Source organism: Hallerella succinigenes (assembly GCF_002797675.1).
Classification (GTDB): Bacteria; Fibrobacterota; Fibrobacteria; order Fibrobacterales; family Fibrobacteraceae; genus Hallerella; species Hallerella succinigenes.
Map to the genome: position 1 here is coordinate 1,555,261 of NZ_PGEX01000001.1, position 114,869 is coordinate 1,670,129.

The window sequence follows — 114,869 nt, forward strand, 5'->3', positions numbered from 1 at the left end:
TTTCCGGGGAGAGATTCCCTTGAACGACTCCTTCTTGGGAAGATATTGGCGTATTAGACCGTTCATGTTCTCGTTGGCACCGCGCTCCCAGGAGTGGTACGGGTTCGCAAAGTAGTAATCCGCCTTCATAGCTTTCGCTATTTCTGCGTGACAGGCGAACTCCTTCCCGTTGTCCGAAGTGACTGTGAGAATCTTGACTTCGAACGTTTTCTCAAAGTCCTTCAGCGCCCTCACAAGCGTTCTCTTCAGGTCTTTCGCGTTCTTCGTCGGAAGATACCTTATCAGGCTGTAATTCGTCATCCTGTCGTTGATCGTGAGCAGGTTCGCGTCATGGTCCGCGCTGTTTATCAGGTCTATCTCGATGTCGCCTACGCGTGATTTCTCGTCCACGATCGCCGGACGTTCCTCGATGGGCACGCGGCCTACAATCTGGCCTCTCTTGTCCTTCTTCTCCCCGCGCTTACGGTATGGTTTCTTGCCGTGCCGCAAGTGCTTCTTCAGGTCCTCGTCCTTGTTCACATGCCTGTATATCGTGGCGACGCTAGGGACACCCATCCCATCGAGTTTCGCGCGTCCGTTCACCTGTTCGGGAGAGTAGTCTTCCTTGATTTTCCCGTCCACGATTTTCCAGTCGTCCTCGTCGTAGTCGTAATGCAGGTGACTTGTCGCGGCAAGGAGGTCTGCCCGTTCCTGCGACTTGACCGGGTCGTAATGCTGGCGGCCGCCGCCCCTGTTTAGTTCCCTGTAGATTGTGGATTTGTGGACCTTCAGCTGCAAGGCTATGTTTTTCGGGGGGATCTTTGCCGCATTGAGCGCTCGTATTTCGTATCTTTGTGCTTGGTTGAGACTCACCGCCATGTCCTTTTTTGGTAGAATCGGCAAGGTAGAAAAGTTTCGGCCAGGTTCCCCAGGGGCTAGCCCTAGGGAACTTTTTTTTCTTCCCGATTCAACCTATATCAGTCGCATTGACGGTGAAAATTCGCGTCACATAATTTAATGATTTACACGTTAAATCAACCATAATTCACTAAATTATGTGATTTATTTTCAGAACGGGAGTTCGTCCGCAGATTCCTTTTTCGCCTGCTTGAGCCCGCGACGGAGTGCCGCGGCGTACTTTTTCTGGACAGGTAACGAGGGCGGGAGCACGCAAGTCGCATCACAAAGACGAGTGCAAAATTCAGCGTGACCTTTTTCGTCGATGTTGCATGCAACCACGGTGTAAGAGCCGCCAGCATTGTCAAAATCTTGAACAATCCCAAGCTCAGCATAGTCGTCATAGGCTATCTCGACGAAGTCGCCTTCCTTGAATTTAGCAGTCTCGTCGCTGCCCGTGCACCATAGCGAGCCGTCATTCAGGTAACGCCGAATCGAAAGCGGCGCATACGTATCGACAAGGCAATCCCGCGGCATTTCCTTGATGACAAAACCATAAACATCATCGCGGTTTCGACGAACGATTTTCTTGATGTTCTTTTCGGCATCGCGCAAGGTCTCGAAATACCCGAGCTTCGTTTGCCAAGTGAGGGCGCATGGACCGGCACAGCGGTAGCACTTTTCCTTATAGACCTGATATGTATGACTTTCGCCGGGTGCAAATTCGTAAACTTCCAGGACGAAAATGCTTTTTGTTTGTTTTTTCATAATGAGCCTTTGACTTATAAGGCATAATATACAACGGGAATGCGACAATTAAAGACGCATATAGCGATGATTTGTCTTCACCGTTCGTCCATAAACATCAGCATATACAGCGGCAGCGTCAATACACTGCCCGTATTGCCAACATTGTAGTTACCGAATTTGATAGCCCTATTGACATGGTATTTTTCGGGGTGGTTCAATATGGTCTTTACGCTCTTGGCGTTGCCATTTTCGGCCTTGACTTCCATCAACGTACATTCGCCCTTGTGCCTAATGACAAAGTCAATTTCCAGCCCAGAATCCTTACGGAAATAAAACAGCTTGCGTTTCATTTTATAGAGAATGCTTGCGGCAAGATTTTCAAAAATGGCTCCCTTGTATCCGAGAAGATTTCCGCGTAAAATATCGCCCTGCGTTCCTTGTTCAAGCATACTGACAAAAAGCCCGATATCATTCATATAGACCTTGAAAACGCTCTTGTCTGCATTGCCTTCTAGCGGAAGTTCCGTCGTATGTAGGTTGTAGCAGCGTGTAATGATTCCGGCGTCCTCAATCCACTGCAGGCTGCCCGCGAATTTTTCGGCGGTTCCTTTTTTCTCGATGAGCGAGTATTGGAATTTTTTGTTTTCCTTGGCGAGCTGGTTCGGAATGGAATCAAAACATTCCCTGATGCGAACCTTGTCGGAAGCCGAAGCGTACTTGACCATATCGTCGCGATAAGAATTGACAATGGATTCCTGCAGTTGGAACACGGTGTCCATTTGGTGGGTGTTTACGAATTCCTGCACGACTTCGGGCATGCCACCCACAACGGTGTATTGCAGTAGCAGTTGATGCATCCGATTGTGAAGAGCTTCGGGAACAGAAACAACTTGTTCAAAACATTCGCGAAGTTTCTTGAATACTGGAGGCTGGATATCGTTTGCCCATAGGAACTCTTCAAAATCTAGCGGGTACATCGTAATGACGGTTTCTGAACCGACGGGAATGGATTTTGGAGGCTTCCCGTAGCCCTGTACTCCCAGTAGCGAACCTGTTCCAATCACGTCGTAACGACCATCTTCCTTGAAAAACTTTAGCGCGGTGCGGGCGTTTGGAGCATCCTGAATTTCATCCAGGATAATCACCGTCTTGTGAGGCAGAAATTTTGTTCCGGGGATTGTCGCGCCAATTTGCATTGTAATCGTATCTATGTCAAGCGGGCCTTCGAAAATCTGGGCGTATTCGGGATTCTTGAAAAAATTGAGATAGACCACGCTTTGGTAATTCTTGTGGGAGAACTCTAAAACGGAATGCGTTTTGCCGCACTGCCTACACCCCTTTATGATAAGAGGCTTTTTGGATGGATTTTTTTAAGCGACTTTCGACAAAAAGACAGACTTTTTCAAAGGACTTTACGTAAAAAAGCCGTTTTTTATCAAAAACACCAATTTACGCTTCGCTAGTGCCCTTGACGATTTCGCGCCAGTCATCTTCTAGCAGATTCACCAAGTTTTTGCTTTGAGTTTTCTTGGCTGGCATCATTCACTCCTCGGAATAAAGGTACCGCGGTTACGCTTGATTTTGCGGATCCACGCGGAATTCGCCATGTAGCACTGCCTGCTGCACAGCACCCACAGCACGTCGATGGGGCGCTTGGTGTTGAATTTCGGAGGCGGGGCGTAGCCGTCGGTAAAGTAGATGAGCCCGTCGTATTCGGGGTGTTCGCAGTAGTAGTCGGCAGCGGGCTGAAAACTCGTACCGCCGCGGCCCATGATCTTCACGGTCTTGCGCGCCTTCTTGAGCGGCTCGATTTCGCCCTGAATTTGGGCGTCGAACTGCAATACGTCCAACTTCTCGACTCCGTATTTGAAAAGGCGGTTGATAACCGAGAAGAAAAACTGCAGGCTCCTGTCGGTAACGGACCCGCTTACATCTACCGCGATAAGCAAGTTCGTCGAGAGTTCGTAGCGGCTGCCCATCGCGTCGAAACCGGAACGGCGGTTGGGCCGCATGCGCGTGAGGCGGCGCCTGCTCGAGATGACCGAGGTCTTGAACAAACTAAGCATCTTGCGGTAGTCCATGTCGACTTTCAGGCTTGCCTTGATGAGGCCCTGCAACTTGCCCGCGACGGAGCCCCAGTTGTTGCTCGCGGTGGCGACTTCGATAAACTCGTTTATGTTGCAGCAGGCCTCCTCGTTTTCTTCCCAGAGTTCCGAGATTTGCGAGTCGCGATGTTCCTGCGAATTGCCGGCGCCGGAATTACCCGAAGCGCCCGAACCCTTGCCACCGGAGCCGCCGCCGTTCCGGCCAGAACTGCCGCGCGAATCACTGGAAGCGTCGCCAGAATCTGCGCCGCTCCCGTCGCTACCCTGTTGTCCGGATTGACAGCCTTCCTGATTGCCGTTGCCGGAGCCATCGCCATCTTGCCCAGACTTGTCGCCCCGGCCGGAGCCACTATCCGTTTTCTGCGGCTCGTCGCCAGACTTTCCTGAATTCGGTGTCGCACTTTGCAGGAGCAGATTGTAGTATTCCTCAAAACACAGCCCGCTGGGGAGCTTCAGTTCTGCACCGCTCATCTGTTTCTTCACTTCTCGCGAGACATCGTACACATCGGCAATCGTCACGTTGCTCGCCATGGTCAGCAGGGCCTTCGCGGCAAAGGAGGGCTGTCGCTGGTAGGGGTGCTTGAGCAATATGCGGAACATCTCGATTTTCATGTATTCCGCCAGCACGTCGTCCGCAATCCTGTCCAGGATTTTCGGGGAGAATTCCACCTTCATGTTGCCGGTTCTCATCGGTACATCAATCGAATTATTTTCCACGAATTCGTGACAGCAATAAACCGCAAACAACAGCGGCTCCGTCAGGAACCACCGCTCGCCGATTTTCTTTATTCTGTCCAAGGCGTTCATACCGACCTTAAATTGACTGGATGAATTGCGTGATTTTCTTGTACAGTTCGGGACACTTCATGATGACAAGCGTCATGGCAGCCGGGTACATCGAGGAGGAATACAGGTTTGCGAAATGCGCCTGCGCCTCGCGGAATTTTTCGCCTGAAAGGAATTCAAAGTATGCGGCGAAGTTCTCTATCACCTTCGCCTCGTCCTTCGCGTCATAGCCCTTCGTCTCGATAAAGCGGAACACGGACTCGTTCACGGAGGCAAGTTCCGGCGTGGTGCACTTCTTGATTGCCGACTTCTGCTTCGCGAAATCGCCGAGCAGTATATCCTTCGCGCTGGGGAGCCTCTTCTGCTTGATTGTCGCGAAGAACTTCGATGCGGCAGGCATCCCGATGATGCCTGCTATGACGGTCTTTAAAAGCGCAGACACTTCGTTTGTCTGTAACACCTTCGAGACGCGTTCCCACCCGCGCCTGTCGGGCGACTTTTCGAGCCCCTGGTCCTCACGGGTAAAGGCGGCACCGTCGAGCATGTCTGGGTTTTCCGAGATGAAGTCGATAACGCGAGAATCGAGCCCCGCCTTGGATGCCCACAGGAGCCATTCCTGCGCGGTAGGCTTGAATTCGTAGATGTTGAAGCGGCTCACGAGCGCCGGGTCCAAGTCCGTGAGCTGGTATTCCTCGCCGTCGTTCACCGCGCTAATCACGCGGGAGCCCTCTGGCAATTTACGGCCCGCAAGAGTCCGGTTGAGCGTCAGGTCCATGATGGTCTGCAAAACCTCCGGGCGGGCGCGGTTCAGTTCGTCCAAAAAAAGTACCACGGGCTTGCCGTCCGTCGGGAACCAGTAAGGCGGCATAAAGTGAGTCTTGCCGGTCGCCTCGTCGAGACGCGGGAGCCCAATCAAATCGCCCGGATCGCTCATCTGCCCGAGGAAAAGAATCACCACGCGCTCGCCGCGCGCCGTGAAGTACTTTTCCAAAATCTGCGACTTGCCGATTCCGTGCTTGCCCGTGAGCATTATGTTCTGCGATGCGGGTGTCGCTGCTAACAGCTTTTCCAGTCCTAGCGCATTTATATGTACCGCCATACAATCCTCTTGTCTATTTTATTATCTCTATATTCATCGAAAATGTCAATTTTTTTGTCAAAATTTCTATCTGACCGAGCACATCGGGCAATTCCGCGACCCGCGTGGTGAAATTTTTGCGGTTGAGTGTAAACTCGATCCTGGTTCCGCGCCCTCCAATCTTAAGCAAGAAATCCCGTTCTCGTTCGACCAGGTCCCAACGGTATCCCATCGGTGTAAGGAGCTGTGAAACGGTCGCCTGGATGCCGCTCTTCGCCATCTCCTCCAGCTTGTTATTTTTCTCGAATTCAAGTTTCTTTCGTTCGAGCCCTTCCATGTACCGCGGGAAATTGTCGATGAAATTTTCAAAGTTGCTTATTGTCTGCGTCAGATCGCAATTCGCTTCCGTCCGGAAAAACGGCATAAAGCCCTCTATTTCGAGACGAACATGAAAATTGCCTGACAAACAGAATTCAATCGAACCGACCAAACCGAGCTGCCGGACAATCCTGATTCCAGCAATTTTGTCGCCCTGCTGGAAGAATTCACCCGAACCCTTACCCGTCCTAACTATAATGCATTCGCATTCGGGGTGACGTTCTTTAAGTTCATTGTATACGCTGAGAACCTCTCCCTCGGAAGGTACGCAACCCCGCTCGCCAGGCACAAGAATCCCGTTGACCAGTTTTTCCCAGTACTTACGGGCAAACTGGTCAAAAGACCGCTCTTTGGACTTTTTTTTGATCATAATCACCTACATATACAATATAGCATACGCAAGCGACAAATAATGACATTTAGCACCATCCCCAAAAAATCAAAAAATTTGTTTTTTAGCCGTAAACCGAGCGCAAGTACTCCCCATATTCCTTGAGGCGCTTTTGCAGCGACGCCGGCTTTACTACGCGGGCGGTAGTTGAGAAAGAAGTGATCCAATTCACCAAAAGCTGGTTCACCTCGGCCTTCATTTTCACCTGGATTTTGGCATTACGCAACACCCGCATGTGCATGGAGCGGTTGAACTTATTTTCCATAAGGTAGTTACGAACTTTCAAATCGAATTCGATTTCGATATCTTCGGGATGCGGCTCCTGTTCACTCATGAACGCCGCTCCCGATTCAACCTGCCTGCGCAACTTGTCAATCACCTTCGGATTTTCGACGAAGGGTTCCTTGGAAAGCTTGACTTGTACTATTCGGCGGAATTTCAGAGTGTAGGTGGCTTCCTTGACTTTTTCCGATTCGCAGGCCACATAGATTTCGTTTTGATAGACGATAATCATCAGGGGAATGCGGGTGGACTTTCTTTGCGAAGCCGATGCCCCCATGTAAAATACATCTATTTTGCGGTGCTCGTGGATTGCCCGAAGAATGATCCGCAATTTTTCACTCGCATCTTCTTCGAAATCCGGCGGCGTACCCATGAAAAGAATTTTCGTATTCAGTTCGCTGCTGAGTTGACCGAGTGATTTCTGCTCGCTGGCCGGGAGACTTCTCTCGATGCGCTCCAAGAGTTGCGTGATAATTTCGCTTGTCGCGGGGTAGATATTCGCGATACGCTTGAGGAATACGAAATGGAGCATCGTATTTTCAAAATCCGGGAACACGAGCCGTTCGGCATTGCGGAGCGCGGAACGATAAACCGCAGTTCTGCCCTCGGTCTCGACGGCAATGTAACGGCTAGCATCCATCTCCGAAAGGAACCGCATGTCGCGCTGCACATTGCGACGTTCGCCTTCGGGAACATTCAGCGACGACATCAAGTCCTTCACGGTAAATTTCTTGTCCGGGTTCGAAATCACCTTCGCAAAAAGTTGCACAGTCCTTTCGCCGCGAGTCATGTCTGCCATATATACTCCTAGATTTGTCCTCTATCAAATATATATAAAACGCGACAAATGGCGTCGCATTATGAAGCTCAGCTCCTTACAATCCCATAGTTCTACCTTCGCGACCATCCTTGTAAGCCATTTCGGACTTGAGGGCGTTCAAGATGGTATCAGCAGAGAGTTCGCTTTCGTCGTAAAAGCGGAGTGTACCGTAGGCAGCGTTAAAGTCGCCGGGGGCAAGCATACGCATATTTCTTGCGGCATCGGGGCAGGACACCGAAGGGAAAAAGCCGCGCCAAAGAGCCTCGATTCCTTCGGGCTTGAGATAGCCGAACTTCACCTTGAGCGCAAAGCGACGGCGGGAGGCCATATCAAGCGTGCCGTCAAAATTCGTAGCGGCGATAAAGATCCCCTTGAAGTTTTCCATTTGCGTGAGCATCTCGTTCACCTGAGTCACTTCCCAGCTGTGATTTGCGCCATTGCGGTCACGAATCAAGCTATCGGCTTCGTCAAGGAACAAGATAGCCTTCGACTCCTCGGCCTCCTTGAACATTTTGCGGATGTTCTTTTCGGTGCCGCCCACATAACAGTTCAGCAGGTCGCTCGCCTTCTTGACCACCAGCTTGCGGTTGAGCGTTCGCGCGAGGTGTTTCGCGAATTCGGTCTTGCCGGTACCCGGCGGCCCGTAAAGGAGCATATTCAGGCTATCGGGGCGGTCAACCTCCTTCATCTGCCTCCACCTGGCATCAAAGGCGGACATTGTCTTCAAAAGCCTGGGTATATCGGCATCGATGTTGAGCGCATTTAACATATAACGCGGCGCGCGACTTTCCTTGTCGCGGTTCACGTATTCCAAATCCAGTTCCAAAAGTTCCGCCTGCGCCTCGGCAATGGTACGCACGCTCTGCACAGGATCCATGTCGCAACCCGCCAAGACAAGGCGCTTCGTGCCAGCCACGGCTTGCGTAATGCCTCCCGCCGTAATCGGCAATTCCGCCGAAAGCTGCCTGATGGTATCTTGCGACAGGAGCGACTTTGCATCCTGTTCACGAACCACCGACTCCCACACCTGCAAACGTTTTTCGGCATCGGGACGTTCAAAATGGATGGAATAGTCAAAGCGACGCAAGGTGCTTTTTTCAATATTCTCCACCATGTTCGAAATCCAGATGACGGGCACCTTGATCTGTTCCAGGAAAAAGTTGAGCGCACCCTTTTCGCAGTTGTTCAGAATGATGTCAGATTCGTCGACAAGCAAGATGGCCTTCTGGTTCTGGTACTTGGTGGCCGCAAAAAGGATACTCCCCATACGTTCCTGAAGAGACTCGTTTTTAAGACTGTTCCTGTGAATCCCTTTGGTGCTAATGTTCGTCAGCACCAAGGGACGGTGCAGCTTGCTGGCAATCGATTTGGCAAGTTCCGTCTTGCCGGTTCCTTCAACACCGTAAAAGAATAGGTTGAGTCCTTGTCCCTTAGAAGCGTACTTGAGCAGATTAAAGGCTATCTGAATTTTTGGATTGTCACGACAAAGCGTCTTGAACGGAACGGAACCGCCTTCGTAAACCTGAAAATAAAGCGAATCGAGGTCATCGCCCGACTGCCCATCCAGAAAACGGTCGGTGCGCAGCGTCGTATCCAAGTGGTCATCGAGTATGCCCATCTGCTTAAGAGACCCCCGGCATGAAATCGCCTTTTCAAATTCAAATTCAGGGAACAACATCGGAAAAATATCAGACGGCGACGGATCGCTAAACCGGTTGTCGGACTTAAAAGTCCGCAAAAGGCATTCACACTGCGTCTTGTTGAAGAAAATCCACGAGAACATAAGGATTTCCATTTCGGTGTCGTTCAGGCAGAAACTTCGCTGCATAATATTCAGACGCCTGACGTAGTCGTCATGGAAGTTCGGATTGTCAAACAAAATCGTGACGAGTTCATCGATTACACAGTCGTAAAAGACCTTTTGGGCGCTCCTGTCGAAAATACCCTCGCCATTCAGGTAGCTTTCGACGTATGCACTGACTTCGGAGCCTGCGCAACCGCGCTCCACGAGGTATTTAAAACGGTTCATGGCCTTGCGGCGGCGCTGGTAGGCAATGGACTTATTTTCGTCGTCACTATCAATACGTTTTCCGATATACTTGTCGTTGGACTCCTTGATAAAAGCCAGGCGCTCGCACGTCGACATAGCGTCTTCTTCCTCGTTGAGTTTCGCAAAATGCGCCGAAAGAGCGCTGAGGATTCGAGCAACGCCCTCTTTAGGAAAAATTCGGATACAGTCATCGGCATCGGGATAGCACTTGGAATAGCGAATTACACGAATCCAGTATTCGTAGGACTTGAGCAGGATAAAGTTAAGGGAGGCTTTGGTGTCGGCTTTGAGCGACAGCAGGGAATTTGCGACACACTTAAAATAATCAGGCCTCATTTACACCTCCATTTTTGCGGTTTTCACATGGAGCCGCCATTATATATCGCCTTTTTAATCCAAATTGTCAAAAAGTTCGATAAAAATATAGGAGATGTACGCGACAAATAATGTCGCAAGTAAAACGTTTACTTAAAGTTAATCCCGAACGACTTGGGAACTACGATTTCCTTGTAGGCGTCAAGAACAGCCCTTCGGTACGATCCGTTAAACCGTTCGATATAGCTGTTCCTTTGCTATCAAAGGTATCATTTTGACGCAGGCAGAATTGCCTTTTGTCTAGTTATGAACAGTCCTAATTATGGGGAAGTTTACAAAAATGGGTAGCTGGACTTCCTGCTCCTTGCATCCCCTTCCGGATGTCTTGATTTCAACATACGAAACGATCCTCGCCCTGTGCGTCGTGCCGTCCTTGTGAAAGACGAACGTCGCCATCGTCCAAGTTCGCGTGCTTCTGCATGAAATTGTTGTCTCCAAAGATCGACTCGCTCTTTTTTGCGTTGGCATCCCCCAGCGTGCTCCGCCAGATTCCGTGCTGATCTTGAGGACTTCGTCCCTGTCGAGGTACTTGCAGAGTTGCGCGAAGACCGGCTGTCCGGTAAAAAATGTACTTTTGGCCATAGCGTTAAAATAAAATCGTGTAAGATTTTTATGAAAAAGTTGGGATTATTTTCTATTCTCTTTCTTCTCTTCGCGATAAGCCTCTTCGGAGAGAAAATCCCCGTGCAGGATGGGGCGGGTTTTGATGGGGAATTTTACCGTCTAGTGGCTGAAAATTTTTCAGCCGATTTTTGGAATCAGGGCTACGACGCTTTTCGCATTCAGAGAATTTTTCCGTTTTGTGCCATTCACTATGGATTTAAATTTTTCCATGTCGCGACAACTCATGAAAATTTGATGAAAGCGATGCTTGGTTTGCATGGCCTAAATTTATTGTTGCAGATATTTTTGTTTTCTCGGATTTCCAAAATTTTGCAGTGGAAGCCGACAACCGAAATCCTTTTATTTGCCGCCTTTTTCTTGAACTTTTTTACGCTCAAGAATTGTGGCTATGAACCTTTTCAAAGCGATGCGTTTGCCATTTCACTTTCCCTCTTGAGCCTTTACTTTTATTTGAAAGGAATGAAATGGGGAAATTTGGGAATCGCTCTTTTAGGCGCGATAACCTGGCCGCTGATTACGTTGCAGTGCATTTTCCTCGTTGCTTTTGACAGACCGTTTTCGCTTGAAAAAGAAGGGAGAAATCTCTCGGGAAAATGGGCTTTGCTTTACAGCGCGCTCGCTGTTTTGGGGATTGTGGCGCTAAAGATGACGGGACATGGAATTGTGGTGACGAATTTGCTGATGCGGGATTCTAACCTAGCTTGGACAGCGGCGTCGATCCTGTTTATCTCTGCGGCGCTTTGGAGCGTTTTCCGTTGCATGCCGCGGTTCCGCCTGAATTGTGGAGACTTTGTGAAAAAATGCGATTGGAAATTTTTGACGCTTTCCGTTTTTATTTGGGTAGCTGTAAAAATCTTCCTCAAAATTCATACAAATGAAGAATTCTTTAGTAGCAGTTCGTTTTTTGCGTTACAGATTTTGCTGCGTCCACTCAAGTATCCGCTGATTTCTTTTGTGGGACATGTCGCTTTTTACGGAATCTTGCCCATTTTAGTTGCATTTACATTTAGAAATTTTGTAAAAGCATTCGTAAATCGTTCTGTGGGCTTCGCTCTGATTTTTGCCTTGCTGATGGTGTTTGCATTGGACAGTGAGAGCCGGCATTTGGCGAGTCTGATTCCGCTTTTGTTGCTGCCACTGGGCGAAGTGTTGAATTCATGGGAACTTAAAAAATATCAGATTTTTTCTCTAGTGGGAATTCAACTTTTGCTTTCACATTTTTATCTTCCGATCAATTCCGAAAATATCCTTTCGGAAATGGAAGCGGCAAATTGGACGGGTGAGGCGGCGCAACGCTACTTGATGAATTTTGGCGCATATATGAGCTTGGAATCTTACCTTCTGTGGCTAGGAATTTCTGTACTTGCGATTCTTGCTTGCTACGGGATTTTAAAAATCCAATCAAAACGGAAAATGAGATTTCCAGATGGCGGTGAACAATTCTAATTTTAAAGCATATGGATAAGAATGTGGAAAAAATTGTGATGATCGGGGACCGCATTTTGCTAAAGCCCCAAGAAGCCGCCTCGAAGACTGGAAGTGGACTTTATTTGCCGCCGGGAGTCCGTGAAAAGGACGCCGTTCACACGGGAACCGTGGTCAAAGTCGGCCCGGGCTATCCGATTCCGTCGAACGATCCGGATTCCTTTTTGAAGGAAGCTTCGGATCCGATCAATTATGTACCGCTTCAGGTGGAAGAGGGCGATCAGGCTCTTTATTTGCACGGAAACGCTTTTGAAATTGAAATCAACGGTGAACGTTATGAAGTCGTCGGTCAGAACGCGATTCTTTTGGTGATTCGTGATGACGGCCTTGCTGAACTTGGAGTGTAAATGAGACGTCAACCGGTCAAGATTCCCATAATTCTCGCGATTCTTTCGGCGCTCGTTCTTCCGATTGCGACGCTTGGATATGCGGGCTTGTATGCGATGGAATTTGCTGGTTTGCTTTCGATCTTTTCGACAGCCTCCATTTTACTCGATGTGTTCCTTGCGTTCCTCTTTTTGATTTTTACATGGGGGAACGTTTATCTGCTGCACGCCTTTTTACACACGCTGCCGGAACTGCCTGAAAAGCGCAAGATGTTTATCGTGTGGAAAGTCCTTGCGTTTGTAGCGGGTGCTTTAAGCCTTTTGACTCCGCTGTATTCCATTTTTCCGGATGCGTTCGGAATTTTGTTTGGCTGGTCGCTTGCGTACTCGATTGAATTTTTGGCGGGAATCATTTTCAGCTGCCTGCTGATGCGCTTTGCGCTGCGTGGGCGGAACTCGTTGATGTTTGCGATGGCTCTTGCTTTGGCGCTTAGCTATGCGTTCGATTTTAGCGGTTGTCGCGTTTTGCAGACGCAGATGGATCAGGAAATTGCGGCGGTGCAGACTTTAGACGAAGAGACTTCGGGCGAATGTCTGTTGCTTTCTCTGTGGGGACTTTCGCCTGTGGAATTTGAAACTTTGGACGAAGCTTCATTGGCAGACGTCCAAGAAATTTCGGTGGGTGTGCTGCTAGGAGCGGCGGTTCTTTTTGCGGGATTTGTGATTTTGCATTCCGCAGCGGCACTTGTCTTTTACGTCTTGGTGTCGCTTTATTTTGTACGTAAAAATGCGTATCGCCCGAATGTAAAATGGCGGCGTCATCGCCATTCAAAACAAGAAGTTCAAATATGTTGAAAGTTGCATTGATTACGGCAGGCCTGTTAGTCTGCTCGAATCTTTTTATGACATTTGCCTGGTATGGGCATCTTAAGTTTTTAAGCAATAAGCCTTGGATTATCGCAGCGATTGTCAGCTGGGGAATCGCTCTAATGGAGTATATGATTCAGGTGCCGGCAAACCGCTACGGTTATACCGCACTGAACGTGGTACAGCTCAAGGTAATTCAGGAAGTGGTTGCGCTGACCGTCTTTGCTCCTTTTGCGGTGTTCATGATGAATCAGCCGCTGAAGCTCGATTACTTGTGGTCTGCGCTTTGCTTGATCGGCGCCGTTTACTTTGCGTTCCGCTGATTACTGAATGCCTGTCGAAGCTTGGGCGATGGCCGCTTCGTACTGTTGCAGTTCCTTGCTGAACGAGCTCAGAGACTTATAGCGCTTTAAGATCAAATCCATGAAAATCTTGTACGGGCGCATCGGCAGGAACGGGTCGTTCTGATAGTCCGAACACTTGGTATAGAGCGCTTTTAAACTCTTGAGGCTTTGCACGGCTTGCGTGATGACGTCGTAAAGTTTTTCGTGGGCGTTCTGCAAACCGACTTTGTTCCGTTCGATGATTTCCGGATCGTTTGTCTGGATGATTTCGGACGGGAGCTTTGCATAGTCTTCGAAAACAGGGGCTAGGTTCGAAGAATTCGACTGGCTGTTCTGCATAATGCTCGAGGCACGCATGCCGTTGCGCTTTGCCTTGGAATCAATCGAAATTTTGCAGACGTCGCCGCCCATGTAGTTGCACTTGGCGCGGGTTTCCACATGGTGCAAGGCGTTCAACGGGTGGAAGTCTTCGTTTGTGCCGATGCGGGAAAGTGGCGCATACAGCGTAATCGGTTCGTTGAAAACCGTGATTGAATAACTAATGTATTCTTCACCGTTGATCGTGGTCGTCTTGTAGCGGTTGCCGTTCGAATTCTTAAAATGTTCGGCGGTCACCAAAAGATCCTGAGAAGTTTTTCGCAGGTTTTCCGGATCCGGTGCATAGGCGTTCAAGAACTCGTTTATGCCGTTGGCAAAACCCTTTGCGATGGCTTCGTTCGTGGTGCGTTTTCCCCAAAGATCTTCGGAAAGGAACAGCATATCGGCAACGCTTGTTTCGGAACGGCCCGCGAAGAAGGCTTGGGCGCGAGCCATCTTGGCAAGTCCACGCCAGCGGCGTGCCGAAATGTAAATGTTGCTGCGCTCGCATTCCGCAGCAATCGCCTTGAGAATGAAGAGACTGTCGTCAGAAATCGGAATTTTTTCAATTTCGCAGGCCCACTTCTCGACTTCGGCCTGGGAAATTTTCAGGTCTTCAGAAATACTGTAGTTTGACGGGTCGCCTGCGTCCGAAAGCAGATCCTTCAAAGCGCTGGGCGGAACGGTATCCGGGAAGGTGAGGACCAGGTGGATGCTGTCGGCAATGCCCGCTTGTGAAAGAGAAGAGTCGGGGCGCAGTCTTCCGGAGAGGATGATTTCGTTGGCGAGATTCTCGCCGATGACCGCGCTGATCGCGTTTGTCATCGGAGGAAATCCGCTGTCGAAGCTTGTAAAGATGGCGATGTTTGCGGGTTTTGTCGGCAGATTGAAACTGCGACAGCCGTAGGTCTGCACATCGAGATCCTTAAAGCCGGCGAGCATGTGTTGCAGCACGGAACGTTTGCCAGAGCCGGCTCGGCCGTACAGGTAGGTCGGCTGCCGAGTGAGAACGGCAAGGTAGAGCAAACGTAAAATGCTTTCACGTTCTACAAGTCCCTGTTCCGCCTCACTTAAAAGTTTCTGAATTCTCTCTGCAAGTGTCATATATGCTCCTTACGCCAATGGAAATATAGCCGATTTTTCTAAACTGATGTTATGTTCGATTCAATTCTGTTCGTGCAATTAGGTTCTCCGGAAGATGCTTCTCCGAAGAGCGTAGAAAAATATCTGGTGGAATTCTTGGGAGATCGCCACACGCTCGGAAATCCTCCGTTCTACTGGAATTGGCTTTTAAGGCATATTATTGCACCGAAGCGTTCTGTGAAAAGCGCGAAAAAGTACCAGGATTTGATCGATCGCGCCGGGGTGGGAGAAATGCCGCTCCTCTATTACACGCGCCTTTTTGTCAAGGGAATCGCTCAAGCGGTCGGTTCCCAAATTGCGGTGCGTTATGCGTTTGAATTCGGCGCAAAGCCTTCGATTGCAGATGCGTTGCAGGAACTTTCAGATCTCGGGAAAAAAGACATCCGGATCATTCCGCTTTATCCGCAGCGTTCCATGGTGACGACTGTTGCCGTGTATGATCTTGCCAAAGCGGCGTTTGAAAAATATCCCGAACTTCGCATGCACTTTATCGACGGTTTTCCGCAGAATGAAGTCTGGCTCGACGAAACCCTGCAAGAAATTTTGAAAGTCTGGGACAAAAAATGTCCGATTATTTTTTCGTTCCACGGTACGCCGCAGAATTGGGTCGCCTCTGGTGATCCGTACAGCTTAGACTGTGAAGCGGAAGTCGACTGGTTCCGTCGCAAGCTGACCGCGATGAATCCCGACGCTCGCATTTACATCACCTATCAGAGCCGGTTTGGTCCGGTTAAATGGCTTGGACCTTATTCCACAGCTCTTGCCGAGGAATTCGGCCAAAAGCATGAAGACTTGCTAGTCGTCTGCCCATCCTTTATGGTTGATAACTTGGAAACGATTTTTGAAATTGACGTCGAACTGAAAGACGTCTTTGAAAAAGCGGGCGGTAAAAGCTTCAAACGCGTTCCCTGCTTAAATGCAAATCCGCATTGGGTGGAACGCTTTGCCAAAGAAGTCGTTCGCGAAGATTTGAAAGGAGAACGATGAAGTATCGCCACGGACTGTTTTTATGCCTTTTGTTCGTGCTGCTTTTGCAGAAGGCGTTTGCGCAGGGGGATTCTACGGCGAAAGAGGACTTTCAACGTTTTGCAGCGCTGCCCGTGCTGGGCTATGCGGAAGAGACCGGTCTCAAGTACGGCGCCATGGTTCTGCTTTTTACGCGGCCCGATTTCCCGGGAGCGAACGCGACGTCTGTGGACTTTGCCGTGATGGGAACGACCGAGGGTCAGCTCGAGGTAAACCTTTCGCCGGATCTGTATCTGCTCGGTGGACTTTTGCATTCGGACGTTTCGTTCATCTATTGGAACTGGCGAGCAAAGTATTACGGCATTGGAAACGATCCGAACCGAGACGTCTATACGCGTTACGATATGGATCTCTTCAAGATGAGTGTTCCGGTAGATATTGCAGTGCTTCCGCCGCCCTTTGCGCGGTACCTCACTTTTGGCCCGTACTTTTACTTTGAAACGAATGATGTTTCTTTCCACAATGGAGATGTTTCAAGTCCGCGGAATTCTGCGGGGCTGCGGACCGGATTAGGTTATCAAGTGACGCTCGATATGCGGGATAATATCAACTGGCCGGTCTTCGGTGTATACGGTCAATTCCGTCAAATCTTTTACACCAAGGCTTTTGGCGGCGATTACGATTTCTTTGCTCAGGAAATCGATCTTAGATCTTATACCTATCTCTTTTGGGGAACTTCGGTTGCGGTAGGTGCCTATTACGACATTCGCAAGGGAGACGTACCGTTCGATATGCTCGCCACGTTGGACGGCATTAAAAGGTTCCGCGGTGTTGAACGGGGAATGTTCCTCGACCGTCAAAGTTTGACAGTGCAACTTGAATTCCGGAAGACTCTTTTTTGGCGCTTGGCGGGAACGATTTTCTTTGAAGCGGGTAAAGTCGGACCTTACTTTTCAAAGCTCGCCCGAAACGATTGGCATTACGCTCCGGGCTTTGGGGGAAGGCTTTTGCTGAACAAGTCCGAAAAGACTTATGTCCGTTGTGACTTCTCGCTTGTCGACGGGAAACATCTCGGGCTCACGATCTACCTCCGAGAAGCTTTCTAGAATTCGAAAATGTTTTACATCTGATTTGGGTACAAAAAAAGCGCCGCGGATTGCGACGCTTTTGAAACTTTGAAGGCTCTAACTTAGTCGGACAACTTGTTCCAGTCGAGAACACCCTTGCGGTAGAGATAGAGGTAACCGCTTTCGAGGATGAGCAAGAAGGCGAGGAGCACGGCAAGCAAGCTCCACGGGCTCGAAAGGAAAACGACAGCGAGCGGGTAGAGGAATGCCACTTCGATATCGAATACGAGGAAGAGCATGGCGACCATATAGTACTTGATCGGATAGCGCTCGTTTGCCGTTCCGGCGACGTGTGCAAGACCGCATTCATAAGCGGTACCCTTGATTTCCGTATTCTTGATTTTACCCGGATGGAGAACCCAGTTCGAAAAGAGGAGGAGCAGAGGGACTGCCACAGCCAAGACGACGAGAATCGTCAGGGCAAAAGTCGAATCAAAAATTTCAACGTTACTCATAGTAATCCTTAAAATAGCTATTTCGCGAGCAGTTTGCGAGCTTCTGCCGCCAAAATGTCGTCCGAGTCCATTTGAATGACCTTTTCGAGCTCTTCTCGACCTTTATCTTCCTCTAAGTGTTCCCTGAGGCGGAGGTCGGCGGCACAAAAAAGTCCACGGCGTCGGTTTTTCGTGTTCTGTTCAATGGAAGCGCCTTTTTCGTAAAGGTCGATCGCGATTCGGGGTAATTTCTTTTTGGCGGCTTCGGCTCCCCAAGACATCCACATCAACCCCGGCATCGTGAAGAAGAAATGCGGATAGAGCATCGACTCTACCGTTTTTTCAATGGTTGGAATGTCGAGCGGATTTTCACGCAGAAGCTGTATAAAGGACTTGGAAAGGATTAGGCTTGCGTGTTCGTATTCCGCTTTATTCGCAAGGTCTAACGCCTCCTTTAGATCCTCACGCGTGCGAACCTTGGGGTTCACTGTCACTTCTTCTATGACGACGGACTTTTTGGATTTTACGCTGCCGCCGGTCAGGCGAGGAACCTTGAATCCGAGGAACGCTCCGATGCCGAAGAATGCAATTTCGAGAATTGCCACCCAGCCGTAAAGGTTCGGGTTTGCGTTCCAGTTCGTCAGAACGTCTACGGCAAGAGTCAGAATGGCTCCCGCAGTCGAAAGTTTTGAAACGTCATTCTTCGGACCGAATGCTGCAATTCCCAAAAGCATCGCCATCGAAAGGCTCATGCCCATGTACGGCATGTACGCATAACGATCGAAGTACGAAAGGGAAAGCGTTCCCATAAAAACAAATCCTCCAAAGATCGTTCCTACGGCAAAGAAAAGGCTCGACTGCAAATATCCCCAGCGCTTTTCAAGAACCTTCATTGCAAATAAAAATCCCACCGCAAAAACTAGGAACGAAAGCGCTCCCGGGAATAAGAACCAGCAGGTGAACAAGGCCGTAATGCTTGAATCTTCAGGGATAAAGAACAGCTGATATTCCGGAATGGTTTTCGTGTAGCCCTGGATGTAACGTTTGAGCTCTTGCTTGTAAAGCTTTTCGTCGGGAGCGACTTCGTTTACCGCGTAAGACTTTTTACCGGTCGTTTCCCACCAAGCCTGAAAATCTTCCTTCATCTGCGCAATACGCTTTTCGGGGATGAACGTCGGATTTCTTGCCCGGAACTTTTTTAGATGTGCATCGAGTTCTTCGTTGTAAATCTTTTCGGTCGGTTCGACTCCCACGTCTTTAAACCTTTGCGCGCCTTCGCTTTCCCAGTAATTGTCAAAGTCGGCGACAGCCGCACGTTCGCGCGACCATTCGGCGATTTCCGGAGCAAATTGAATCTTTAGATTCAGCATTCCCAGAACAAGAACGAATAGAATGCAAATCGTCAAAGGCGACTTGCAATAAGCCAGAAAACGAGCCATGAAAATCCCTCGAAAGTGATTACCGTTTTGTTTCGCCGCGGTATTCCCGCAGCTGATTCCACAAGAAGTCTGTATTGACATCGCGGTAGCCGAGTGCGTTCACGCGTTCGCGCAACTTATGTGCGATGTTGAAAAGGTTTTCGCTTTTCTGCATACGTTCAATGCTGTCGAAGGTGGTGAGCTGGTCAATCCAGTCGTGAATCTCCGGGAAGCGGTCGTCGAAGAACGTATTCTGTCTACCTGTGCGCAGGTATTCCAGATAGCGTTCCGTGATGTGATAGTGGTCTTCGGTGAAAATTTTGATCGTATCCGGGAATGGATTTTTGCCGGTCAAAAATTCGTGCATGATGATGCCGAAGCTAAAATAGTCCACGGAGCTGGAAAGGTTTTCACCCATCACGGCCTGTTCCGGGGCGCTGTAAGCAGGGGTCATTTGGCCACCGTATTCCGTAACGCTTTCACGCAGTTTCGCCTGGGCGTAGCCGAAGTCGCAGATTAGAATCTTATGATTGTTGATATGCGTAGGATCTTGGCACAAGAGAAGATTCTTAGGCTTCAAATCCTTGTGGACGATTTGATAGTAGTGCAGCTGACTGATTGTGTTTGCAAGATAAGCGATCTGTGCCACGCGTGGAATGATTTCATCTTTTGAAATTTCCGTCTTGAACATTTTGTCGAGGGAGCAACCTTTAATCAGCTCCATCTTCAAGTAGGGAAGTCGACCGGCAATACCGCCGCCCAGACTTTGGACGACGCCTTCCACGTTCGTTGCACGAATCAGATTGTTGATGCGAATTTCATCTTCGAACGAACTGATGATCATGTTCAGACGATGCAAACGGTTCGATCCAGGAGGCACGTAATATTTGCAGAATTTTACGACAATATTGCGTTCGCCATGGCGTTCGTCGTCGCCCGGACGTTCAATCCAATAGCTGGCACGGAACAGGTCGTTGGTGCCGTCCAAGGTCAAACGGTCGAGCAACTGAATGCGTTCCACAGCTCCGCTATGCAAGTAGACGGGGTTGTGGTCGAGCCACCACTGGTAATCGTCTAAGGTGTAATGTTCGCGAACAGCGAGCTTTCTCGATAGACGGTCGAAAAATTCTGCAAATCGATTTTCAATCACGCGTGCAATTTAGCTATTTGTGGTACCCGAAGTAATGGACTCCGGTTTTAGTTTGGAGCTTATTCTGTTTTTCTAACATCTGTGTCACATAAGTGTATGCGTCGCCGATGTCACTTGTCATGTGGAAAATCTTCAGGTCCTCTGCGTTGATCATTCCGGTGTCGACCAGGAATTCCCAGTTGATGAGATTTTTCCAGTATTCTTCGCCGAACAGCACGACCGGGATTTTGTTGTGCAACTTGTTCGTCTGAATCAAGGTCAGCGTTTCGAAAAGCTCGTCCAAAGTGCCAAAGCCTCCCGGGAACACGATCAGGGCGCGGGCCTTGAACATGAACCAGAACTTGCGAATGAAGAAGTAGCGGAACTGCAGGTTCAATTCCGGATCGATGTACGGATTCGGATGCTGTTCAAACGGTAGCTTGATGTTAAAGCCGATAGACGGAACGCCTGCGTCATGGGCTCCGCGGTTACCCGCTTCCATAATGCCTGGACCGCCACCTGTGCATATCGCAAAGCAGTCGTCTTTGTGTTTCTTGATCCAGTTGCCAAAGAGCCTGCCGAGAACGTGTGCTGCGTCGTAGTATTCCGCCACCTTGGAAAGTCTTTCCAAGCGCTTGAGTTCTTTCGGGTCTTTTGCTGCTTTGAGTTTCTTCTTCAAGTCCTTCGCGCCGATTGTTCTTGCGGAACCGAACATCGTAATCGTGTTTCGGACGTTGCATTCGTCCAAGACAACTCCCGGAGCGCGAAATTCCGAGAGAATGCGGACTTGGCGACCTGCATCGCTTTCGAGGAACTTAGTATTCAAATAAGAGAGCAGAGGTTCTTGTTTCTTGGAAACCATAAAAAACTCCTTGTTTATCTTATTTTCAAAATACACCAAAAACGCATATGGGAAGCTTTTTTTTTGAATGCAAGTTTTTAAATTGTTGTCTTCTAGGGACTCGTGATGATATTCTTCTTTATTTTTCTGCTCCTCGCCTTGTATCTTTTTTTCCATTTTAGAACGGTCATTCCGGGAGTGCGCGGAACGCTCTTTTCTGCGGCAATCATCCTCGTTTTTGCGGGGGGATTCTTTGCTCGAGGCTTTTTGGCAGGAGTTCTTGTCGAAGCTTTTTTCACGGTCTGGCTTTGCGAAGCGGCTTTGGTCTTTGTTTTTTGGGACTTCTTCCGGCTTGTGCGAAGGGTGGTGGTTCGAAAACCTTTCGAATCGGTGAAGCTTTTACGGGGACATCGGATTGCTTTTGGCATCGGATTTTTGATGGCGATGCTTTTCTTCTTGATCGGCGTCCCGATGAATTTTCATTATCAGATCCGAAATGCGACAGTTTCGCATGCGTCTGTGAAAACACCTTTTACCGCAGTATTCTTCACCGATCTGCATGTGGATCCTCTCTTTTCAAAACAAAAGCTCGTCCGTTTTGCAGCAGAGCTTGATAGCATCGCACCGGATTTTCTCCTCTTTGGCGGGGATCTCGCTGACGTGGACGATAAAACGCTTTCCGTCATAGGATACGATTCTCTCTTTGGACGTTTGACCCGGACCGCAAAAGTCGCAGCGATCGGCATCAATGGAAATCACGAAGCCTATGCGGAACGCGAAGGCTCGGAACCGGAAAACTGGATGCGGAAAAATGGAATGCTCGTACTGGACGACTCCACGATCTGCACGCCGCTCGCATGCTTTACCGGCAGAACGGATTTTCAGATGGCGCGTGTTCGCGATGTCGTTCGCCGTCCGCTCGCGGAGCTTCTCCCTCAAGACTCTTCAAAGATTTGGATTCTTCTCGATCATCAGCCGAAAGGTATTGAAAAGGAACATGCAGGCCGTTTACCGGCGCTCGCCCTTTCCGGACATACGCATAACGGACAGTTCTTTCCGGTGACTGTTCTGATAGGGCTTTTTTGGCGCCTGTCGAATGGAGAAGGAATTTTGGACGGAGTCCCATGGATCGTTTCTTCGGGAATCGACTCGTGGGGTCCTCCGGTCCGCATCGGCAGTCGAACGGACATCTGGGTGATTCATTTTGAACCGAATCGTTAGAACCCTTATTATATTTAGACTATGCTAGTTAAAATTTGGACCGATACATTTATCATTACGGGAGAAATCGATACGATGCGTGACGAACGCCTCACCGATTATGTCCGTGAAAACAAAGAATTCATCGCCGTGACCCAGGTGAACGTGACGGATCGCGAAGGCAAGGACCTTTTCCGCACGCACTTCTTGAACGTGAGTACGAGTCACATTGAAATCATCCTGCCTGCTGAATAACTGCCCCTGTGGACGATATCCTCTGTATGGGGGTTAATTTATATGCTACAAGGGGTTAGACCGCGTCGCTAAAGAAGGCTTTCAAAAAGGCTTCCGGAGCGCGGCGGCAAGGTTTGTCGTGCATCGTAAAGATGTGTGTCGTTTTTCCTGTCGTGCGCAGTTCGCCGTTCACACGTATTTCATAAAAGAATGCGAAACGCAGACGGTCTACCTGCGCAAGTTTCAAATGCACATCGACAACTTCCCCGTAGCGACAGGGCTTCATAAATTGTGATTCTATCGAAAGGAGCGGACTGTGATAGCCCTCTGCTTCAAAGGCGTCAAACGGGACGCCGTTGTTTCTAAAGATTTCTGTGCGAGCCTGTTCGAACCAGATGGCGTAGACAGAATGGTGGACGATTGCCATCGCATCGGTTTCTGCGTAGCGGACTTCAATGTGGGCGGTGTGTTCAATGGGGCTGTATTTCATTTCTTGATTCATACGATCAAAACTACATAATTTGTTGATTTGTTTGGCTTTAGGTAAGATTTCTTATCTATCCACATTAAACAACGTTCTATTTACAATCTGTCCACATTTTTCTGCAAAAAAGAGGACGAAAATCAGGAAAAAAATATTTTTTTCAATGAAGTTTGGGTTTTTTCCTTGACAAAAATCAAGAATCCATCTAGATTTGCCGCACTCTGAGTTTGACTTTTCGAGGCCAAACGAAGAGAACTTGCCAAAGTAGCTCAGCTGGTAGAGCAGCTGATTTGTAATCAGCCGGTCGTAGGTTCGATTCCTATCTTTGGCTTGAGAAAAGGGTCGTTGCCCGAGTGGTTAAAGGGGACGGACTGTAAATCCGTTGACTTACGTCTACCGTGGTTCGAAACCACGACGGCCCACGCGAAATAGCTCCCCCCGTTGCGAATGTAACGGGGGGAGATTAATGCCCAGGTAGCTCAGTGGTAGAGCACTTCCTTGGTAAGGAAGAGGTCTCGAGTTCAAATCCCGATCTGGGCTCTATATAATTCGGAGGCTATAATTATGGCAAAAGAACATTTTGAAAGAACCAAGCCGCATTGCAACATTGGCACAATCGGCCACGTTGACCACGGTAAGACGACCCTGACGGCCGCAATTTGCACGACTCTCGCTGCAAAGGGCCTCGCTGCTGCAAAGAAGTTCGATGAAATCGACAATGCACCGGAAGAAAAGGCTCGTGGTATCACGATCAATACCTCCCACGTGGAATATCAGACTGCAAACCGTCACTACGCACACGTCGACTGCCCGGGGCACGCCGACTACGTCAAGAACATGGTGACCGGTGCCGCCCAGATGGACGGCGCAATCCTCGTCGTCGCGGCGACTGACGGCCCGATGCCGCAGACCCGCGAACACATCCTTCTCGCCCACCAGGTCGGCGTTCCTAAGATCGTCGTGTTCCTGAACAAGTGCGACATGGTCGACGATCCGGAACTCCTCGAACTCGTCGAAGAAGAAGTCCGCGACCTCCTCAAGCAGTACGGCTACGACGGCGACAACACCCCGATCGTCCGCGGCTCCGCGCTCAAGGCCCTCGAAGGCGACGCAGAATACCAGGAAAAGATCATGGAACTCATGGCTGCTGTCGACGAATACATCCCGCAGCCGGCACGCGAAACCGAAAAGCCGTTCCTCATGCCGATCGAAGACGTGTTCACGATCACCGGTCGCGGCACCGTCGCGACGGGCCGTATCGAACGCGGCATCGTCCGTCTCAACGACAAGGTCGAACGCATCGGTCTCGGCGAAACCACCGAATACGTCGTCACGGGCGTGGAAATGTTCCGCAAGCTCCTCGACGACGCCCAGGCAGGCGACAATGTCGGCCTCCTCCTCCGCGGCGCAGAAAAGAAGGACATCATCCGCGGCATGGTTCTCGCCGCTCCGAAGTCCGTCACCCCGCACGCCCACTTCAAGGGCCAGATCTACGTTCTCAAGAAGGAAGAAGGTGGCCGTCATACTCCGTTCATGAACGGCTATCGTCCGCAGTTCTACTTCCGCACGACCGACGTTACCGGTACGATCAAGCTTCCGGAAGGCATCGAAATGGTGACTCCGGGCGACACCGTCACGATCGACGTCGAACTCATCGCACCTGTTGCTATGGAACAGCAGCTCCGCTTCGCAATCCGCGAAGGTGGCCGTACGGTCGGTGCTGGTTCCGTCACTGAAATCATCAAGTAAGGAATAACAATGGCACGAGAACTCATTACGCTTGAATGCACTGTTTGCCATCAGCGTAACTATGATTGCGACAAGAATAAGCGCCTTCATCCTTCCCGCGTGGAATACAAGAAGTACTGCCCGTTCTGCCGCAAGCATACAGTTCATAAGGAAACCAAGTAAGGTGGTTTTAGGTCGGTAGCTCAATTGGTAGAGTCACGGTCTCCAAAACCGTTGGTTGGGGGTTCGAGTCCCTCCCGACCTGCTTCCTTTCTTCCGGAGTCATGATTATGCAAAAGATTCAGCAATACATCAAAGAAGTTATCCAAGAAATGAAGAAGGTCACCTGGCCGACTTGGGAAGAGCTGAAAGGTTCGACTTTGGTTGTAATGCTCTTCAGCGTTATCATGGGTTGCTATATTGCTGCGATTGATTTGGGTCTTTCCTTCATCGTTGACAAACTGTTAGGACGTGGGTAAATCATGGCTATGTTGTGGTATGCTGTCCATACGTTTTCCGGTCAGGAAAGCACAATCAAGAAGAATATTGAAATGTTGATTGAACGCGAAGGCGTTCAAGAAAAGTTTGGTCGCATTCTCATCCCCGAGAAAGTGACAGTCGTAAACGTCCGAGGAAAGCGCAAGAACGTCGTTTCTAAGCTTTTCCCGGCGTATTTGATTATAGAGATGGAGCTGGACGAGCTCACCCAGCACCTGGTAACATCCGTTCAGGGCGTTACCCATTTCGGAGGAACTAGTCGCGTTAACAAGACGCCGATTCCTCTTCGTCAGAGCGAGGTCGATAGACTGCTCGGTGTCGAATCTCAAGATGCCGAACAGGATGTGATCCAGAATCCGTATATTGTCGGTGATCATGTTTCCATCAAGGATGGCCCATTCCAGGGATTTGATGGTACGGTTGAAGAAATCCTCACGGAGAAGAACAAACTTCGCGTAACGGTTTCTGTGTTTGGCCGTGCTACTCCCGTCGAACTTGGCTTTAACCAGGTGGAATCAATATCGTAATATTGGGTTCTGAAACGGAGAAATACAGTGGCAAAGAAAATTGCAGGTTATATTAAGCTTCAGATCCCCGGCGGGGCTGCAAACCCGTCTCCTCCGGTAGGTCCTGCTTTGGGTCAGAAGGGTGTGAACATCATGCAGTTCTGCAAGGCGTTCAATGCTCAGACTCAGAATGAAAAGGGAATGATCATCCCGGTCGTCATTACTGTTTATGCCGATAAGAGCTTTACCTTCATCACGAAGGTACCTCCTGTTCCTGTCCTCGTCAAGAAGGCAGCTGGCATTGACAAGGCTTCCGGTGAACCGAACCGTAAGAAGGTCGGTAAGATCACCAAGGCACAAGTCAAGGAAATCGCTGAAAAGAAGATGCCGGACTTGAACACAATCGACATTGAAGCCGCAATGCGCATGGTTGCGGGCACCGCACGCTCTATGGGCGTCGATGTTGTCGACTAATCAGGCAGACCTTAACCCTATTTCTGACAGGAAACACCATGTTCAGAGGAAAGAAGTATAAGAAAGTAGCTGAAGCTTACGATCGTACCAAGTCGTACGGTCTCGAGCAGGCGCTCGAAATTCTTAAAAAATCCGAGGTTAAGTTCGACCAGACTGTCGAGCTTCATTTCAATCTCGGTGTTGATCCCAAAAACTCCGATCAAGCTGTCCGTGGCACGGTTGTGCTTCCGAACGGTACCGGTCGTCAGGTTCGCGTTCTTGTGTTCTGCAAGGATAATAACTATCAGGCAGCACAGGATGCAGGCGCTGATTACGTCGGTGGCGCAGACTTGGTCCAGAAAATCCAGGAAGGCTGGCTCGAATTTGATGCAGTCGTTGCTACTCCCGACATGATGCCGGTGATTAGTAAGGTTGCTCGCGTGCTCGGTCCTCGTGGACTTATGCCGAGCCCGAAGTCCGGCACGGTGACGGTTAACGTCGCTCAGACCGTGAAGGAACTCAAGGCTGGTAAGATTCAGTACCGCGTCGACAAGGGCGCTAATGTCCATGCTCCGGTCGGTAAGCTCTCCTTTACGGCAGAACAGCTTATTGAAAACGTGAAGGCTGTGATTGATTCTGTGATCAAGAACAAGCCGCAGACCGCAAAGGGCACATATATCAAGTCCTTGTTCCTCACGGCAACTATGACCCCGAGCCTCAAGCTCGATATGAGCCTCACTCGATAGGAGATAAACAATGAAAGCTGTAGTTAAAAAACAACAGAAAGTTGACTCTCTTGTCAAGAAGTTTGAAGGCGCTGCTTCGATCTATCTTCTCAACTACGAAAAGATTCCGGTCGAACTCGACAACAAGCTCCGTATGAGTCTCAAGTCTAAGGGTGTCGTTTACACTGCTGTGAAGAATACCCTCTTGAAGAAGGTTCTCGAGAAGATGAACATCTCGGGTCTCGACGAAGCCCTTAAGGGTGCAACCTCCATCATGATTGGCCCGGAAGACGATCCGATTCTCCCGGCACGTGAAATCGAAGCTTTCCATAAGGAAAATCCGGATTTCCTCGTTGCAAAGAGCCTCTATGTGGAAGGTAAGGTCAGACCGGGTTCTGATATTGTTGCTCTCTCCAAGATTCCGGACCGCGCAGGCATGCTTGCCCAGTTGGTCACGATTATTCTTGGACCGGGTTCCACTATCGCGGGCCAGATCAAGTCTCTCACGGAAAAACTGGAAAAGGAAGAGGCTGGAGCAACCGCCTAATTCCTCAACACAACCATTCACAAACAACTTTTCAAAACGGAATAATTGGAGAAAAACATCATGGCAACAGATATCAAGGCTATTGGTGATCAAATCGCGGGTCTCACCCTTCTCGAAGCTAAGCAATTGGCTGACTACCTCAAGGAAGCTCACGGCATTGAAGCCGCTGCTGGTGGCGTTGTTGTCGCTGCAGCTGCTGCTGGTGCTGCCGCTGAAGAAAAGAGCGAATTCGACGTCGTTCTCGCTGAATGCGGTGCTAACAAGATGGCTGTCCTCAAGGCTGTTCGCGCAATCACTGGCCTTGGCTTGAAGGAAGCTAAGGAAATGGTCGAAAAGGCCGATAGCGTTGTGAAGGAAGCAGCCCCGAAGGCTGATGCCGAAAAGATTAAGAAGGAACTCGAAGATCTTGGTGCCAAGGTCGTTCTGAAGTAATGCCTTCTATTCGTTAATTCGAATACGCCAAAACGCCTGCACAATCGTGTGGGCTTTTGGTGTTTTTCCCGTGCTCAAGGTTTTTTCACTGGATGAGGTTTCTAAATGACGGAGCGAAAGAATTATTCCTCCAATAAGTTCCAGTTGGAACTTCCGTATTTGGTCGAAGTGCAAAAAGCTTCTTATGACCACTTCCTCCAAAAAGGCGTTCCTCAAGAGAAGCGTCTCAAAGTAGGTCTGGAACGCGTTTTCCAAGACATTTTCCCCATCACAGATATGAAGAAGCTCTTCGCGCTCAAGTACGAAGGCTACTTCTTCGGTATTCCCAAGTATAGCCTTCGCGAATGCCGTGAACGCGGGCTTACGCATTCTATTCCTCTGCATGCAAACCTCTCTCTTCAGGTTTTTGAAGAAGATGGCGAAGATCGCAAGCTGAAGGAAGAAATTAAGAATGACGTGATGATCTGCGATCTGCCGATCATGACGGATAATGGTACGTTCATTATCAACGGTGCCGAACGCGTTGTCGTTTCTCAGTTGCATCGTTCTCCTGGTGTGAGTTTCGACGAAGAACTCCTTCCGAACGGTCGCTCTAACTTCAAGAGCCGTATCATTCCGCATCGCGGGGCTTGGCTTGAATTCAATACGGACGGTGACATTCTCTATTTGATCATCGACCGTAAGAAGAAGATTCCGGCTACGGCTCTTCTCCGCTGCATTGGTTTTGAAACGACTGCGGATATTATCAAGCTGTTCTATAAGAATATCGAAGACGTTACCCTCAACGTGGGTGACATGGAACAGTACTACGGTCGCATCGTCGCCGCTGACGTGATTGATACGTCTTCGGGCGAAGTCATCCTCGACGCGAACCGCGTTTTCGATGACAAGTGCGCCGCACGTTTGACGGAAAGCGGAGTCTTCGAACTCTCCTTCATCGCTGAAAACGAAGAAAACCTCCTTATCCACAACACCCTCCTTGCCGATAAGTGCAAGACGAAGGAAGACGCTTTGAAGCTCATCTACTTCGTGATGCACCAGTCTCAGGAAGAAGCTCCGAACCTTGCAACCGCTCAGATTGCCTTTGAAAGCACCTTCCTTGACGATCCGCGCAAGTATGATCTCGGTGAAGTGGGGCGCTACCGTTTGAATGCCAAGGTTTATACCCCGGCAATCGAAAAGCTTTTGGCAGAAATCGGTCTCTCTAAGCCAGCTCTCAACACGATGACGATGACCGAAGCCGACTTCCTCGGCATCATCGAATACATGGTCGGTCTCTACTGCGACGCCGACGGTTACGTCCTTGACGATATCGACCACTTGGGCAACCGTCGTACCCGTTCCGTTGGTGAACTCGTCGCAAACCAGCTCTCTGTGGGACTTTCCCGCATGAGTCGCGTCATTCGTGAAAACTTTACTTCCGGTGACAACGAAACTCCGACTCCGCGTGACTTGGTGAACACTCGCACGGTGAACTCCGTCGTCCAGGCGTTCTTCAGCTCGAGCCAGCTTTCTCAGTTCATGGATCAGATGAACCCGCTGTCCGAACTTACGCACAAGCGTCGTCTTTCCGCTCTCGGTCCGGGTGGTCTTTCCCGTGAACGCGCAGGCTTCGAAGTCCGTGACGTCCACTACACGCACTATGGCCGCCTCTGCCCGATCGAAACTCCGGAAGGTCCGAACATCGGTCTTATCAACTCTCTTGCCACGTTTGCTGTGGTGAACCACTTCGGCTTCATTGAAACTCCGTACCGCGTTGTCGGTCTTCAGGAATTCAAGGATGCTTCGGGCAAGCCTCTCTATTTCCCGGAAGAAAAGTGGCACTTTGGTCTTTACAAGGGCTTTGTCCGCGAACCGCGTTTGTTCGTGCAGCTTGAACTCGGCGCCAAGGATATCAAGGCTGTCCGTTCGAACCTTGACAACAACCAGCGCATTCTCTTTGACTCCTTCGTGAATAAGGTGTTCGAATTCAAGAAGGCGGATGGCTCTAGCCTCTTCGTCCGTAACGGTAACCCGCTCGAATCTTTCTCGGGCAAGGCTGATTACGTTCAGCAGTCCTCGACGGTTTACGACGTGGTTTCTTCCTTCGTCGTGTACCTCACGGCTGATGAAGAAGACGCTTTCAACATTGCTCCGGCAAACACGATCCTGAAAGCTGCCGCTTTCGACCCGCTGTTTGAAGGTGAGCTTGCGAAGGCATCTTCCGAAGCTGAAAAGGCTGACATTTTGGATCGTCACCAGTTGACCGCTTTTGCGGAAGACTTCGTGATGGTGCGTGAAAAGGATGAATATCCGCTCAAGCCGCGCTTGATCGCCGGTGGTGAATTCGACGAATCCGACCGTTTTGAAAAGGGTGTCGTTCCGACGTTTGATGCGAACTCGGACGATTTCGACGAAGATGCGCTTGAAGGTCGTATTCAGTTGATGGACGTTTCTCCGCAACAGATTATCTCGGTCGCTGCAGGCCTTATCCCGTTCCTCGAACACGATGACGCTAACCGCGCTTTGATGGGATCTAACATGCAACGCCAGGCTGTGCCTCTGCTCCGCTCGGAAGCTCCGGTTGTCGGTACGGGTCTTGAACGCCGTGCGGCTCTCGACTCGGGTACCGTTGTCCGTGCTAAGCATGAAGGTCGCGTGAGCTTTGTCGACGCCATGACGGTTGTCGTGGAACGAGGTACTTTGGATGCAGCCGGTGAATTCCATGCTTTGGAAGGCCTCGGCGAAAACTTCGAATTCCTCGATCATGAACCGGTTGACGAATACATTCTCCGTAAATTTGAACGTTCCAACCAGGATTCCTGCATTAACCAGAAACCGGTTGTGAATGTGGGCGATTACGTGAAGAAGGGTGACGTCCTCGCTGATGGCGCTTCTACGGATCACGGCGAACTCGCTCTTGGTAAAAACATTCTTATTGCGTTCATTCCTTGGAATGGTTATAACTACGAAGACGCTGTTATCGTCTCCGAAGAACTCGCCATCAAGGATGCGTTCACCTCTATCCACGTTGAAGAATACGAAGTGGAAGTGCGCGAAACGAAGCGCGGTCCGGAAGAACTCACCCGTGAAATTCCAAACGTCGGTGAAGACGCTCTGAAAAACCTCGACGAACGCGGCATTATCCGTGTCGGTGCTGAAGTCCATGCGGACGACATTCTCGTCGGTAAGGTTACCCCGAAGGGTGAAACGGAACTCTCTCCGGAAGAAAGACTTCTCCGCGCTATCTTCGGCGAAAAGGCCGGCGATGTGCGAGATACCTCTCTCGTTGCTCCTCCGGGCATGCACGGTATCGTTCTCGAAACCCGCGTGTTCAGCCGTAAGGACCACAACGACAAGAAGAGCCGTGCTGAAGATCAGGAACGTATCAACGAAATCAAGGAAAAGTTCCAGGCTGATATCGACAAGATTAAGACGACTTGCGCTAATGCGATGGTCGAAATGCTCGTCGGCAAGGTCTCTGGCAATATCATCGATTTCGATACTCACGAAGTTCGCATTCCGGACGGTTCTACCGTTTCCGAAAAGATGCTTCGCACGATTGATCTTTTGACTCTTGCTCCGTCTTCTACCTTCGCTCGCGATGACGCGGAAGCTCAGGAAAAGGCATCTAGCCTTCTCTCCGTGGCTCGCGAATCGATCGATCGCTTGACCCGCACGATGGAAAAGGAAATCGATAAGGTTACGAAGGGTGACGAACTCAAGCCGGGCGTTCTCCAGACTGTTAAGGTTTACATCGCCAAGAAGAAGAAGCTTCAGGTCGGTGACAAGATGGCTGGTCGTCACGGTAACAAGGGTTGCGTATCCAAAATCGTTCCGGTCGAAGACATGCCGTTCACCGAAGATGGCCGCCCGATTCAGATCCTTTTGAACCCGCTGGGCGTTCCGTCTCGTATGAACGTCGGTCAGGTGCTTGAAGTTCACTTGGGCTGGGCTGCTAAGGTCCTCGGCATGAAGATTGCCACCCCGGTGTTCGACGGTGCTTCCTTCGAAGACATCGTGGACGAACTGGAAAAGGCTTACCAGAAGATGCCGGTTGTTTCTTATAAGATGGATCCGGATCACGGTCAGATTATCGGTAAGGCAAAGCTTTACGATGGCCGCACCGGCGAAGCCTTCTTGAACCCGGTCACGATCGGTTACATGTATTATCTCAAGCTCGGTCACTTGGTCGAAGACAAGATCCACGCACGTTCGATCGGTTCTTACGCTCTCGTGACGCAGCAGCCGCTCGGCGGTAAGAGCCAGTTCGGTGGCCAGCGCTTCGGTGAAATGGAAGTCTGGGCTCTCGAAGCTTACGGTGCTGCTTACACGCTCCAGGAACTCTTGACGGTGAAGTCCGACGATGTGATGGGTCGTTCCAGAATCTACGACGCTATCGTCCACGGCAAGAATACTCCGGAACCGGGCATTCCTGAATCCTTCAATGTTATGATTCGTGAAGTGCGTTCGCTCTGCCTCGATATCAAGACTAATGGAGAAAAGTAATATGTCAGAAGAAACTTTCGATTATTCTGAAAACAACAATGGTGAAGTCTCCATTCACCTTGCTTCTCCTGAATTGATTCGTCAGTGGTCCTATGGTGAAGTCACCAAGCCTGAAACGATCAATTACCGTTCTTTCAAGCCGGAACGCGATGGCTTGTTCTGTGAACGCATTTTCGGACCGGTGAAGAACTGGGAATGTAATTGCGGTAAGTACAAGCGTATCCGTTTCAAGGGTGTCATTTGCGACCGTTGCGGTGTGGAAGTTACCCATTCCAAGGTTCGTCGTGAACGTATGGGTCACATCGAACTCGCTATCCCTCTCGCACACGTTTGGTTCGTGAAGAATCAGCCGTGCGTGCTCGGTGCGATTTTGAATCTTGACACCAAGTCCCTCGACAACATCATTTACTACGAAAAGTACATCGTGCTCGATCCGGGTGATACCGATCTCCAGCCGAATGAACTGATCGACGAAAGCAAGTATATCGACCTCGAAAGAGAAGGTCGTCACTTCTCCGCGAAGATGGGTGCAGCCGCTTTGAAACAGCTCCTTGCAAACATCGACTTCGTCCAGCTTTCTGACGAACTCCGCGTGGAAGCCGCGTCCAAGTCCAAGACGAAGCGTGACGATGCCATCAAGCGCTTGAAGATTGTCGAATCCTTCAAGAAGTCTCAGATGGACGACTTCCTTTCTTACTACGAAGATCCGGAAAAGAAAAAGAACAGCGATATTCCTTGGGCTAAGGACATCGCCGAAAAGGTCGAAGACTTTAAGTACGGCGTCATCGGTGCTGATGGCGAACGCAAGGGCGGTTATGCCGCTAAGACCGAAGGCAAGGAATTCAACCTTCTCGATGCGTTTACCCAGTTCCGCGAAGCGTATCCGCATGAAGCCAAGAACCTCTCTAACCAGCCGGAATGGATGATTCTTGACGTTCTCCCGGTGATTCCGCCCGATCTGCGCCCGCTTGTTCCGCTCGATGGTGGCCGTTTCGCTACCTCTGACTTGAACGAGCTCTATCGTCGTGTCATCAACCGCAATAACCGCTTGAAGAAGTTGATCGACATCAAGGCTCCGGACGTGATTCTTTGCAACGAAAAGCGCATGCTCCAGGAAGCTGTGGACCAGCTGTTCGACAGCGGTCGTCGTTCCGTCCGCGCTGGTTCTAACCGTCCGTTGAAGTCGCTCTCTGAACTTCTCAAGGGTAAGCAGGGCCGCTTCCGTATGAACCTTCTCGGTAAGCGTGTGGACTATTCTGGTCGTTCCGTGATCGTCGTGGGTCCGGAACTCAAGATGCACCAGTGCGGTCTTCCGAAGCGCATGGCTCTTGAACTTTACAAGCCGTTCATCATCCAGCGTTTGGAAGAAGAAGGCATTGTTTATACGCTCAAGGCTGCTAAGAAGTATGTCGATGCAGAACGTCCTGAAGTTTGGGACATTCTCGAACAGATTATTGAAGACCATCCGGTTATGTTGAACCGTGCTCCGACGCTTCACCGTCTGGGTATTCAGGCCTTCTATCCGAAGCTCATCGAAGGTAATGCGATCCGTCTTCACCCGCTCGTTTGTACGGCTTTCAACGCTGACTTCGACGGTGACCAGATGGCAGTCCATCTTCCGCTGTCCTTCGAAACGCAGCTCGAATGCCGCGTGCTCATGCTTTCCTCCAACAACATTCTTCACCCGGCTTCCGGTCAGCCGATTGCTGTTCCGGGCCAGGATATCGTGCTCGGCTTGTACTACATCTCCAAGCCGCGTCCGAACCGCAAGGGTGCTGGAATGCGCTTCTACGATCCGGACGAAGCTCTTCGTGCATACAATACCGGCGTGATCGATTTGAATGCGGAATGCTACCTCCATTTGCCGGCAGGCCGTAAGATCTACATGGGCGCTCTTGAAAAGGATACCCCGTGCTTGACCGAACAGCCGGATGATAACGGCAAGTGCGAAGTGATCGCGAAGGCTGGTCAGAAGATTAAGTTCCTCACCTTGAAGGAACCGTCTCTCATCAAGACCACCATGGGTCGTATCATTCTGAACGAAATTATCCCGAACGCAGTCGGTTATGCAAACGAAACCTTCGGTAAGAAGGTGATTGCGAAGTCCATCGACGATCTTTATCGTCGTACCGGCAACCGCGTGACGGTCGAATACCTCGATGACCTGAAGGCCCTCGGTTATAAGTGGGCTGCTATCTCGGGCTCCTCTGTGGCCATCTCCGAAATGGTGATTCCGCCAGAAAAGCAGCAGTTGCTCGAAGAAGCAAACGAAAAGGTCACCCGTATTCGCGAACTTTACGAAGACGGTGTCATCACGGACGGTGAACGTTATAACCAGATTATTGACGTTTGGTCCAAGACGACGAGCGATGTCGCTGCTAAGCAGTGGGATCTCCTCTCTCACGACCGTGACGGATTCAACCCTGTCTATATGATGGCGGATTCCGGCGCTCGTGGTAGCCGTGAACAGATCAAGCAGCTCTCTGGTATGCGTGGTTTGATGCAGAAGCCGACCAAGCAACTCGGCGGTCAGGAAGTCATCGAAAACCCGATTAAGTCCTGCTTCCGTGAAGGCTTGAACGAAATGGAATACTTCATTTCTGCTCACGGTGCTCGTAAGGGTCTTGCTGATACCGCTCTGAAGACGGCTGACGCTGGTTACTTGACCCGTCGTCTTGTTGACGTCGCCCAGGACCTCGTGATTGTGGAAGAAGATTGCCACACGAAGGATGGTATCGATATTTCCGCCTATAAGGACGGTGACGATACGATTATCCCGCTCGAAGAACGTCTCCTCGGTCGCGCTCCGGTCGAAGACATCGTTCACCCGGTGACAGGTGAAGTGATTGTCAAGGCTGGCGAACTTGTGACGGAAAGTGATCTTCCGAAGATTTCTGCAACGGGTCTTGAACACGTGAAGATGCGCTCTGTGCTTACCTGTAGTGCCCGCCACGGTGTCTGTGCGAAGTGCTACGGCCGTATGCTGGCGTCCGGTCGTCCGGTTGACCTCGGCGAAGCCGTCGGTGTTATCGCGGCTCAATCCATCGGTGAACCGGGTACGCAGCTGACTCTCCGTACGTTCCACATTGGTGGTGCTTCTAGCCGTCTCACGGTTGAAAACTCGAAGAGCGCTCCGGTTGATGGCAAGGTTGAACTTGATAACGTCAATACGCTTGAACACGACGGTCACAAGGTTGTCGTGAGCCGTATGGGCGAACTCGTGATTTTTGACTCCACCGGCATTAACAAGGGTCGTTGGCAGATTCCATATGGTGCAATCCTCTATGTGGAAAATGGCGCAGCGGTAACGAAGGATACGAAGCTCTTTGAATGGGATCCGTATACGAGCCCGATTCTTAGTAACGTCAGCGGTAAGATCCAGTTCATCGACTTGATTGAAAACACGACCTATCGTGTGGATAAGGACGATGTGACCGGCGTGGAAACCTGGACCGTCATTAGTGACCGTCATGGTAAGCACCGCCCGGCTATCAACGTTCTCGACGCAGCTGGCAACCGTCAGGGTGTTTACTACCTGCCGGATGGTGCTATTCTTTCTGTCCACGACGGCGACAACGCTGTGCCGGGCGAAATCCTCGCCAAGTTGCCGCGTGCTGTCGGTAAGACTAAGGATATTACGGGTGGTCTTCCTCGTGTTGCAGAACTCTTCGAAGCGCGTGTTCCGAAGAATGTCGCTGTGATTGCTCCAATCGACGGTATCGTCGAATACGGTAACGAAGAACGCGGCAACCAGAAGGTAATCATCAAGAACGCCGAAGAAGAACAGAGCGTGCTCGTGCCACGTGGCCGTCATCTCGCCGTGCTCGAAGGCGACCGTGTCAGCAGAGGTCAGAAGATCTGCGACGGTTCTGTCGATCCGCACGATATTCTTCGTGTTCAGGGCCCAGAAGCCGTGCAGCGTCACCTGGTGAATGAAATCCAGGCCGTGTACCGCCTTCAGGGTGTGGCTATCGCTGATAAGCACATTGAATGCATTGTGCGTCAGATGATGCGTAAAATCAAAATTTCCGATCCTGGTGATTCCGATCTCCTTCCGGATGAAGAAATCTCCAAGGCTCGTCTGCGCGTGAAAAACGACAAGCTCAAGGCAGAAGGTCGTGCCGAAGCAAAGGGAACCCCGATGCTCCTCGGTATTACCAAGTCCTCGCTTGCTACGGATAGCTTCATTTCCGCAGCGTCCTTCCAGGAAACAACGAAGATCCTCACTCGTGCTGCAATTGAAGGTAGTGTGGACCCGTTGATGGGACTTAAGGAAAACGTCATTATGGGTCACCTGATTCCATGCGGAACGGGTGCAAGACATCTGCGTGACGTCGTGGTCATTGATTCCGACGCAGAAGCTGAGGCTGCCGCTAACCGGGCTTCCCAGTTGGAATCTGAAAATTCGGTCGGCGATATCGATTTCTCGCTGCCGGATACCGGATCCGAAGCCTCGGAAGATAATGGAGATAACATCGAATAATTTCGAAGGCAAAACTTGAAATTATTCGAAAAAGAACTATATTTGGGTTTCCAAAATTATAGGGAAAAATAAACAATGCCTACTATACAACAGCTCGTCCGTAAGGGCCGTGAAAAAATCCTCAACAGAACCGCTTCGCCGGCTCTGAAACAAAGTCCGCAGAAGCGCGGTGTTTGCACTCGTGTGTACACCACCACGCCGAAGAAGCCGAACTCCGCTCTCCGTAAGATTGCTCGTGTCCGTCTTTCCAACAAGATGGAAGTGACAGCTTACATTCCGGGTGAAGGCCACAACCTCCAGGAACACTCTATCGTCCTCATTCGTGGCGGTCGTGTTAAGGATGTTCCGGGTGTCCGTTACCACATCATTCGCGGTACGCTCGATACTCAGGCTGTGAACGGTCGTAATCAGGCACGTTCCAAGTACGGTGTTAAGAGAAAAGCTCCGGCTAAGAAGTAAAGGAAGAGCATATGTCTAGAAGAAGAAAGACTATTCACAAGCGCACCATTGCAGACCCGCGTTATCATTCCGTTTTAATCACCGAACTCATTGGTGTCGTTCTCAAGCAGGGCAAAAAGACGATCGCTGAACAGATCGTTTACACCGCTCTCGATCTCTTGGACAAGAAGGTGGAAGGCGAAGGTTCTCCGCTCGACAAGTTCGAAGAATGCCTTGAAAACATCAAGCCGAAGCTTGAAGTGAAGTCCCGTCGTATCGGTGGTGCAAACTACCAGGTACCGATGGAAGTTGCTCCGGATCGTGCTAAGGCTCTCGCTCTTCGTTGGTTGCTTACCGCTGCCCGTAATCGTACGGAAGCTAATATGGCACAGCGTCTTGCTGCAGAACTTGTTGCTGCCAAGAACAACGAAGGCAACGCCATCCGCAAGAAGCAGGATGTGCACAAGATGGCAGAAGCAAACCGAGCATTCGCTCACTTCCGCTTCTAATATCTTTAGCCCTTTGTTTTGGAAAAAGCCCCGCAGAAATGCGGAGCTTTTCTTGTATATGGTTTGCAGCCCAAATTATTGGGTTTTTGTGTCTCATTTGACACGGATGATCCCTCATACCATGGAATTACCGGATATGAACAGGTTGAGACCGACTCGGTCGTAATTCTAGATTTGTCAGGCAATTTGCTTTGGGGGCATGCCCCAAGTCCGATTTTAGTCTTTCGGCAGGATGCTATCTCGTTCTCCGTCAAGGTTCTCGTATTTTAACATGGCAACTTTTAAAATAGAGGTAATCAAAATGAATAAGAAACAAGCTTTTTTGTCAATCACTCTTGCCGCATTCTTAGCATCGTGTTCTGACGATAGCAATAGCTGGAACGCTAACGAAGTCTGTCCAGAAAGCGGTCGAGGAACATTTGTTGATGAACGGGATGGGCAAGTGTATAAATACACGACCATTGGCAACCAGGTTTGGATGGCTGATAACTTGAATTATGAAACAGACTATAGTATCTGTTATGACAACGGTGATTCGGATTGTAATTTTTGGGGGCGATACTATTCTTTGCAAGAGAACAATGATGAACATGGTAAGCTAGACTATGCTAGAGTCGATTCTGTTTGTCCCATGGGATGGCATGTGCCAACCAAAGATGATCTTTCATATGTCGTTGATATGATGGGCAAATATGAGGATGAATCCACTGCTGATAGATTTAAAAGTGAAACACTTTGGGATGGGTCGGAGTTTTCAAAAAACGGTGTGGATGAATGTGGCTTTTCGGCAATTCCTAGTGGCTATTTATGGTCTTCAGGTGAATTACAATCTTTGCATATTTCTGCGAATTATTGGCTTGCGACAATGAAAACTTCAGGAAAAGCGTATCAAGTGAATATTGCTAGCGTTGTGACTGGGGAAGGTCATTCTGCTGCTTATATGTCTATTCGTTGCATAAAGGATTAATTGCGTAAAATACTATTGTTCATTCTGCTAATAATTTCCATACATTCTTTTGCTTTAACGCTTGATCAGGTTCGAGCAAACTTGAAGAAAAATTCTATATCAGGCGATTCTATAGAAATTAATGTTCGCACATCTGTTTCTACAGCTGGTTCAAAGCAATCGGTCTCCGTTTTCTTTGTTCAAAAAGGAAAAAAAATTTATTCTGAAATAAATACCTCTTTTTTGAATCAAAGAAGTATTGTGAACGATTCTCGGATGAAAATTATTGATTTGAATACCAATAAATTTCAAATAATACCGTATAACGGGGAACCATTGAATGTTGTGTCTTACACGCATTTTATGCTGCCTCTGCCATTGAACGCCACAAACGGATCCGATTTCGCATCTCAGGAACATTTGATACAAATCCAAAATTCAAAGAGGTCGGGAAATGGTGGTAAAACTTCATGCATTATAAATTATATGCCATGATGGAGGTGTTTTTCCACTTGGACCGATTTTTCGGGGGAGTATCCTGCAATGCCCGGATCTACCATGCCGAAAATCATTGCGAGATGGGAAAGTACGAGGAAAGCGGCGAGAAGGATCATGGGAATTCCCGCTGTGAGATATGAGAAGATGGCGGTTGCGTCTACCCACGTGCGAAATTCGCCATTTGAAGTGAGGGGAATGACCACGGTGGGAACAAGGTAAGTGATGATTAGAATGAATGCGATTCCGCCAAGAATGCTACTGCATCGGTTTAAAATACGAATCCAGCCGTTTTTGTGCTGCCAATCTCGCTCTTTACGACGTCAAGTCAAATGGGAGAAATTCTTGTAAAGTGTTTGTTCCGTCAATGATTTCCTAAAAACGATAGCCCTAAATTATCTTTTGATGTTTTGCAGCGTCATGAATGGATGCCTTTGGAATTTCCATTTCGTCATTGCCTTTGTGGACAATTTGTCAATAATCATTTTGTAAGGGTTATCAATCTTTTGCTTTATTCGGCTATTTTTTTGTAGCGATAAACAAAAAGTTTCGCTAAGGATGTTAGGGTGTCTAGAATGCATTGTAAGGCTATAACTTCGGCGTTTGTTGTAATTTCTTGCTTTTTTGCATCAACGTCATTGGCGGAAACCTCTCTTCATGTTCGTCTTGGCGATAGTATTCGCCCTGTAACTCATGTAGCAACAGGGTCTTTGTATGGGTTGACGGAAACTTATCCTGTCGATATAGCCAGGGACGTGGAACCTTTGAAACCGAACGCTTTTTTGGCTCCTGCCCGTAGCGGACAGGGGCGTCAACAACCGATTGGCGGTGCGTTTCTCGTTTCTCCACGGATTGAAAATACCACAGCGAAGATTCATATTCGGCTGGCTGACATTCTACCGGGATGGCCCTATAATTTCAAAGACATGAATCATTGGCTTTCTGAAGTGGAATCTGTCATCGAAGATAGAAAAGCGGCCAAGGTACAGAATTTTGATGGCTATGAAATTTGGAATGAACCCGGCGGAACTTGGACAAGTACGACCATCGATTTTAATTCCGGATTATGGAAAACAACTTATGACTTTATTCGTCAAAAAGATCCGGAAGCAAGAATCATTGGTCCCTCGTATGCTTGGTACAACAGCAGCCGCATGGAGGCTTTTATAAAGTATTGTTCGGAAAACGATTGCTTGCCCGATGTTATCAGCTGGCATCAATGGGGTTCCGAAGGATTTGTTGGCGCCATTGAACATTATCGGAGTCTTGAAAAAAAGTACAATGTAACGCCACGCGCGGTGAGTATTAATGAGTATTCATCCGGCACGCATACGTTGGAAGGTTGCCCGGGAGTTTCTGTGCCATTTATCGCTAAATTTGAACGTCATGGGGTGGAAAGCGCGATGATTTCTTGGTGGTTCACCAATTTGCCCGGACGTCTGGGAAGCTTGCTCACGGCAAAAAATGAACGCGGGGGCGGTTGGTATTTATACAAATGGTATGGAGACATGAGCGGTTATATGGCAAAAGTCATTCCGCCAAATGACAAGAGCGACAGTGTCGATGGATTTGCCGCTGTAGATTTACAAAGAAAAGTGGCGAGCATTGTTGTGGGAGGAAATACCCTAGGGGAAGTCCCTGTAAAAATTGACAACATTCCCGAAGTCTTTGGAAACAAGGTCAATGTTGATGTTGAATATGTCGTTTGGGTAGACAAGGATTCGGCCGTTGCCTCTACAATTCTTGAATCTAGCCAGGAATACGAAGTGTCAAATTCCTCCATTACGATTCCAATCCATATCCAGAATGTTTACTATGCCTATCGCATTTACATAACGCCTTCTATTCCTCAAGCGCCTTTTGGGGAGGAGGCAAAGAGTATTCCGGGCAAAATTGAAAGTGAAAATTACGATTTAGGGGGAGAAGGAAAGTCCTATCATGATATGGATGCCGAAAACAGGGGCGGGATGTATCGAGAAGATGGGGTGGATATCGTTGAAACGGGGGATGGTTACGCTTTGGGATACACGGTTGCTGATGAATGGACGGAGTATACTATTCATGTGGATTCCAATGGTGTTTATAATGTGGATGCTCGTGTAGCAACTGCTATGGATACAGCAGGTTTTGAACTATACATCGATGAAAAGCGGATTTTAGACCCGATTTTCGTTGCCAAAGTGGATTCTACATTTGATACATACAAAGAAATAGCATTGGGTTCCGTGGAACTGGATAGAGGGGAGCATGTTTTGAAATTGAAAATTGTCAAGAGCTATATCAATATAGACTGGATTCAATTCCGTCTTGCCGGAAACGAAGAACATACTAGTATCAAAACACCGTCAATGCAATTCCAAAAGGCAATTTCTGCTGAATATCGTGTATTTGATTTTCAAGGAAATTGGCTCGGAACGATTTCAGGCAAAAGCCGGGAAGAGTTGCAATTCAAAATCGGGAACTTGGTGAATCGGAACGGTGTCTTTTTGTTGAAACCGCTGAAATCGGGAAAAGGATTCCGGATTCAAGTACTGGATAAGTAGCAATGCTCGGCTTTTAAAAAGAAGACTCTACGAAGCAATTCTTTTTGCTTGCCATCGTGGTGCTTTGCGCATTCACCGCTTGTAGCGATGATAGCGACGTTTCTCCTAAGCAGCGTGGCAAGGTGGGCGTGGAATTCCTTGGACCATTTGTTTGAAAAATAGTTTTCTTCGAGTCCGAGAAAGCGTTGCGTTGGTCTATAGCATTTCTGGTTTTGCATATGGTGTGGATAGTCGGTGAACCGAAGTTGAAAAATTTTATATATTTTCAACGACTTTTCACTCTAACCAAAAGGCAAAAAATATGGCTTCTAAAATTAAATCCGTTGTTGCCCGCCAGATCCTCGATTCTCGCGGCAATCCCTCCCTCGAAGTTGATGTTACCCTCGAAAACGGTGTGACCGGTCACGCTGCTGTTCCGAGCGGCGCTTCCACCGGCGAACGCGAAGCTTGCGAACTCCGCGACGGTGACAAGAAGACTTACTGCGGTAAGGGCACGCTCACTGCTGTGAAGAACGTGAACACCAAGATTGCTAAGAAGATCATCGGCATGGATCCGTCCAAGCAGACCGAAGTTGACGATGCCATGATTGCTCTCGACGGCAACCGCATGCTCAAGAACAAGCTCGGTGCAAACGCTATCCTCGGCGTTTCCATGGCTGTCTGCGTTGCTGCCGCTAAGGACGCAGGCCTTCCGCTTTATCAGTATATCGCCAATCTCCATGGCACCAAGAAGCTCACGCTCCCGTGCCCGATGTGCAACGTGATCAACGGCGGTGCACACTCTAGCGCTCCGATCGACTTCCAGGAATTCATGATTGCTCCGGTTGGCGCAAAGACTTTCTCCAAGGGCCTCCAGATGGTCACCGAAATCTTCCACGCCCTCAAGGCTGTGTTGAAGAAGGGTGGCTTCGACACCACCGTTGGTGACGAAGGCGGCTTCGCTCCTGGTGTTTCTATCAAGCCGGCTAAGAACAAGTTCGGTTACGAAATCACTGGCGTGATGACCCTCGAAAAGGCTCTCGACGCTTTGAAGACTGCAACCACCAATGCCGGTTACAAGTTCGGCACTGACATCAAGATCGCTCTTGACGTTGCTTCTTCCGAATTCTGCGACAAGAACACCAAGGCTGGCAAGCCGGAAACCTACACCTTCAAGAAGAGCACCAAGAAGACTCTCAAGTCTGCCGACATGGTGAAGCTCTATGAAAAGCTCATTGACAAGTATTCCATCTTCTCCATCGAAGACGGTCTCGATGAAGCTGACTGGGCTGGCTGGAAGGTCATGACCGACAAGCTTGGGTCCAAGATCAACCTCGTGGGTGACGACCTGTTCGTGACGAACCCGACCATCTTCGACGAAGGCATCAAGGCCGGCATCGCTAACGCCATCCTCATCAAGGTGAACCAGGTGGGTTCCGTTTCTGAAACCCTCGCTGCTATCAAGCGCGCTCAGGTCGAAGGCTATGCTCCGATCGTTTCTCACCGTTCTGGTGAAACGGAAGACACCTTCATTGCGGACCTCGCCGTCGGTACCGCCGCTGGCCAGATCAAGACGGGTTCTCTCTCCCGTACGGACCGCGTCTGCAAGTACAACCGTCTTCTCCGCATCGAAGAAGAACTCGGCAAGAAGGCTGTCTACGCAGGCGATCCTCGCAAGGCTGTAAAGCCGGCTGCTAAGAAGGCTGCCTGCAAGAAGTGCTGCAAGAAGTAATTTCTAACCATTAGAATTGCTGAAAGAGGCGCCCTTTCGGGGGCGCCTCTTTGCGTATATGACGGCAAGCCTTGTATAATCCGCTATGCTTCGGAAAATCGCGATTTAATCTTATAATTGGAGCTTGAGCCTTTTTTGTTTTGGGAATAAAAGTTTATCTGTTTGCAGAAATCGTATGAAAAAATTTACATGGCCTGATTTATGGCAAAAGAAATGTAAATTATGCTTGTCAAGTTTAAACTGGACTTTCTTGTGCAGAAACATCAAGAGGATTATAGATGAATTCATTGAAAACAATCGCCACAGGCACACTTGCCTTGTCGGCGTGTTTTAGCGTTTTGGTCGGTTGCGGTGGCGCATCTTCGGATGGCGAAATGGCTAACGGCGCGTTACTCCGTCAGGAAACGCTTTACTTGTCTGGTCAGCAGAATTCAGCACCGGGTTCTTTCAACCCGTTGGCAGAAAGCTGGGCTGCATCCTGGCCGGTAGGCGGTCGCTTCAACCTGATGTACGAACCGTTGATTACGTACAACTCTTTGAATGGTCAGATCGAAGATCTTTTGGGCCATTTGGTTGAAGAACTTTCCAACAACGATAGTATCGTTGTGGATTTGAACCCGGCGGCAAAGTGGAGCGATGGTAAACCGGTTACCTCTAACGATGTGACTTTCATGTTCCTCCGCGGCTCGATTAACACCGCGGAACAGATTTCTGCTATTCACGTTGATACTTTGAAAAATGACGCAGGCCCTGTGGAACGTCTTTCTTTTATGGTGAACAAGCAGGCTCGAAATAATCCGCTTACCGTGCGTGACTTATTGCAGGCGACTCGTATCGCTCCGGCCCATGTCTTTGAACCGATGATTAAGGAAAAGGGCCTGGACGAAGTCAAGAAGATGCTCATGGATCAAAATCCGGTTGTTTCCGGTCCTTATGGCCTTCAGTCCTACAACGAATCCAAAATTATCTTGAAGCGTCGTGATGATTATTGGGGAAACGCGGCTCTCCATAACGGCCAGCTGCCGGCTCCTAAGTATATCGTTCACCCGATTTACAAGAACAACGAACATAACACGATCGCCATGCGCGAAGGCAACTTGGACGCTTCCCAGAGCTTCATTCCGCGTATCGAACGTAAGGCTGGCGCAGGCGTTCACACTTGGTGGAACGAACCTCCTTACTTTCGCCCGGGTGCGATGCCGATGCTCGTCATCAACACGACGAAGGAACCGCTTAACGACAAGCGTTTCCGTCGTGCACTGGCTACTGCAATCGACTATACCGCACTCCGTCAGTTTGCAGTTTCGAATTACACTTCCTCTTTGAAACCTGGACTCATTATGCCGACCGATTTGGAAGGCAAGTATATTGTTGACGAAGACCTTTCTACGTACGGTGCAAATCTTTCGATTACCGATGATGCAGAACGTTTGAACGTGGTGAAGCAGATGCTTTCCGAAGCGGGCATCAAATCCGTCTTCAACGAAGATGGCTCTCTCAATCACATGGAAAATGCTAAGGGTGAACGTTTGCCGACGCTTTCGATTACGTCTCCTGCTGGATGGACCGACTGGGAAGCCATGGTGACGATCGCTGTTGACGGTATGCGTAAGGCTGGTATCGATATCCGTGAAGGCTTTGTGGATGGTGGTCAGTATTGGCCGGCTATGGGTCTTGGAAACTTTGACTTGGTGATGCACAAGCCGGTCGCAGATGTAACACCGTCTCTTCCGTGGAGCCGCTTCAACGAAATCATGTCTTCTCGTGATTGGCAGCCGCTTGGCGGTTGGGCTGGTGTGAACATCGGACGTTACAACAAGCCGGGTTCTCCGGAATACCGCCCGGAAGTGGATCAGCTTTTGTCTGCAATTCCGCTGATGACCGATTCTTCCGAAATTGCAAAGGCTTATCGTGAATTGAACAAGATCTTCATGGAAGATCAACCGTCTATTCCGCTGGTTTATCTGCCGGAACAGTTCTATGAATTCAGCGATCGCGTGTGGACGAATTGGCCTACCGCTGAGAATCCTTATGCTCCGGCTCAGCTTCCTTGGGTTGCTTCCGGCACCAAGATCCTCTGGAACTTGAAGCTTGCAAAATAAAGGTTAAAAGGAATACAAATGCTTAAACAATATCCTATGCTTCGCTATGTCCTGCAGAAGGGGTTCTGGTATCTCCTGACCTTCTTCTTTGCGGTGGCTTTGAACTTCGCATTGCCTCGTGTGGGCGGTAGCGATCCGGTTGACATCATTATGGGTCAGGCCGGTAAGGGTCTTTCTCCGACTGAAGCTCAGAAGAAGAAAGCCGAACTCCTGGTTTCTTTCGGCATGGCCGAATTGGACGATCAGGGCAATCCTATTTACGAACCTGAATTGGATAGTGCTGGCAACGCCGTTACTCGTAAGGTTGCAAAACTTGACGAAAATGGTGCTCCGGTTGTAACGACTGTGAAGGTTGTGAACGAAGACGGAACTCCGAAGATGGTGGAACGTCAAAAGCTTGATGCGGAAGGTAAGCCTGTTTTTGAAGAAAAACCGGTCCTTGATGCGAAGGGCAAGCCGGTGATGGAAAAAGACCCGAAGACTAAAAAGAAGGTCGCCAAGGTTGAAAAAGTCGCCGTTATGGAACAGGTCCAGGCAGAACGTCAGGACACCGTCATGGTGGACGAAGTCGTTCTCAAGACCGAACCAAAGCGTGCTTCTGCAATCTCTCAGTTCTTCTCTTACATTGGCAATGTGTGCAAGGGTGACCTTGGCAAGTCTTATACGAACAATACCGAAGTGACGACCATTATTAAGAACGCCCTTCCGTGGACGCTTTTGATTCAGGCTCCGACCATTCTTTTGGGCTGGATCATCGGTAACCTTCTTGGCGCTTTTGCTGCTTACAAGCGTGGCATCTTTGATAAGGTGTTTTTCCCGGTTGCGATGTTCTTGAATGGTGTTCCGTACTTTGTGTTCGGTATGCTTCTCGTGGCTCTCTTCTCGATCACTCTTGGCTGGTTCCCGGCTGTGGGTAACATGAGCCCGGATATTTCTGAATTTACGTTCTCCTGGGCTTGTTTGAAGAGCGTAGGTTGGTACTATATCCTTCCGTTCTTCTCCTGCTTCCCGATTCTTCTTTCCGGTCAGGCAACAGGTATGCGTTCCATGTCCATTTATGAGCTCGGTACGGATTACATGAAGTATGCGAAGTGGCTTGGACTTCGTGAAGGACGCATCATCAGCTATGTGTTCCGCAATGCGATGCTCCCGCAGCTCACCGGTCTTGCTCAGTCTCTTGGTGCAATGGTTGGCGGCGCTCTCATTACTGAAATGATCTTCTCTTACCCGGGCCTCGGCATGGCTATGCTCGACGCCATTAATAAGCAGGATTACGCTACCATTCAGGGTTGCACCTTGATGATTTCTACCTGCGTTCTTGTTGCAAACTTCGCCGTTGACGTCTTAATCGCGATTTTCGATCCGCGCGTTAAGGCCGGTCTTCAGATGGGAGGTAAGTAATCATGGGAAAGCTTCTTAAAAACCTTCTCAAATCTCCGATGTTTGTCATCGGCATCTCGATCTTTGTTCTTACACTGTTGATCGCTGTCTTTGGACCGCTGTTCTACAATGTTGACACCCACGCTCGTGATATCATGGCTGGCCCTTATGCGGGTTCTAGCGCAGCTCACTTGCTCGGTACTGACCGTCTTGGCCGCGACTATGTTTCGCTTTTGATCGAAGGCCTTGGCAACTCCCTTTATGTGGGTTTCCTTGCCGGTATCATTGCAACGACTCTCGGTGTTTTGATCGGTCTGTTTGGCGGTTTCCGCGGTGGATGGATTGACGAAATCTTGAACATGGGAACGAACCTCTTCATCGTTATCCCGCAGTTCGTGATTCTCGTGCTCATTAGCTCCGCCTTTAAGGAAGGCCGCTCATTGACTTTGATCGGCGTGGTGATCGGTCTTACCGCTTGGAGCTGGTCTGCTCGTGCCGTTCGTGCTCAGGCTTCGTCTCTCCGTAGCCGCGACCACATTGCGCTCGCTCGTATCAATGGCGCTAGCACTTTGACGATTGTGATTAAGCACGTGCTTCCGTATTTGCTTTCTTATGTGTTCATGGTGTTCATCATGCAGGTAGGTTCCGGAATTCTTTCCGAAGCTTCCATTTCGATGATTGGCCTTGGCCCTGTGGATACCACTTCGTTGGGTATCATTTTGAACCAGGCTAAGGATAACGGCGCTCTCGCTGACTCCATTTGGATTGCGTTCTTGCCGGCAACACTCGTCGTCACTTTGACCGTGTTCGCTCTGTATTTGATCAATACGTCGATGGAAGGCGTATTCAACCCACGTCTTCGCAAGTAAGAGGTTTATCCTATGTCAGATAATGTTTTTGAAGTAGACAATCTCAGCCTCTATTATCTCGGACGTTTTGGCGACAAAACCCATGCTGTGACCAATGTTTCGTTCTCGATGAAACAGGGTGAAATCCTCGGTATCGCGGGTGAATCCGGTTGCGGTAAGTCCACTCTCGTGAGCGGTCTTATGGGTATGTGCATTCCGCCGCTTTATCCGGAATCGGGTGATGTGCGTGTGAGAAACGAAAAGGGTGAAATGGAATCCCTGATGCATCGCTCGATTAGCGATGTGCGTGCAAACGTTCTCGCTCAGAAGGTTTCTATGATTCCACAGGGCGCATTCAATGCTCTGAACCCGGTCCGCAAAATCAAGGACATCGCTGCAGACGTGATCGCCGCTCACCAACAGCCGGGCAAGGCTTTGGACAGCAAGGAAATTTACGATCGTCTTTGCGAACGCTTTGACTTGTTCGGTATGGACACAAAGCGCGTTCTGAATTCCTTCCCGATTCAGTTGACCGCTGGTGAACGTCAGCGTTCCGTGATCGGCATTTCCACCATTTTGAATCCTCAGATGGTGATTGCAGACGAACCGACATCCGCTTTGGACGTTTCGACTCAGAAGGAAGTGATCAAGATGATTTTCGATCTTCTGGACAAGGGAATTTTCCAGACGATGATTTTCATCACGCATGAACTTCCGCTGTTGTATCATGTTGCCGATAATATCGCTATTATGTATGCTGGCGAAATCGTGGAAAAGGGTACAGCGGAACAGGTCGTGAAGGATCCGCGTCATCCGTATACCAAGGCTTTGATGGGCGCCATGCTTAGCACGGAAGCGAGCCAGCGTTCTCGTCATCCGGTGGCTATCGAAGGTGCGCCTCCTAGCCTCAGAAACAAAATCGTTGGTTGCCGCTTTGCTCCGCGTTGCAAAATGGCATGTGAAGATTGCAAGAAGAATACCCAGAATCTCCGCGTTGTCGGCGATCGTGATGTGAGGTGCGATTATGCAAAGTGATAAGCCCGTAGTTTTTTCTGCAAAGGGAGTCAGCAAAACTTTTGGTGCTGGCAAAAATTTGAAGACCGCTGTCGATAATGTGACCTTCGACATTTATGACGAAGAATTCATTTCGATCGTGGGCGGTTCGGGCTGCGGTAAATCCGTTCTTGCAAAGATCATGCTCGGCCTTTACAAACCGACGGAAGGCGAATTCACTTATCGCGGAGCTCCGATCAAGAATCAGAAGTCTCATTGGAACGAAGTCCAGTTTGTTTTCCAGGATCCGTTTGGATGCTTTAACCAGTTCTTCACCATTCGCAGCCAGCTTGAAGATGCTCTGAACATTCTCAAGGACAAGCCGAGTAAGGAAGAAATCCGCCAACGTGTCGATGAAGGCTTGATGGCGGTGAACGTGAAACCGGAAGATATCGAAGGTAAATATCCGTTCGAACTTTCCGGCGGCCAGATGCAGCGAATGCTTCTTGCCCGTATCTTTGCTCTTCGTCCGAAGGTTTTGATCGCTGACGAAGCGACATCCATGGTGGACGCTTGCGTTCGTGCTAACATCCTTGACTATCTTCGTAAGTTGAAAGATCAGCTGAAGATGACGGTCGTGTTTGTGACTCACGATATCGGTCTTGCAAACTATGTTTCGGATCGCATTTTCATTATGCATAAGGGAAAAATCGTGAACCAGGGAACTCCGGCAGAAGTCCTCGACAACACGAGTGAACCGAACACGCTGAAGTTGCTCGACGACATTCCTGAAGTCCACAAGACGGAATGGATTCCGAACAGCCACCGCGCGAAAAAAGCTTAGCGGTTTTGAAATAGCTTGTTCAAGAGGCGTCGCGGTTGGCGGCGCTTCCTTGTTATAGGCAAGATGCCTTAGGAAAGGGCATATCGATCCGAATTTTTAATTGAAAGGAGAATAGCATGGGTTGGTGTATAAAATGGGGTTTGGGAATGTTGGCCGCCGTGATGTCGCTCCCGGCGATTTCCCTTGCGGCGATAGAGGTACGGGTGGATTCCAAAGCGGGAATACAAAAAATTTCCCCGTATATTTTCGGGAAAAACATCAGCGGTTTAAATGATGCAGAAACAAGTGATCCTGCTAAAATCGCTGCGGAAGATTCGACCATCAAACGGATGAACGAAATCGGCTTTCGTTTTTTCCGGGCGAATAACGGGAACAACGCGACGCGTTACAATTGGCGTAAAAAATTGACCGTACACCCGGACTGGTACAATAATGTCTATCCCCACGACTGGGACATAACCGCCAAAACGATTCAGGATAAGCTTCCCGGCGCTAATGCCATGTATGCGTTCCAGCTTTCGGGCTATGCCGCTTCATCTGCCGATTATAATTTTAAGGATTGGGATTTTTTTCAAACGAATGGCTCGTGGGCCAAATCCACTTTGGATCTAGCTGGTGGTGGTGTAGCTTCTGCCGATGGACAGACCGCATTGAAAACGGGGGATTACTCCCTTTACAACGAGGAGTGGCCAGCGGATTCGACGGTTGCCATTTTGAACCATTGGAAGGACGATGTGAAGTTGGACATGAAAAGGTTTGAATACTGGAGCATGGACAATGAAATGGAAATTTGGAGCGGGACGCACAGCGACTTGCCGCTGACCGTAACGCAGCAATTTTTGGTCGAACGTTATTTGGACGTGGCGAAGAAAGCCAAAAAGGCTTGGAAAGATATCAAGCTGACGGGTCCTGTGGCGGCGAACGAATGGCAATGGTGCGGAGTGGATTCCGACCCGAATGCGGCGGAGGAGCGCAATTATTGCTGGCTGGAATACTTTATCAAAAAAGTGGCCGAAGCGCAAAAGGCAAGTGGCGTCAAATTGCTGGATGTTTTGGACATTCACTGGTATCCGACGGAAAAAACATACGAAGATCGCATCAACTGGCATCGGGTATTTTTCGATACGACATACGTTTATCCGGGAGCAAACGGCATAAAAAAAGTTAACGGTGGCTGGGATAATTCTATCGTCAAAGAATTTATTTTCAAACGCCTGAACGATTGGATGAATGCCTACTTTGGAAAAAATCACGGCATTGGTTTAGGATTGACGGAAACGGATTTGACAACGGACGACGCCATGCTGACAGCGCTGATCTACGCATCTTTTTTGGGAACGTTCATGGACAACGGCGTGGAATTGTTCACTCCTTGGAGTTGGGGGGACGGCATGGATGAAGTGGTTCACCTGTTCATTCGCTACGGCCACGAATTTCGGGTCGCATCGACCTCTAGCAATGATTCCCTGGTGTCCGCCTATTCATCGGTGACAGAATCGCAGGATTCGATGACGATTATTTTGGTGAACCGCTCCGAAAAAATGTCGCAGGCGGTGAATTTGTCGGTAGAAAATTTTGAGGCACTGCCGCAGGTGCAAACGCTCACCCTTTCGGATTTGTCCGGCGAAACTTTTGTATCTCACACGGAAAACGCCCTGCGGCACGGAACCGCCGTGGCAAGCGACGCCAAATTTTCTCTTGAACTTCCCGCGAAGTCCATTACGGCGCTTCTTTTGATACATCAAAACCCGACGTCCATTCCCAAGAAAACCCTTCGTTCCGTTAAGAAAAAATCCGGCACGCCCCGGTATGTGAACGGGAGAATTGCCAAGGAAAAGGCGACCGGCTCCTATCCGACGCCCACCTTTGCAAAATAAGCCGGATAGAATTCGCGCATGCAGCCCATTCGTAACATCGCTATTCTAGCTCACGTGGATGCGGGCAAGACGACCCTTTCTGAACGTATTCTGTTCACCGCAGGGGAAGTCCGTCGTCCCGGTGACGTAGAAGATGGCCTTGCGACCATGGACTATCTTCCGGAAGAACGGGAACGCGGTATTACAATCGAAGCGGGCGTCGCTCATTTTGAATGGCGAAACATCTGGTTCAATTTCATCGATACGCCGGGGCATGTGGACTTTGGCGCAGAAGTCGATATGGCGCTTTCTTCCGTAGAAGGGGCCATCTTGATCGTCTCTGCCGCGGACGGCGTTGAAACGCAAACGCTTTCTGCGTGGAAGAAGCTTCGCAAAAAAGGAATCCGCACGCTTGTCTACATCAACAAGCTCGACAACCCGGACTTTTCTCTCGATGAAACCTTGATCGCTATTGAGGAACATCTGGGTGCACGCCCCGTGTTGCTTTCCATTCCGGAATACGCACAAATTAATGGTGCGACGAAGATTGCATCGGAACTTGACGTCATCAGCGGTACAAGGCTTATCCAATCCGAAGGCAAGGAAGAGGCGAAAAAGCTTTCCGCCAAGGATCCTGCCGCGGCAAAGCTTCAAGGCGCTTACGCCGAAGCGGTCGAAGCCGCCTCGGAATTCGACGATGAAATTCTTTCCCTCGCCATGGACGGTGAGAAGGTCCCCCCGAAAACGCTTATCCGCGGACTTGCAGAACTTTGTGCATCCGACAAGTATGTGCTTTGCTATGCAGGCTCTGCCAAAGAAAACTTCGGCGTGCGAAGCCTCATGACAGGACTTTCGTTTTTCCTTCCGCCGCCGCCCAAGTTCCCGGCGAATTGCCTGGGCGAAGTGGTGCGCTTAAGACATTTTTCCGACATGGATGAAATCGCGCTCTTCCGCAGCATGGCAAATCTTTCGAGTGAAAAATTTCCGAGCGATTTTGAATTTTTCCGCCTAAAGGCATCTACGCTTGAACCTGTGCAGCAGATTGTCGCAGGCGACATCTACGCTCTGCGTTCTCCGAAGCCTCTTTCGCTCGGTTCCCGCCTTTCCGTTAAAGGAAATGTGCTCCAGAATTCGGGAACTTCTTCTGAAGTCTATGATCCGCTGCTACAGACCCACGTGGAATGTATCCGCGCAGAAGATTACACTTCTGTCGAAAAAAGCCTTCAGCTCTTGACGCGGATGGATCCGTCCGTTCGCATTACTCCTCACCCGGAAGCGGGCTACTGGGTTTTACATACGGTGGGGGAGGTGCAGCTCGAAGTTGTCATGGAACGACTCAAACGTGAATTTGGTTGTGATGTTCGGGCGGGAAGTCCCGAAGTCATGTGGCTGGAACGCTTGCGAAAAAAGCTCGGTCCCGTCGAAAATTCTTTCCAGGCGGGCCCGTTTAAGGTAGAGCTCTCTCTATCTGCAAAGCCTCTTTCGGAATCCGAAAAGGATATTCGTCTTTCCGGGGAATTCTTGGAAGAAGCGCCCCCTGAGATTCTTGCCGGTATCCGTTCTGCGCTTCTCGAAAGTGCTGAAGTCGGATTTTTGGGCAAAGGCCCCCTCGTCGGCGTGGAGTTTCAGATTGGATTCTTCGACTGCGAAGGCTCGGTCTCCGTTCCGATGATCAAAAAGGCTTGCTCTGACGCGGTCATCAAATTGATACATGCCTCCGACATCGTCCTGTACGAGCCGTATATGGAACTTTCCCTCGAATGTCCGGCGGAATATGCAGGAATGCTCAGCGGGGATATCCAATCCCGCGAAGGCAAAATTATCGAAATCGGCGGTGACGGAATTATGCATTCGTTCAAGGCAGAGCTTCCGCTCCGAAATCTTTTCGGGTATGCAACGTCGGTCCGTTCCGGTTGTAAGGGACGTGCACAATATTCAATCCGCCTTTTAGGGTATAGAGTCCACAATATCTAGTGGCGAACCTACCCTGTTTGTATATTTTTTGTAAAATATTTTTCAAAAAGTCTTGTCTTTTCATAAAAAACAACTAAATTTGGGACTCCAATTTCGGGAAGTAGCGCTTCCTATGCTTTCCGAAGTATCAGGGTGAAATGTTTCATCCGCTGACTTGAAGCGATAAACCTTCTGGTGAAGAAGAGGAAAAAATGGCAAAAGAACATTTTGAAAGAACCAAGCCGCATTGCAACATTGGCACAATCGGCCACGTTGACCACGGTAAGACGACCCTGACGGCCGCAATTTGCACGACTCTCGCTGCAAAGGGCCTCGCTGCTGCAAAGAAGTTCGATGAAATCGACAATGCACCGGAAGAAAAGGCTCGTGGTATCACGATCAATACCTCCCACGTGGAATACCAGACTGCAAACCGTCACTACGCACACGTCGACTGCCCGGGGCACGCCGACTACGTCAAGAACATGGTGACCGGTGCCGCCCAGATGGACGGCGCAATCCTCGTCGTCGCGGCGACTGACGGCCCGATGCCGCAGACCCGCGAACACATCCTTCTCGCCCACCAGGTCGGCGTTCCTAAGATCGTCGTGTTCCTGAACAAGTGCGACATGGTCGACGATCCGGAACTCCTCGAACTCGTCGAAGAAGAAGTCCGCGACCTCCTCAAGCAGTACGGCTACGACGGCGACAACACCCCGATCGTCCGCGGCTCCGCACTCAAGGCCCTCGAAGGCGACGCGGAATACCAGGAAAAGATCATGGAACTCATGGCTGCTGTCGACGAATACATCCCGCAGCCGGCACGCGAAACCGAAAAGCCGTTCCTCATGCCGATCGAAGACGTGTTCACGATCACCGGTCGCGGCACCGTCGCGACGGGCCGTATCGAACGCGGTATCGTCCGTCTCAACGACAAGGTCGAACGTATCGGTCTCGGCGAAACCACCGAATACGTCGTCACGGGCGTGGAAATGTTCCGCAAGCTCCTCGACGACGCCCAGGCAGGCGACAACGTCGGCCTCCTCCTCCGCGGCGCAGAAAAGAAGGACATCATCCGCGGCATGGTTCTCGCCGCTCCGAAGTCCGTCACCCCGCACGCCCACTTCAAGGGCCAGATCTACGTTCTCAAGAAGGAAGAAGGTGGCCGTCATACTCCGTTCATGAACGGCTATCGTCCGCAGTTCTACTTCCGCACGACCGACGTTACCGGTACGATCAAGCTTCCGGAAGGCATCGAAATGGTGACTCCGGGCGACACCGTCACGATCGACGTCGAACTCATCGCACCTGTTGCTATGGAACAGCAGCTCCGCTTCGCAATCCGCGAAGGTGGCCGTACGGTCGGTGCTGGTTCCGTCACTGAAATCATCAAGTAAGGAATAACAATGGCTGGTGAACGCATTCGTATTTGCTTGAAGTCGTTCGATCATCGCATGATTGATCGTTCCGCTCAAGATATCGTAAATACGGCAAAGAACACGGGAGCCCGCATCGCGGGTCCGATCCCTCTCCCGACCAAGATTCAGAAGTACACGGTTCTTCGCTCTCCGCATGTCAATAAGGCGTCCCGTGAACAGTTTGAATCTCGTACCCACAAACGCTTGATTGACATTCTGGACGCTACTCCGCAGACCGTTGATTCCCTGATGAAGTTGGAATTGCCGGCAGGTGTCGAAGTCGAAATTAAGGTGTAATACAAATGAACGGTATTCTTGCAAAGAAGCTGGGAATGACCCAAGTATTCACGGATAACGGAGAATGCGTTCCGGTAACGGTTCTCGAAGCTGGTCCGTGCGTGGTCGTTTGCCACAAGACTGAAGAAAAAGACGGCTATACCGCAATTCAGGTCGGTTTTGGTCTCGTCAAGGAATCTCGCGCAGATAAGGCAACCATTGGTCACTTCAAGAAGGCTAACCTCGATGTTCGCGGTTATCTCGCTGAATTTGACGTGGAAAACCTCGAAGAATGGCCGATCGGCAAGGAATTCGGCGCTGCTGATTTCGCAGAAGTGAAGACTGTTGACGTTTCGGGTATCTCGAAGGGGCATGGTTTCTCTGGTACTGTGAAGCGTCACGGTTTCCACACGGGTCCTCGTGGTCACGGTACTCACAACATCCGTGAACCGGGTGGTCTTTCTGCTCACTCTTATCCGGGTCGTGTTTTCCCGGGTAAGCGTATGGCTGGTCAATATGGTAACAAGAAGGTCACAGTCAAGCACCTCCAGGTGGTCAAGGTTGACGGTGAACGCAATTTGATCTTTGTTCGCGGTGCTGTTCCGGGCCCGAAGAATGGAGTCATCGTGGTGAGGAAAGGCTAATGGCAAAGGCAAAGCTCTACGCCGCTAGCGGCGAATTTAAGAACGAAATCGATCTCCCGGCCGTTTTCGATACTGAGGTTAACAAGGTCTGCATTTACTTGCACATCAAGGCAATCCTCAACAACCGTCGTCAGGGTACTGCTCAGACCAAGACTCGCTCTCAGGTCAGCGGTGGTACGACAAAGCCGTGGAAGCAGAAGGGTACCGGTCGCGCTCGCGCTGGTCAGAACACTTCCGCAATCTGGGTCCGTGGTAACAAGGCTCATGGTCCGAAGTCCCACGACTACTTCGAAAAGGTGAACAAGAAGGTGAAGCGTCTCGCTTTCCATTCTGCCCTTTCCGACAAGGCTCAGGAAGGCAAGATCCTCGTGTTCGAAAGCCTCTCTTTCGAAACTCCGAAGACCAAGGACTTCCTCTCTGTGGTTAAGAAGGCTGGCCTCGAACAGCGCAATGCGCTTTTCCTCGTCGGTTCGAACGATAAGAATCTCCGTCTCTCCTCCGCCAACGTTCCTTGGGTTCGTACGGCTCGCGTGCAGGACGTGAACACTTACGATCTCGTTCGTGCAAACAATATCGCGATCTCCCAGGAAGCTCTGGGTGAACTCACTGGAGGTTCCAGATGAAAGAACTCCACGAAATTCTGAAAGAACCGCACATCACTGAAAGTTCTTCCAAGAATATGGTTAACCCGCGCACGGGTGTCCACCAGTATGTTTTCAAGGTCGGTCTTGATGCTACCAAGCAGGAAATCAAGAATGCAATCGAATCCCGCTTTGGCGTGAAGGTTGATTCCGTGAATACCTTGATCAACCGTGGCAAGATGAAACGTGTTCGTATGGCTGTAGGCAAGAAGTCCAACTGGAAGAAGGCTTACATCACATTGAAGGCTGGCAACAAGATTGCCGAGTTTGAAGGAGTGTAACTATGGGTCTGAAAAGCTATAGACCTCTTACCCCGACTCTGCGTTACAAGCAGCTGAACGATAAGAAGGAAATCACTGCTGACAAGCCGTACAAGCCTCTTACCGTTGGCAAGAAGCGCAGCTCTGGCCGTAGCAACGTTGGTGAAATCACTTCCCGTCGTCGCGGTGGTGGCCACAAGAAGGCTTACCGTATTATTGACTTCAAGCGTAATCGTGTTGGTATTCCGTGCACGGTTGAAACGATTGAATACGATCCGAACCGTTCTGCGCGCATCGCTCTCGTGAAGTATGCAGATGGCAAGCGTCAGTACATCATCGCTCCGGCTAACATCAAGGTCGGCGATGTGCTCAACTCCGGTGTCGGTGCTGAATACCGCATTGGTAATGCTCTTCCGCTGAAGGACATTCCGCTCAACGCTACGATTCACAACGTCGAAATGATTCCGGGCAAGGGTGCTCAGATTGCTCGATCCGCCGGTGCTGGTGCGGAACTCATTGCGAAGGATGGCAAGCTCTGCCAGGTCCGTCTCCCGAGTGGTGAAATCCGCTACATTCCGGAAGATGCTCTCGCAACGATCGGCCAGGTTTCCAACATCGACCACATGAATGAATCTTCGGGTTCTGCAGGTCGATCCCGTTGGCTCGGTATTCGTCCGTCCGTTCGCGGTGTCGTGATGAACCCGGTCGACCACCCGCTCGGTGGTGGTGAAGGTCGAACCTCTGGTGGTCGTCACCCGGTTTCTCCGTGGGGCAAGCCGGCCAAGGGTAAGAAAACTCGTAACAACAAGCGTACAGACCACTACATCGTGCGTCGTCGCCAGAAGAAGAGGGCATAAGCTATGTCGAGATCCCTTAAGAAAGGTGCTTTCGTGGATTCCCACGTTTTGGTCAAGACCAAGGCGATGAACAGCTCCGACAAGAAGCAGCCCATCAAGACCTGGTCCCGTCGTTCTACCATCATTCCTGATATGGTCGGTTTGACTTTTGCTGTGTACAACGGCAAGCAGTTCATCCCGGTTTATGTGACGGAAAACATGGTTGGTCACAAGCTCGGTGAATTCTCTCCGACCCGTACCTTCCGCGGTCACCGTAAGGTTGAAACTGCAGGAGGATCCAAGTAATGAAAGCTACAGCAAAAGTAAAGAATATCCGCTACGGTGTGCTCAAGCTCCGTTTGGTTACGGATTTGGTTCGTGGCAAGTCTGTTGATCAGGCTTTCGCAATTCTCTCCGTTCTTCGCAACAAGAAGAAGGGTGCTCCGATCGTCGAAAACGCTCTCAAGTCCGCTGTTGCGAACTTCAAGCAGAAGGCTCCGGGTGCAGTCACTACGGAAGAACTCAAGATCGATTCCATCTATGCTGATGGTGCTACGATTATGAAGCGTATGCGTCCGCGTTCCCATGGTAGCGCAGACCGTATCGCCAAGCCTTTGTCCCACTTGACCGTCGTTGTTGCTGACAACGCTGATAAGGAGTAAACTATGGGTCAGAAATCTCATCCGTATGGTCTTCGTCTCGGCGTTATCGATGACTGGCAGTCCAAGTGGTATGCCGAAAACGATAAGTTCGCAGACTTCCTTTATGAAGATATCGTCCTCCGTCGCTACTTGATGAAGCGCTTCGAACATGCCTCCCTTGCTAAGGTAGGTATCGAACGCACCGTCAAAAAGGTGAACGTGAACCTCTTCACCGCCCGTCCGGGTGTCGTGATTGGTAAAAAGGGCGAAGAATTGGATCGTTTGAAGAGCGAACTCCAATATCTTACCGGCAAAGAAATCTATATTAGCGTCCACGAAATCAAGCGTCCGGAAGCTGATGCGAAGCTCGTTGCCGAAAACATTGCTCGTCAACTTGAAAAGCGTGTTTCCTTCCGTCGCGCGATGAAGCGTGCGATGCAGAGTGCAATGCGCATGGGCGTCGAAGGCGTGAAGATTCAGTGCGGTGGCCGTCTCGGTGGTGCTGAAATCGCTCGTGTTGAAAAGTATGCTGAAGGTCGCGTACCTCTGCACACCCTTCGTGCTGATATCGATTATGCAACTGCTACCGCTAAGACCGTTTACGGTTCTGTCGGTATCAAGGTCTGGATCATGCACGGCGAAAAAATTGGTAAGGACGTTTTCACGGCCGAACCGAAGAGAGAGAAGTAAATTATGCTGAGTCCTAAAAGAACTAAGTTCCGCAAAGAACAGAAACGTCGTATGAAGGGACGTGCCACTAGCGGTGACACTCTCGCTTTCGGCGTGTACGGTATGCAGGCTCTCGAAAAGTGCTGGATCACGGCACGTCAGATCGAAGCTGCTCGTATTACGATGCCCCGTACCATCAAGCGTGGTGGTCACGTTTGGATCCGCATTTTCCCGAGCAAGCCGGTTACGCGTCACCCTGCCGAAGCCCGTATGGGTAAGGGTAAGGGCGCTGTCGAATTCTGGGCTGCAGTGGTTCTCCCGGGCCGCATCATGTTCGAAATGGATGGCGTTGATCGCGATCTCGCTTTCAAGGCTCTCCGTGATGCAGCACAGAAGTTGCCGATCAAAGTTAAAATCGTGGAGGCTTCGGAAATTTAATGAAAGCATGCGAACTCAAAGAATTGAGCACCGAACAGCTTCAGGAAAAGCTCTCTCAGCTCAACCTCGACTTGTTCAACAACCGGTTCTCTGCTAAGACTGGCAACAGCGTAGAGAAGCCTGTGACGGCACGCGCTATCCGTAAGGACATCGCACGCGTCAAGACCATTCTTACCGAAAGGGCCAAGGCTTAAGCCGGCAGGAGCAAAAAATGGATAGAAACTCTCGTAAAGTGAGACAGGGTGTCGTTTCGTCTAGCGCTATGGACAAGACGATCACGGTTGTGGTTGAAGACCGCAAGCGTCACCCGATTTACAACAAGATCATGAAATCCACGTCTAAGTTCAAGGCTCATGACGAAAAGAATGAAGCCGAAGTGGGCGATACCGTGGAAATTATGGAAACCCGTCCCCTTTCCGCAACGAAGCGCTGGCGCTTGGTTCGGATCGTGGCTAAGAAGAAGTAATCCTTCTGGAGTAAGGCGAATACTATGATTCAAGAAGAAACAAGACTGGTCGTGGCCGATAACAGCGGTGCGAAAGAAGTCGCCTGCATCCGAGTTTTGGGTGGATCTAACCGACGCTATGCCAGCATCGGTGACGTCATCAAGGTAGCTGTCAAGGACGCTATCCCCCAGAGCAAGGTGAAGAAAGGCTCTGTTGCAGATGCTGTCGTGGTCCGTACACGCAAGGAAATCAGTCGTAAGGACGGATCCCTGATCCGTTTCGATGATAACGCTGTCGTCCTCATTACGAAAGACGGCGAACCCCGTGGAACCCGTATCTTTGGACCTGTGGCCCGCGAACTTCGTGACCGCAATTTCACAAAGATTATCTCTCTCGCACCCGAGGTGCTCTAATGTCTAACATCAAGAAGAACGATAACGTGAAGGTTATCTCCGGCTCCTATAAGGGAAAGACCGGTGCCGTGCTCAGCGTTGATCCGAAGAAGGGTCGCGTGATTGTTGCTGGCGTGAACGTTCACAAGCGTCATGAAAAGCCGAGCCAGACCAATCAGACTGGTGGCATCGTTGAAAAGGAACTCCCGATTGACATCTCTAACGTGATGCTTCTCGAAGGTTCCACTCCGGTTCGTACTCGTCGTGTCCGTGAAGCGGGCAAGAAGAGCGTTCGCGTGAGCGTCAAGTCCGGAAAGGCTCTGTGAGGTCGTAACAATGAGCACAATGAAGAAAGATGTTTACGAAAAGACCGTCGTTCCGGCTCTCCAGGAAAAGTTCGGTTATAAGAACGTAATGCAGATTCCGCGTCTGCAGAAGATCGTTATCAACATGGGTGTTGGTGACGCAGCTTCCAATCGCAAGATCTTGGACGAAGCGCTCGACACACTCGCCGCTATCACCGGTCAGAAGCCGATCGTGACGAAGGCTCGCAAGGCTATTTCCAATTTCAAGCTCCGCGAAGGTCTTGGAATCGGCGCTAAGGTGACCCTCCACGGCGAAAACATGTGGGATTTCCTCTATCGCTTTATCAACATTTCCTTGCCGCGTGTGCGTGACTTCCGTGGTCTTCCGCGTCGCGGTTTTGATGGCAGCGGTAACTACACGCTCGGCATCAAGGAACAGTCGATCTTTGTGGAAATCGATATTGACAAAATCTCTACGACTCTCGGTATGGACATTTCCTTCGTGACTTCCGCTAAGACGGACGACGAAGGTCGTGCTCTGCTCGAAGGTCTTGGTCTCCCCTTCAGGAAGTAAGGTATACCATGGCAAGCAGAAGAATGATTGAAAAGTGCAAGCGCACTCCGAAATACACGGTTCGTGGGTATCATCGCTGCAAGCGTTGCGGTAGACCGCACGCTTACATGCGTCGCTTCGGTTTGTGCCGTATTTGCTTCCGCGAAATGGCACTCGCCGGTGAAATCCCGGGTATCACCAAATCTTCCTGGTAAGGAGCATTAAAAAATGGCAACAGATACAATCGCCGATATGCTCACTCGCATCCGCAATGCCGTCGCGGCAAAAGCGCCTGTGGTGGACATCCCTGCCAGCAACCAGAAGCGTGAAATCGCTCGCGTTCTGCAGGAAAAAGGTTTCATTAAGAAGTTCGTCGTCGTTGAAGATGGCAAGCAGGGCATCCTCAAGATCCTTCTCCGCTACACGAACGGCGTTCCGGCAATCCAGGGCATCCAGCGCGTTAGCCGCTCGGGTCTTCGTATGTACAGCGATGTAGCGAAGCTTCCGCGCGTCCGCAACGGTCTTGGCTATGCTATTATCTCCACTTCTAAAGGTGTGATGACCGATCACGAAGCTCGCAAGGAAAATGTGGGCGGCGAAGTCATCGCAAAGGTCTGGTGAGGTAGAAGATGTCTCGTATCGGAAAAGCTATCATTCATATCCCTGCAGACGTTAAGGTTGCAGTGGATGGACAGAACATCCAGGTCGAAGGCAAACTTGGCAAGCTCTCTACCAAGGTGCACGACCTCATCAAGATCAACCTCGACGGTGACAAGCTTTCGTTTGAACGTCCAGATGATTTGAAGTTCAGCCGCGCAATTCACGGCACGACCCGCGCTCTCGTCGCTAACATGGTCGAAGGCGTTTCCAAGGGTTTCGAAAAGAATCTTGAAATAGTCGGTGTCGGTTACCGCGTGGAACAGAAGGGCAAGGATCTGAACCTTGTTCTCGGCTTCTCCCACCCGGTTATTTACAAGGCTCCGGAAGGAATCACCTTGAAGGCTGTTGATCCACTGAAGATCAGCGTCACTGGTATCGATAAGCAGAAAGTTGGCCAGGTTGCAGCAGAAATCCGCAAGTACCGTCGTCCAGAACCGTATAAGGGCAAGGGCGTTAAGTACGTTGGCGAATATGTCCGCCGCAAGCAGGGCAAGAAGACAGGTAAATAAGGTAACGTTATGGCTGTTATTGCAAAGAAAAGACTTGAGTCCAGAATTGCGCGTCATGCACGTGTTCGCAAGACCGTCAACGGTACCCCCGAACGTCCGCGTCTTGCTGTCCGTCGTACGCTTTCTAACATGATCGCTCAGATCATTGACGACGTTTCTCACAAGTCCTTGGTGCAGGTTTCTACCTCTTCTAAGGATTTCCAGGCTAAGTTTGGTGAACTCACAAAGACCGAACAGAGCAAGAAACTCGGTAATCTCATCGCTGATGAAGCGAAGGCTAAGGGCATCTCTGCTGTTGTCTTCGATCGTGGCGGTTACATTTATCACGGTCGCGTTCAGGCTCTCGCAGAGGGAGCTCGTGAAGGCGGACTCCAATTCTAAGAGGTACACTTTGGAACGCGAAGCTCAAGTTTCTGAATTTGAAGACAGAGTTGTGCACATCAATCGCTGTGCCAAGACCGTGAAGGGCGGCCGTCGCATGTCCTTCAGCGCTCTCGTTGTCGTCGGCAACAAGAAGGGCAAGATTGGTGTTGGCCTCGGCAAGGCTAAGGAAGTTTCCGAAGCTATCCGTAAGGGTACCGAAGCGGCTCAGCGCAACCTTATCGAAGTGAACGTTCAAGACGGAACCATTCCGCACGACATCGAAATCAAGTATGGAGCAACTCGCATCCGCTTGATTCCGGCTGCTCCTGGTACTGGCGTTATCGCCGGTGCTGCGGCTCGTGCGGTTTTGGAACTCGCTGGCGTCCACAACATTCTTACCAAGATCTATGGTTCTTCCAATCCGAGCACCGTGGTGCAGGCTTGCATCGAAGGTCTCACTTCTCAGAAGAACAAAAATGACTACGCTGTATTGCGCGGTCAGAACGCCTGAGGTCTAAGAAATGAAAAAAGTGAGAATTACCCAAGTTAAGGGAACGATCCACACCCAGCCGAAGCATAGAGCGAACATTGCTGCTCTCGGTCTTCACGGTATTGGAACCTCTAACGAAATCGAACTGAATCCGGCTATCCAAGGCATGATCAATGCAGTTCGTTTCTTGATCAAGGTCGAGGAGATTTAATCATGCAACTCAATAGTATCAATGCTGCCAAGAGTGCCCTTACGAAGGGACGTAAGCGTATCGGCCGTGGTCCGGGCTCCGGTTGGGGTACGACTGGCGGTCGTGGTCAGAAGGGTGCTGGCGCTCGTAAGAGTGCTAAGGCCGGTCGTGTTGCTTTCGAAGGTGGCCAGATGCCGATGCATCGCCGTATTCCGAAGCGCGGCTTCAAGTCCCAGTTCGTGCGTGATACGCAGATCGTGAACCTCAAGGCTATCGAAAACTCCGGCGTTGTTGAATTCGACGCAAAGGTTCTTTTCGACCAGGGTCTCGTCCGCAGTGTCAAGAAGCCGATCAAGGTTCTTGGTTACGGCACGATCACTAAGGCTGTCACTCTCAAAGTCAACGCTATCAGCGAAAAGGCCAAGGCGGCTGTTGAAGCTGCTGGCGGCAAAGTTGAGATCGTCTAATAATGGAAGCTCTGAAGAAAGCTATTGACGGTTTCGTCAACGCCTTCAAGATGGAAGACCTGAGGAAGAGAATCCTCTTTACCTTGGGGCTTCTTATCGTGTATCGCATCGGCTCGCATATCACCATTCCGGGTGTGGATGCTACGGTTTTGGCTGAATACTTCCGTAACAGTAACAATATGTTCGGTTTGTATGACTCCTTCACCGGCGGTGCTTTCGCTAAGGCTACGGTTTTTGCCTTGGGCATTATGCCGTACATCAGCGCAAGCATTATCATCCAGTTGATGGGATCGGTGATTCCTGCGATTCAGATGCTTCAGAAAGAAGGCCAAGAAGGTCGCGCTAAGCTGAATCAGTATACGCGCTACTTCACGGTTCTCCTCGGTGCTCTTCAGGGCTGGGGCGTGGCCGTTTGGCTTTCTAGCTTGAAAATTTCCACCGCAACCGGTACAGGTGTTTCTGTGCTTACGGACGGTTTCCAGTCCGGGCTTGGAAATATCGGCTTCCGGTTACTTGCTACGCTTACCTTCACCACGGGAACTATCTTTGTAATGTATCTCGGTGAGAGAATCACTGCAAAGGGTGTTGGTAACGGAATCTCCCTGATAATCTTCGCCGGTATCGTAGGCGGACTTCCGAGAGCATTCTTCCGCGAACTTGAAATGTTTACCGAAGGCATTCAGCCGCTCGCTATCGAAATTTTCATTTTGGCAGTGGTTGTGGCTATCATCGGTTTCATCGTGTACGTGGAACAAGCTGTTCGTCGTATTCCGCTTCAGAGCCCGCGCAGAGTGGTCGGACGCAAGGTGATGGGTGGCCAGGCTAGCTATTTGCCGTTCAAGGTGAATACGGCTGGTGTCATTCCGGTTATCTTTGCTTCTTCCATTATGTTCGTGCCCGCGATTATCGCTTCGTGGATGCCAAACGTGAGCTGGGCTCAAACCTTTGCAAGCGTCTTCATTCCTGGCCATCTCACGTATAGTGTGATTTTCGCCGTGCTGATTATCTTTTTTACTTACTTCTATACGGCTATCCAGTACAATCCCACTGACATTGCGGATAACCTCAAGAAGTCGGGTGGTTTTATTCCGGGCATTCGTCCGGGAAAGAAGACCGCTGAGTATATTGACCACATTTTGACTCGCATTTCGCTTCCGGGATCCATTTTCCTGGCTGTAATTAGCGTTGGTCCGCTTCATTTGAAAGACGCTTTGAATATGTCTTTCTATATTGGTGGCACCTCGGTCTTGATCGTGGTCGGTGTTGCGTTGGATACGCTTCGTCAACTCGAAGCCCATCTCAATACGAATAACTACGCAGGTTTCCTTAAACATGGCCGCATTCGCGGCAGGATGGCGTCCTAGTGGCTAAAGAAGAAGGCATTCAAGTAGAAGGCGTTGTGTTGGAAGCTCTTCCAAACGCGTTCTTCCGTGTTGGCCTTGAAAATGGTCACGAGATTCTCGCACATGTTTCTGGAAAAATGCGCCGGCATTTTATCCGCATCTTGCCGGATGACAAAGTGTTGGTCGAAATTTCCCCGTACGATCTGTCTCGGGGAAGGATCACCTACCGTTACAAGTAATAGGGACAAAAAAGGTTAGAACCTATGAAAATCAAAGCCTCCATCAAACCTAGATGTGAAAACTGCAAGATCGTTCGTCGCAAGGGCGTTCTTCGCATCATCTGTTCTAAGAATCCCCGTCACAAGCAGAGACAGGGTTAGGAGATTTTATGGCACGTATTGCTGGTGTCGACTTGCCGAGAAACAAGACCGTCGAGTATGGTCTGACGGCTATCTACGGAGTCGGTCTTTTCACCTCTCGTAAGATCTGCGCTCAGTTGGGCATCGATCTGAAGAAGAAGTGCGATGATTTGACTGAAGAAGAACAAGGTAAGATTCGTCACGTTCTCGAAGACGAATATTCTGTGGAAGGTCAGCTTCGTGCAGAAACGACCTTGAATATCAAGCGTCTTCAAGATATCGGATGCTATCGCGGAACCCGTCATATGAAGCATTTGCCGGCCCGTGGTCAGCGTACCCGTACAAACGCTCGCACTCGCAAGGGTCCGAAGAAGACCGTTGCTAACAAGAAGAAGTAAGGAGACGATCCGTGGCAGACGAAGAAGTTAAAGAAACCGTTCCGGCCGCTGCAGAAACTGCTGCTCCCGCCGAAGAAAAGGTTAAGAAAGGTAAGAAGCGTGTTGACGTTCAGGGTATCGCCTGCGTTAACGCATCCTTCAACAACACTATCGTGTCGATCACTGACGCTCGTGGCAACGTGGTTGCTTGGGGTTCTCCGGGAAACTCTGGTTTCAAGGGCTCCCGCAAGAGCACTCCGTTCGCGGCTCAGCTCGCTGCTGAAGCAGCTGCGCACAAGGCATACGACCTCGGCATTCGCAAGGTTGATGTGCGCGTGAAGGGCGCAGGTGGTGGACGTGAATCCGCCGTTCGCGCTATCAAGAACGCTGGCATCGAAGTGCTGACGATTCGTGACGTGACCGGTGTTCCGCACAACGGATGCCGTCCTAAGAAGAAGAGAAGAGTTTAATCTCAACAGGGGAAAACGCCAATGATGTGGAAATCTCTCCAAATGCCTCGCAGTTTCCAGAAAGTGGAAACAGGCGAAGACGGACGCTACGCCAAGTTTGTCGTGGAAGCCCTGGAACGCGGTTGGGGCATTACTGTCGGTAATGCTCTTCGCCGTACGCTCCTTTCCTCGCTGCAAGGTGCTGCAATCGTCTCCGTGAAAATCGCTGGAGTCGAGAAGGAATTCTCGTCTATTCCGGGAGTGAAGGAAGATGTCACGGACATTATCCTGAACTTGAAGAGCATTCGCGTTAAGCTGCTCTCCGACCACGACGAAACGCTTCGCTTGGATATGTCTGGCGACGGTGAAATCACCGCTGCAAACATCGAGGAGAATCCCAACGTGGTGATCCTTACCCCGGATGTCCATATTGCGACGCTCTCCGGAAATGCATCTTTGAGCATGGAGCTCAAGGTCTCTTCTGGACGCGGCTATGTGGTTGCAGACGAGTTGAAGAACCCGGACGCCCCGATTGGTGAAATCGCCATGGATGCAAACTTCAACCCGGTTTTGAAGGTTGCTATGCATGTGAGCGACACTCGCGTGGGTCAGAAGACGGACTACAACCGTTTGGAATTGGAAATCACGACCGACGGTTCCATCGATCCGGAAGACGCTCTTGCTTATGCAGCAAAGCTCCTTGTGGATCACTTGGAAGCCTTCATCAACTTCGAAGGGGATCTCGCATCTCCGGAAGAAATGGTTGAAGACGAAGAACGTCAGCGTATTGCCGGCCGTCTTCGTATGCGCGTGGACGAACTTGAACTCTCCGTTCGTTCCAGCAACTGCCTTCGTATGGCCAACATCCATACGATTGCAGAACTTGTTCGCAATAAGGAACAGGACATGCTGAAATACAAGAACTTCGGTAGGAAGTCCTTGGTTGAACTTAACGACGTATTGACATCGATGGGTCTCAGCTTCGGCATGAACGTCGATGAATACTTGAAGGATTAAGAAAAATGAGACACGGTGTAAAGAACAAGAAACTCGGTGTGAACGCACAACATAAGCGTGCCATCCTCCGTAGCCTCGCGACTTCCATCCTCGAAAAAGGCCTGGAAGAGGATCAGCTCAACCGCCCTGTGCGTACGACTCTCCTCAAGGCTCGCCTTGTCCGCGGTGTTGTGGATCGCTTGGTGACCTATGCAAAGAAGGGTGACCTCTCCGCTCGTCGTGAAGCCGCTCGTATAGTTCGCGACCCGAAGGTCCTCCAGGGACTCTTCAATGTGATTGGCCCGCGTTATAAGGACCGCAACGGCGGTTACACTCGCGTGCTGAAGCTCGGTCCGAACCGCGCAGGTGACGCTGCTGAAATGGCTTTGGTTTCTCTCGTTGAAGATGAAGTCAAGGCTAAGAAGGCTCCGAAGTCTGAAGCTCCGGCTGCCGATGCAAAGCCGATTGACATGGTCAAGGGCGCTGCTAAAGAAGCTGAAAAGTAAATCGTTCTAGATTTCACAAGGACCTGGCTTTAACGAGCCAGGTTTTTTGTATTTTATGACAACTATTGAATTCATGAATTCCTTGTGCGGAATAGGCTATGTTTTTTAAAAATTCCTTTTTTGGGCTGGCGATTCTCTTTTTCTGCATGGCGAGCTTCGCTGCGGATTTGGGATCTTTTCAGACACTCTCCCAGTCGGCAATTCCTTCGGCGGTCACTCGTAATTCGGTGACGATGCAGCCTAGCTATAGCGAAGGCGTTGTGGATTCCTCCTATAAGCTCGGGCCAGGAGATTATCTCGACATCACTTTGGAGAATACTTATCTCTCGGTAAAGGTTTATCCAGATGGAAGCATTATCATTGAAGAATGCGGATCGTTGAATGTGGCGGGGATGACCCTTTCGGAAGCCCGTGAAGCCATTTTGAAATTGGTTTCGAAACGTTATGACCCGAAGTATTGCTTTGTGCAGCTTGCGCAGTTGAAGAAAATTATTGTAAATGTGATGGGCGCTGTGCCGCATGTGGGGCAAGTGCAGGTCGAGGCGCAGACTCGTCTCAGCCGTTTGCTGAAAATGGTCGGTGAAATTTTGCCGGCGGGTCGCGATGAAGATGTGCAGGTGATTCGTGGAAAGGATACGCTCCATATCGACTTCTTGAAGGTGTCGAATGAGGGTGATTTTGAAAAAGACATTCTGATGGAACAGGGCGATCTGGTTTATGTGCCGTTTGCAGATATGAAGGGCTCGGTGACGTTGATTCTTTCGAACTACCGTGCGGCAATCCCGTATGAAGAAGGGCAGACGGTTGATTATTACTTCAATCGTGCGGGAGGAAATCGCATTCCGAATATCGGGTATCAGTCGGTGACTATCCGTGAAGGCGAAGGAAAGACATATTCTGTTCCGCTGCGCGATGCGGACAAAACGGTGGTGCCGAGGGGTGCCGAAGTGGAATATACGATGAAGCCGTTGATCGTGTATGTGGGCGGTGCGGTTGCTGGCGTGGGACGCCAGGATTACAACCCGTCTTGGCATGCGCTGGACTATATATCTGCGGCTGGCGTGACGACGATTACCGGATCCTTTGACCAGGTGAAGGTGATTCGCGGAGACCGTGAAACGATTTATGTGAATGCAACGGGCGATCCGATTCTTCCGGGTGACTTTATTGAAATTCCGAAGAGCACTTATGAACGCTTTAAGGACTTTACCTTGTTCATGGGGACCCTTCTGTCTGTTGTGTCTTCGGCACTTACCATTTATCTTTTCTACTATAACAAGTAATCTGCTATGGCTTCCGAAACTCCGGGTTTGACCGAAACTCTTTTTCGAATTCTCAACAACGACTTGAAACATTTCAAGTTGTGCTGTGCTCTCGTTTTGATTCCGACGATTGTCGTCTTTGTGTTGGTAATGTGGGTGATTAAGCCGACTTATGCTGCCAAAGCGGTGGTGACGCCTCCGCCTGACAATTCTTCGATGAGCACTCTTTCGGGCATGCTCGATGGGGAGCTTTCTTCTTATGCTTCGCTGCTTGGCTTTGCTTCGGGCTCGGTGGATGCGGATGCGATTTGGACGATTTTCGATTCGAAAGAATTGCAGGATATGGTCATTGACCATTTTAAGCTGGCGGAACATTACGAGTTCGATGGACAGTTCCGCGCAGATTTGTTGAAACAGTTCCGGAAGAACTTCGAGCTGTCTTTGACGGATGAAAACATGCTCGAAATTTCCATCGAGGATGAAGATTACAGGCTCGCTTCGGAAATGGCAACGTTCATGCTTGATAAAGCGGACTCGATGTTCAACGCGTTCAAGACCAAGCAGGCCCGTCAGAGCCGTGAATACTTTGACAACCGAATTGAACTTTGCCTGAAGATGTTGGATTCTTTGCAGCAGGACTTTGTCAAGTTCCAGGTGGACAACAATTTTTATGAGCCTGAAGTCCAGATGGAAGCGACCATCAACTACTTGAGCACTCTCCAGACAGAACGTCAAAGTGTCGCAGTGGAAATGAATTACGAAAGTCAGTTGCGAGGAACGGATTCCAAGCGTTACGGCGAACTTTCCAAGCGTTATAACTCGTTGAATACGGCGATCCATCAAACGCTCAACGGAAAGCAACAGTCGATGGGTTTGATTACTTTGAAGAAAAGTCCGCAGCTTGGCGCAGAATATATGCGCAAGCAAGAAGAGGTTAAGGTTCAGGCTGCTTTGTACAAGCTGCTTCGCCAGCAGAGCGAACAAATGCAGCTTGAAGAAGCGAAGAAGCTGACGAACTTGCACGTGCTTGAAGCTCCTTGGCCAAACGACAAAAAGGTTTCGCCACTCCGAGGTGCTTCTCTGATCTTTACGGTTTTTGTATCGATGCTTTTGGCGACGATTCTTTGCAACTTCATTGAACTTGTGAAATCCCAGAAGGGAACTGGTTCCTCGCTTGAAAAGGAATGGGCGACTTTTGTGGGATTCTTTAGAAGGAAGCGCGCGAACTAATGTTCGCATGGATTTCCGAATATCCTGAGACAACAGTCCTTGCCCTGATTGTGGTAGGGCTGTTGTTTTATGTCTGGAAAATGAAGAAGGATTTCTTTTCCCCTGCTTCGGTCTATATCTTTTTCCAGTGCATGACCCTTTCAATTGCCTATTTGCAGATGGACAAGGCGATGACGCCGTTCCATTTGAAGACTTGGGGCGTTTGGATTGGAGCTCTGGCTTCGTTTACGTCGGCATGCCTTTTGTACCAGTGGGTAGATTTCCAAAGAAATTCTCTGCAGAAAGAGCCTGAGGAAGATAGCTTTGAGAAAATACGGCGTTTTTATAATTGGAAGTGGCATTTTGTATTTGCCGGTGTAACGCTTACGCTTTATTTGGTGGGTGTTTTTTCGATCATCCAGAATGTGGGAACGTTGATTCTTTTTTCGGGTAATCCGAGTTACTGGACTTCGCCAAAAATCAATTATGGAATTTCGGCGCATTTGTTTTCCAGTGCGCCGCTAGTCGCGATGCTTTTTGGCGTTGGCATGTTCAAGTCTGTGAATCCTTTCCGTTTGAGCCGTTGGATTTCTCGCGTGATTGCTCCGTCGATATGTGTGCTTAGTGTCTGTGCGTATCCGAGCCGTACATCGCTTTTTATGTGCGTGGGATTTTTGGCCATTCTGTTTAATTTTTTGCGTAAGAGAATCTCTGTACTCTTGATTGCTGCGTTTCTTGCTCTCGGTATTTCCGCTTTCGTGTTTGTGGCTTCGGCGCGGTCTCAGTATGCGGGGAGCAATTCGATGCAATCGATGACGATGGATATGGCGATGACGATGCCATACCGATACGTGGCAAACAATTATTGGAATTTGGATTATGCATTGAATCCACCTACCGATCGGGAAATTCATCCCTTTACTTATGGAATTGACTTCTTCTCTGGAATGCTCGATTACCTTCGCGTTTCCGGGTCACTAAAAAACAGTTTTGGCTGGGATGGCGTTTTTAATGAAAGCGTCCAAAAAATTCCTGGATATAATACTACAGGATATCTGTGGGAAGTCTATAAAGATTTCGGTTTGTTCGGCTGCTTTTTGGTTCCGTTCTTAGTCGGGTTGGCGTTGTCGGTGTTCTATGCCCGGTTAAAACGGCAGATGACAATACGCAGAGTGATGCTGTACGTGATGCTGATTTATTTTGTCGGATTCTGGTTTTTTATCGCTGGCTATAAACAGGGTATTTTTTGGGTGTGGGCCGTTATTCTTTGGGCGGTATCGACGCTTTGTGATTTACGCCCGAAAACGCTTTGCCCGGGCGAAGTAGATAAAGAGCAGAATGCTGAGAGCCGCGTCGCCGGTTAGGGCGAGAATCGGGATATGCCAGTAGGAAATGCCGAGGGCCGGTAGGCCAAAGACGGTGCCGGCGTTCAAGATTCCACCTAAAAAGATCAGGAAGACGTAAGTCCAGAGGCGCTTTTCTTTGAGCATGGTTGCGACGAGACTTACACGGGTCGCTTGGAAAATCAGAGAAAAGACGAGCGTCGAAAAGCTGAATGCGCCGAATGCGAGAAGCTCCGGGTTTGCATGAATCGGCGCTGCGAAAAAGAGCGTCTTGATGCAGAATTCGGGGATTGTCCAGGCGGGGGAACAGCAGATCGCGATGAAAGCCGTGAAAACGGCGATGTCCTTCAAATGGAATTTGTCGTCATGGACTTCGTGCTTGGTGACGAGCGAGGACGAAATGAAATTCACCATCAGCCCTGAAGCCAGGACGATTAATTTGTTTGCATAATTATAGGCTCCGAACATTTCACGCGGAGCAAAAACGTCCATGGCGTAGAGTCCAAGGGGCAAGTAGAGGAAGCTTGCAAGGCTCGAAAGGGCGAAGGGGAATGCCTTGGAAAGCATCAGTCGGATAAAGAGGATGCTCCGATGGGTGAATTTGAAAATGACCGGGCGAAGAGCCGCAGTCGCTCCGAATCCCCAAGCGGGCAGGGCGGCAAGGACCATGGATAGGGCGATCCCTTCGATGCTTTCTATTTGGAGGAAGAAAAGTGAAAATCCCATGACGCTTGAATAGGAAATCGTATGCAGGATCTTCGCTACGAGCAGTTTTTTCCAGAATTTGCCGCAGATGAAATACCAGTCAAAGAATGCGTGTTGGAACAAAAGCCCGAAAGCCATGATGAATTCGCCACGGAATACTGGGTGGTTCCAGCGTACAAGGCACGCAAAAAGCATCATCAAGAGCATCGAACCGAACGTGAGAACGTACCGCAACTGGAACGCGGACGAAAGCATTTTCCCCTGCACGACCTTTTTTCCGAAGAAAGCGAGCAGGAGGGTTGCCGTTCCAAAATCGGCAAGAGCTGTGAAAATCGTATAATCGCTCTGGAGGATGCCGAAGTAAGCAAACGATACGTTTCCGAGGTTCTTCGCCATAAAATTGCTGACGAGAAACGCAACCCCTTGAATCAAAAGGTTGACCGCGGAAATGAAAACTCCGATGCGAATGGTACGAAAAGCGCTTGACACGCCCTTAAAATAATTGTTTCGCTCTCAAAAGAAATGCTTTTTTGTATTTTTGGCATTCGAAAACGCGAGAGTGGCGGAATTGGCAGACGCGCCAGACTTAGGATCTGGTACTTCGGTGTGTGGGTTCGACTCCCACCCCTCGCATCTTTTTTTAACCCCGAGTTTTTTCACTCATGGAGATAACATGACAGCTTCGATCAAAGAAACAAGCTCTACTACTCGCAACGTTGAAATTACGATTCCGCAGGAAGCCCTGAAGGCTCCGTTCGAAAGGAAAGTGACGCATTACCGCAAGGAAGTCCAGCTGAAGGGTTTCCGCGCTGGCAATGTTCCTCGCAACATCATCATCAACCGTTTCGGTAAAACGATCCGTGGGGAAGTGATCGAAGAATTGATGAACTCCACCTTGAGCGAAGAACTCAAGAAGGCGAATATCATTCCGGTTTCCCGCGTGAAGGTCGAAAACTTTAAGGATGACGAGCAGGCAGATATTACGTTCACCGCTATCGTCGAAGTCGATCCGGAAATCGAAATCAAGGATTACAAGAACCTCGGCATCACGGTTCCGGCTGTTGTCGTTTCGGAAGAAGAAGTGAAGTCCGAAGTCGAACGCGTGCTCCAGATGTATTCTACCGCAGAATCCGTGGATCGCGAATCCAAGAAGGGCGACGTTGTTGTCGGTAACTACCTCGAAGTGAAGATCGACGGCGAAAACAAGGAAATTCCGGAAGACCGCGAATTCCGCTCTCTCCTTGGTGAATCGGCTTCTCCGGGATTTGACGAAGGCCTCACCGGCACGAAGAAGGGTGAAACGAAGGACATCCACTTTGTGTATCCGCAGGACCACAAGGACGAACAGTTCCGTGGCAAGACGGCTGACTTCAAGGTGGAAATCACCGACGTCCGCGAGATCCACGCCCCGAAGATGGACGAAGAATTCTTTAAGAAGGTTGGCGTAAAGGACGAAGCTGAACTGAAGGACAACCTCCAGACGAGCCTCCTCAACAACAAGAAGAACTCTCTCAAAAATAAGGCTGTGAACGAAGCGATCGACAAGCTCATCGAAGCGAACCCGTTCGACGTTCCGCATTCTCGCGTCATCGATCTCATCAAGTACACGCTCAAGCGTAATGCTGGCACGAACGAAGACATCGAACCGTCTGAAGAACAGCTCAAGACTCTCGAACCGGAAGCAGTCCGCGAAATCAAGAAGCACCGCATTCTCGAATTTATCGCCAACGCTGAAAAGCTCAAGCCGACTCAGGCTGCTGTCGATGCTCGCATCGAAGAAATCGCCAAGGCTTACGGCGTGGACGCCAAGTCCTTGAAGGACCACTTCCGCCAGTCCGGTCGTTCTGTCGCTCTCCGCGAAGAACTCCGCATTGAACTTGCCGAAAATCTGATCGTCGGCATTCAGCAGGAAGAAGAAGCCAAGTAACTTTTTAGGGGAAAATTCATGGTCATTCCAACAATCATTGAAAACACCGGTCACGGTGAACGCGCTTACGACATTTATTCGCGTCTTCTCAAGGAACGTATCATTTTCTTGGGTACGCCGATCAATGATGAAGTCGCAAATAATGTGATGGCGCAGATGATCTTCTTGGAATACGAGAATCCCGAGAAAGACATCACTTTGTACATCAACAGCCCGGGTGGCTATGTGTCGGCGGGTCTTGCTATCTACGATACGATGCAGCATATTCGCCCGAATGTGGCGACGATCTGCGTCGGTGATAGCATCTCTATGGCGGCAATCCTTCTTGCATCGGGAACGAAGGGCAAGCGTTATGCTCTCCCGCATTCCCGCATTATGCTGCACCAGCCTTCGGGCGCGGTAACCGGTCAATCGACCGATATCCAGGTGCATGCGAAGGAACTTGTTCGCACGCGTGAAATGCTCACGAAGATTATCGCGGAACACTCCGGTCGTTCGATCGATGAAGTCCGTGAAAAAACCGAACGCGACTTCTTCCTCACTCCGGAAGAAGCTCTTGAATTCGGCGTCATTGATGAAATCTTCAAGCCGCATAAGGCGTAAGTGAAATCACGAGCATAAAGGCTGATTCGATGTATAAAAACGGAAAGAACCATACTCAGATTACCTGCAGTTTTTGCGGAAAGCCTGCGGAACAGGTCGCAAAGATGATTTCTGGCGCGAACGTCCACATTTGTAACGAATGTGTGTCGGCGTGCTACAATCTTCTTTTGGACGACTTTGCGAAAGAGGCTTCCAAGGCTCGTGCGGAAACCGCTCAGGCTCCGCTCCCGACTCCGAAGGAATTGAAGGCTCACTTGGATGAATTCGTCATCGGTCAAGACGATGCGAAGATGGCTCTCTCTGTGGCTGTATACAACCATTATAAGCGTTTGCGTTACCAAGACGTGAATGCTGGGAAAAAGGAAAAGGACGATGTCGAAGTGGAAAAGTCGAACCTGCTCTTTGTCGGTCCGACGGGTAGCGGTAAGACTCTCCTTGCTCAGACGCTTGCCCGATTCCTGAACGTTCCGTTTTCCATTGCGGACGCTACCGTTTTGACGGAAGCGGGATATGTCGGCGAAGATGTGGAAAATATCCTCGTCCGTCTTCTGCAAGCTGCGGATTACGACGTGGCTCGTGCAGAACGTGGCATCATCTTTATCGATGAAATCGATAAGATCGCCCGTAAGACTGCGAACCCGTCGATTACCCGTGATGTTTCCGGAGAAGGTGTTCAGCAGGGTCTTTTGAAGATTCTCGAAGGCACGACGGCACAGGTTCCGCCGAAGGGTGGGCGTAAGCATCCGGAACAAAGTTTAGTACAAATTAACACTCGCAATATTCTGTTTATTTGCGGTGGCGCTTTCGAAACTCTCGATAAGATTATCGCGCACCGTGTGAACCAAGGCGGAATGGGCTTTGGCGCGGACATCCGTTCGGAAAAGGACAATTCCTTGTCGAAGCTCTTTAAGCTTCTTGAACCGGATGATTTGATTCGCTTCGGCCTCATCCCGGAACTCGTCGGTCGTTTGCCGGTTGTGGTTTCTTTGGAAGAATTGGATGCAAATGCTTTGAAGCGCATCTTGACGGAACCGAAGAACGCCATCGTGAAGCAGTATGTGAAGCTCTTCAAGATGGACGGTATCGAGCTGTCCTTTACGGATGACGGTATTTCTGAAATCGTCAATTTTACGATGGAACGCAAGACAGGTGCTCGCGGACTCCGCTCGGTGGTGGAACGTACCCTGCAGAAAGCGATGTATGAACTGCCGGGCTCGAAGACAAAGAAGCTCGTGGTGGATGCCACGCTTGTTAAGAAAGCTCTGTCGCAAGGCGATAAGAAAAACGTCGCCTAAGGATTTTGTTTGAAAAAATCGATCCCTGATACTGAAAATTTGCTTGAGACCGTTGCACTGGATTTGTCTCATGATTTTCCATTGCTCCCGTTGCGTGACGCTCTGGTGACTCCGGGTTCTTCGACGCGTGTTCTTGTGGGACGTGAAATTTCCCAGAATGCGCTCCAGGCCTCTCGCGCCTATCACGATTTGATCCTGCTCGCTTTGCAGCCGGATCCGGATAAGGAAGCGGTATCTCCAGAAGATTTGCCGCTCGTGGGGATGCTTGCCCATGTGCAGTCGGTTTTGCCGCTTCCGAACGGTTGCTGGCGTGTTCTTTTGGAAGGGGTCGTCGTGGTGGACCTTGTCCATCCGGAAAAGCTTGACGAACGCAATTATTTCTCCTCGAAGATTTCTCTGCGCCTTTATCCTTCTGTCGAAGAATCCCTGACGAAGCTTGTGCTTGCGGAAGGCGTTCGGCTGTTTGAACAGTATGCGGACGTGCAGAATCTTTCGGTGGATATCGTTGCCGATGTGAAGTCGAAGGGAGAAGCCTTTGCGACTTACATGGCGATGCTTCCGTTTGTGCGCATTTCCCCAGCCCAAAAGCAGAAGGCTTTGGAGCAGGAAACCTTGGACGGCCTAGGCCGTACGATCAACGCCTATTTGCAGGCGGCTCTCGATGCGGAACGCGTTGTGGAACATGTGCGTGATGACGTGCAGCAGAAAATGCAGCAGAATCAGAAGGACTGGTTCATCAGCGAACAGATCCGTATGCTGCAGAATGAAATTTCGGACGGCGATACCGACGAAGTGGAAAAGCTTGTGCAGAAAGTGAAGGAGAAGCACTTCTCCAAGGCAATCCAGGAAAAGCTTGACGAAGAATTTGCCCGCATGCGTTTGATGCAGCCGGCAAGTCCCGAATATGCGGTGTCCCGCAACTACATTGATTGGTTCCTCGCCATTCCTTATGGCGTCTATACGGATACCGATCTCGACCTGAAAAAGGTCAAAAAAAATTTGGATTCGAAACATTTTGGTCTCGACAAGGTCAAGGAACGTATCCTTGAATACGTCGCTGTACTCAAACAGACCAAGGCGGAAAACAAGGCTCCGATTATTTGCCTCGTGGGTCCTCCGGGCGTTGGCAAGACGACGCTTGTGCGTTCGATAGCGGAATCCCTTGGCCGTAACTTTGCCCGTGTGACTCTTGGCGGTGTTCAGGACGAAGCGGAAATCCGCGGTCACCGTCGCACGTATATCGGTTCCATGCCGGGCCGTTTTGTGCAGGCTTTGCGCCATGCGAAGTGCATGAACCCGGTCATTTTGCTCGACGAAATCGACAAGATGGGCAACGATTACCGTGGCGATCCGGCGAGTGCGATGCTCGAAGTTTTGGACCCGGAACTCAACCCGGAATTTGTGGACCATTTTATGGAAGTGGGACTCGATTTTTCGAAGGTGCTGTTCATTGCGACCGCAAACTCCGAAGCAACGATTCCGGCCCCTCTCGCAGACCGTATGGAAGTGGTTCGTTTGCCGGGCTACTATCCGCATGAAAAGCTTTCGATTGCGAAGGATTACCTCGTTCCGAAGGCGCTCAAGAATTGTGGCGTGGAAGACAAGGATTCCATCGTTTTCGATGATGATTCGATCAAAACGATTTTGCGCGAATACACCCGTGAAGCGGGCGTGCGTGAACTCGAACGCATGGTGGAAACCATTGTGCGCAAGCGTGTGAAGGAAACGCTTATGGGCAAGTCGGGTAAGCTTTCGCTCACCCCGAAGCTCGTGGAAAAGTATCTTGGCGTTCCGCGCTTCTTGAGCAACCGTTTGCCGCAGCCAGGGCATTTTGGCGTCATCACGGGCCTTGCCTGGACATCGGTCGGCGGGGAAATCCTTTTAATTGAAACGAAACTGCTCTCGGGCCGTGGAAATTTGCTTTTGACGGGTAAGCTCGGCGACGTGATGAAGGAATCTGCGCAGATCGCTTTGAGCCTTGTCCGTGAAAGACTTTTGCGTTTTGACATTGACCCGGCGATGGTTCGCAAGACGGATATTCACATTCACGTTCCGGAAGGCGCTGTACCGAAGGACGGGCCTTCTGCGGGTATCGCCCTTACGCTTTCGCTGCTTTCTGCGTTTACAAGAACTCCGGTTTCGCCGGATATCGCTTTTACGGGCGAAGTGAGCCTTTCCGGCGACTTGCTCCCGATCGGCGGTTTGAACGAAAAGGCTTTGGCGGCTGTGGATGCAGGCGTGAAAACGCTCTACTTGCCGAAGCAGAATGAAAAAGATATTGTTGAATTGCCTACGACTGCAAAGAAAGGCCTGAAGATTTATACGAAAGAACACATCGACGATTTGATTTCTATTCTTTTCCCGAAGGCCAAGAAAAAAGCGGTGCGGGCAAAGAAGGAAAAAAATGTCTGAGCGTACTTTAGAAGAAATGCGCGTTGCTTACGAAGCTTTGGAAGCTCGGATTGCAGACGCTTGCAAACAAAGTAATCGTCCAAGAGAAAGCGTTCTCTTGGTGTGGGTCTCCAAATTCCATCCGCTGGAAGCTGTAGAAAATGCTCTGCAGCTCGGTGCGACGGATTTCGGTGAAAACCGTGTCCAGGAAGCCGTGGAAAAGTTCTCGGTCAAACGTCCGGGCGTGCGCTGCCATGTGATTGGCCCGGTGCAGTCGAATAAGCTGCGCCATGCGGCAACTGTTGCGGATTGCATTCATTCCGTCGCCGATGTCAAATCGGTGCTAAAGCTCGAACGCATTTGCGGCGAACTTGATAAGACTCTCGATATTCTGTTCCAGGTGAATACTTCGGAAGAAGATACGAAGAGCGGCGTTTCGATGGCAGAAGCGGAACAGTTCTTGCTTTCTCTCCCGGAAGCTCCGCATTTGCGTTACAGAGGCCTGATGACCATCGGTAAAAATACGGGTGTCGCGGAAGATTCTCGTGAAGGTTTTGCCTTTTTGCGCCATTTGCGCGATAAAATGCTCGCCCGTGGCGGCGTCTTTCAGGATTTTACCGAGCTTTCGATGGGAATGACCGGGGATCTCGAAGTCGCAATCGAAGAAGGCGCGACGATGATTCGCGTGGGAACGGCCCTTTTTGGGGAACGCGTTTACCCGCCCAAGATTTAGTTTTCTAGTTTTAAGGCGAAAAAGGGGCTTGGAAAAACCTTGCGCCTTCCTTTCGCGTTTTCTTTTTAATCATTGAGAAGGATATATGCCAAATCGTGTTGTTATCGGATCCCAGTGGGGTGACGAAGGAAAAGCCAAGATTGTTGATTTTCTCACGCTTGACGCAAACGTAATCGTTCGTTTCCAGGGTGGCGCTAACGCTGGCCATACCGTTGAAGTGGGCGACAAGAAGTTCGTCTTCCATTTGATCCCGTCTGGCATCATGCACGAAAACAAGCTTTGCGTGATCGGTAACGGCGTCGTTCTCGATCCGATCCAGACCTTGGCCGAAATTGAAGACCTCCACACGCAGGGCATTCAGAATCCGGAAGACCGTCTTGTGATTGCGGACAACGCTCATGTCGTTCTCCCGTATCACACGGCTCTCGACAAGGCGAAGGAAAAGAAGGCGGGGAAGGCCGCTATCGGTACCACGGGTCGTGGCATTGGTCCGTGCTACAGCGACAAGGTGAATCGTATCGGTGTGCGAGTCGGCGACTTGATGGATGAACGCGAACTCCGTCCGCGCGTCGAAGCCATGGCCAAGATTCACAATGAAGAATTCCGCGTGATGTATGACGTTCCGGAAATTGATCCGGAAAAGGTAATCCGCGATTACCTTGAACTCGGTCAGAAGATTAAGCCGTTCGTGCGAGATGTGAGCGCAGTCCTTCACCAGGCTTTGAAGGAAGGCAAGCATTTGATTTTTGAAGGCGCCCAGGGCACGATTCTCGATGTCGACCAGGGTACGTACCCGTATGTGACTTCGAGCAACACGGTTGCTGGTTATGCCAGCTGCGGTGCCGGCGTAGGCCCGACGGCGATTGACCAGGTTGTCGGCGTGGTCAAGGCTTATACGACCCGCGTGGGTAACGGTCCGTTCCCGACGGAACTTTTGGACGAAACGGGTGACAACCTTCGCAAACTTGGCAACGAATACGGCGCTACCACGGGTCGTAACCGTCGTTGCGGTTGGTTTGACGCTCCGGTCGTTCGCAAGGCTGCCCTCGTGAACGGTTTGACCCACCTCGCTATCACAAAGCTTGATGTTCTCGACTCGTTCGACGAAATCAAGGTTTGCACGCATTATGAATGCGATGGGGAAAAGATTGATATCTTCCCGAATCAGCTTTCCAAGATCGGCCGTTGCAAGCCGGTTTATGAAGTGCTCCCGGGTTGGAAGCAGGATACGACGAAGTGCAAGACCTGGGACGAACTCCCGGAAAATGCAAAGAAGTATCTTGAAGAAATGTCGAAGCTCGTCGGTGTGAAAATCGGGATGGTTTCGATCGGTGCGCATCGAGACGAAAGCATCGTCATCGATCTCAAGTAATTCGATTAGGAGGACGTTTATGGCGGACGAAAACAGCATTGAACTTTTGAAGGGAGTGGACCTTTTTTCGGAACTCTCGGAAGATCAATTGTCTCAGTTGGCGTCGCTCGTCATTACGAACGATTACGGGCGCGACGAAACGATCATTCTGGAAAAGGATGAATCGACGCGAGCTCTATTCTTGATTGCGGATGGCGAAGTTAAAGTCTACGTGACGGGTACCGATGGAAAGGAAACAATCCTTACGCTCCTGTCGCGTGGAGACTCTTTTGGCGAAATGTCTTTGATCGACGGCGAACCTAGGTCCGCTTCGGTCAAGGCTGTTCAGCCGACTAAAGTGCTGATCATTCGCCGAGAACACTTCTTAGAACTTTTGAGAACGACGCCGGAACTCGCTACGGGCTTGCTCATGCAGATGAGCCGTCGTCTTCGCAATGCCAATCGCCAGATAGGTTCTCTTGCAACGATGTCTGTGTACGGACGTGTGGCAGGAACGATCTTGAGCTTGATTGAAGATCGCGGCGTCCGTATTCACGGTCGCAACGGTGAAATGGTAACGGTGATCCGTAACCGTCCGACGCAGCAGCAGTTTGCGGAAATGTCCGGTACGACGCGTGAAACCGTGAGCCGTGTGTTCTCGACGTTATCCCGCAATGGAACGATTTCGCTGATGGGCAAGGATCTGGTGATTTCGGAAGAAAGCAAACTTCACGATTTGAACCCGAAGGACTAGTATGGAAGGTCAGCCGGGCAAGGAAAATTTCATTCACCGTATTCTTCGGACGAAGCCTTGGGCTTACGCGCTGCTTTTGCTGGCGGTCGTACTTATTTTGTGCGCAGTCGTTTTCGATAAGATTGCGATGCCGATTGTGGCACGTTCCTATGTCGAAGAAAAGACCGTCCCGGCACTTGAAGGCTTGGACAGCTTGACCGCTGTTCAGAAGGCGACGGAAGCGGGCTTTAACGTTCTCTTTGCCAAGGAACGCGAATACAGCAAGACCTATGACGTGGATCTCGTGATGCGTCAGAATCCGCTCGCCGATCAGAAGTCGAAGCCGGGTCGCACCATCCATTTGACGATTTCCGATGGCTTGCACCAGTTTACGGTTCCGGATCTCTTTGACAAGAACGGTTCGGAAGCGGTTGTCGCAATTGAGAAGGCTGGCTTGAATATGGGCCTCACATTCTCTATGCCGCATACAAATGTCAAAAAGGGCAAAGTCGTTCGCACGAATCCTTCGGAAGGTTCCTTGGTGCACAAGGGCGATACGGTGGACGTGTTCCTTTCTTCGGGCCCGAATGGGGCGAAGGTGGAATTGCCGGAAGTCGTTGGAAGTCGTTTGACGGAGGCTCTTTCGAACTTGCGCTCGGCCGGTTTTATTATCGGCAAAACGGAACGTCGTAAAAATTCCGGAGAACAGTCCGGTCGGGTTTTGAAACAGGATCCTGCTGCGGGTTCTGTCCTTTCGGCGGGCTCCCGTGTAAATCTTGTCGTTGCGGAGTAAGGGGATTTCATGCGTCTGAAGCTTCTCGCATTTTTTTTGCTGAGCTTAGCCATTGTAGCCTGTAGCGGTTCGAAACAGGTCGCGGTGCGGCAGGCGCCTGCAAATTCGACGCAAGAAGAAGCGAAGAAGCCGCGTTACCCGGTCAAAATGGACAGTGCGGAACTTTTGCGTTTGCAGATAGCGCACAGTTCCTATTTGCGCGCTCTCGCTTTGCAGAATCAAGGGGAATATGCGCTTGCGGAACAGTTCATGCGCCATGCGTATGAAGCGGATCCGGAAAACCGCTATTTGGCTTTCTCCGTTTTGGAATTGATGAAAATGCGCGGAGGCTCTGCAGAAGCGGCAGCCCTTGCAGAAAAAGCCAAAAATTTGAAAGGCAAACGGACGAGCAATCAGTACGCGCTTTTAGGGCGCGTGTATAGCGAACAGTCGAATCTGGACAGTGCGCTTGTCTATTATAAGAAGGCACTCGATTCGAGTGACCAGAACGTTCACGCCGCATACGAATATTCTTTGCTGCTTGAAATCGTTCACAATTACGATGAACTGATTCGCGTTTATGGAATCCTTTTGCCGCAGATTGGATATCCGCAGTCGATGCTCGAACGCCAGATTTCTCTGCTTGCGAATGCGAAAAAGGATTCGGCGTTGGCGGACCTTTTTGGGGAAGCCTATGAAGCCCGCGGGGACCGCATCTTTTTGGAAAATCAGATCCGTCTGCTGTTTGGCATGAAACGCTTTGAAGAAGCGGTGGGGCGTGTGAATGAATTCCGCGCGGATTCGGCTTTTGCAGATGACTCCCTTTCGATCGCCTTTTTGACGGCAGCTTATATCGGGCTCAATCAGGATTCCGTGATGGTGGATTCCTTGAAGGAAATTTACAAGCGTCATCCGGATAGACTTCACGTTTTGATGAATCTCGCCCTGCTAGAAACGAAACTCGAAAAGAAGGACCAGGCTTTGGTTCACTGGAAGCGCCTTTCGACAGCGGATAAGTATGCGGCAAGTGCCTATGGCATGCTCAGCGCCTATGCGATGGAAGATAAGGATTCCGTCAAGGCTTTGGAATATTTGGAAAAGGCTTATGAACATGAGCCTATCGCTTATCGCAACGCATTGCTTGTGCGCTATGCGAATGCAAAGGCTTATCAGAAGGCTTACAAGGTTTTAGACAAAGCGTTGCTTCCTAGTCCGAAACTGGATACTCTCCGCGCCAAGGTGCAGGAATCGGGCGACTTGGAAGAGCTTCGCAAATTCGATGCGGCGGCGACCCTCGACGTGGCGAGCGTGCATTATGAATATGGCTCCTTCTTGCAGATGAATGCGGAAGAACTGGAACGCTCTCCGACGACTCCGGAAAAATTGGACCAGGCGAAGCTTTACCGTAAAAAAGCGGACGACCATTATTTGGAAGCGGCCAAGATCGGCGGTGAATCGCAGAACCTGCTCTTTGCCTACGGTTCGAATCTTTTGATGCTCCAGCAGATCGATTCCGCGATTGTCGTCTTCAAGAAGATTTTTGAAAAGTATCCGCAAGATGCGATGGCGAAGAATCACTTGGGCTATTACCTCGTGGACTTGAATCGCAACGCTGAAGAATTGAAATGGGGAAGCTCCCTGATCGATGAAGCTTTGAAATTGAGTCCGTCGAATGTGGCATATATGGATTCGAAGGGTTGGGCTTTGTATCGCTTGGGCAAGTATCCGGAAGCGTTAATGATGATGGAACAGGTGGAAACAGCGGAAGATTCGCTGAAGGAAATGTTCTACCAGGATACTTCGATTTATTCGCACCTCGCTGCAATCTGCCAGGCGCTTTCTTTGAATAAGCGAGCTTTGGATTATTACCAGCGCGTTCTGAATATCGATCCGAAGAATGAAAATGCGAAGAAGCAGATTGAAGTTTTGAAGCAGGCGATTCAAAAATCCAAAGAAGAAGAGTCTGTGGAAAAGCTTGCCGAGGACGCAAAAACAGTACCTGCGAACGAACCCGCCAAGGTTCCCGCTGCAGAAAAGGATTCCGGTAAAACGCCTTGAAAAAGTTCTTCCCTTTACTCGCGATCTTTGCTCTTGCTTGGATGTTTATCGGTTGCGGACCGCGTTTGGCAAAGGGACCCGCAGAATCTTTGGAAGTGCACCTTCCGGACAGTCTCAAGGCAAAATTCTCGATTGAAGTGAACGATTCCGTGGAAGGTTCGCATTCGCTTTCGGGCGTTTTGTTTGCGGTGCCGTACAAGCGTTATCGCATGGAATTTTCGGGGCCGATGGGCATTGGCGTCGCTTCTGTTCTGTGGAGCGATACGGGTTGGACCTTGACGGTTTCGACGCGAAAGACTTATGCGGTCGGCAAGGGCTACGTACTCGGTGGCTTTGCTGGGATTCCGGTCTTTGACATTCACCAGATTGCGGCTTTCTTCTGGGGAGTCACTTTGCCCCACGGCGGAACGATCGATTCAACTCTGGATTCTTTAGAGAATCAGAAAATCTACGGGACAAATGCCTTTGGAATGCCTTTTGTGGCGACGCGGAATGCGGACGGTCGCATTGTGGAACTTTCTCAAGGGCCGGAACGCTTGGAATTTGTCGATTATGCAGAATTTGGAACTCTAGTGGCGCCTGCGGAAACGCGTGCTTATCGAGAAGGACGAAACGTACTTTCCATTCGCATTAAAAAGGTCCAAACGGATGCGGAATGGGGAAGCGGTACGTGGCGCCTGCCGGTTCCCGAAAATTATCAACTTTTGAAAGATTAGGATTTTGTAGTTTTTGAATATGAGACGTTTTTTCTTTTTCGCCTGGCTCGCCCTTTTTGCGTCTTCCTTTGCGGTGGACACGCTTGAAATTTTTGCGTTGCGTGTGCAGTTCTTGCAGGAATCTCCGGACAATTCCTTGACGACGGGAACGGGTCGTTTTGACTCGGACAGTGATACTTCCAATGCGAACTACAGCTTGGATCCGAGCGGTCACCGTGCGAGTGCCGCGTACTGGCAAAAGCATTTTGATTTTGCAAATAATTATTACAAGGCGGTGAGCAACGGAAACCTGGTGATCAAGGCTCGAATTTTTCCGAGTGGAGAGCCTTATACCGTTGACCATTACATTATCGATTACAACCGTACCGCCAAAAAGAAAGGCGAAAAGACCGCGGAGTTTGATGAAGCCCGTAGCCGTGACTACATGAATTTTATTTGGGACGCGGTCACTGAAGCGAACCAGTCGAAGGATACGCTTGACAATCCGTTTATCGTTCCGCAGTCCAAGAATTCGAATACCAAGCGAGCCTTTATGATTATTCATGCGGGCGCGAGCCGTTTGCTCGACGGCGGCAGCATGGGAACGAATAATGCGGATACCCAAGGCGATTTCATGGACGTCTATGTGACGCAGAATTTTTGGAGCTATCTCGATTCGACGGATACGACCCGAAACTGTGCCAAGGATTTGAATGGCATGATCATTCCGAATGCGACGTTCGATACGCTGAAGACGATGATGGTGACGAGCGAAACCGCTTCGCAGGATGGTTTGAACTGGGGCATTAACGGGACAATCGTTTACCAGATCGGTCGAGAACTCGGCATGCCGAATACCTATGATGTGGTGCAGGGAATTTCCCGTTTGGGCTATTTTGATGTGATGGACTTTGCCGGTTACAATGCGGGCAACGGCTTTTTTCCTGTTTTGCCTTCTGCATGGGTGCGTTCTTACATGGGCTGGACGAAGCCTGTGACGGTTTATCCGCCGAGCTCGGGTTCGATTACGGAGAATATCGTGGCGGCGGGCTCTGGAAACGGAACGGAAGTGGTGAAGGTTCCGCTTTCTTCGAATGAATATCTGTTGATTGAAAACCGGGAGCGTTCGCTGGGCGATTCGGCAAGGATTGCGGTTTCGTATGTACCGGCTTCGGATGTGGCAGCGGAAGCGGATTATGAAATCGTGACGAAGGTTTACCCGGTCGATAGTTTGCACGTTGCCTTTGAAGACAGCACTTGCGATTCGAAGGGGAAGAATTGCGTGAAGAACAAGAAGAAGCTGAACGGTGTGATTGTGAACCTTTCTTCTTTTGACGCGGGAATTCCTTCGAGCGGCATCGCCGTATGGAAGGTGAACGATTGGTATTTGAGGGAAGGCTTGCCCTATGGCGTTGCGAACTTCTGGGGCGGCGATACGGTGCGCGATCACCAGTATGGCATTATGCTTGCGGAAGCGGACGGCATTCTTTCGATCGGTAAAACGTTCAAGAATGCGCTCGGCCAGGATACCTATGATTACGGTTCCGGTTCGGATTTGATTCCGCATGTGCGGCAGGGTAAAGATTCGCCAAAGGATACGGTCTGGTCGATTAAACCTTCGGGCTACGGCAATACGGCGACGACAACAGGCGGCTATACGGGCATTACCGTGACCGCGAAAAAGGCGAAGGGTTATCACAAGGAAAAAACGGCAAACGCTTTTATGGGTGATAGCGTGGTGAACTTTGCCGCCGCTTCGATTCCGGTGACGATTTCCTGGGCTTCGAATTCTTTGATTTCCGGCTCCGAGTTCCCGAAGAATGTCGGTTTGAATGCGGCTGTCCGTGGCGCTGTGGCGCTCGATTATCCGGAAGGCATGGCGGTCGGTGAAGGCGAAAAGTTGATCGTCTTTGGCGCGGCGGACGGAACGCTTCAGGTGATGACGGCTTCGGGAAGCGCTTTGATGGAAAGCGATACGACCGTCAAGACGTCGATCCTTTCGAATGCAGATTCGACAGAAACGGTTTCGCTCTACCGCTTGGGAAGCTCTTATGGAAATCTCATCGGCATAGCAGCGGTGAAGGATTCCGTGTTCAGCTTGCATCAAAAGAAAGGTCTCGTTCGCACCGTGCTTTCCTCTGCAATCGATCAGGTTCAGTATGACCGCGAACTCGCTTCGCTGAAGGCGCCTGTAATCGGGCCGATGATTCGAAACGGTTACGTCTATGCTGCGGACTCGAACAAGCTTTACCGCTTCAAAACTTCGAACCTTTCGAAAGTGGAATCCTTTAACTTGCCGCAAAACTTTATTCCGCATGATATGGCGCTTTGCCCGGACGGGGAATCAGACAACATCGCTCTCGTCGGTAGGAATGCAGAAATGGCGCTGTACAAAGGCGATGAAGGCCGTGTGCAAAAGCTCGCCTCTCCGAAGATTGCGAATCAGAATTGGATCAGCGTGAAAAAGCAGAGCTTCCGCGTTGCGTGCTCGGACTTTGACCGCGACGGCCGTTCTGAAATGTTTGTGCTCGGCAGTCGCGGCTATGCGACGATGGTCCGAGCAAACGATTCCGCAACGGTCCTCTTTGCTCCGCGTTCCTTGAAACGTGGAAACGATGGAAAAAACGCTTTGGATGAAGAAACCTCTCCGATTGCCATTGGCGACGTGAATGGCGACGGTTATCCGGATGCGGTCTTTGTCGGTTACAATTTGGTTTATGCTCTCGACCGTTCGGGCGTTGTGCTTTCGGGCTTCCCGGTGACGGTAACGAAGAATTTGCCGGAGTATTCCTTCCTTTCGGATCCGCTGGTGATGGATGTGACGGGGGATTCGCTTCCGGAAATTCTCATTGGAACGAATGGCGGCATGCTGATGGCGTTTAATTCCAAGGGCAAGGCTGTTACAGATGGCTTCCCGATTTCGGCGGGCAACTTTGAATATGGCGAAACGGTTTACCCGCTGACGTTCTTTGTGGACAAAACGATGGATTCGCTTTCGACGCCTCAGGTTTATGCGTTCCAGCGCCATTCCGCTTCGGGATATAACCTGGCAAAGGCTTCGACGCATTCGGACGTGATGGCAAGATCCTGGAGCATTCCGGGGGCTGGTTATGAACGCTCGAACTTCTTTGACGCTTCGAAGCTTCCGGAACCTGTGGCGAGCGATTCTGTGGAAAGCATTGAAGAATTCTTTGTGTATCCGAACCCGGTGCGCGGAGGTGTCGCGAATGTGCGTTATACGCTCGGCATGAATGCAAAGTCTACGACACTTGAATTTTACGACATCACGGGCCTTTGCGTTTTTTCGAAGAAACTTGGGGCTGCTAGCAAGGGCGCAAATCAAGCAGACCAGTTGGACATTTCTCGCTTGGGCAGTGATGTTTACACGGCGCGTTTGAAGGTGAAGTTCACCTCGGGCAAAAAGAAAGAAAAGCTCTACCGCGTAGGCGTTGTCCGCTGACGGAGGTGCAAGATGCGCAACAGGAAATTCAAAGTCGCCGCCTTTGTTCTTGTAAGCATGCTTGGCGCCTGTTCTTCTCCGACGAACGGGGAAACGGGCGGCTTGGATTGCCCGGAATGCGACATCAAAACGAGTTCCGCTTCGAACACGAGTTCTTCGATGGAAACGTCTTCGGGGTCTAACAGTTCTTCGGGTTCAAACACATCCTCGAGCTCGGTAACGTTGTCCGTTTCTTGGATTAAAACTTCTGAATTTTCGGTTTCGCAAACGGAAATTACCCAAGCCGATTACGAAGCTTTGATGGGAACGCTTCCGACGCAGATGGTAAAAGCTAAAGGCGATTCTTTTCCGGTTTCGAATGTGAGCTGGTACGATGCTGTTCTTTTTGCCAATGCGTTTTCCAAACATTTAGGACTCGACACCGCTTATTCTTATACCTCAGTGAATGCGGGGAATAAAATTGTGGGACTCCGGACGGACTTAGAAGCGAACGCCGTTCGGCTTCCGACAAAAGCGGAATGGCAGGTGGCAGCTCGTGCGGGGTCTTTGGATACTTATTACTGGGGCACGGCAAAAGCTTCGGATTATGCACAGTACAACAATTTGACGGATGCGTATCAGCTTGTGGGGCAAAAGTTGCCAAACGCCTGGGGACTTTATGACGTTTCCGGAAATGTTGCCGAGTGGACAAACGATACGGCTCTCTGCGGCGGAAATTGGACGTCGGTAGCGAAGGAAATCGCTTTGGACGCCTATGAAAAACATCTTCCGGATTACGCTTCGACAACGACCGGCATCCGTGTTATTCTTATTTCAAAGAACGAACCATGATCACTTTTTCGAATGCTCTCCGGGAATCGATGCCGAAGACTCTTTCGAGCCTTCCGCTTCTTTCGATTGCCATTTTGGATTATAAAGATGAACTCGCAGTGAAGAACAAAGCCTTTGCCTTGTTCTGCGAAAAAAACGGTTTACCGTCGCCGGAAGAAGTGATCGCAAGCCCGCTTCCTAGAAATTACCGCACAACGACCAAACGCCGCGCCATTTTTGAAAACGGTGAATTCTCTTTGGCATTTGGCGAAGACGATCGTTCGGAATATGCGGAACCCCTTGAACCGGAAGAACATCTTGCCATTTACAAGCTCGTCGAAGGCTATTTGAAAAAGCCGGTTTTTAAGGCTCTTGCCGAAGCGATGAACTGGCTGATTATTCGAGGCTCTTACAAGCGTCGCACGGTCATCTTTAACGTGCATGAGATGAACGCTTCTGTGGTGCGCAAGTTGAAGCTCATGGGCGAACATTTGACCGCCTCGGAGCTCGGCGTTTTTTCGGCTCACGTTTACTTTGACCCGACCTGTTCCGACTACTATCTGGAAGCCCGACGTCCGACGAACGCGCTTGCGTTCAAAACGCTTTACGGCCCCAAGGATCTTTCGCTTGACTTGGGCGATATCCGTTTGAAGTATCCGGTTACAGGCTTTAGCCAGATCAATGAATCGCAGATTCCGAATCTGCTTTCGAAGGCAAAGGAACTTTTGCAACCGAATGCGGAAGAGCACATGCTTGATCTCTACTGCGGTTATGGACTTTTCTCTCTTGGCATCGGCAAAAATGCGAAGTCCACTTTTGGTGTGGAATGGGAAGGCCCTTCGATTGAATACGCGAAGAACAGTGCGCGATTCCTGAAACGGATGAATGCGAAATTCCTTGCGGGAAAAATCGACGCCGAATTTGTGGAAAAGAAAATTCCGAAGTTTCGCGAACCGGAAGTCATTCTACTGGATCCGCCGCGCAAAGGCGTGGAACAGGGCGTGATTTCGGCTCTTGCCAAAAGGAATCCGAAACGCGTTCTGCATGTGTTCTGCGGTACGGATGAAATACCGCGTTCCGTAAACCAGTGGCGCATGGCCCATTATCAAGTTTCGAAAATTCAACCGCTGGATCTTTTTCCGGGAACTCCGCATTTGGAAACGGCTGTCTTGATGACGAAAGCGGATGTGCGAAAGTAAACGTGACGTAAAAGCCGGAAAGGAATTGCGCGATGCGTTGCCCTTAAACGAATTCGGCGTCAATGGGTTACCTTCGGGGAACTGGAATTTATTTTGTGCGTATTCCGCAAAAAAGGCTGCCCGGAGGGCAGCCTTGAACATTAAATGCGAATTTCTTTTGGGCTAGACTTTGATTTTTTGGGCGCTAATCACGACACTAGTTCCCTTAGTACTTGGTGTAATTTTGATTTCCACGAGATATGTATAATCGGATGTTTCCAATTGATAGATTGTTGTGCCACTTTTGTCGCTTACCAACATATAGTCCGCATTTTGCAATGCTGATTTTAATGAATTGACAAATGTTGTCAACGCGGCGTCTAATTGCAAATAGCCCTTGCTCGCCTTCCAGATGGTGGTGTCCACGGTAGACAAATCGCTTTTCGAGAAATTGGCGAACTCCTCCAAAAAGTCCAAATGTCCATCGTTAAATACCGCTTCCGAAGCGGAAGACATCACGATCACGCTTGAGCTGAAAGGCACCTCGCTGCTGCTGGAGAACACGGCGCTTGAGCTGGAAGGCTCCTCACTGCTGCTGGAGAACACAGCGCTTGAGCTGGAAGGCACCTCGCTGCTGCTGGAGAACACGGCGCTTGAGCTGAAAGGCACCTCGCTGCTGCTGGAGAACACAACGCTTGAGCTGAAAGGCACCTCGCTGCTGCTGGAGAACACAACGCTTGAGCTGAAAGGCACCTCGCTGCTGCTGGAGAACACAGCGCTTGAGCTGGAAGGCTCCTCGCTGCTGCTGGAGGACGAAGCACTGCCGAAGGAAGAAAAATGCTGGATGATCCAGTGGTGGCCAATATCCTCACAATCGGACTGGATAATGGATTTCACCAAGGACTGTTTAGAGACATCCACATCGAGGAATGAAAATTCTATAAAGCCATGGCCGTAACCAGTTTTTACCTTAGCATTTTTGAACAACTCCATATAGGGATGCGAGGATTTGAGACCGGTAAGCTCCGCCACCTTGGCCCAATCGCCAGCGTTGCTCGCATCGTCAATTGCATCCACAATGGTTTTTTCGCTTTCTATATAGTCGTCCCTTAAAATCCCGCCCAGCCCGCATAACTATTGGGAAAAACTGATTTCTACCCTGTGAAAATATTGCAAGGTTTTCTAAAATATGATTGAAAACCTTGCAATTTTTTATGTACAGACCGCCAAAATCCCACGCACAGACAAGCCTTTTCTGTTCCCTTGAGGAGCAGTTGAACCACAAGCATTCCCTCTACGTTCTCGCGAACAAGATTGACTGGAACAAGTTCGAGACCGAGTTTTCGAAACGGTTTGACGACAAAATGGGTGCGCCGAACAAGCCGATCCGTCTCATGACCGGGCTCATCATCCTGAAGCACATCCGCAACGTATCGGACGAGTCCGTCGTGGAGCAGTTTCAGGAAAACGCCTATTACCAGTATTTTTGCGGAGAACGGTTCTTCTCGACGGAGCAACCCTGCGACCCGAGCGAACTTGTTCACTTCCGGCACATGATTGGCGAAGCGGGCATGGACATGATCCTCAAGGAAAGTATCCTCGTCAACGATGACCACGATAAACAAGGACCGACAGGATGCGGCACGGTCTTTCTTGACACGACCGTGCAGGAAAAGAACATCACGTTCCCTACAGACGCCAAACTTGCGAACAAGATAATAGAACAGGTACAGAGGATCGTGGAAGAGCATGATCTTCCGCAAAGACAGTCCTACAAGAGAACCTTGAAGAAGGTCCATCGTGACCAGCGTTTCCGCAATCACCCGAAGAACGGCAAGAAGGCTCACAAGGCAGATCGCAGGCTGAAGACAATCGCGGGACGGCTCGTCCGTGAATTAGAGCGAAATCTCGCCAGCAAGAACTTGTTGAACACGTACAAAGAAAAAATCGAGCTTTTCAAAAAAGTTCTGGCACAGAAGAAATGCGACAAGGACAAGGTCTATTCGCTTCACGAACCCGAAGTAAAATGCATCGGCAAGGGCAAGGAACACAAGAAATACGAGTTCGGCAACAAGGTGTCAATCGCCCGGAGCTACAGCGGCATCATTGTCGGCGCGGTCTCGTTCCGGGACGAGTATGACGGACATACGATAGACGATACGCTTGACCATGTTGAACAAATGCTTGGATTCAGGCCGAGCCAGGCCGCATGCGACCGAGGCTACCGCGGACAAAAGGAATCCGGAACGACAAAGATCGTGATACCGGACGTCCCGAAGAAAAACGCGACTTACTACCAGAAGGAAAAGGCTCACAAGCTTTTTTGCAAGAGGGCAGGCATCGAGCCTATCAACGGCCACCTGAAAAGCGACCACCGTATGGGTAGAAATTTCTACAAGGGAATCTTTGGCGACATGCTCAATGCAAAGCTTGCAGCAGCGGCGTTCAACTTCAAGAGGGCCATGAGGCGCTTTTTTGTCCTGTTGGAATGGCTATACTGTTGCTTCCTTTGCCGGGAAGGGGTGAATAAAAACGGCGAACCTCCTTATCCTGCGCTCGCGAAGTGACTTTTTAAGGGTCAACTATATAATTTTGATAAGCAAACTGAAGCTCCAGATTTAGTTTCTCATCGGGGCTGCCCGGTCCGTTTGACCAGAGGCGAGCCTTTGGTTGTGGGGCGATGGTTTGATCCAAACAGCCGTACAGATTCACTTTATATACGTTGCAAAGCTGATCTTCTCCATCTTTGGTCAAGTATTGCGTAATGGCGCTGATATTTGCCGGGGAGTTCGGCATTTTTATGCGCGTTACCGCCCAGGGACCATAAGCTTTGGTGGAATCGATGCTTAGAGAAATATGTCCGCCATTTTTTACTATGTCGCACAAAATGGAAGTAGCATCTTCGTCGCTTTCTTCACAAACTTTCGTAGTATCGTTCAATGTGCTTTCCATCAATGCAGCTTGCTCAATCATCTCTTTGATGTCCGTCTGATAAGCGTTGCCGATGAAAGCCGAGTAATAGCTGGCTTGTTGAAATTTCTCCACAACCACCGAATCGCCTTCGATGTAAAACGAGGAGTTTGAAATGGTGTCATTTGGGCATTGCTTAATATATTCCCTCGGTGTCGCCGAACTGCTCGAAACCGTTGCGGAACTACTGCTTTCTTTGGTGCTGGAGCTGCTCAAGATGGTGTCTGCAGCCGAGGAACTACTCGGTTTCTTTCCCGACGAGGAGGAAACGTCCGAAGTATCCGTTGCGGAGGTGTCCGTTCCTGTCGTGTCGCCAACGAGAATCCATTTGCCGTCTTCGCAAAAGTAATCCGCGGAATCGCTTTCCACGTAGAGCGTGTCTCCGGCGATTTTCTCGGTGCATTCGGGTAGGTCGTCTTTCGTGCTGAAGATGTCCTGGTCCTTGCTTCCCGAACTGCTGTCTTCTCCGCAGGCGAAAAGGCTCAAGAGAGCTGCGCCCGCAGCGACTTTTTTCAAGGTGAAAAGTTTCATATTCTCTCCATTGTGATGATTTTAAGCTGTTTAAAATGTAACAATTATCTGTATTTTTTACTTACACTTTTACAAAGTGAACCTCTACCCTCAGTCAGAGCTTGGTTTCTGAATTTTGAATACCCCATATTCCGCACTCCAAACCTCATACTGCTCCCTCAAGTCAAAACCTATATTTAAGAAATGAACACCTTCGATTGCATTTACTCCCGTCGTAGCACCCGCCGTTACAAGCAGGTCCCTGTGGAACTGGAAAAGGTACAAAAGGTTATCGAAGCGGGGCGCTTTGCTCCGAGCGGTGGAAATAACCAGTCCGCGCACTTTTTTGTGATTCTCAAAAAGGATGTGATTCAAAAGCTCGTAGCTCTGGTGGAAAAAGCCTTTGCCAAAATGGAAGTGACGGAAGGCATGTACAAGAGCTTGCGCAATTCGATTTTGCAGTCGAAAAAAGGCGGCTATGTTTTTTGCTATGACGCTCCGGTTTTGATCATCGTTGCGAATCAAAAGGATTACGGCAACAACATGGCGGATACCGCTTGTGCAATCCAGAACATGATGCTCGAAGCGAATGAACTCGATTTGGGAAGCTGTTGGATCAATCAGCTCCGCTGGCTGAACGAAGATCCGGATCTGCTCGCGTACTTGCAGGAACTCGGCATGCATGAAGATGAACGGGTTTACGCGTCGGTAATTATCGGATACCCGGAAACGGAAGACGGTTTGCCGCTTCGCAAGGCGTTGGACCGCAAGGGCAATGAAGTGACTTGGATCTAGTTGAACGGCGAGTCAAAGGTCTAGCCGTGTAAAATTTTATATAAATCGGAGAAGGGGCGCTCTTTTTATTTTTGCGTATTGCTTAAGGTTTTTGACTTTTAGTGTGTAAAAATTTATTTTTGAACTTGATATGTCGGCGATAGATAAATTGTTTGATTACGACGATTACCGCCGTTTTCTACAAGATTATTTTGACGAGCAGAAAAAGATGCGCGCCGTTTTTTCGCATCGCTTTTTTGCAGCCAAGGCTGGCTTCCGTTCTTCATCTTATTGCCTGAACGTGATTCGTGGACGTTTCAATCTGACGCCAAAATCCATTGAAAAAATGACGAAGGCGATGGGCCTTGGTCGTCGGCAGTCCAAATATTTTTCTGCCCTGGTGGAATACAATCAGGCAAAGCGCAGTGATGAGCGTGAAAGTGCTTGGGATGAAATTATCCAGATCCGTTCGCAGAACGAATTCTCGCATGTTTCCCACGATCAGAAGGAATATTTTTCCAAGTGGTATTATCCGGTTTTGCGAGAACTCGTGGTGCATTCGGATTTTGACGGTGACATGATGCACTTGGCGCGGTCTGTGGAACCTTCCATTTCGACGGAAGAGGCCCGGGTGGCTGTCGATAACATGCTCCGCTGGGGACTGATTCAAAAGGATAAATCCGGTAAGTACAAAAGTACCGCTTTGATGCTTGACGCCAAACAGGTTTCTCCGATGGATTTGCGTCAGATTCGCCGGGAATATGTGCAGCAGGCGATCGGTTCTGTTGAAACGAAAAAGCCTTCTGAACGTTTTGCAACGTTTACTACTCTCGCGATGAGTGAAAAATCCTATGATTATGCGGTGAAGGTTTTGGAAGAAGCGCGTCGGAAAATTATCGCAAAGGCATCGGATGATCCGATTGTCGATAAGGTTTACGAGATGATGGTCGTTGCGTTTCCGATGAGCAAAAAATTAGAGAAGGAGACGAAAAATGAAGCTGAGTAAAAATTGCTTTGTTAGTTTGTTCGTAATCCTTTGCGGTGTATGGGTGAGTTGTAGTGATGATCACCGGAATGCGGGCGGCGTAACGGATATCGGAAATTCGATTGCAGGTACGGTGACGCTTGCGGACGGTGTGACGCCGGCGGTTGCGGCCCGTGTTGTTGCCTATGCGGATTCCTGGGAAAGCGCTGGAATTTTAGACTCGATCGAAACCGCGACGGATAGCCTTGGACGCTTTACTTTGGACGATGTGCCACGTGAAATGCAGGTGCTGTATGTCTCGAAGGATGCGGAAAATTATCTCGCCCGTGTGGTGAAGGATTCGGTGGATTACATTCTAGGCAACTCCAAGTCTTTGACGGGCTCAATCGCGGAACAGACGATGGGCAAGGTGCGTATTGTCGGTACGAGCCTTGAAGCTTTTTTGGATTCAAATGGAAACTTTGCGTTTGACGCAGTGCCGTATGGAGAGCTTTCGCTCGTTTATGTGAAGGATGGAGCATCCCTTGCGCATTATGAATTTGCAACATCGGAGTCGGACTCGGCAGAAATGCTTCTTCCACCGCTTGCCGTTTCCGAAAATGGAGATTCTGTTCTTGTGATTGCGGAAGTGCCGGAAGGCACCGCTCCAGATCCAGCTGATTCTTTGACGGTAATTTCTGTTGAACTTTCGGGCGCTCCGATGGAAACACTTTACGGCTTTGTTCTTCCGGTGAAGTTCAACGATAAAATCGATTTTGAAAAATTCTCGGATCCGGCAGCTTTTCAGGTTCTTTCTGAAGACGGTGCGGAATTGAATTTTGAAGTCGACTACTGGACGCCTTCTGCATCGCAGGGAGTGCTCTGGGTGCGCCTGGATTCTTTGCCGGCGGGAACGCAACGGGTGGACCTTTCGCTCGCATTGCGGGAAAAGCCTTTGGCTCCGCAGGGAGCATTCCTAGAAGCGGATTCGGTGATGGCAAGTTTGCACATGAATGGAGACGCGACGATTCATGCTGCGACCGATTCCGATGCCGCTTACGGAATCATCGGTTACGGGGCGACGCTTTCCGCAGGGCAGTATATTTCTCTCGATTCGATGAATCCTTGTTCGGGGGATTTTACGCTTTCCGTTTGGGCATTGTGGAACGGCGACAACGGCAATCATCAGATTCTGTTTGCCAAGCGTGCTTCTTGGGCGGACTCGACTCTTTTCCAGTGGTACTTTGAAGCGAACTCCGGTGTGTTTGCGGTGTACGATGTTCTGCACTGGGATTCCTTGCCGGGAGTTTCTTTGAAGGCGGATTCGACGCAGTGGAAAATGCTCAGTCTCGTTTCGAAGAACGATTCCGTTTCGATGTTTGTGAACGGTAAACGGGTCAGCGAGCCGATAGCCTTTCAGCCGCGAGAATTGGATATGGCCCTTCCGTTCCGCGTAGGCGGTAATGACGTAGAAGATGAAACGTGGAACGGGTCGTTGGATGAAGTCCGCGTGGTGAGCAAGGCCCGGTCTGCGGAATGGTTGCGCTTGGAGTATGAGACCCAGTACGCGGCGAAGAATTTACCGGACTGATGCTCTTGTTTAAAACAGAAAAGCGGTTCCTGGATGGGAGCCGCTTTTCTGTTTTTTTGACTTAGGAAAGAAGATTATTCGTACTTGATGACCTGAGCCGGGCAGCCTTCTGCCGCGTTCTTGATGTCTTCTTCGTACTGGCTGTAATCAACGCCTTCGTTCACCTTCATTTTTTCGGGGACGGAGAACACTGCGTCGCAGACACCTTCGCAGGCGCCGCAAGAGATGCATTCGCTGGCGGATTCATCGAGCCAAACCTTTTTAATTGCCATAGATCTTGCCTCTGGTTATGAATGTGCCAAAACGACGAATTCTAGCACATTCGGGTGGTTGTTTCTTTGAATATAGTAATTCTTGCATGGAAAAGGAGGCGAAAATTCTCAAAAATCCGTGTCGGAGAAAATGCCGTTTGACGCTCCGCATTTAAAATATAAGGTGCAAAACTTGGGGATTTATAAATAAATTTGTTTCCAAAATCACAAAGAGGTACACAGAGAAATGAAAAAAGTCGTCGTTAAAATCGGTGGCAGTCTCGCAATCGACGAGGCCAAGCTCCTGGATTTTACTCGCGCGGTCGCTAAGCTCTCTGCCCAGGATTTCCAGGTGGCAGTGGTGCATGGCGGTGGTAAGGATATCAACGAGAACATTGCGCTTCTTTCCGAAGAACCGCGATTTATCGAAGGTCTGCGAGTGACGACTCCGAGCATCATGAAGATGGTCGAAATGACTCTCTCTGGCCATGTGAACAAAAAGCTCGTCCGCATGCTCGAAAACGAAGGCGCATCCGCTATCGGTATTTCTGGCGTGGACGGCAAGCTCTTTGAAGCGAAGAAACGTGAAGGCGGCGTGGACTTGGGCCAGGTCGGCAATATCGCGAAGGTCAACCCGAAGATTGTGACGGACCTTTGGACGGCTGGCTGGACGCCGGTCGTAAGCCCGATTTCCATCGGCGAAGGTGTCGCTTGGAATGTGAACGCGGATACCGCGGCGTCGGAACTCGCCATTGCACTCCAGGCAGACAAGTTCCTTCTTGTGAGCGATGTTCCGGGAGTTCTCGACAAGGAAAAGAATCTCGTTTCGAGTCTCGACGAAGCCAAGGTAGATGCTCTAATCGCCGACGGTACGATTAGTGGCGGTATGATCCCGAAGGTGAAGGAAAGCATCAAGGCGATCAAGCTCGGACTCGGTGAAATCCACATTCTCGGCTGGAAGGATGCGGATACGTTTGTGAAACAAATTCAGGGAGAATTGAACTATGGCACAATCCTTCGCTAATCTTTTGGAACAGGATCAGGCGACCATTGCTCCGCTTTACGGCAAGGTCGATATCAATTTTGTGAAGGGTGAAGGCTCGTATCTGTTTGATGACAAAGGTGACAAGTATCTGGACTTCGTCGCGGGCATCGCCGTGAACGGTCTCGGTCACCAGAATGCAGGCATCAAGGCTGCAATCGTTGAACAGTTGAACCATTTCAACCACATTAGCAACCTTTACCCGAACTACCCGCAGATCGCTCTCGGCAGGAAGCTCTTGGAAATCACGGGCTTCGATAAGGCGTTCTTTTGCAACTCCGGAACGGAAGCGAACGAAGGCTGCATCAAGTTCGCTCGTAAGTATTTCAATCGCAAGGGTGAAGCGCATCGCCAGAAGATAGTGACTTTCATCAACAGCTTCCACGGTCGTACTTTCGCCGCTCTTTCTGCAACGGGTCAGCCTTCCATTCGTGAAGGTTTCGGTTCGATGCCGGGTGATTTTGTACACGTTCCTTGGAACGATGTGGATGCGCTCAAAAAAGAAATTGACGGCAACTCTTGTGCGATCATGCTCGAAAGCCTTGCGGCAGAAGGCGGCGTGATGACCCTTTCGAAGGAAATGGTCGAAGCGATTAACAGCCTGCAGAAGGAATACGGCGTTCTCGTGATTCTCGATGAAGTGCAGGCTGGCATGGGCCGTCTCGGCACGTTCCTCGGTTTTGAAAAGTACGGACTGAATCCGGATCTCGTTTCTTTGGCAAAGGGAATCGGCGGCGGTCTTCCGCTCGGTGCGGTTCTTTTGCGTCAGAAGATTGCCGATCAGCTGAAGCCGGGTGATCACGGTACGACGTTCGGCGGCAACCCGATCGCTTGCGCGGCGGGCCTTTCCGTTGTGGAACAGATTGCACAGCCGGCGTTGCTGAAAAACGTGGAAGAGCGTTCTGCAGAGCTGCGGGCAGGCCTTTCGAAACTCGCTGAAAAGTACACTTCGATTCTCGCCGTGCGTGGCGAAGGCTTGATTCTCGGCCTCGCTTTGGACGAAAATCTTCCGGTGGGCAACGTGATTACCGCAGCTCGCGAAGAAAAGCTGATGGTGCTTTCTGCCAAGGGAAACGTTCTCCGTATGCTTCCGCCGCTGAATGTTTCTGCGAATGAAGCTCGTGAAGCGATTGCAAAGCTCGACGCCGCTTTTGCTAAAGTTTCCAAGTAAGAAATATTTTTAAAGCGAAAGCCCGTTCGCGTGAACGGGCTTTCGCTTTTGTAAACGGAATCGCTTACTGCTTGTTCGTCGGAGCTTGACGGGCGATCGGAGTCAGTTCGCCGTGCTTGCGGAACAGGTGCTTGACGAGCGTGTTGAAACCGCGGAAAACGCGATAGCGTTCTCTCGGATTCTTGATCGCCATGATGCCCTGACGGATGATGTAACTCGGGCGTAGATAGAATTCGCGGCGAGCCTTGTCGCAGAAGTCCACGAGAGCCTGGCTCGAAAGTCCCGGTCGCTTGATCGTTGTGCGATGGAAACCATCCTTGTCAAGCCACTGGTTGTAATCGGTGCTTTCGAGGGCGCCGCTTGCGACGGCTTCCTTGTAAGCTTCGGTTCCCGGATAAGCCATAATCGGGTAGAACTGGGCGGTATTCGGGTTCAGTTTTTTCGCATAGTCCAAGGTCATGCGGAGAGTTTCCGGGGTGTCGCCCAGGTTTCCGACCATGAAGCATCCGTGCACAAGGAAACCTGCCTTGCGGGCGTCCTTGGTGAATTGGATAGCGCGGTCGATGCTCTTCACGCCCTTGTGAATATTTTTCAAAACATCCGGGCTTGCGCTTTCAAAACCGACGCACATTTCACGACCGCCGGCCTTGTGCATCAGCTTCAGAAGTTCGAGCGGAACGTCGGCACGGGCATTGCAGCTCCATGTAATCTTCAGTCCGCGGCGGAGAATTTCCTCGCAGATTTCCTTCACATGGCGATGGTTTGCGGTGAACGTATCGTCTTCGAAGAAGACTTCGCCCAGGTCTTCAAAATGTTCCTTGATGTATTCGAGTTCGTCGACGACATCCTTCGGATCGCGCATGCGGAAAACGTGACCGTTCAGCGTTTGTGGAATGACGCAGTAGCTGCAGCGGTTTGGGCATCCACGACCGGAAAGAATCACAATCAGCGGGTTCAGGTTTGCGCCGTAGAAGTAACGCTTGTAGCAAGAATACAGATGCTTGTAATAGGTCTTGCTGACCCACGGAATCTCGTTCAGGTTTGAAATCTTTGGACCTTCCGGCTGGAAGTCGACGCCGCCTTCCGGTGTGCGGTAGGCGAGACCTGCGATGTCCGAGGGATGAGAGATTTCGCCGCGGAGGTGCCTGACCAGGTTGCGGCAGGTGTAGTCCGCTTCGCCGATGATGACGTAGTCCAGGTTCGGTTCCATCTGCATGCATTCGAGCGGTTCGGCTGTCGCATGCGTTCCCATGATGGCGGTCGGAACGTTGAACATAACCTTGAGCGTTTTGATGACGGAAAGGTCGTTGATGATACTCGGAGTGCTGGTGCTCGCGATGATCAGTTCCGGGCCAAAGGCGCGGATGGCTGCGGCCGTCTTTTCGAGGTCGAGGTCCATTGCAGGACTGTCGATCAGCTGAATTTCGTTGTTATCCGCTTCCACGGTTCCGGCTGCATAGCTCAAGAACATCGGCCAATAAAGCGTACTGGACTTGGTCACGCACGGGCTCCGGGATTCCCGACTAAACATCGGGAAATATGGCGGATTTAAAAAGGTAACTTTCATAATCCCCCACAAAATACATTCTAATTTTTAAAAAGAAAGTAGGATAGTGAAATGGAAATGCAAAAGTACGCTATAATCGCCTTGTTTTTGCTCGCATCCCATGTGTTAGCTGCGGATGCGTTGGATACGGTCCGTGTGAGTGCAGCAGATGGAACGTTGCAAGAAGTTTACACCGTGCAGAAAGACACAAAAATTCGCCAAGGCCACTTTGTTTCGTATCATCCGAACGGAAAGCTAGGCGTTGAATCCAATTACTTGGACGGCAAGCTCGACGGACTTTACAAGAGCTACTATGTGAACGGTCAACTTTGGCAAGAAGTGGAATACGCCGTGGGAAAAGAACACGGGGTATCGAAGACTTACTATGAAAATGGAAAGCTCCGCAATCAGGATACCTTTGTCATGGGAATCCCGGAAGGCATTTCCAAGGAATGGGATTCGACGGGAACGCTCCGTTCGGAAATGACCTATGTGAAAGGTTATGTCAACGGGGTCGCTCGCATGTTCGACGCGAACGGCATGATTTCGGAAGACATGGAATTTGTGAACGGAATCCGCGAAGGAATCTACCACAAGTACAACAAGGGCATCGTGGTGCACACGGCAAAATTCCGTCGCAACCGTTGCGTGGAAAATTGCAATTTCTAAAGTCCTAAAAAATTACGTTTTCTGAATTTCAGAAGTCTGTTCTGCGCTCTGCGGAACGGACTTTTTCTTTTTCAAGCCCTTGTACAGAATGTAGCAGACAAAGAGTCCTGCAAGGCCTAAAAGAATCATCGAGAGCTCGGAATTGTACTTCTGGATGATATCGCTTTGTCCGTGGGCAATCACGCCGAGAATGGCAAGGACCATGTTCCAGACCAGTGCGCCGAGTGCGGTGAAAAGAGCAAAGGTGCTGAGCTTCATACCCGAAAGTCCTGCGGGAATCGAAATCAGCTGACGGATTGCCGGAATCAAACGGCCGACGAAAGTGGAAATGGCTCCGTGGTCGCGGAAAAACTTTTCGGCCTGTTCCACTTTTTTAGAATCGAGCAGGCACATGTGACCGAGACGGGAGTCCGCAAACTTGTAGATAATCGGCTGACCGAGAACCTTGGCGAGAAAATAGTTGATGAACGCTCCGCATAGCGCACCGAACGTGGCCGCGAGAACGAGCAGAACGATGTTCAAACCGGAATCCGGCTGTAGGGCCTTGTAAGCGGCGGGCGGCACCACGACTTCACTCGGGAACGGAATAAAGGAACTTTCAATCGCCATCAGCAGGGCGACGGAACCGTAGTTCAAATTATCGCTGTACCAATCTGTAATCTTCGTGTAAATCGAAGAGGGTTCCGAAGCCAAGGCGGAAACCGCCGAAATAAAAAGGACGATCGTCAAGATGCGGAAAACTCGTTTAAACACGGAAACTCCTTTTTTGTGGATTCCAAAGATAGTTTCTGAATCGGATGGTATTTGGAAAGTATATATTGTTAAAGGTGCTTTGCGAAAGGAATTAGGTTGTGTATGAAATTTTTAGCGTTGCCGCTTTTTTGCGCGGCTTGGGCGTTTGCCATTCTCCCGAATGAAAATCTTTCTCAAGGCAAGATGGCCTATGTCGATGGAAACGATTCGAGCGCTTACCTGACAGATGGGAGTCTCACGAATTGGAAATATAAGGAATCCAAGAATGTGGCTCTTCATATTGGGGAAGGACCTTCCAAGGTGTTTGTTTCTTGGGAGCTTTATTCGTTCGGCGGAATTGACTGGGCGGATTTCGCTTTGGCTTGCCCGCATACAAAAACGCTTTTGACGGACTTCGCCATTTTGACTTCGGCAAACAGCACCACGGGCTTTGACGGTGACTGGGATACGGCTTATGTCGTCACCCAAAACCAAGTGCTTGCGCGCGGTGTGGCGGTAGATTTTGAAGGCAAGTCGTGGATCCGCTTGGTTTCTGACGATAACGCGGGGCAGTTTTTGGAAGTAGAAGTTTTTGACATCAGCAACGGCCAAAACGATACCTGGTTTTTCATGGGGACGAGTATTTCGGCGATGGGGATCAAGCAGCAGGATTCGGATACGACCAAGACGACTGCAATGCTTATTCATGAGCAGTTCCCGGACTTTACGCCGGCGATGCTTCGCGGTGGCGTCTCCTGCATTAATACGACAGACATTGTGAATCATTTGCCGGAGTATTTGGAAGCGGTTGGGAACGTGAATTTTTGGGCGATTGAAATGGGAACGAATGACGGCTGGGGCGGCGGTACGTGGAACCTTTCGACCTATGTCCAGAACTTGCAGACGATTATCGATGCCGCAAAGGCGTATGGAATTTCTGTGGTTCTTGCTCGAACGCTTGCAACGGATTCAAGCAAGGCCGGCTGGCAAATCGCGCCGGAATTTCTCGCGGCGGAAGATAGCCTGATTCAGGTAAACGGTCTTTATCAGGGCCCGGATTTTTATGCGTTCTTTAAGGAACATCCGGAATATTTAGCTTCCGACGGTGTGCATCCGAATGGAGAAACGGGCGGAGGCGCAGCAATGCACCGTTTGTGGGCAGAAGCAATCGCCCCGATTTATGCGGACACGACTTCGGCAATTTATTCCCATCGAAAAAGGGCTTCGTCGGCATCGCCTTCGCTTGTGAAAGTCATTGTGAATGGTGGAAGTGTCGAAATTCGCACCCCCAAGGGAAGCTCGGTGCAAAATTTTGATGCGAAAGGCCGTATCGCGCATTGATCCTGGATTTATAAGAATAAAAATCCCGTCGGCATAGCCGGCGGTTTTGAATACATAAAAAGCACCGCGGAATCGCAGTGCTTTTTCATTTCACAGTTCAGAAGAACTTAGTGCGCGTTAGCGGACTGTTCCTTCTTTTCTTGAGCGATAGCGTCGACAACGGCGATCACGGCAAGCTTGAAGATGTCGTGAATGGAGCTGTCGCCTTCGACAAAGTGAACCGGCTTGTTCAAGCCCATCTGGACAGGACCGATGTTTTCGGTCACACCCATTTCGAGGAGCATGTGGCAAGTGGTGCTTGCTGCGCTGAGGCTCGGGAAGATGAGCGTGTTGACGGTCTTGCCGAAGAGCTTCGTGAACGGATACTTGCGATCGCGGTGCTTGTCGTCGATAGCGAGGTTAACCTGCATTTCGCCATCCACAACGAATTCCGGATACTGTTCGTGGAGCTTCTTCACAGCCTGACGGACGGTTTCTGCACAACCCGTCGTCTTCGGATCGCTTCCGAAGTTCGAGTAGGAGAGCATTGCCATCACCGGGTCGAATGCGAAGAACTTCACGGCGTCGTGCGTGAGCTTTGCAATATCGACGAGCGTGTCCGCATTTGCGTCGGAGTTCACGAGTGTGTCTGCGAGGAAGTAAACGCCCTTTTTCGTACTCACGATGTGGAGTGCGCCGAAGTGGTTGTAATCCTTGCGAATGCCGATGACCTTCTTGGCGGTTTCGATGGAATCTGCCATGTTGCTGTGGTTACCGACGAGAACTGCGTCTGCGGCGCCGGTCTTGAGGAGCATCATACCGAAGCGGTCTCGACGGAACATTTCGTCGTAAGCCTGCGGAAGCGTGACGCCCTTGCGACCGTTTTCTTCGCAGTAGATCTGAGCGAACTTGTGGCGACGGTCGTTTTCTTCTGCAGAACGTGGGTTGATGATCGTGATGCCGTCCATGGAGAGGGATTCTTGTTCGAATAAATCCTTGATGACTTCTGCGTTACCGAGAAGGATCGGCTTTGCAACGCCTTCCGTGAGAGTCTGGACTGCAGCCTTGATCGACTTGATGTTTTCGCCGTCGGTGAAGACGAGACGCTTCGGAGCGGACTTTGCCATGTCCGTAAAGCCACGCATGAGCTTGTTGTCGTAACCCATCATATCGCGGAGCTTGTCGTAGTAAGCGTTCCAGTCGGTGATCGGCTTGTGAGCGACGCCGCTTTCAACAGCAGCCTTAGCGACAGCGATGGAAACATCGGTGAGAAGGCGCGGGTCGAGCGGCTTTGGAATGAGATAGTTTCTGCCGTAGGAGAAGCGTTCGGAGTTGTAAGCGATGTTCACGACTTCCGGAACCGGCTTGCGGGCGAGTTCAGCGATAGCGCGAACAGCAGCGTGCTTCATGTGTTCGTTGATTTCCGTTGCGCGGACGTCGAGAGCACCTCGGAAGATGTACGGGAAACCGATCACGTTGTTCACCTGGTTCGGATAGTCGGAACGGCCCGTTGCAAAGATGATGTCTTCGCGAGAAGAAATGGCGACATCGTAAGAGACTTCCGGAACCGGGTTGGCGAGTGCAAACACGATCGGGTTCTTCGCCATGGACTGAAGCATTTCCTTCGTGAGGATGTTCGGCTTGGAAAGACCGAGGAAGAGGTCTGCGCCCTTCATCGCTTCTTCGAGCGTGTGGATATCGCGATCCGTTGCGTAGACAGCCTTTTGCGGGGTGAGCTTTTCGCGGTCTTTGCGGATCACACCCTTAGAGTCGAGCATGACGATGTTTTCGCGCTTGATGCCGAGGGAAACGTAAAGGTTGGTGCAAGCGATAGCAGCTGCGCCAGCGCCGTTTACGACAGCGTGGATTTCGTCGATTTTCTTTCCGGCGACGTCGAGAGCGTTGATAAGAGCTGCGCTACTGATGATAGCTGTGCCGTGCTGGTCATCGTGCATGACCGGGATGTTGAGTTCCTTCTTCAAGGTTTCTTCGATTTCGAAGCATTCCGGAGCCTTGATGTCTTCCAGGTTGATGCCGCCGAAAGTCGGAGCGATGCCCTTCACGATATCGCAGAATTTTTTGGGGTCCTTTTCGTTGACTTCAATGTCGAACACATCTACGCCAGCGTAAATCTTGAACAGGAGGCCTTTTCCTTCCATCACCGGTTTACCGGCGACTGCACCGATGTCACCGAGGCCGAGAACGGCGGTACCGTTAGAAATCACAGCAACGAGATTGCCTTTTGCGGTGTAATCGTAGGCTTTGTTGTTATCCTTTTCAATTTCACGGCATGGTTCGGCGACACCTGGCGTATAAGCAAGGCCGAGGTCCGTCTGCGTACTGTGCGGCTTGGTCGGGATGACTTCAATCTTACCCGGTTTGCCATTAGCGTGGTAGGCGAGTGCTTGTTCTTTAAGATTGGACATGAGTGAACCTCTTGTTGTTCCAGCGATAAATGCTCATATTGAACGCACAAAATATAGCAAAACGCATTTGCAAATTGAAGTGCGATGTATAAAAAAGGGTACGCAAGTTAGCCAAGGCTTAACTTGCGTAAATTCCGGTCTCGAAAGGAAACTTTCTAGGCGTTTAAGGCGGAAACCAGCTCCGGAAGAGCCGTTTCGAACTTGACTCCGTACCAGTGATTCGGGTCGTCGATCGTGTTTTCGATACATTTGACGGTGAATTCCGCAGCGATCTTTGCCGATTCAAAAGGCGTTTTGCCGCGGAGAAGCGCCCCGACAAAGGTCGATGCAAAAACATCGCCCGTCCCGTGACTTCCTTTGGAGATCTTTCGGTGCGCATAGTAAGAGACTTTTCCGTCCGTAAAAACGGAAACGCCTGTTGTTTCGTCTGTGTAGCTGACGCCTGTCAAAACAACGGTCTTTGCGCCGAGCCTTACCAGGTCTTCGGAAAGTTTTTGGATATAGGCTTCGTCATAGGTTTTGCGGTATTCGTTGCCCGTGAGCATCGCCGCTTCGGTAATGTTTGGCAGGGCATAGTCCGCATCGCTAATCAAAACCTTCATCGCTTCCACAATGGAGTTGTCGAATCCGACATAAAGCTTTCCGTTGTCCGCCATGGCTGGGTCGATGATGTTCACACTGTCCGGTTTTCTCACCGAGTGCAACACATCGCACACGTAAGCAATCTGTTTCGGAGTTCCCAAATAGCCCGTATAAAAGGCGTCGAATTGGATGCTTTCCCGTTTCCAATGTTCCAAAATCTTTGGAATGTCATCTGTAAGATCGCGGAAGGTAAAACCCTGAAAGCCGCCCGTGTGCGTCGAAAGGACTGCCGAAGGTAACACGGACGTTTCAATTCCGCAAGCAGAAATGATCGGCAAAGCGACCGTCAATGAACATTGTCCGACGCAAGAAACGTCCTGGATTGTCAATATACGCTTGTAGGGATACTTCATAAGCGCAAATATAAAAAAATAAGTCGCACTCCGAGCTTGTTTGGGCAGCAAAGTGCGACTTAGAACTCGTTTCGCCTAGAGGCGATTCTTTGAGATGATGCTTTGCTATAGGGGAATGCTGTAACCGATGAGTAGCGTGTTGTTGGCTTTTTTTGCAAAATGAGTACTTTGTACGAAATACATAGGCTTTTCTAACCTTGCGAGCCTTGGATAGCTTATGTATCTTTATACCATGGTTATAGGGAATCTAAAAAAGTTGTCGATGGGGATTGTGTCTCTTTTTGCCTTGGCGGCTTTTGCAGGGGGTGGATTGTGTGCCTGCAATTCCAATGTCCAGGATGCGGAAGCGAAAGCGGTTGTGAACTCGATCGAATTCGCGGAAACAGACCCGCTCTTGGGAGAACCTTTCAAAGTTTATCCGCTTCAGGGAAAGTATCGGGCGACCTTGATCCAGTATCCGTCGGATTCCTCGCGGACTTACAAAGGCATTGTCTTGTATGTTCACGGTTATAACGATTATTACTTCAACCGGGAACTTGCCCAGAAGGCCGATTCGGCAGGCTATGGCTTCTTTGCAATCGATCTGCATTTTTACGGACGTTCCCTGCGCAGCGACGACGAACCGTTCCGCGCTCGCGAAATTCAGGAATATTTCCCGGAAATCGATTCGGCTTTGGTGATGGCGCAAAGGCTTTCCCGTACGCTAATGACATCTTCGGATCCCTCGAAGACTTTGTTGCCTGAATATTTGATCGGCCACAGCACGGGCGGTTTGATTGTGTCTCTTTATGCGGATTCGCGTCGCCACGGTCAGGATTTCGCTGCCATCGTTTTGAACAGCCCGTTCCTCGAAATGAACCTACAGTGGTTTGCTCGGAATGTTTTGGTGCCGGTCGCTTCGGCTATAGGTTCGATGATTCCGGATTTCCCGGTGAATGATCTTCCAAATCCGAATTACAGCTACAGCCTGCGCAAAGGCTATCGTGGCGAATGGGAATACGATACGCGCTTAAAGCCGCCTGTGAGTCCCATGAAGGATCTCGGTTGGATCCGTGCAATTCACAGGGCACATACCCAAGTTCAAAAAGGCTTGAACTTAGAAACGCCGATTCTTTTGATGCACAGCGATTGCAGCACTCGGGATAAGGACTGGACCGAAGAATATATGCATTGCGACGGTGTTTTAGATGTCGACAATATGAAAAAGTACGGTCGTCAGCTTGGGCCGCGTGTAACGTTGGACGAAATCCAAGGCGGTCTCCATGACCTTTATCTGTCTGCCAAAGAAGCCCGTGAAAAGGCTTACCGCAAAACCTTTGAATTCTTCGACAAACATTCGTCTCTCTAAAAAATCAACAAAAATTCAAAAAAGGCCCAGCCAACCGGCTGGGCTTTTTGCTTTAAACTGCAATGATTAATTCCCCGGCGGCGTGGTCTGCGCAAGGCAAACCTGATTTTTGCCAAGGGCTTCTGCCTGCTGCATCGCCTGTTCGGCAGCGGAAACAAGTTCGGAAGCGCTCTTCGCATTATCCGGATAAATGGCAACGCCGAGGCTCAGCGTCGTCTGCAGAATCAGATTTCCATAGGCGACCTGGAGGTTCTCGATTTCGTGGCGGATCTTTTCGGCGCGTTGCTGGGTGCGAACCTTATCGGCGCCCGGGAGCAAAACGCAGAGCGTGTTGTCCGCGTAACGGCTAGGAATGTCTTCGGTGCGGATGTAGCGGGGAAGGCGCTGAGCAAGTTCCCAGAGCATCTGTTCTGCGGCGTGGGCGCCGTGGGAAGTCTTGAGCGTTTCCAGATTGTCCGAAGAAATCATGATCATGCCGATCGGAGTCCCGTGACGGCGGGCTTCGCTTACGGCGCGGGTTAGGGCTTCTTCCATGTAACGCTTGTTCACAAGGCCGGTGAGCTGATCGCGCAGGCTCTGACTATTGAAACGGAGCTGCAAATTTTGGTTTGCGACGAAAAGGCCGAATGCGGTGGCGACCATTGAAATTTTGGTTTTCCAAGTGTCGGTCGTTTCCCCTTGCGGAAGCGTGTCCACTTGAAGGGTGAGAACGCCAAAATGTTCTTCGAGACCTTCGATCGGAGCGCAGAAGGAATATCCCTGCGGACGGTGGTGCAGGTGGATGCAACCGCTGACGTGTTGCGGATCGGAGTAGTCGGCGACGACAATCTTTGCGCTGTCGTAGCTTGCGCATTCGGAGCGTGAGATGACCGGGTCGCTGATTATGTTCGGACCGAATGCAAAAATCTGATGCAGTTCGGACTGATTGTTGCTGTACATGTAAAGCACGCCTGATGCGTTCTTGAAAATCTTCGGGAGAAGATCGTTCAGCATGCGGACCACTTCGGGGAACGGACGGTTGTGCAGAAGTTCGTGGGTGAAGTCGATCCAGCTTTCATCGGGAAAATCCGGTGCGACGATCTGCGGCTTGGCGGCTTGTGCGTGGATTTCGGTTTCGTCTTCTTCCTTTCTGTAGGCAGGGAGGCTTGAATCTGCCATCTGTTCCTTGCCTCCGACGACGGGGACGAACTGCGTTTCGGGAACTTTTTTCGCAAGAACGTCGAAAGGGTCTTCCTTGGAACGGTTGCTTAATTTATACGTAATTGTGTTAAAGAGTGCGGTGACGACTGCTCCCCAAATACCCAAGAACAAATAACGGAGAGACGGGGAAAGGGAATCTGCAGGTAAAACATAAACGAAAATAACGCCTGCAAAGAAAAAGATCAGCCAAAGAATATAGAGTTTCCATTTCATACCATAAATCTAATATTCGGTTAACATCCTGTGTGACGCATCTCGCCGTTTTTTTAGGCTTCATGGCCATGAAAAGACCTGAAAATGGAAGAGATTTCAAAACGACATTTTTGAAATACGCATCACAAGTTTGTGGTTTGCCATGACGAATTTGTGATTTTTTGAAAGAGGGATTTTGGAGAGAGAACTAGCTCCCACTAGGACTTGCGGTCCCGCGTTTTTGTATGAAAAAAGATAAAATTTTTCCCTTTTCCGGTAAGGGTTCTTTTTCTAAAATTTTCACGATTTAGCCCCAAGCGAAGGTACTATGCCAAAACGTGAAGATCTCAAAAAAATCATGCTCATCGGTTCCGGCCCGATCGTCATCGGTCAGGCTTGCGAATTCGACTACTCCGGTGTTCAAGCGTGCAAATCGCTGAAAGCCGAAGGCTACGAAGTCGTCCTGGTCAATTCGAACCCGGCGACCATCATGACGGACCCGGATTTTGCCGACCGTACTTACATTGAACCGCTTACCGCCCAGGCGCTGACGGAAATCATCCGTCGCGAACGTCCGGATGCGCTTCTTCCGACTCTTGGCGGCCAGACCGCTTTGAACCTTGCGATGAAGCTTCACAAGAAAGGCATTCTTTCCCGTTACAACGTGGAAATGATCGGTGCTCGTCCGGATGTCATCAACAAAGCAGAAGATCGCGAACTCTTTAAGGAGGCGATGGAACGCATCGGACTGGACATGCCAAGAAGCATTTCGGCAAATACGCTCGAAGAAGCGATTGCCGCTCGAAATTCTCTTGACTGTTGGCCCGTGGTGATTCGCCCGGGTTTTACTTTAGGTGGAACCGGTGGCGGTATCGCTCACAACGAAGAAGAATTTGAAACCATCGTTCAGCGCGGCCTTTATTACAGCCCGACTTCCGAAGTCCTTATCGAAGAATCGATCGAAGGTTGGAAGGAATTTGAACTGGAAGTGATGCGCGACCACAAGGATAACTGCGTGATCGTCTGCTCCATTGAAAACCTGGACCCGATGGGTGTTCACACGGGCGACTCGATTACGGTTGCTCCCGCTTTGACGCTTACCGACCGCGAATATCAAAAGCTGCGTGACGCATCGATTTCCGTGATGCGTGAAATAGGCATTGATACCGGTGGATCCAATGTGCAGTTCGCCTTGAATCCGAAAAACGGCCGTATCGTGGTCATTGAAATGAACCCACGTGTTTCCCGTTCTTCGGCTCTGGCTTCCAAGGCGACGGGCTTCCCGATTGCAAAGTTTGCAGCGAAGCTCGCCGTGGGGTATACTCTCGATGAAATTTTGAACGATATCACCAAGGTGACGCCGGCTTGCTTTGAACCTTCGATCGACTACATCGTCACCAAGGTTCCGCGCTTCGCCTTCGAAAAGTTCAACGGTGCCGATACGACTCTCGGTACTCAGATGAAGTCCGTTGGCGAAGTGATGGCGATTGGCCGCACGTTCAAGCAGTCCTTCCAAAAGGCGATGCGCTCCCTCGAAACGGGCCGCGCAGGCTATGGCGCAGACGGCAAGGACGCTCACTTCGAAGAAGTTTCCGATGAAGTCCTCGCACAGGAACTCAAGCGTCCTTCGACGAACCGCATCTTCTTTGTCCGCGCCGCTTTCCGTCGCGGTTGGAGCGTCGACAAGATCCACGAAATCAACAAGATTGACAAGTGGTTCCTCCGCGAACTCGAAGAAATCGCGATGTTCGAAGATGAGATCCGTTCTGCGAAGACTCTTGAAGAGCTTGCAAAGGATCCGGCTCTTTTCCTTCAGGCGAAGGAACTCGGATTCTCGGATCGTCAGATCGCATGGATTCTCGGTTCGAAAGAACTCGAAGTCCGTAAAGCCCGCGAAAAGATCGGCGTCGTGCCGAGCTTTGCCCAGGTCGATACCTGCGCTGCGGAATTCCAGTCTTACACACCGTACCTTTATTCGACTTACCGTCATGGCGACAACCGTTTCGAAAATCCGACGGAAGGTCAGCTGGGCGACGGTACCGGTCTCCGTCCGGGCGAAAAGGCTTCGACCAAGAAGAAGATCATGATTCTCGGCGGTGGCCCGAACCGTATCGGTCAGGGAATTGAATTCGACTACTGCTGCGTTCACGCTTCTTTTGCTCTGCGCAAGGCTGGCTTTGAAACGGTCATGGTGAACTCGAATCCAGAAACGGTTTCGACGGACTACGATACGAGTGACAAGCTTTACTTTGAACCGCTCACACTCGAAGATGTGTTGAACGTTTACCGCCACGAAAAGTGCGACGGTGCAATCGTTCAGTTCGGCGGTCAGACTCCGCTAAACCTTGCCGATGATCTCGAAGCAAATGGCGTCCACATTATCGGTACGGCGCCTGCAATGATCGATGCTGCGGAAGATCGCAAGCTTTTCGGTGAAATCGTGAACAAGCTCGGTGTTTTGCAGCCGCCAGCCGGTATGGCTCAGACGGCGGACGAAGCGATTGCGATTGCCCACAAGATTGGATTCCCGGTTCTTGCCCGTCCGAGTTTCGTCCTCGGTGGCCGTGCCATGTGCATTGTCCACGACGAAGCGGGTCTTCGCAAGTACATGGAAGAAGAAGCTCTCGAAGTTTCTCCGGACCGTCCGATTTTGATCGATCACTTCTTGGAACAGGCGACGGAATGCGATGTCGACTGTATTTCTGATGGCGAAACGGCAGAAATCTGCGGTATCATGGAACATATCGAACTCGCGGGTATTCACTCTGGTGACTCCGCTTGCACGATTCCGCCCCCGACGCTTTCGAAAGAAATTCAGGAACGTCTCCGCGGTTATGCGATTGCATTTGCCAAGGAACTTCATGTCGTCGGTTTGATGAACGTCCAGTTCGCGGTTCACGGGAATGATATCTATGTAATCGAAGTGAATCCGCGCGCAAGCCGTACGGTTCCGTTCGTTTCGAAGGCGACGGGTATTCCGTTTGCAAAACTCGCTTCCTTGGTGATGGCGGGTAAGAAGCTCAAGGATCTCGGTTACACGCAGCTCTTTACGCCGAAGTATTACGCGGTGAAGGAGGCTGTGTTCCCCTTTGCCCGATTCCCGGGTGTGGATGTGATTCTTTCTCCGGAAATGAAGTCCACGGGTGAAGTCATGGGTCTTGATTTCCGTCATTCGATGGCTTACATCAAGAGCCAAGTCGGAGCAGGAAACTTTGTTCCGATGCAGGGAAACATCTTCCTCAGCGTCAAGGACGAAGACCAGGAAACGGTGGTGCCGTTTGCACAGCGCCTCGTGAAACTCGGATTTGAAATTTACTCGACCCGTGGAACGAGTACCGTTCTTCGCAATCACGGCATTAAGACGCACGGCGTGTTCCGCATTTCGGACGGTCGCCCGAACGTTCTTGACTTGATCGATGAAAAGGATCTCGCATGGATCGTGAACACGCCGACTCCGGGCGCAAAGGCTGCTAAGGATGAAGCGAAGATCCGCTCCACCTGCATTCTCCGCGGCATTCCTATCACCACGACCATCGATGCTCTGGAAGCGACTATTGAAGGTTTGGAAGATATGAAGGGCGGATTCGGTGACGGCAAGTTCCGCGTGGAAGTTTGCTCCATTCAGGAATATCAGCGCCACGCTCCCAAGGTGAACGTTTAAGAAGGACCGCAACAATGACATTACAAGAAAAATGGAAACTCCAACGTGAACGCAAAGCGTTTCTCGCTTTGGCTGACGGTAGCGTCTTTTACGGTTACTCGATGGGCGCACCTGTAGACTCCTTTGGTGAAGTTGTGTTCAACACTTCGCTTTCGGGCTATCAAGAAATCCTTTCCGACCCGTCGTACGCGGGTCAGTTTGTGACCCTCACCGAAACCGAAATTGGTAACGTCGGAGTGAACGAAACGGACATGGAAAGTCCAAAATTCCAGGCGGGAGGCTTGCTCGTTCAGCAGATCAATCCGTCGTCGAACTGGCGCTCGGAAGAAGAATTGACGGATGCTCTCAAGCGTTACGGTATTCCGGCTCTCGCTGGAATCGATACGCGTGCTCTGACGCTTCTTTTGCGTGAAAAAGGTACGGTCAAGGGCTTTATCTGTACTTCGGGAAGTGTGACTCCGGATGAAGGCGTTGCCAAGGCGAAAGCTTGGGCTGGCCTCGATGGCGTCGATATGGTGGAAACCGTCACGTGCAAAGAAAAGTACGTATTTTCGGATGAATTCTTGAAGGGCTTCGGTATGCCACAGGAACTTCCTGCCGCGGATTTGAAGCTCGTCGCGTATGACTTCGGCATCAAGCGCAATATTCTTCGCAACCTTCGTCTTCAGGGATTCCAGGTGACGGTGGTTCCGGCTTACACGCCTGCAGAAGAAGTGCTTGCGATGAATCCGGATGGAATCTTCTTCTCGAATGGTCCGGGGGACCCTGCCGGCGTGAAGGACGCTGTGAAGAATGCCCGGGCAATTCTCGGCAAGGTTCCTGTGATGGGCATCTGCCTCGGTCTTCAGATTCTCGGACTGGCTTCCGGTGCAAAAACCGGTCGTCTCAAGTTCGGTCACCACGGTGGAAACCATCCGGTGATGTTCATGGAATCGGGACGTGTCATGGTGACTTCCCAGAACCACAACTTCGCCGTTCTCGACGCATCCATCGATCCGGAAGTTCTTGAAATTACGCATGTGAACTTGAACGACCATTCAATCGAAGGTTTCCGTTCGAAGAAGGTTCCGATGATTGCTGTACAGTTCCATCCAGAAGCGGCTCCGGGTCCGCATGACTCGAATCCGTTCTTCGAAGATTGCCGCAAGCTTGTTCTTGAAAACAAGAAGTAATCGGATTTAAGCTTTGTCACAGAAGCCCCGGATTTTCCGGGGCTTTTTGTGTGGTTCCAAAAACTCGAAGCGGAATATTTGTAAATTTTTTGTTGTATGAAGAAATTTATTGTGCCCGCAGTTCTCTTGGTTCTCGCGATAGCGCTTTTCGCTTTTTTGAAAGCGGATCCGTTTCAGCCGAAACTGGACGGAGTACGTTATCTGTCCCTGCGCGAAGAAATTGATGAAGCGGAT

Annotated in this window: 110 protein-coding genes, 5 tRNA genes and 1 pseudogene (2 of these 116 only partly in view); 93 read left to right on the forward strand and 23 right to left on the reverse strand. The window is 50.2% G+C overall.

What is annotated here, in order from left to right; all coding sequences use genetic code 11:
* The 8 genes from BGX16_RS07025 to BGX16_RS07060 all read right to left on the reverse strand — a co-directional run.
* Nucleotides 1–858: the 5' portion of an IS30 family transposase gene (locus BGX16_RS07025; protein ID WP_100425409.1), read on the reverse strand. Its footprint begins 78 nt before the window's first position; 858 of the gene's 936 nt are visible here — the first part of the coding sequence; it begins with the start codon at nt 856–858; its stop codon lies off the left edge, out of view.
* Nucleotides 859–1,047: 189 nt separating this feature from the next.
* Nucleotides 1,048–1,644: a hypothetical protein gene (locus BGX16_RS07030; protein ID WP_100425410.1), complete on the reverse strand. Its 597-nt coding sequence runs from the start codon at nt 1,642–1,644 to the stop codon at nt 1,048–1,050.
* 77 nt (nt 1,645–1,721) lie between these two features.
* Nucleotides 1,722–2,972, reverse strand: a complete 1,251-nt coding sequence (locus BGX16_RS07035) for an ATP-binding protein (RefSeq protein WP_100425411.1) — start codon at nt 2,970–2,972, stop codon at nt 1,722–1,724.
* A 192-nt stretch (nt 2,973–3,164) separates the two neighbouring features.
* A complete protein-coding gene (locus BGX16_RS07040) occupies nt 3,165–4,538 on the reverse strand; it encodes a VWA-like domain-containing protein (RefSeq protein ID WP_100425412.1) in 1,374 nt (457 codons plus the stop codon).
* Nucleotides 4,539–4,545: 7 nt separating this feature from the next.
* Nucleotides 4,546–5,616, reverse strand: coding sequence for an AAA family ATPase (locus tag BGX16_RS07045; RefSeq protein WP_100425413.1), 1,071 nt, complete (start codon nt 5,614–5,616; stop codon nt 4,546–4,548).
* A gap of 13 nt (nt 5,617–5,629) precedes the next feature.
* On the reverse strand, nt 5,630–6,343 hold the full coding sequence (locus BGX16_RS07050) for a hypothetical protein (RefSeq protein WP_100425414.1): 714 nt from the start codon (nt 6,341–6,343) through the stop codon (nt 5,630–5,632).
* A gap of 85 nt (nt 6,344–6,428) precedes the next feature.
* Nucleotides 6,429–7,445: a helix-turn-helix transcriptional regulator gene (locus BGX16_RS07055; RefSeq protein WP_100425415.1), complete on the reverse strand. Its 1,017-nt coding sequence runs from the start codon at nt 7,443–7,445 to the stop codon at nt 6,429–6,431.
* Nucleotides 7,446–7,521: 76 nt separating this feature from the next.
* Complete coding sequence (locus BGX16_RS07060) at nt 7,522–9,852, reverse strand: AAA family ATPase (RefSeq protein ID WP_100425416.1); 2,331 nt, start codon at nt 9,850–9,852, stop codon at nt 7,522–7,524.
* A 1,479-nt stretch (nt 9,853–11,331) separates the two neighbouring features.
* Here BGX16_RS07060 and BGX16_RS14605 point away from each other — a divergent pair.
* From BGX16_RS14605 to BGX16_RS07085, 4 genes are read left to right on the forward strand one after another with little or no spacing between them, the layout of a single operon-like run.
* Nucleotides 11,332–11,961 carry a hypothetical protein gene (locus BGX16_RS14605; RefSeq protein WP_157797923.1) on the forward strand — a complete coding sequence of 210 codons (630 nt, stop codon included), beginning with the start codon at nt 11,332–11,334 and terminating at the stop codon, nt 11,959–11,961.
* A gap of 11 nt (nt 11,962–11,972) precedes the next feature.
* Nucleotides 11,973–12,347: a co-chaperone GroES gene (locus BGX16_RS07075; protein ID WP_100425419.1), complete on the forward strand. Its 375-nt coding sequence runs from the start codon at nt 11,973–11,975 to the stop codon at nt 12,345–12,347.
* The gene (locus tag BGX16_RS07080) at nt 12,348–13,181 is read left to right on the forward strand and encodes a hypothetical protein (protein ID WP_100425420.1); all 834 of its coding nucleotides are present in this window, start codon (nt 12,348–12,350) and stop codon (nt 13,179–13,181) included. It abuts the gene before it with no gap.
* Nucleotides 13,175–13,516, forward strand: coding sequence for a DMT family protein (locus BGX16_RS07085; protein ID WP_100425421.1), 342 nt, complete (start codon nt 13,175–13,177; stop codon nt 13,514–13,516). Before BGX16_RS07080 ends, BGX16_RS07085 begins: the two co-directional genes overlap by 7 nt.
* Here the strand turns inward: BGX16_RS07085 and BGX16_RS07090 are convergent, their stop codons facing one another.
* Nucleotides 13,517–14,998: a hypothetical protein gene (locus tag BGX16_RS07090; RefSeq protein WP_100425422.1), complete on the reverse strand. Its 1,482-nt coding sequence runs from the start codon at nt 14,996–14,998 to the stop codon at nt 13,517–13,519.
* A gap of 51 nt (nt 14,999–15,049) precedes the next feature.
* On the opposite strand from BGX16_RS07090, the gene hemH reads away from it, so the two are divergent.
* Together hemH and BGX16_RS07100 are read left to right on the forward strand one after the other, a co-directional pair.
* The gene (gene hemH, locus BGX16_RS07095) at nt 15,050–16,024 is read left to right on the forward strand and encodes a ferrochelatase (protein ID WP_100425423.1); all 975 of its coding nucleotides are present in this window, start codon (nt 15,050–15,052) and stop codon (nt 16,022–16,024) included.
* Complete coding sequence (locus BGX16_RS07100) at nt 16,021–17,109, forward strand: BamA/TamA family outer membrane protein (protein ID WP_100425424.1); 1,089 nt, start codon at nt 16,021–16,023, stop codon at nt 17,107–17,109. Before hemH ends, BGX16_RS07100 begins: the two co-directional genes overlap by 4 nt.
* Nucleotides 17,110–17,192: 83 nt before the next feature.
* Here the strand turns inward: BGX16_RS07100 and BGX16_RS07105 are convergent, their stop codons facing one another.
* The 4 genes from BGX16_RS07105 to BGX16_RS07120 are packed head-to-tail and all read right to left on the reverse strand — an operon-like array spanning nt 17,193 to nt 20,973.
* Nucleotides 17,193–17,585, reverse strand: a complete 393-nt coding sequence (locus BGX16_RS07105) for an NADH-quinone oxidoreductase subunit A (protein WP_100425425.1) — start codon at nt 17,583–17,585, stop codon at nt 17,193–17,195.
* A 17-nt stretch (nt 17,586–17,602) separates the two neighbouring features.
* A complete protein-coding gene (locus BGX16_RS07110) occupies nt 17,603–19,003 on the reverse strand; it encodes a rhomboid family protein (protein WP_100425426.1) in 1,401 nt (466 codons plus the stop codon).
* 19 nt (nt 19,004–19,022) lie between these two features.
* Nucleotides 19,023–20,132 (reverse strand): protein kinase domain-containing protein, encoded by a 1,110-nt coding sequence (locus tag BGX16_RS07115; RefSeq protein ID WP_100425427.1) that lies wholly within the window; start codon nt 20,130–20,132, stop codon nt 19,023–19,025.
* Nucleotides 20,133–20,145: 13 nt separating this feature from the next.
* Nucleotides 20,146–20,973 (reverse strand): LOG family protein, encoded by an 828-nt coding sequence (locus BGX16_RS07120; RefSeq protein ID WP_100426788.1) that lies wholly within the window; start codon nt 20,971–20,973, stop codon nt 20,146–20,148.
* A 105-nt stretch (nt 20,974–21,078) separates the two neighbouring features.
* On the opposite strand from BGX16_RS07120, the gene BGX16_RS07125 reads away from it, so the two are divergent.
* Nucleotides 21,079–22,173 (forward strand): metallophosphoesterase, encoded by a 1,095-nt coding sequence (locus BGX16_RS07125; protein ID WP_100425428.1) that lies wholly within the window; start codon nt 21,079–21,081, stop codon nt 22,171–22,173.
* 21 nt (nt 22,174–22,194) lie between these two features.
* Nucleotides 22,195–22,407 carry a DUF6812 domain-containing protein gene (locus BGX16_RS07130; RefSeq protein WP_100425429.1) on the forward strand — a complete coding sequence of 71 codons (213 nt, stop codon included), beginning with the start codon at nt 22,195–22,197 and terminating at the stop codon, nt 22,405–22,407.
* 55 nt (nt 22,408–22,462) lie between these two features.
* On the opposite strand, the gene BGX16_RS07135 is transcribed toward BGX16_RS07130, so the two are convergent.
* Nucleotides 22,463–22,888 carry an acyl-CoA thioesterase gene (locus BGX16_RS07135; RefSeq protein ID WP_100425430.1) on the reverse strand — a complete coding sequence of 142 codons (426 nt, stop codon included), beginning with the start codon at nt 22,886–22,888 and terminating at the stop codon, nt 22,463–22,465.
* 240 nt (nt 22,889–23,128) lie between these two features.
* On the opposite strand from BGX16_RS07135, the gene BGX16_RS07140 reads away from it, so the two are divergent.
* From BGX16_RS07140 to BGX16_RS07220, 17 genes are all read left to right on the forward strand, one after another.
* Nucleotides 23,129–23,201, forward strand: a tRNA-Thr gene (locus BGX16_RS07140).
* A gap of 8 nt (nt 23,202–23,209) precedes the next feature.
* Nucleotides 23,210–23,292 (forward strand) — tRNA-Tyr (locus tag BGX16_RS07145).
* A gap of 46 nt (nt 23,293–23,338) precedes the next feature.
* Nucleotides 23,339–23,410 (forward strand) — tRNA-Thr (locus tag BGX16_RS07150).
* A gap of 24 nt (nt 23,411–23,434) precedes the next feature.
* On the forward strand, nt 23,435–24,619 hold the full coding sequence (gene tuf / locus BGX16_RS07155) for an elongation factor Tu (RefSeq protein ID WP_100425431.1): 1,185 nt from the start codon (nt 23,435–23,437) through the stop codon (nt 24,617–24,619).
* 9 nt (nt 24,620–24,628) lie between these two features.
* Nucleotides 24,629–24,781, forward strand: a complete 153-nt coding sequence (gene rpmG / locus BGX16_RS07160) for a 50S ribosomal protein L33 (protein ID WP_100425432.1) — start codon at nt 24,629–24,631, stop codon at nt 24,779–24,781.
* 9 nt (nt 24,782–24,790) lie between these two features.
* Nucleotides 24,791–24,863: transfer RNA gene (locus tag BGX16_RS07165), tRNA-Trp, on the forward strand.
* Between the two features lie 25 nt (nt 24,864–24,888).
* On the forward strand, nt 24,889–25,077 hold the full coding sequence (gene secE / locus BGX16_RS07170; protein ID WP_100426789.1) for a preprotein translocase subunit SecE: 189 nt from the start codon (nt 24,889–24,891) through the stop codon (nt 25,075–25,077).
* Between the two features lie 3 nt (nt 25,078–25,080).
* On the forward strand, nt 25,081–25,623 hold the full coding sequence (gene nusG / locus BGX16_RS07175; protein WP_100425433.1) for a transcription termination/antitermination protein NusG: 543 nt from the start codon (nt 25,081–25,083) through the stop codon (nt 25,621–25,623).
* Nucleotides 25,624–25,650: 27 nt separating this feature from the next.
* A complete protein-coding gene (gene rplK, locus BGX16_RS07180; RefSeq protein ID WP_100425434.1) occupies nt 25,651–26,076 on the forward strand; it encodes a 50S ribosomal protein L11 in 426 nt (141 codons plus the stop codon).
* A gap of 38 nt (nt 26,077–26,114) precedes the next feature.
* Nucleotides 26,115–26,801, forward strand: a complete 687-nt coding sequence (gene rplA / locus BGX16_RS07185) for a 50S ribosomal protein L1 (protein ID WP_100425435.1) — start codon at nt 26,115–26,117, stop codon at nt 26,799–26,801.
* Between the two features lie 10 nt (nt 26,802–26,811).
* Nucleotides 26,812–27,327, forward strand: a complete 516-nt coding sequence (gene rplJ / locus BGX16_RS07190) for a 50S ribosomal protein L10 (RefSeq protein ID WP_100425436.1) — start codon at nt 26,812–26,814, stop codon at nt 27,325–27,327.
* A 60-nt stretch (nt 27,328–27,387) separates the two neighbouring features.
* Nucleotides 27,388–27,759, forward strand: a complete 372-nt coding sequence (gene rplL, locus BGX16_RS07195) for a 50S ribosomal protein L7/L12 (RefSeq protein WP_100425437.1) — start codon at nt 27,388–27,390, stop codon at nt 27,757–27,759.
* 105 nt (nt 27,760–27,864) lie between these two features.
* Nucleotides 27,865–32,247, forward strand: a complete 4,383-nt coding sequence (rpoB, locus tag BGX16_RS07200; protein WP_100425438.1) for a DNA-directed RNA polymerase subunit beta — start codon at nt 27,865–27,867, stop codon at nt 32,245–32,247.
* A gap of 1 nt (nt 32,248) precedes the next feature.
* The gene (gene rpoC, locus BGX16_RS07205; RefSeq protein WP_100425439.1) at nt 32,249–36,730 is read left to right on the forward strand and encodes a DNA-directed RNA polymerase subunit beta'; all 4,482 of its coding nucleotides are present in this window, start codon (nt 32,249–32,251) and stop codon (nt 36,728–36,730) included.
* 75 nt (nt 36,731–36,805) lie between these two features.
* On the forward strand, nt 36,806–37,189 hold the full coding sequence (gene rpsL / locus BGX16_RS07210; RefSeq protein WP_073305713.1) for a 30S ribosomal protein S12: 384 nt from the start codon (nt 36,806–36,808) through the stop codon (nt 37,187–37,189).
* Nucleotides 37,190–37,200: 11 nt separating this feature from the next.
* On the forward strand, nt 37,201–37,677 hold the full coding sequence (gene rpsG / locus BGX16_RS07215; protein ID WP_100425440.1) for a 30S ribosomal protein S7: 477 nt from the start codon (nt 37,201–37,203) through the stop codon (nt 37,675–37,677).
* Nucleotides 37,678–37,978: 301 nt separating this feature from the next.
* Entirely contained in the window at nt 37,979–38,644 is a 666-nt protein-coding gene (locus BGX16_RS07220) for an FISUMP domain-containing protein (RefSeq protein ID WP_157797924.1), read from the forward strand.
* 461 nt (nt 38,645–39,105) lie between these two features.
* Here BGX16_RS07220 and BGX16_RS15140 read toward each other — a convergent pair.
* Nucleotides 39,106–39,405: pseudogene (locus BGX16_RS15140) on the reverse strand (DUF6803 family protein); the annotation flags it as partial.
* A 288-nt stretch (nt 39,406–39,693) separates the two neighbouring features.
* Here BGX16_RS15140 and BGX16_RS07240 point away from each other — a divergent pair.
* From BGX16_RS07240 to BGX16_RS07445, 41 genes are all read left to right on the forward strand, one after another.
* On the forward strand, nt 39,694–41,661 hold the full coding sequence (locus BGX16_RS07240; RefSeq protein WP_100425444.1) for a carbohydrate-binding protein: 1,968 nt from the start codon (nt 39,694–39,696) through the stop codon (nt 41,659–41,661).
* A gap of 301 nt (nt 41,662–41,962) precedes the next feature.
* Nucleotides 41,963–43,372 carry a phosphopyruvate hydratase gene (eno, locus tag BGX16_RS07250; protein WP_100425446.1) on the forward strand — a complete coding sequence of 470 codons (1,410 nt, stop codon included), beginning with the start codon at nt 41,963–41,965 and terminating at the stop codon, nt 43,370–43,372.
* 278 nt (nt 43,373–43,650) lie between these two features.
* Nucleotides 43,651–45,474 (forward strand): ABC transporter substrate-binding protein, encoded by a 1,824-nt coding sequence (locus tag BGX16_RS07255; protein ID WP_100425447.1) that lies wholly within the window; start codon nt 43,651–43,653, stop codon nt 45,472–45,474.
* Nucleotides 45,475–45,492: 18 nt separating this feature from the next.
* Nucleotides 45,493–46,875 (forward strand): ABC transporter permease, encoded by a 1,383-nt coding sequence (locus tag BGX16_RS07260; protein WP_100425448.1) that lies wholly within the window; start codon nt 45,493–45,495, stop codon nt 46,873–46,875.
* 2 nt (nt 46,876–46,877) lie between these two features.
* The gene (locus BGX16_RS07265; RefSeq protein ID WP_100425449.1) at nt 46,878–47,723 is read left to right on the forward strand and encodes an ABC transporter permease; all 846 of its coding nucleotides are present in this window, start codon (nt 46,878–46,880) and stop codon (nt 47,721–47,723) included.
* 12 nt (nt 47,724–47,735) lie between these two features.
* Nucleotides 47,736–48,737, forward strand: a complete 1,002-nt coding sequence (locus BGX16_RS07270) for an ABC transporter ATP-binding protein (protein ID WP_100425450.1) — start codon at nt 47,736–47,738, stop codon at nt 48,735–48,737.
* The gene (locus BGX16_RS07275) at nt 48,727–49,539 is read left to right on the forward strand and encodes an ABC transporter ATP-binding protein (RefSeq protein ID WP_100425451.1); all 813 of its coding nucleotides are present in this window, start codon (nt 48,727–48,729) and stop codon (nt 49,537–49,539) included. The genes BGX16_RS07270 and BGX16_RS07275 overlap by 11 nt, the downstream gene beginning before the upstream one ends.
* A 116-nt stretch (nt 49,540–49,655) precedes the next feature.
* Nucleotides 49,656–51,416 carry a glycoside hydrolase family 44 protein gene (locus tag BGX16_RS07280; protein ID WP_241899488.1) on the forward strand — a complete coding sequence of 587 codons (1,761 nt, stop codon included), beginning with the start codon at nt 49,656–49,658 and terminating at the stop codon, nt 51,414–51,416.
* 18 nt (nt 51,417–51,434) lie between these two features.
* Nucleotides 51,435–53,369 carry a GTP-binding protein gene (locus BGX16_RS07285; protein ID WP_100425453.1) on the forward strand — a complete coding sequence of 645 codons (1,935 nt, stop codon included), beginning with the start codon at nt 51,435–51,437 and terminating at the stop codon, nt 53,367–53,369.
* A gap of 191 nt (nt 53,370–53,560) precedes the next feature.
* The gene (gene tuf, locus BGX16_RS07290; protein WP_100425431.1) at nt 53,561–54,745 is read left to right on the forward strand and encodes an elongation factor Tu; all 1,185 of its coding nucleotides are present in this window, start codon (nt 53,561–53,563) and stop codon (nt 54,743–54,745) included.
* A gap of 9 nt (nt 54,746–54,754) precedes the next feature.
* A complete protein-coding gene (gene rpsJ, locus BGX16_RS07295) occupies nt 54,755–55,063 on the forward strand; it encodes a 30S ribosomal protein S10 (protein WP_100425454.1) in 309 nt (102 codons plus the stop codon).
* Nucleotides 55,064–55,068: 5 nt separating this feature from the next.
* The gene (gene rplC, locus BGX16_RS07300; protein ID WP_100425455.1) at nt 55,069–55,686 is read left to right on the forward strand and encodes a 50S ribosomal protein L3; all 618 of its coding nucleotides are present in this window, start codon (nt 55,069–55,071) and stop codon (nt 55,684–55,686) included.
* Nucleotides 55,686–56,309: a 50S ribosomal protein L4 gene (rplD, locus tag BGX16_RS07305; protein WP_100425456.1), complete on the forward strand. Its 624-nt coding sequence runs from the start codon at nt 55,686–55,688 to the stop codon at nt 56,307–56,309. Before rplC ends, rplD begins: the two co-directional genes overlap by 1 nt.
* A complete protein-coding gene (gene rplW / locus BGX16_RS07310) occupies nt 56,306–56,608 on the forward strand; it encodes a 50S ribosomal protein L23 (RefSeq protein WP_100425457.1) in 303 nt (100 codons plus the stop codon). The genes rplD and rplW overlap by 4 nt, the downstream gene beginning before the upstream one ends.
* A gap of 2 nt (nt 56,609–56,610) precedes the next feature.
* On the forward strand, nt 56,611–57,444 hold the full coding sequence (gene rplB / locus BGX16_RS07315) for a 50S ribosomal protein L2 (protein WP_100425458.1): 834 nt from the start codon (nt 56,611–56,613) through the stop codon (nt 57,442–57,444).
* A 3-nt stretch (nt 57,445–57,447) separates the two neighbouring features.
* Nucleotides 57,448–57,729, forward strand: a complete 282-nt coding sequence (gene rpsS / locus BGX16_RS07320; protein WP_100425459.1) for a 30S ribosomal protein S19 — start codon at nt 57,448–57,450, stop codon at nt 57,727–57,729.
* A complete protein-coding gene (rplV, locus tag BGX16_RS07325; RefSeq protein WP_100425460.1) occupies nt 57,729–58,085 on the forward strand; it encodes a 50S ribosomal protein L22 in 357 nt (118 codons plus the stop codon). Before rpsS ends, rplV begins: the two co-directional genes overlap by 1 nt.
* Nucleotides 58,086–58,088: 3 nt before the next feature.
* On the forward strand, nt 58,089–58,754 hold the full coding sequence (gene rpsC, locus BGX16_RS07330; RefSeq protein WP_100425461.1) for a 30S ribosomal protein S3: 666 nt from the start codon (nt 58,089–58,091) through the stop codon (nt 58,752–58,754).
* A 3-nt stretch (nt 58,755–58,757) separates the two neighbouring features.
* A complete protein-coding gene (gene rplP, locus BGX16_RS07335; protein WP_100425462.1) occupies nt 58,758–59,171 on the forward strand; it encodes a 50S ribosomal protein L16 in 414 nt (137 codons plus the stop codon).
* On the forward strand, nt 59,171–59,365 hold the full coding sequence (gene rpmC / locus BGX16_RS07340) for a 50S ribosomal protein L29 (RefSeq protein ID WP_100425463.1): 195 nt from the start codon (nt 59,171–59,173) through the stop codon (nt 59,363–59,365). The genes rplP and rpmC overlap by 1 nt, the downstream gene beginning before the upstream one ends.
* A gap of 17 nt (nt 59,366–59,382) precedes the next feature.
* Nucleotides 59,383–59,637, forward strand: a complete 255-nt coding sequence (gene rpsQ, locus BGX16_RS07345; protein ID WP_100425464.1) for a 30S ribosomal protein S17 — start codon at nt 59,383–59,385, stop codon at nt 59,635–59,637.
* Between the two features lie 24 nt (nt 59,638–59,661).
* Complete coding sequence (gene rplN / locus BGX16_RS07350; RefSeq protein ID WP_100425465.1) at nt 59,662–60,030, forward strand: 50S ribosomal protein L14; 369 nt, start codon at nt 59,662–59,664, stop codon at nt 60,028–60,030.
* Complete coding sequence (gene rplX / locus BGX16_RS07355) at nt 60,030–60,335, forward strand: 50S ribosomal protein L24 (protein WP_100425466.1); 306 nt, start codon at nt 60,030–60,032, stop codon at nt 60,333–60,335. Before rplN ends, rplX begins: the two co-directional genes overlap by 1 nt.
* A gap of 10 nt (nt 60,336–60,345) precedes the next feature.
* Nucleotides 60,346–60,888, forward strand: coding sequence for a 50S ribosomal protein L5 (rplE, locus tag BGX16_RS07360; RefSeq protein ID WP_100425467.1), 543 nt, complete (start codon nt 60,346–60,348; stop codon nt 60,886–60,888).
* Nucleotides 60,889–60,896: 8 nt separating this feature from the next.
* On the forward strand, nt 60,897–61,082 hold the full coding sequence (locus BGX16_RS07365; protein ID WP_073305497.1) for a type Z 30S ribosomal protein S14: 186 nt from the start codon (nt 60,897–60,899) through the stop codon (nt 61,080–61,082).
* Nucleotides 61,083–61,095: 13 nt separating this feature from the next.
* Entirely contained in the window at nt 61,096–61,488 is a 393-nt protein-coding gene (gene rpsH, locus BGX16_RS07370) for a 30S ribosomal protein S8 (RefSeq protein WP_100425468.1), read from the forward strand.
* 8 nt (nt 61,489–61,496) lie between these two features.
* Nucleotides 61,497–62,036, forward strand: coding sequence for a 50S ribosomal protein L6 (gene rplF, locus BGX16_RS07375; protein ID WP_100425469.1), 540 nt, complete (start codon nt 61,497–61,499; stop codon nt 62,034–62,036).
* A 9-nt stretch (nt 62,037–62,045) separates the two neighbouring features.
* Nucleotides 62,046–62,417: a 50S ribosomal protein L18 gene (gene rplR, locus BGX16_RS07380; protein ID WP_100425470.1), complete on the forward strand. Its 372-nt coding sequence runs from the start codon at nt 62,046–62,048 to the stop codon at nt 62,415–62,417.
* A gap of 10 nt (nt 62,418–62,427) precedes the next feature.
* Nucleotides 62,428–62,910, forward strand: a complete 483-nt coding sequence (gene rpsE, locus BGX16_RS07385; RefSeq protein ID WP_241899490.1) for a 30S ribosomal protein S5 — start codon at nt 62,428–62,430, stop codon at nt 62,908–62,910.
* Between the two features lie 10 nt (nt 62,911–62,920).
* Nucleotides 62,921–63,100 (forward strand): 50S ribosomal protein L30, encoded by a 180-nt coding sequence (gene rpmD, locus BGX16_RS07390; RefSeq protein ID WP_100425472.1) that lies wholly within the window; start codon nt 62,921–62,923, stop codon nt 63,098–63,100.
* Nucleotides 63,101–63,102: 2 nt separating this feature from the next.
* A complete protein-coding gene (gene rplO, locus BGX16_RS07395) occupies nt 63,103–63,546 on the forward strand; it encodes a 50S ribosomal protein L15 (RefSeq protein ID WP_100425473.1) in 444 nt (147 codons plus the stop codon).
* 2 nt (nt 63,547–63,548) lie between these two features.
* The gene (secY, locus tag BGX16_RS07400) at nt 63,549–64,910 is read left to right on the forward strand and encodes a preprotein translocase subunit SecY (protein WP_100425474.1); all 1,362 of its coding nucleotides are present in this window, start codon (nt 63,549–63,551) and stop codon (nt 64,908–64,910) included.
* Nucleotides 64,910–65,128 (forward strand): translation initiation factor IF-1, encoded by a 219-nt coding sequence (gene infA, locus BGX16_RS07405; protein ID WP_100425475.1) that lies wholly within the window; start codon nt 64,910–64,912, stop codon nt 65,126–65,128. Before secY ends, infA begins: the two co-directional genes overlap by 1 nt.
* A gap of 24 nt (nt 65,129–65,152) precedes the next feature.
* On the forward strand, nt 65,153–65,269 hold the full coding sequence (gene rpmJ / locus BGX16_RS07410; protein WP_100425476.1) for a 50S ribosomal protein L36: 117 nt from the start codon (nt 65,153–65,155) through the stop codon (nt 65,267–65,269).
* Nucleotides 65,270–65,277: 8 nt separating this feature from the next.
* Nucleotides 65,278–65,646, forward strand: coding sequence for a 30S ribosomal protein S13 (rpsM, locus tag BGX16_RS07415; RefSeq protein ID WP_100425477.1), 369 nt, complete (start codon nt 65,278–65,280; stop codon nt 65,644–65,646).
* 11 nt (nt 65,647–65,657) lie between these two features.
* The gene (rpsK, locus tag BGX16_RS07420) at nt 65,658–66,095 is read left to right on the forward strand and encodes a 30S ribosomal protein S11 (RefSeq protein WP_100425478.1); all 438 of its coding nucleotides are present in this window, start codon (nt 65,658–65,660) and stop codon (nt 66,093–66,095) included.
* Between the two features lie 21 nt (nt 66,096–66,116).
* Nucleotides 66,117–67,091: a DNA-directed RNA polymerase subunit alpha gene (locus BGX16_RS07425; protein ID WP_100425479.1), complete on the forward strand. Its 975-nt coding sequence runs from the start codon at nt 66,117–66,119 to the stop codon at nt 67,089–67,091.
* Nucleotides 67,092–67,096: 5 nt separating this feature from the next.
* Nucleotides 67,097–67,576 (forward strand): 50S ribosomal protein L17, encoded by a 480-nt coding sequence (gene rplQ / locus BGX16_RS07430; RefSeq protein WP_100425480.1) that lies wholly within the window; start codon nt 67,097–67,099, stop codon nt 67,574–67,576.
* Nucleotides 67,577–67,674: 98 nt separating this feature from the next.
* Complete coding sequence (locus BGX16_RS07435) at nt 67,675–68,859, forward strand: polysaccharide biosynthesis/export family protein (RefSeq protein WP_100425481.1); 1,185 nt, start codon at nt 67,675–67,677, stop codon at nt 68,857–68,859.
* Nucleotides 68,860–68,865: 6 nt separating this feature from the next.
* Nucleotides 68,866–70,068, forward strand: a complete 1,203-nt coding sequence (locus BGX16_RS07440) for a GumC domain-containing protein (protein ID WP_100425482.1) — start codon at nt 68,866–68,868, stop codon at nt 70,066–70,068.
* 80 nt (nt 70,069–70,148) lie between these two features.
* Nucleotides 70,149–71,411 (forward strand): O-antigen polymerase, encoded by a 1,263-nt coding sequence (locus tag BGX16_RS07445; protein WP_157797925.1) that lies wholly within the window; start codon nt 70,149–70,151, stop codon nt 71,409–71,411.
* Here BGX16_RS07445 and BGX16_RS07450 read toward each other — a convergent pair.
* Nucleotides 71,340–72,584, reverse strand: a complete 1,245-nt coding sequence (locus BGX16_RS07450) for an MATE family efflux transporter (protein ID WP_100425484.1) — start codon at nt 72,582–72,584, stop codon at nt 71,340–71,342. The genes BGX16_RS07445 and BGX16_RS07450 overlap by 72 nt on opposite strands.
* 64 nt (nt 72,585–72,648) lie before the next feature.
* On the opposite strand from BGX16_RS07450, the gene BGX16_RS07455 reads away from it, so the two are divergent.
* From BGX16_RS07455 to BGX16_RS07540, 16 genes are all read left to right on the forward strand, one after another.
* Nucleotides 72,649–72,728, forward strand: a tRNA-Leu gene (locus tag BGX16_RS07455).
* A 40-nt stretch (nt 72,729–72,768) separates the two neighbouring features.
* Nucleotides 72,769–74,022 (forward strand): trigger factor, encoded by a 1,254-nt coding sequence (gene tig / locus BGX16_RS07460; RefSeq protein ID WP_100425485.1) that lies wholly within the window; start codon nt 72,769–72,771, stop codon nt 74,020–74,022.
* Nucleotides 74,023–74,040: 18 nt separating this feature from the next.
* Complete coding sequence (locus BGX16_RS07465; protein WP_100425486.1) at nt 74,041–74,625, forward strand: ATP-dependent Clp protease proteolytic subunit; 585 nt, start codon at nt 74,041–74,043, stop codon at nt 74,623–74,625.
* Nucleotides 74,626–74,654: 29 nt separating this feature from the next.
* On the forward strand, nt 74,655–75,920 hold the full coding sequence (gene clpX, locus BGX16_RS07470) for an ATP-dependent Clp protease ATP-binding subunit ClpX (RefSeq protein WP_100425487.1): 1,266 nt from the start codon (nt 74,655–74,657) through the stop codon (nt 75,918–75,920).
* A gap of 9 nt (nt 75,921–75,929) precedes the next feature.
* Nucleotides 75,930–78,332, forward strand: a complete 2,403-nt coding sequence (gene lon / locus BGX16_RS07475; RefSeq protein WP_241899491.1) for an endopeptidase La — start codon at nt 75,930–75,932, stop codon at nt 78,330–78,332.
* Nucleotides 78,325–79,044, forward strand: a complete 720-nt coding sequence (locus BGX16_RS07480; protein ID WP_100425488.1) for a YggS family pyridoxal phosphate-dependent enzyme — start codon at nt 78,325–78,327, stop codon at nt 79,042–79,044. Before lon ends, BGX16_RS07480 begins: the two co-directional genes overlap by 8 nt.
* 85 nt (nt 79,045–79,129) lie before the next feature.
* A complete protein-coding gene (locus BGX16_RS07485) occupies nt 79,130–80,416 on the forward strand; it encodes an adenylosuccinate synthase (RefSeq protein WP_100425489.1) in 1,287 nt (428 codons plus the stop codon).
* 19 nt (nt 80,417–80,435) lie between these two features.
* Nucleotides 80,436–81,149, forward strand: a complete 714-nt coding sequence (locus tag BGX16_RS07490) for a Crp/Fnr family transcriptional regulator (RefSeq protein WP_100425490.1) — start codon at nt 80,436–80,438, stop codon at nt 81,147–81,149.
* Between the two features lies 1 nt (nt 81,150).
* Nucleotides 81,151–81,921, forward strand: coding sequence for a PASTA domain-containing protein (locus BGX16_RS07495; RefSeq protein WP_100425491.1), 771 nt, complete (start codon nt 81,151–81,153; stop codon nt 81,919–81,921).
* A 9-nt stretch (nt 81,922–81,930) separates the two neighbouring features.
* Nucleotides 81,931–83,958 carry a tetratricopeptide repeat protein gene (locus tag BGX16_RS07500; protein WP_100425492.1) on the forward strand — a complete coding sequence of 676 codons (2,028 nt, stop codon included), beginning with the start codon at nt 81,931–81,933 and terminating at the stop codon, nt 83,956–83,958.
* A complete protein-coding gene (locus tag BGX16_RS07505; RefSeq protein WP_100425493.1) occupies nt 83,955–84,674 on the forward strand; it encodes a hypothetical protein in 720 nt (239 codons plus the stop codon). The genes BGX16_RS07500 and BGX16_RS07505 overlap by 4 nt, the downstream gene beginning before the upstream one ends.
* A 19-nt stretch (nt 84,675–84,693) precedes the next feature.
* A complete protein-coding gene (locus BGX16_RS07510; protein WP_100425494.1) occupies nt 84,694–88,113 on the forward strand; it encodes an FG-GAP-like repeat-containing protein in 3,420 nt (1,139 codons plus the stop codon).
* A gap of 12 nt (nt 88,114–88,125) precedes the next feature.
* Nucleotides 88,126–88,944: a formylglycine-generating enzyme family protein gene (locus BGX16_RS07515; RefSeq protein ID WP_100425495.1), complete on the forward strand. Its 819-nt coding sequence runs from the start codon at nt 88,126–88,128 to the stop codon at nt 88,942–88,944.
* Complete coding sequence (locus BGX16_RS07520; RefSeq protein ID WP_100425496.1) at nt 88,941–90,122, forward strand: class I SAM-dependent RNA methyltransferase; 1,182 nt, start codon at nt 88,941–88,943, stop codon at nt 90,120–90,122. The genes BGX16_RS07515 and BGX16_RS07520 overlap by 4 nt, the downstream gene beginning before the upstream one ends.
* 376 nt (nt 90,123–90,498) lie before the next feature.
* A complete protein-coding gene (locus BGX16_RS07535) occupies nt 90,499–91,059 on the forward strand; it encodes a hypothetical protein (protein ID WP_157797926.1) in 561 nt (186 codons plus the stop codon).
* A 256-nt stretch (nt 91,060–91,315) separates the two neighbouring features.
* The gene (locus tag BGX16_RS07540) at nt 91,316–92,668 is read left to right on the forward strand and encodes an IS5 family transposase (RefSeq protein WP_198514820.1); all 1,353 of its coding nucleotides are present in this window, start codon (nt 91,316–91,318) and stop codon (nt 92,666–92,668) included.
* A 4-nt stretch (nt 92,669–92,672) separates the two neighbouring features.
* Here the strand turns inward: BGX16_RS07540 and BGX16_RS07545 are convergent, their stop codons facing one another.
* The gene (locus BGX16_RS07545) at nt 92,673–93,602 is read right to left on the reverse strand and encodes a hypothetical protein (protein ID WP_100425500.1); all 930 of its coding nucleotides are present in this window, start codon (nt 93,600–93,602) and stop codon (nt 92,673–92,675) included.
* Nucleotides 93,603–93,785: 183 nt separating this feature from the next.
* Here BGX16_RS07545 and BGX16_RS07550 point away from each other — a divergent pair, with 183 nt between their 5' ends.
* The 3 genes from BGX16_RS07550 to BGX16_RS07560 all read left to right on the forward strand — a co-directional run bounded on the left by BGX16_RS07550 (nt 93,786) and on the right by BGX16_RS07560 (nt 96,910).
* On the forward strand, nt 93,786–94,376 hold the full coding sequence (locus tag BGX16_RS07550) for a nitroreductase family protein (RefSeq protein ID WP_100425501.1): 591 nt from the start codon (nt 93,786–93,788) through the stop codon (nt 94,374–94,376).
* Between the two features lie 130 nt (nt 94,377–94,506).
* Entirely contained in the window at nt 94,507–95,361 is an 855-nt protein-coding gene (locus tag BGX16_RS07555; protein WP_100425502.1) for a TIGR02147 family protein, read from the forward strand.
* Complete coding sequence (locus BGX16_RS07560) at nt 95,348–96,910, forward strand: LamG domain-containing protein (RefSeq protein ID WP_100425503.1); 1,563 nt, start codon at nt 95,348–95,350, stop codon at nt 96,908–96,910. The genes BGX16_RS07555 and BGX16_RS07560 overlap by 14 nt, the downstream gene beginning before the upstream one ends.
* A gap of 74 nt (nt 96,911–96,984) precedes the next feature.
* Here BGX16_RS07560 and BGX16_RS07565 read toward each other — a convergent pair whose 3' ends face one another.
* On the reverse strand, nt 96,985–97,182 hold the full coding sequence (locus BGX16_RS07565; RefSeq protein WP_100425504.1) for a ferredoxin: 198 nt from the start codon (nt 97,180–97,182) through the stop codon (nt 96,985–96,987).
* Between the two features lie 226 nt (nt 97,183–97,408).
* Between BGX16_RS07565 and argB the strand changes: the two genes are divergently transcribed.
* Both argB and BGX16_RS07575 read left to right on the forward strand, forming a co-directional pair.
* On the forward strand, nt 97,409–98,185 hold the full coding sequence (gene argB, locus BGX16_RS07570) for an acetylglutamate kinase (RefSeq protein WP_100425505.1): 777 nt from the start codon (nt 97,409–97,411) through the stop codon (nt 98,183–98,185).
* Nucleotides 98,166–99,374 (forward strand): aspartate aminotransferase family protein, encoded by a 1,209-nt coding sequence (locus BGX16_RS07575; RefSeq protein ID WP_100425506.1) that lies wholly within the window; start codon nt 98,166–98,168, stop codon nt 99,372–99,374. Before argB ends, BGX16_RS07575 begins: the two co-directional genes overlap by 20 nt.
* A gap of 64 nt (nt 99,375–99,438) precedes the next feature.
* On the opposite strand, the gene BGX16_RS07580 is transcribed toward BGX16_RS07575, so the two are convergent.
* Nucleotides 99,439–100,875, reverse strand: a complete 1,437-nt coding sequence (locus BGX16_RS07580; protein ID WP_241899492.1) for a B12-binding domain-containing radical SAM protein — start codon at nt 100,873–100,875, stop codon at nt 99,439–99,441.
* Nucleotides 100,876–100,998: 123 nt separating this feature from the next.
* On the opposite strand from BGX16_RS07580, the gene BGX16_RS07585 reads away from it, so the two are divergent.
* The gene (locus BGX16_RS07585) at nt 100,999–101,589 is read left to right on the forward strand and encodes a toxin-antitoxin system YwqK family antitoxin (RefSeq protein ID WP_198514881.1); all 591 of its coding nucleotides are present in this window, start codon (nt 100,999–101,001) and stop codon (nt 101,587–101,589) included.
* A 12-nt stretch (nt 101,590–101,601) separates the two neighbouring features.
* On the opposite strand, the gene BGX16_RS07590 is transcribed toward BGX16_RS07585, so the two are convergent.
* Entirely contained in the window at nt 101,602–102,261 is a 660-nt protein-coding gene (locus BGX16_RS07590) for a DedA family protein (RefSeq protein ID WP_420866608.1), read from the reverse strand.
* A gap of 183 nt (nt 102,262–102,444) precedes the next feature.
* Here BGX16_RS07590 and BGX16_RS07595 point away from each other — a divergent pair, with 183 nt between their 5' ends.
* Nucleotides 102,445–103,662 carry an SGNH/GDSL hydrolase family protein gene (locus BGX16_RS07595; protein ID WP_100425510.1) on the forward strand — a complete coding sequence of 406 codons (1,218 nt, stop codon included), beginning with the start codon at nt 102,445–102,447 and terminating at the stop codon, nt 103,660–103,662.
* A gap of 107 nt (nt 103,663–103,769) precedes the next feature.
* Here the strand turns inward: BGX16_RS07595 and BGX16_RS07600 are convergent, their stop codons facing one another.
* Complete coding sequence (locus tag BGX16_RS07600; protein WP_100425511.1) at nt 103,770–106,067, reverse strand: NADP-dependent malic enzyme; 2,298 nt, start codon at nt 106,065–106,067, stop codon at nt 103,770–103,772.
* Between the two features lie 155 nt (nt 106,068–106,222).
* Complete coding sequence (locus BGX16_RS07605) at nt 106,223–107,062, reverse strand: pyridoxamine kinase (RefSeq protein ID WP_100425512.1); 840 nt, start codon at nt 107,060–107,062, stop codon at nt 106,223–106,225.
* A 271-nt stretch (nt 107,063–107,333) separates the two neighbouring features.
* Here BGX16_RS07605 and BGX16_RS07610 point away from each other — a divergent pair, with 271 nt between their 5' ends.
* A complete protein-coding gene (locus BGX16_RS07610; protein WP_157797927.1) occupies nt 107,334–108,410 on the forward strand; it encodes an alpha/beta hydrolase in 1,077 nt (358 codons plus the stop codon).
* Nucleotides 108,411–108,476: 66 nt separating this feature from the next.
* Here BGX16_RS07610 and BGX16_RS07615 read toward each other — a convergent pair whose 3' ends face one another.
* Complete coding sequence (locus tag BGX16_RS07615) at nt 108,477–109,823, reverse strand: GGDEF domain-containing protein (RefSeq protein WP_100425514.1); 1,347 nt, start codon at nt 109,821–109,823, stop codon at nt 108,477–108,479.
* Between the two features lie 307 nt (nt 109,824–110,130).
* On the opposite strand from BGX16_RS07615, the gene carB reads away from it, so the two are divergent.
* The 3 genes from carB to BGX16_RS07630 all read left to right on the forward strand — a co-directional run.
* Nucleotides 110,131–113,463, forward strand: a complete 3,333-nt coding sequence (gene carB / locus BGX16_RS07620; RefSeq protein WP_100425515.1) for a carbamoyl-phosphate synthase large subunit — start codon at nt 110,131–110,133, stop codon at nt 113,461–113,463.
* Between the two features lie 14 nt (nt 113,464–113,477).
* Nucleotides 113,478–114,635, forward strand: a complete 1,158-nt coding sequence (carA, locus tag BGX16_RS07625) for a glutamine-hydrolyzing carbamoyl-phosphate synthase small subunit (protein ID WP_100425516.1) — start codon at nt 113,478–113,480, stop codon at nt 114,633–114,635.
* A 111-nt stretch (nt 114,636–114,746) separates the two neighbouring features.
* Nucleotides 114,747–114,869, forward strand: partial view of a hypothetical protein gene (locus tag BGX16_RS07630; protein WP_198514882.1) — the start only. The gene runs 828 nt beyond the window's last position; 123 of the gene's 951 nt are visible here — the first part of the coding sequence; the start codon lies at nt 114,747–114,749; its stop codon lies beyond the right edge, outside the window.

Bases quoted from the DNA above. Each gene is read 5' to 3' on its own strand.
- BGX16_RS07030 (WP_100425410.1), bottom strand. From the start codon at position 1,644: ATGAAAAAACAAACAAAAAGCATTTTCGTCCTGGAAGTTTACGAATTT.
- BGX16_RS07040 (WP_100425412.1), bottom strand. From the start codon at position 4,538: ATGAACGCCTTGGACAGAATAAAGAAAATCGGCGAGCGGTGGTTCCTG.
- BGX16_RS07045 (WP_100425413.1), bottom strand. From the start codon at position 5,616: ATGGCGGTACATATAAATGCGCTAGGACTGGAAAAGCTGTTAGCAGCG.
- BGX16_RS07050 (WP_100425414.1), bottom strand. From the start codon at position 6,343: ATGATCAAAAAAAAGTCCAAAGAGCGGTCTTTTGACCAGTTTGCCCGT.
- BGX16_RS07055 (WP_100425415.1), bottom strand. From the start codon at position 7,445: ATGGCAGACATGACTCGCGGCGAAAGGACTGTGCAACTTTTTGCGAAG.
- BGX16_RS07060 (WP_100425416.1), bottom strand. From the start codon at position 9,852: ATGAGGCCTGATTATTTTAAGTGTGTCGCAAATTCCCTGCTGTCGCTC.
- BGX16_RS07075 (WP_100425419.1), top strand. From the start codon at position 11,973: ATGGATAAGAATGTGGAAAAAATTGTGATGATCGGGGACCGCATTTTG.
- BGX16_RS07080 (WP_100425420.1), top strand. From the start codon at position 12,348: ATGAGACGTCAACCGGTCAAGATTCCCATAATTCTCGCGATTCTTTCG.
- BGX16_RS07085 (WP_100425421.1), top strand. From the start codon at position 13,175: ATGTTGAAAGTTGCATTGATTACGGCAGGCCTGTTAGTCTGCTCGAAT.
- BGX16_RS07090 (WP_100425422.1), bottom strand. From the start codon at position 14,998: ATGACACTTGCAGAGAGAATTCAGAAACTTTTAAGTGAGGCGGAACAG.
- hemH (WP_100425423.1), top strand. From the start codon at position 15,050: ATGTTCGATTCAATTCTGTTCGTGCAATTAGGTTCTCCGGAAGATGCT.
- BGX16_RS07100 (WP_100425424.1), top strand. From the start codon at position 16,021: ATGAAGTATCGCCACGGACTGTTTTTATGCCTTTTGTTCGTGCTGCTT.
- BGX16_RS07105 (WP_100425425.1), bottom strand. From the start codon at position 17,585: ATGAGTAACGTTGAAATTTTTGATTCGACTTTTGCCCTGACGATTCTC.
- BGX16_RS07110 (WP_100425426.1), bottom strand. From the start codon at position 19,003: ATGGCTCGTTTTCTGGCTTATTGCAAGTCGCCTTTGACGATTTGCATT.
- BGX16_RS07120 (WP_100426788.1), bottom strand. From the start codon at position 20,973: ATGGTTTCCAAGAAACAAGAACCTCTGCTCTCTTATTTGAATACTAAG.
- BGX16_RS07125 (WP_100425428.1), top strand. From the start codon at position 21,079: ATGATATTCTTCTTTATTTTTCTGCTCCTCGCCTTGTATCTTTTTTTC.
- BGX16_RS07130 (WP_100425429.1), top strand. From the start codon at position 22,195: ATGCTAGTTAAAATTTGGACCGATACATTTATCATTACGGGAGAAATC.
- BGX16_RS07135 (WP_100425430.1), bottom strand. From the start codon at position 22,888: ATGAATCAAGAAATGAAATACAGCCCCATTGAACACACCGCCCACATT.
- tuf (WP_100425431.1), top strand. From the start codon at position 23,435: ATGGCAAAAGAACATTTTGAAAGAACCAAGCCGCATTGCAACATTGGC.
- rpmG (WP_100425432.1), top strand. From the start codon at position 24,629: ATGGCACGAGAACTCATTACGCTTGAATGCACTGTTTGCCATCAGCGT.
- secE (WP_100426789.1), top strand. From the start codon at position 24,889: ATGCAAAAGATTCAGCAATACATCAAAGAAGTTATCCAAGAAATGAAG.
- nusG (WP_100425433.1), top strand. From the start codon at position 25,081: ATGGCTATGTTGTGGTATGCTGTCCATACGTTTTCCGGTCAGGAAAGC.
- rplA (WP_100425435.1), top strand. From the start codon at position 26,115: ATGTTCAGAGGAAAGAAGTATAAGAAAGTAGCTGAAGCTTACGATCGT.
- rplJ (WP_100425436.1), top strand. From the start codon at position 26,812: ATGAAAGCTGTAGTTAAAAAACAACAGAAAGTTGACTCTCTTGTCAAG.
- rplL (WP_100425437.1), top strand. From the start codon at position 27,388: ATGGCAACAGATATCAAGGCTATTGGTGATCAAATCGCGGGTCTCACC.
- rpoB (WP_100425438.1), top strand. From the start codon at position 27,865: ATGACGGAGCGAAAGAATTATTCCTCCAATAAGTTCCAGTTGGAACTT.
- rpoC (WP_100425439.1), top strand. From the start codon at position 32,249: ATGTCAGAAGAAACTTTCGATTATTCTGAAAACAACAATGGTGAAGTC.
- rpsL (WP_073305713.1), top strand. From the start codon at position 36,806: ATGCCTACTATACAACAGCTCGTCCGTAAGGGCCGTGAAAAAATCCTC.
- rpsG (WP_100425440.1), top strand. From the start codon at position 37,201: ATGTCTAGAAGAAGAAAGACTATTCACAAGCGCACCATTGCAGACCCG.
- BGX16_RS07220 (WP_157797924.1), top strand. From the start codon at position 37,979: ATGAATAAGAAACAAGCTTTTTTGTCAATCACTCTTGCCGCATTCTTA.
- BGX16_RS07240 (WP_100425444.1), top strand. From the start codon at position 39,694: ATGCATTGTAAGGCTATAACTTCGGCGTTTGTTGTAATTTCTTGCTTT.
- eno (WP_100425446.1), top strand. From the start codon at position 41,963: ATGGCTTCTAAAATTAAATCCGTTGTTGCCCGCCAGATCCTCGATTCT.
- BGX16_RS07255 (WP_100425447.1), top strand. From the start codon at position 43,651: ATGAATTCATTGAAAACAATCGCCACAGGCACACTTGCCTTGTCGGCG.
- BGX16_RS07260 (WP_100425448.1), top strand. From the start codon at position 45,493: ATGCTTAAACAATATCCTATGCTTCGCTATGTCCTGCAGAAGGGGTTC.
- BGX16_RS07265 (WP_100425449.1), top strand. From the start codon at position 46,878: ATGGGAAAGCTTCTTAAAAACCTTCTCAAATCTCCGATGTTTGTCATC.
- BGX16_RS07270 (WP_100425450.1), top strand. From the start codon at position 47,736: ATGTCAGATAATGTTTTTGAAGTAGACAATCTCAGCCTCTATTATCTC.
- BGX16_RS07275 (WP_100425451.1), top strand. From the start codon at position 48,727: ATGCAAAGTGATAAGCCCGTAGTTTTTTCTGCAAAGGGAGTCAGCAAA.
- BGX16_RS07280 (WP_241899488.1), top strand. From the start codon at position 49,656: ATGGGTTGGTGTATAAAATGGGGTTTGGGAATGTTGGCCGCCGTGATG.
- BGX16_RS07285 (WP_100425453.1), top strand. From the start codon at position 51,435: ATGCAGCCCATTCGTAACATCGCTATTCTAGCTCACGTGGATGCGGGC.
- tuf (WP_100425431.1), top strand. From the start codon at position 53,561: ATGGCAAAAGAACATTTTGAAAGAACCAAGCCGCATTGCAACATTGGC.
- rpsJ (WP_100425454.1), top strand. From the start codon at position 54,755: ATGGCTGGTGAACGCATTCGTATTTGCTTGAAGTCGTTCGATCATCGC.
- rplC (WP_100425455.1), top strand. From the start codon at position 55,069: ATGAACGGTATTCTTGCAAAGAAGCTGGGAATGACCCAAGTATTCACG.
- rplD (WP_100425456.1), top strand. From the start codon at position 55,686: ATGGCAAAGGCAAAGCTCTACGCCGCTAGCGGCGAATTTAAGAACGAA.
- rplW (WP_100425457.1), top strand. From the start codon at position 56,306: ATGAAAGAACTCCACGAAATTCTGAAAGAACCGCACATCACTGAAAGT.
- rplB (WP_100425458.1), top strand. From the start codon at position 56,611: ATGGGTCTGAAAAGCTATAGACCTCTTACCCCGACTCTGCGTTACAAG.
- rpsS (WP_100425459.1), top strand. From the start codon at position 57,448: ATGTCGAGATCCCTTAAGAAAGGTGCTTTCGTGGATTCCCACGTTTTG.
- rplV (WP_100425460.1), top strand. From the start codon at position 57,729: ATGAAAGCTACAGCAAAAGTAAAGAATATCCGCTACGGTGTGCTCAAG.
- rpsC (WP_100425461.1), top strand. From the start codon at position 58,089: ATGGGTCAGAAATCTCATCCGTATGGTCTTCGTCTCGGCGTTATCGAT.
- rplP (WP_100425462.1), top strand. From the start codon at position 58,758: ATGCTGAGTCCTAAAAGAACTAAGTTCCGCAAAGAACAGAAACGTCGT.
- rpmC (WP_100425463.1), top strand. From the start codon at position 59,171: ATGAAAGCATGCGAACTCAAAGAATTGAGCACCGAACAGCTTCAGGAA.
- rpsQ (WP_100425464.1), top strand. From the start codon at position 59,383: ATGGATAGAAACTCTCGTAAAGTGAGACAGGGTGTCGTTTCGTCTAGC.
- rplN (WP_100425465.1), top strand. From the start codon at position 59,662: ATGATTCAAGAAGAAACAAGACTGGTCGTGGCCGATAACAGCGGTGCG.
- rplX (WP_100425466.1), top strand. From the start codon at position 60,030: ATGTCTAACATCAAGAAGAACGATAACGTGAAGGTTATCTCCGGCTCC.
- rplE (WP_100425467.1), top strand. From the start codon at position 60,346: ATGAGCACAATGAAGAAAGATGTTTACGAAAAGACCGTCGTTCCGGCT.
- BGX16_RS07365 (WP_073305497.1), top strand. From the start codon at position 60,897: ATGGCAAGCAGAAGAATGATTGAAAAGTGCAAGCGCACTCCGAAATAC.
- rpsH (WP_100425468.1), top strand. From the start codon at position 61,096: ATGGCAACAGATACAATCGCCGATATGCTCACTCGCATCCGCAATGCC.
- rplF (WP_100425469.1), top strand. From the start codon at position 61,497: ATGTCTCGTATCGGAAAAGCTATCATTCATATCCCTGCAGACGTTAAG.
- rplR (WP_100425470.1), top strand. From the start codon at position 62,046: ATGGCTGTTATTGCAAAGAAAAGACTTGAGTCCAGAATTGCGCGTCAT.
- rpmD (WP_100425472.1), top strand. From the start codon at position 62,921: ATGAAAAAAGTGAGAATTACCCAAGTTAAGGGAACGATCCACACCCAG.
- rplO (WP_100425473.1), top strand. From the start codon at position 63,103: ATGCAACTCAATAGTATCAATGCTGCCAAGAGTGCCCTTACGAAGGGA.
- secY (WP_100425474.1), top strand. From the start codon at position 63,549: ATGGAAGCTCTGAAGAAAGCTATTGACGGTTTCGTCAACGCCTTCAAG.
- rpmJ (WP_100425476.1), top strand. From the start codon at position 65,153: ATGAAAATCAAAGCCTCCATCAAACCTAGATGTGAAAACTGCAAGATC.
- rpsM (WP_100425477.1), top strand. From the start codon at position 65,278: ATGGCACGTATTGCTGGTGTCGACTTGCCGAGAAACAAGACCGTCGAG.
- BGX16_RS07425 (WP_100425479.1), top strand. From the start codon at position 66,117: ATGATGTGGAAATCTCTCCAAATGCCTCGCAGTTTCCAGAAAGTGGAA.
- rplQ (WP_100425480.1), top strand. From the start codon at position 67,097: ATGAGACACGGTGTAAAGAACAAGAAACTCGGTGTGAACGCACAACAT.
- BGX16_RS07435 (WP_100425481.1), top strand. From the start codon at position 67,675: ATGTTTTTTAAAAATTCCTTTTTTGGGCTGGCGATTCTCTTTTTCTGC.
- BGX16_RS07440 (WP_100425482.1), top strand. From the start codon at position 68,866: ATGGCTTCCGAAACTCCGGGTTTGACCGAAACTCTTTTTCGAATTCTC.
- BGX16_RS07445 (WP_157797925.1), top strand. From the start codon at position 70,149: ATGAAGAAGGATTTCTTTTCCCCTGCTTCGGTCTATATCTTTTTCCAG.
- tig (WP_100425485.1), top strand. From the start codon at position 72,769: ATGACAGCTTCGATCAAAGAAACAAGCTCTACTACTCGCAACGTTGAA.
- BGX16_RS07465 (WP_100425486.1), top strand. From the start codon at position 74,041: ATGGTCATTCCAACAATCATTGAAAACACCGGTCACGGTGAACGCGCT.
- clpX (WP_100425487.1), top strand. From the start codon at position 74,655: ATGTATAAAAACGGAAAGAACCATACTCAGATTACCTGCAGTTTTTGC.
- BGX16_RS07480 (WP_100425488.1), top strand. From the start codon at position 78,325: ATGTCTGAGCGTACTTTAGAAGAAATGCGCGTTGCTTACGAAGCTTTG.
- BGX16_RS07485 (WP_100425489.1), top strand. From the start codon at position 79,130: ATGCCAAATCGTGTTGTTATCGGATCCCAGTGGGGTGACGAAGGAAAA.
- BGX16_RS07490 (WP_100425490.1), top strand. From the start codon at position 80,436: ATGGCGGACGAAAACAGCATTGAACTTTTGAAGGGAGTGGACCTTTTT.
- BGX16_RS07495 (WP_100425491.1), top strand. From the start codon at position 81,151: ATGGAAGGTCAGCCGGGCAAGGAAAATTTCATTCACCGTATTCTTCGG.
- BGX16_RS07500 (WP_100425492.1), top strand. From the start codon at position 81,931: ATGCGTCTGAAGCTTCTCGCATTTTTTTTGCTGAGCTTAGCCATTGTA.
- BGX16_RS07510 (WP_100425494.1), top strand. From the start codon at position 84,694: ATGAGACGTTTTTTCTTTTTCGCCTGGCTCGCCCTTTTTGCGTCTTCC.
- BGX16_RS07515 (WP_100425495.1), top strand. From the start codon at position 88,126: ATGCGCAACAGGAAATTCAAAGTCGCCGCCTTTGTTCTTGTAAGCATG.
- BGX16_RS07520 (WP_100425496.1), top strand. From the start codon at position 88,941: ATGATCACTTTTTCGAATGCTCTCCGGGAATCGATGCCGAAGACTCTT.
- BGX16_RS07540 (WP_198514820.1), top strand. From the start codon at position 91,316: ATGTACAGACCGCCAAAATCCCACGCACAGACAAGCCTTTTCTGTTCC.
- BGX16_RS07545 (WP_100425500.1), bottom strand. From the start codon at position 93,602: ATGAAACTTTTCACCTTGAAAAAAGTCGCTGCGGGCGCAGCTCTCTTG.
- BGX16_RS07550 (WP_100425501.1), top strand. From the start codon at position 93,786: ATGAACACCTTCGATTGCATTTACTCCCGTCGTAGCACCCGCCGTTAC.
- BGX16_RS07555 (WP_100425502.1), top strand. From the start codon at position 94,507: ATGTCGGCGATAGATAAATTGTTTGATTACGACGATTACCGCCGTTTT.
- BGX16_RS07560 (WP_100425503.1), top strand. From the start codon at position 95,348: ATGAAGCTGAGTAAAAATTGCTTTGTTAGTTTGTTCGTAATCCTTTGC.
- BGX16_RS07565 (WP_100425504.1), bottom strand. From the start codon at position 97,182: ATGGCAATTAAAAAGGTTTGGCTCGATGAATCCGCCAGCGAATGCATC.
- argB (WP_100425505.1), top strand. From the start codon at position 97,409: ATGAAAAAAGTCGTCGTTAAAATCGGTGGCAGTCTCGCAATCGACGAG.
- BGX16_RS07575 (WP_100425506.1), top strand. From the start codon at position 98,166: ATGGCACAATCCTTCGCTAATCTTTTGGAACAGGATCAGGCGACCATT.
- BGX16_RS07585 (WP_198514881.1), top strand. From the start codon at position 100,999: ATGCAAAAGTACGCTATAATCGCCTTGTTTTTGCTCGCATCCCATGTG.
- BGX16_RS07595 (WP_100425510.1), top strand. From the start codon at position 102,445: ATGAAATTTTTAGCGTTGCCGCTTTTTTGCGCGGCTTGGGCGTTTGCC.
- BGX16_RS07600 (WP_100425511.1), bottom strand. From the start codon at position 106,067: ATGTCCAATCTTAAAGAACAAGCACTCGCCTACCACGCTAATGGCAAA.
- BGX16_RS07605 (WP_100425512.1), bottom strand. From the start codon at position 107,062: ATGAAGTATCCCTACAAGCGTATATTGACAATCCAGGACGTTTCTTGC.
- BGX16_RS07615 (WP_100425514.1), bottom strand. From the start codon at position 109,823: ATGAAATGGAAACTCTATATTCTTTGGCTGATCTTTTTCTTTGCAGGC.
- carB (WP_100425515.1), top strand. From the start codon at position 110,131: ATGCCAAAACGTGAAGATCTCAAAAAAATCATGCTCATCGGTTCCGGC.
- carA (WP_100425516.1), top strand. From the start codon at position 113,478: ATGACATTACAAGAAAAATGGAAACTCCAACGTGAACGCAAAGCGTTT.